Source organism: Serratia sp. LTN-2 (assembly GCF_059740205.1).
This window is the reverse complement of record NZ_JCAXDO010000006.1, coordinates 1-114,045: the sequence shown is the minus strand read 5'-3', so window position 1 is coordinate 114,045 and position 114,045 is coordinate 1. Positions and strand designations below refer to the sequence as shown.

At 60.2% G+C, this 114,045-nt stretch carries 107 protein-coding genes and 1 rRNA gene (2 of these 108 cut by a window edge); 46 read left to right on the top strand and 62 right to left on the bottom strand.

Going from position 1 to position 114,045, the window contains the following annotated elements:
* Positions 1–8 carry the 5' portion of a DNA-binding protein gene (locus AC6BYQ_RS14035; RefSeq protein ID WP_498057058.1) on the bottom strand. The gene continues 433 nt to the left of window position 1, outside the view, so only the first 8 of its 441 coding nucleotides appear in the window; the start codon lies at positions 6–8; its stop codon lies beyond the left edge, outside the window.
* A protein-coding gene (locus AC6BYQ_RS14030; RefSeq protein WP_498057057.1) for a nucleotidyltransferase domain-containing protein crosses the window boundary here: on the bottom strand, positions 1–579 show its 5' portion. 42 nt of this gene lie to the left of the window's left edge; 579 of the gene's 621 nt are visible here — the first part of the coding sequence; it begins with the start codon at positions 577–579; its stop codon lies off the left edge, out of view. Before AC6BYQ_RS14030 ends, AC6BYQ_RS14035 begins: the two co-directional genes overlap by 50 nt.
* 208 nt (positions 580–787) lie before the next feature.
* Between AC6BYQ_RS14030 and AC6BYQ_RS14025 the strand changes: the two genes are divergently transcribed.
* The 3 genes from AC6BYQ_RS14025 to AC6BYQ_RS14015 all read left to right on the top strand — a co-directional run bounded on the left by AC6BYQ_RS14025 (position 788) and on the right by AC6BYQ_RS14015 (position 3,754).
* Positions 788–2,176 carry an amidohydrolase family protein gene (locus AC6BYQ_RS14025; RefSeq protein WP_498057056.1) on the top strand — a complete coding sequence of 463 codons (1,389 nt, stop codon included), beginning with the start codon at positions 788–790 and terminating at the stop codon, positions 2,174–2,176.
* A gap of 100 nt (positions 2,177–2,276) precedes the next feature.
* Positions 2,277–2,828, top strand: coding sequence for an isochorismatase family protein (locus AC6BYQ_RS14020; protein ID WP_498057055.1), 552 nt, complete (start codon positions 2,277–2,279; stop codon positions 2,826–2,828).
* A gap of 2 nt (positions 2,829–2,830) precedes the next feature.
* A complete protein-coding gene (locus AC6BYQ_RS14015) occupies positions 2,831–3,754 on the top strand; it encodes a GlxA family transcriptional regulator (RefSeq protein WP_498057054.1) in 924 nt (307 codons plus the stop codon).
* On the opposite strand, the gene AC6BYQ_RS14010 is transcribed toward AC6BYQ_RS14015, so the two are convergent.
* Entirely contained in the window at positions 3,749–4,741 is a 993-nt protein-coding gene (locus tag AC6BYQ_RS14010; RefSeq protein WP_498057053.1) for an acyltransferase, read from the bottom strand. The genes AC6BYQ_RS14015 and AC6BYQ_RS14010 overlap by 6 nt on opposite strands.
* Before the next feature lie 217 nt (positions 4,742–4,958).
* On the opposite strand from AC6BYQ_RS14010, the gene AC6BYQ_RS14005 reads away from it, so the two are divergent.
* Positions 4,959–6,206, top strand: coding sequence for an MFS transporter (locus tag AC6BYQ_RS14005; RefSeq protein WP_004934040.1), 1,248 nt, complete (start codon positions 4,959–4,961; stop codon positions 6,204–6,206).
* A 52-nt stretch (positions 6,207–6,258) separates the two neighbouring features.
* On the opposite strand, the gene AC6BYQ_RS14000 is transcribed toward AC6BYQ_RS14005, so the two are convergent.
* Complete coding sequence (locus AC6BYQ_RS14000; protein WP_498057052.1) at positions 6,259–6,891, bottom strand: LysE family translocator; 633 nt, start codon at positions 6,889–6,891, stop codon at positions 6,259–6,261.
* A gap of 121 nt (positions 6,892–7,012) precedes the next feature.
* On the opposite strand from AC6BYQ_RS14000, the gene AC6BYQ_RS13995 reads away from it, so the two are divergent.
* Complete coding sequence (locus AC6BYQ_RS13995) at positions 7,013–7,924, top strand: LysR family transcriptional regulator (RefSeq protein WP_074055679.1); 912 nt, start codon at positions 7,013–7,015, stop codon at positions 7,922–7,924.
* An 11-nt stretch (positions 7,925–7,935) separates the two neighbouring features.
* Here AC6BYQ_RS13995 and AC6BYQ_RS13990 read toward each other — a convergent pair whose 3' ends face one another.
* The 10 genes from AC6BYQ_RS13990 to fdnG form a co-directional block, all read right to left on the bottom strand.
* Complete coding sequence (locus AC6BYQ_RS13990; protein WP_498057051.1) at positions 7,936–8,211, bottom strand: type II toxin-antitoxin system RelE/ParE family toxin; 276 nt, start codon at positions 8,209–8,211, stop codon at positions 7,936–7,938.
* Positions 8,211–8,471 (bottom strand): CopG family ribbon-helix-helix protein, encoded by a 261-nt coding sequence (locus AC6BYQ_RS13985; RefSeq protein ID WP_198636760.1) that lies wholly within the window; start codon positions 8,469–8,471, stop codon positions 8,211–8,213. Before AC6BYQ_RS13985 ends, AC6BYQ_RS13990 begins: the two co-directional genes overlap by 1 nt.
* A gap of 82 nt (positions 8,472–8,553) precedes the next feature.
* Positions 8,554–10,395, bottom strand: a complete 1,842-nt coding sequence (gene selB / locus AC6BYQ_RS13980; RefSeq protein ID WP_498057050.1) for a selenocysteine-specific translation elongation factor — start codon at positions 10,393–10,395, stop codon at positions 8,554–8,556.
* On the bottom strand, positions 10,392–11,786 hold the full coding sequence (gene selA / locus AC6BYQ_RS13975) for an L-seryl-tRNA(Sec) selenium transferase (protein ID WP_498057049.1): 1,395 nt from the start codon (positions 11,784–11,786) through the stop codon (positions 10,392–10,394). The genes selB and selA overlap by 4 nt, the downstream gene beginning before the upstream one ends.
* 70 nt (positions 11,787–11,856) lie before the next feature.
* Complete coding sequence (locus AC6BYQ_RS13970; protein WP_498057048.1) at positions 11,857–12,462, bottom strand: glutathione S-transferase; 606 nt, start codon at positions 12,460–12,462, stop codon at positions 11,857–11,859.
* Between the two features lie 40 nt (positions 12,463–12,502).
* Entirely contained in the window at positions 12,503–13,153 is a 651-nt protein-coding gene (locus AC6BYQ_RS13965; RefSeq protein WP_019455529.1) for a DcrB/PsbP domain-containing protein, read from the bottom strand.
* Positions 13,154–13,267: 114 nt separating this feature from the next.
* A complete protein-coding gene (fdhE, locus tag AC6BYQ_RS13960) occupies positions 13,268–14,197 on the bottom strand; it encodes a formate dehydrogenase accessory protein FdhE (protein ID WP_154747400.1) in 930 nt (309 codons plus the stop codon).
* Positions 14,197–14,832: a formate dehydrogenase cytochrome b556 subunit gene (fdoI, locus tag AC6BYQ_RS13955; protein ID WP_498057047.1), complete on the bottom strand. Its 636-nt coding sequence runs from the start codon at positions 14,830–14,832 to the stop codon at positions 14,197–14,199. The genes fdhE and fdoI overlap by 1 nt, the downstream gene beginning before the upstream one ends.
* Positions 14,829–15,731 (bottom strand): formate dehydrogenase subunit beta, encoded by a 903-nt coding sequence (fdxH, locus tag AC6BYQ_RS13950; protein ID WP_004934014.1) that lies wholly within the window; start codon positions 15,729–15,731, stop codon positions 14,829–14,831. Before fdxH ends, fdoI begins: the two co-directional genes overlap by 4 nt.
* A 12-nt stretch (positions 15,732–15,743) precedes the next feature.
* Positions 15,744–18,791, bottom strand: coding sequence for a formate dehydrogenase-N subunit alpha (gene fdnG / locus AC6BYQ_RS13945; protein WP_211129370.1), 3,048 nt, complete (start codon positions 18,789–18,791; stop codon positions 15,744–15,746).
* Positions 18,792–19,218: 427 nt separating this feature from the next.
* Between fdnG and sodA the strand changes: the two genes are divergently transcribed.
* Complete coding sequence (sodA, locus tag AC6BYQ_RS13940) at positions 19,219–19,839, top strand: superoxide dismutase [Mn] (RefSeq protein ID WP_004934003.1); 621 nt, start codon at positions 19,219–19,221, stop codon at positions 19,837–19,839.
* Between the two features lie 125 nt (positions 19,840–19,964).
* Positions 19,965–21,893, top strand: a complete 1,929-nt coding sequence (locus AC6BYQ_RS13935) for a methyl-accepting chemotaxis protein (RefSeq protein ID WP_154747401.1) — start codon at positions 19,965–19,967, stop codon at positions 21,891–21,893.
* Between the two features lie 32 nt (positions 21,894–21,925).
* On the opposite strand, the gene AC6BYQ_RS13930 is transcribed toward AC6BYQ_RS13935, so the two are convergent.
* Positions 21,926–22,540 carry a histidine phosphatase family protein gene (locus AC6BYQ_RS13930; protein ID WP_015376170.1) on the bottom strand — a complete coding sequence of 205 codons (615 nt, stop codon included), beginning with the start codon at positions 22,538–22,540 and terminating at the stop codon, positions 21,926–21,928.
* A 131-nt stretch (positions 22,541–22,671) separates the two neighbouring features.
* On the opposite strand from AC6BYQ_RS13930, the gene yiiM reads away from it, so the two are divergent.
* Both yiiM and AC6BYQ_RS13920 read left to right on the top strand, forming a co-directional pair.
* Positions 22,672–23,343 (top strand): 6-hydroxyaminopurine reductase, encoded by a 672-nt coding sequence (gene yiiM / locus AC6BYQ_RS13925; protein ID WP_498057046.1) that lies wholly within the window; start codon positions 22,672–22,674, stop codon positions 23,341–23,343.
* Positions 23,344–23,444: 101 nt separating this feature from the next.
* On the top strand, positions 23,445–24,224 hold the full coding sequence (locus AC6BYQ_RS13920; protein ID WP_154871866.1) for a class I SAM-dependent methyltransferase: 780 nt from the start codon (positions 23,445–23,447) through the stop codon (positions 24,222–24,224).
* 10 nt (positions 24,225–24,234) lie between these two features.
* On the opposite strand, the gene AC6BYQ_RS13915 is transcribed toward AC6BYQ_RS13920, so the two are convergent.
* Both AC6BYQ_RS13915 and AC6BYQ_RS13910 read right to left on the bottom strand, forming a co-directional pair.
* A complete protein-coding gene (locus AC6BYQ_RS13915; protein WP_019455523.1) occupies positions 24,235–24,597 on the bottom strand; it encodes a YibL family ribosome-associated protein in 363 nt (120 codons plus the stop codon).
* Positions 24,598–24,670: 73 nt separating this feature from the next.
* Entirely contained in the window at positions 24,671–26,137 is a 1,467-nt protein-coding gene (locus AC6BYQ_RS13910) for an aminotransferase-like domain-containing protein (protein WP_498057045.1), read from the bottom strand.
* Between the two features lie 148 nt (positions 26,138–26,285).
* Here AC6BYQ_RS13910 and AC6BYQ_RS13905 point away from each other — a divergent pair, with 148 nt between their 5' ends.
* Positions 26,286–26,894: a LysE family translocator gene (locus AC6BYQ_RS13905; protein ID WP_004933983.1), complete on the top strand. Its 609-nt coding sequence runs from the start codon at positions 26,286–26,288 to the stop codon at positions 26,892–26,894.
* Here AC6BYQ_RS13905 and AC6BYQ_RS13900 read toward each other — a convergent pair.
* The 4 genes from AC6BYQ_RS13900 to AC6BYQ_RS13885 form a co-directional block, all read right to left on the bottom strand.
* A complete protein-coding gene (locus tag AC6BYQ_RS13900; protein WP_016929575.1) occupies positions 26,891–27,442 on the bottom strand; it encodes an MltR family transcriptional regulator in 552 nt (183 codons plus the stop codon). The genes AC6BYQ_RS13905 and AC6BYQ_RS13900 overlap by 4 nt on opposite strands.
* 94 nt (positions 27,443–27,536) lie before the next feature.
* Positions 27,537–28,682, bottom strand: a complete 1,146-nt coding sequence (locus tag AC6BYQ_RS13895; RefSeq protein WP_498057044.1) for a mannitol-1-phosphate 5-dehydrogenase — start codon at positions 28,680–28,682, stop codon at positions 27,537–27,539.
* Positions 28,683–28,740: 58 nt separating this feature from the next.
* Complete coding sequence (locus tag AC6BYQ_RS13890) at positions 28,741–30,654, bottom strand: PTS mannitol transporter subunit IICBA (RefSeq protein WP_019455520.1); 1,914 nt, start codon at positions 30,652–30,654, stop codon at positions 28,741–28,743.
* Between the two features lie 544 nt (positions 30,655–31,198).
* Entirely contained in the window at positions 31,199–31,918 is a 720-nt protein-coding gene (locus AC6BYQ_RS13885; protein ID WP_019455519.1) for a DUF3053 domain-containing protein, read from the bottom strand.
* A gap of 151 nt (positions 31,919–32,069) precedes the next feature.
* On the opposite strand from AC6BYQ_RS13885, the gene AC6BYQ_RS13880 reads away from it, so the two are divergent.
* Positions 32,070–33,131 (top strand): Fic family protein, encoded by a 1,062-nt coding sequence (locus tag AC6BYQ_RS13880; protein WP_235049956.1) that lies wholly within the window; start codon positions 32,070–32,072, stop codon positions 33,129–33,131.
* A gap of 41 nt (positions 33,132–33,172) precedes the next feature.
* On the opposite strand, the gene glyS is transcribed toward AC6BYQ_RS13880, so the two are convergent.
* The 3 genes from glyS to AC6BYQ_RS13865 all read right to left on the bottom strand — a co-directional run bounded on the left by glyS (position 33,173) and on the right by AC6BYQ_RS13865 (position 38,922).
* A complete protein-coding gene (glyS, locus tag AC6BYQ_RS13875) occupies positions 33,173–35,242 on the bottom strand; it encodes a glycine--tRNA ligase subunit beta (protein WP_019455517.1) in 2,070 nt (689 codons plus the stop codon).
* A 9-nt stretch (positions 35,243–35,251) separates the two neighbouring features.
* On the bottom strand, positions 35,252–36,169 hold the full coding sequence (gene glyQ, locus AC6BYQ_RS13870; RefSeq protein WP_004933966.1) for a glycine--tRNA ligase subunit alpha: 918 nt from the start codon (positions 36,167–36,169) through the stop codon (positions 35,252–35,254).
* Between the two features lie 764 nt (positions 36,170–36,933).
* Positions 36,934–38,922, bottom strand: coding sequence for an autotransporter outer membrane beta-barrel domain-containing protein (locus tag AC6BYQ_RS13865; RefSeq protein WP_498057043.1), 1,989 nt, complete (start codon positions 38,920–38,922; stop codon positions 36,934–36,936).
* 196 nt (positions 38,923–39,118) lie between these two features.
* On the opposite strand from AC6BYQ_RS13865, the gene AC6BYQ_RS13860 reads away from it, so the two are divergent.
* The 8 genes from AC6BYQ_RS13860 (at position 39,119) to ghrB (ending at position 46,543) form a co-directional block, all read left to right on the top strand.
* Positions 39,119–39,685: a DNA-3-methyladenine glycosylase I gene (locus AC6BYQ_RS13860; protein ID WP_074055688.1), complete on the top strand. Its 567-nt coding sequence runs from the start codon at positions 39,119–39,121 to the stop codon at positions 39,683–39,685.
* A complete protein-coding gene (locus AC6BYQ_RS13855; protein WP_063918270.1) occupies positions 39,682–40,134 on the top strand; it encodes an N-acetyltransferase in 453 nt (150 codons plus the stop codon). Before AC6BYQ_RS13860 ends, AC6BYQ_RS13855 begins: the two co-directional genes overlap by 4 nt.
* 246 nt (positions 40,135–40,380) lie before the next feature.
* Positions 40,381–41,043: an OmpA family lipoprotein gene (locus AC6BYQ_RS13850; protein ID WP_016929583.1), complete on the top strand. Its 663-nt coding sequence runs from the start codon at positions 40,381–40,383 to the stop codon at positions 41,041–41,043.
* A 124-nt stretch (positions 41,044–41,167) separates the two neighbouring features.
* Positions 41,168–42,202 carry a LacI family DNA-binding transcriptional regulator gene (locus AC6BYQ_RS13845; protein WP_019455513.1) on the top strand — a complete coding sequence of 345 codons (1,035 nt, stop codon included), beginning with the start codon at positions 41,168–41,170 and terminating at the stop codon, positions 42,200–42,202.
* 165 nt (positions 42,203–42,367) lie between these two features.
* Complete coding sequence (locus tag AC6BYQ_RS13840; protein ID WP_498057042.1) at positions 42,368–43,120, top strand: sugar phosphate isomerase/epimerase family protein; 753 nt, start codon at positions 42,368–42,370, stop codon at positions 43,118–43,120.
* A gap of 7 nt (positions 43,121–43,127) precedes the next feature.
* The gene (locus AC6BYQ_RS13835; protein ID WP_154747426.1) at positions 43,128–44,093 is read left to right on the top strand and encodes a sugar kinase; all 966 of its coding nucleotides are present in this window, start codon (positions 43,128–43,130) and stop codon (positions 44,091–44,093) included.
* A 130-nt stretch (positions 44,094–44,223) separates the two neighbouring features.
* Complete coding sequence (locus AC6BYQ_RS13830) at positions 44,224–45,492, top strand: MFS transporter (protein WP_063918272.1); 1,269 nt, start codon at positions 44,224–44,226, stop codon at positions 45,490–45,492.
* A gap of 73 nt (positions 45,493–45,565) precedes the next feature.
* Positions 45,566–46,543, top strand: a complete 978-nt coding sequence (gene ghrB, locus AC6BYQ_RS13825; protein WP_063918273.1) for a glyoxylate/hydroxypyruvate reductase GhrB — start codon at positions 45,566–45,568, stop codon at positions 46,541–46,543.
* Position 46,544: 1 nt separating this feature from the next.
* Here ghrB and AC6BYQ_RS13820 read toward each other — a convergent pair whose 3' ends face one another.
* Entirely contained in the window at positions 46,545–46,697 is a 153-nt protein-coding gene (locus AC6BYQ_RS13820; RefSeq protein ID WP_019455508.1) for a hypothetical protein, read from the bottom strand.
* Positions 46,698–46,893: 196 nt separating this feature from the next.
* Here AC6BYQ_RS13820 and AC6BYQ_RS13815 point away from each other — a divergent pair, with 196 nt between their 5' ends.
* From AC6BYQ_RS13815 to AC6BYQ_RS13800, 4 genes are all read left to right on the top strand, one after another.
* Entirely contained in the window at positions 46,894–48,957 is a 2,064-nt protein-coding gene (locus AC6BYQ_RS13815) for an alpha-amylase (RefSeq protein WP_498057041.1), read from the top strand.
* A 135-nt stretch (positions 48,958–49,092) separates the two neighbouring features.
* Positions 49,093–50,343 carry a valine--pyruvate transaminase gene (locus AC6BYQ_RS13810; protein ID WP_154747407.1) on the top strand — a complete coding sequence of 417 codons (1,251 nt, stop codon included), beginning with the start codon at positions 49,093–49,095 and terminating at the stop codon, positions 50,341–50,343.
* Between the two features lie 75 nt (positions 50,344–50,418).
* Entirely contained in the window at positions 50,419–50,640 is a 222-nt protein-coding gene (locus AC6BYQ_RS13805) for a ribbon-helix-helix domain-containing protein (protein WP_498057040.1), read from the top strand.
* Positions 50,640–51,020, top strand: coding sequence for a type II toxin-antitoxin system VapC family toxin (locus tag AC6BYQ_RS13800; RefSeq protein WP_498057039.1), 381 nt, complete (start codon positions 50,640–50,642; stop codon positions 51,018–51,020). Before AC6BYQ_RS13805 ends, AC6BYQ_RS13800 begins: the two co-directional genes overlap by 1 nt.
* Positions 51,021–51,030: 10 nt before the next feature.
* Here the strand turns inward: AC6BYQ_RS13800 and AC6BYQ_RS13795 are convergent, their stop codons facing one another.
* The 3 genes from AC6BYQ_RS13795 to ibpA form a co-directional block, all read right to left on the bottom strand.
* Positions 51,031–52,689, bottom strand: a complete 1,659-nt coding sequence (locus tag AC6BYQ_RS13795; RefSeq protein WP_019455505.1) for a putative transporter — start codon at positions 52,687–52,689, stop codon at positions 51,031–51,033.
* Between the two features lie 167 nt (positions 52,690–52,856).
* The gene (ibpB, locus tag AC6BYQ_RS13790) at positions 52,857–53,285 is read right to left on the bottom strand and encodes a small heat shock chaperone IbpB (RefSeq protein WP_004933922.1); all 429 of its coding nucleotides are present in this window, start codon (positions 53,283–53,285) and stop codon (positions 52,857–52,859) included.
* 106 nt (positions 53,286–53,391) lie between these two features.
* Positions 53,392–53,805, bottom strand: coding sequence for a small heat shock chaperone IbpA (gene ibpA, locus AC6BYQ_RS13785; RefSeq protein WP_004933919.1), 414 nt, complete (start codon positions 53,803–53,805; stop codon positions 53,392–53,394).
* Positions 53,806–54,114: 309 nt separating this feature from the next.
* On the opposite strand from ibpA, the gene AC6BYQ_RS13780 reads away from it, so the two are divergent.
* Entirely contained in the window at positions 54,115–54,462 is a 348-nt protein-coding gene (locus tag AC6BYQ_RS13780; protein ID WP_019455503.1) for a YceK/YidQ family lipoprotein, read from the top strand.
* Positions 54,463–54,492: 30 nt separating this feature from the next.
* On the opposite strand, the gene AC6BYQ_RS13775 is transcribed toward AC6BYQ_RS13780, so the two are convergent.
* Complete coding sequence (locus AC6BYQ_RS13775) at positions 54,493–55,773, bottom strand: YidR family protein (protein ID WP_498057038.1); 1,281 nt, start codon at positions 55,771–55,773, stop codon at positions 54,493–54,495.
* 478 nt (positions 55,774–56,251) lie between these two features.
* Here AC6BYQ_RS13775 and AC6BYQ_RS13770 point away from each other — a divergent pair, with 478 nt between their 5' ends.
* Positions 56,252–57,220 carry a threonine/serine dehydratase gene (locus AC6BYQ_RS13770; RefSeq protein WP_498057037.1) on the top strand — a complete coding sequence of 323 codons (969 nt, stop codon included), beginning with the start codon at positions 56,252–56,254 and terminating at the stop codon, positions 57,218–57,220.
* Positions 57,207–58,148 (top strand): ornithine cyclodeaminase family protein, encoded by a 942-nt coding sequence (locus tag AC6BYQ_RS13765; protein ID WP_498057036.1) that lies wholly within the window; start codon positions 57,207–57,209, stop codon positions 58,146–58,148. Before AC6BYQ_RS13770 ends, AC6BYQ_RS13765 begins: the two co-directional genes overlap by 14 nt.
* Before the next feature lie 25 nt (positions 58,149–58,173).
* Here the strand turns inward: AC6BYQ_RS13765 and yidA are convergent, their stop codons facing one another.
* The 5 genes from yidA to dnaA form a co-directional block, all read right to left on the bottom strand.
* Complete coding sequence (gene yidA, locus AC6BYQ_RS13760) at positions 58,174–58,989, bottom strand: sugar-phosphatase (RefSeq protein ID WP_498057035.1); 816 nt, start codon at positions 58,987–58,989, stop codon at positions 58,174–58,176.
* 124 nt (positions 58,990–59,113) lie between these two features.
* Positions 59,114–61,528 carry a DNA topoisomerase (ATP-hydrolyzing) subunit B gene (gene gyrB / locus AC6BYQ_RS13755; RefSeq protein WP_049200580.1) on the bottom strand — a complete coding sequence of 805 codons (2,415 nt, stop codon included), beginning with the start codon at positions 61,526–61,528 and terminating at the stop codon, positions 59,114–59,116.
* A gap of 18 nt (positions 61,529–61,546) precedes the next feature.
* Positions 61,547–62,632, bottom strand: a complete 1,086-nt coding sequence (gene recF / locus AC6BYQ_RS13750) for a DNA replication/repair protein RecF (RefSeq protein ID WP_004933895.1) — start codon at positions 62,630–62,632, stop codon at positions 61,547–61,549.
* 45 nt (positions 62,633–62,677) lie between these two features.
* Positions 62,678–63,778 carry a DNA polymerase III subunit beta gene (gene dnaN, locus AC6BYQ_RS13745; RefSeq protein WP_004933892.1) on the bottom strand — a complete coding sequence of 367 codons (1,101 nt, stop codon included), beginning with the start codon at positions 63,776–63,778 and terminating at the stop codon, positions 62,678–62,680.
* Between the two features lie 4 nt (positions 63,779–63,782).
* Positions 63,783–65,177: a chromosomal replication initiator protein DnaA gene (gene dnaA / locus AC6BYQ_RS13740; RefSeq protein ID WP_498057034.1), complete on the bottom strand. Its 1,395-nt coding sequence runs from the start codon at positions 65,175–65,177 to the stop codon at positions 63,783–63,785.
* 682 nt (positions 65,178–65,859) lie between these two features.
* Here dnaA and rpmH point away from each other — a divergent pair.
* From rpmH to AC6BYQ_RS13695, 9 genes are all read left to right on the top strand, one after another.
* Positions 65,860–66,000, top strand: a complete 141-nt coding sequence (gene rpmH, locus AC6BYQ_RS13735; protein ID WP_000831330.1) for a 50S ribosomal protein L34 — start codon at positions 65,860–65,862, stop codon at positions 65,998–66,000.
* Between the two features lie 17 nt (positions 66,001–66,017).
* Positions 66,018–66,377, top strand: a complete 360-nt coding sequence (rnpA, locus tag AC6BYQ_RS13730) for a ribonuclease P protein component (RefSeq protein ID WP_004933883.1) — start codon at positions 66,018–66,020, stop codon at positions 66,375–66,377.
* Entirely contained in the window at positions 66,341–66,598 is a 258-nt protein-coding gene (gene yidD, locus AC6BYQ_RS13725; RefSeq protein ID WP_004933881.1) for a membrane protein insertion efficiency factor YidD, read from the top strand. The genes rnpA and yidD overlap by 37 nt, the downstream gene beginning before the upstream one ends.
* Before the next feature lie 2 nt (positions 66,599–66,600).
* Positions 66,601–68,238: a membrane protein insertase YidC gene (yidC, locus tag AC6BYQ_RS13720; protein ID WP_019455493.1), complete on the top strand. Its 1,638-nt coding sequence runs from the start codon at positions 66,601–66,603 to the stop codon at positions 68,236–68,238.
* A gap of 96 nt (positions 68,239–68,334) precedes the next feature.
* Positions 68,335–69,699, top strand: coding sequence for a tRNA uridine-5-carboxymethylaminomethyl(34) synthesis GTPase MnmE (mnmE, locus tag AC6BYQ_RS13715; protein WP_498057033.1), 1,365 nt, complete (start codon positions 68,335–68,337; stop codon positions 69,697–69,699).
* Between the two features lie 146 nt (positions 69,700–69,845).
* Entirely contained in the window at positions 69,846–70,646 is an 801-nt protein-coding gene (locus tag AC6BYQ_RS13710; RefSeq protein ID WP_063918280.1) for an MBL fold metallo-hydrolase, read from the top strand.
* A gap of 133 nt (positions 70,647–70,779) precedes the next feature.
* Positions 70,780–71,505 carry a 4'-phosphopantetheinyl transferase family protein gene (locus AC6BYQ_RS13705; protein ID WP_019455490.1) on the top strand — a complete coding sequence of 242 codons (726 nt, stop codon included), beginning with the start codon at positions 70,780–70,782 and terminating at the stop codon, positions 71,503–71,505.
* 162 nt (positions 71,506–71,667) lie between these two features.
* Positions 71,668–72,234, top strand: a complete 567-nt coding sequence (locus tag AC6BYQ_RS13700) for an NADPH-dependent FMN reductase (protein ID WP_019455489.1) — start codon at positions 71,668–71,670, stop codon at positions 72,232–72,234.
* Positions 72,235–72,311: 77 nt separating this feature from the next.
* The gene (locus AC6BYQ_RS13695; protein WP_063918281.1) at positions 72,312–73,364 is read left to right on the top strand and encodes an alpha/beta hydrolase; all 1,053 of its coding nucleotides are present in this window, start codon (positions 72,312–72,314) and stop codon (positions 73,362–73,364) included.
* A 35-nt stretch (positions 73,365–73,399) separates the two neighbouring features.
* Here the strand turns inward: AC6BYQ_RS13695 and AC6BYQ_RS13690 are convergent, their stop codons facing one another.
* A complete protein-coding gene (locus AC6BYQ_RS13690; RefSeq protein WP_004933851.1) occupies positions 73,400–74,737 on the bottom strand; it encodes an NCS2 family permease in 1,338 nt (445 codons plus the stop codon).
* A 233-nt stretch (positions 74,738–74,970) separates the two neighbouring features.
* Here AC6BYQ_RS13690 and AC6BYQ_RS13685 point away from each other — a divergent pair, with 233 nt between their 5' ends.
* Both AC6BYQ_RS13685 and yieH read left to right on the top strand, forming a co-directional pair.
* Complete coding sequence (locus AC6BYQ_RS13685; RefSeq protein ID WP_019455486.1) at positions 74,971–75,375, top strand: NUDIX hydrolase; 405 nt, start codon at positions 74,971–74,973, stop codon at positions 75,373–75,375.
* Positions 75,376–75,421: 46 nt separating this feature from the next.
* A complete protein-coding gene (gene yieH / locus AC6BYQ_RS13680) occupies positions 75,422–76,090 on the top strand; it encodes a 6-phosphogluconate phosphatase (protein WP_498057032.1) in 669 nt (222 codons plus the stop codon).
* On the opposite strand, the gene AC6BYQ_RS13675 is transcribed toward yieH, so the two are convergent.
* From AC6BYQ_RS13675 to asnC, 23 genes are all read right to left on the bottom strand, one after another.
* Positions 76,087–76,827, bottom strand: a complete 741-nt coding sequence (locus tag AC6BYQ_RS13675) for an amino acid ABC transporter permease (protein ID WP_019455484.1) — start codon at positions 76,825–76,827, stop codon at positions 76,087–76,089. The two genes, yieH and AC6BYQ_RS13675, sit on opposite strands and share 4 nt — an antisense overlap.
* Position 76,828: 1 nt before the next feature.
* Positions 76,829–77,542: an amino acid ABC transporter permease gene (locus AC6BYQ_RS13670; RefSeq protein WP_019455483.1), complete on the bottom strand. Its 714-nt coding sequence runs from the start codon at positions 77,540–77,542 to the stop codon at positions 76,829–76,831.
* An 81-nt stretch (positions 77,543–77,623) separates the two neighbouring features.
* Complete coding sequence (locus tag AC6BYQ_RS13665; RefSeq protein ID WP_019455482.1) at positions 77,624–78,463, bottom strand: ABC transporter substrate-binding protein; 840 nt, start codon at positions 78,461–78,463, stop codon at positions 77,624–77,626.
* A 168-nt stretch (positions 78,464–78,631) separates the two neighbouring features.
* A complete protein-coding gene (gene phoU, locus AC6BYQ_RS13660) occupies positions 78,632–79,366 on the bottom strand; it encodes a phosphate signaling complex protein PhoU (RefSeq protein WP_004933833.1) in 735 nt (244 codons plus the stop codon).
* Positions 79,367–79,377: 11 nt separating this feature from the next.
* Positions 79,378–80,148, bottom strand: a complete 771-nt coding sequence (gene pstB, locus AC6BYQ_RS13655; RefSeq protein WP_016929614.1) for a phosphate ABC transporter ATP-binding protein PstB — start codon at positions 80,146–80,148, stop codon at positions 79,378–79,380.
* A gap of 54 nt (positions 80,149–80,202) precedes the next feature.
* Positions 80,203–81,093: a phosphate ABC transporter permease PstA gene (gene pstA, locus AC6BYQ_RS13650; RefSeq protein WP_019455481.1), complete on the bottom strand. Its 891-nt coding sequence runs from the start codon at positions 81,091–81,093 to the stop codon at positions 80,203–80,205.
* Position 81,094: 1 nt separating this feature from the next.
* Positions 81,095–82,051, bottom strand: coding sequence for a phosphate ABC transporter permease PstC (pstC, locus tag AC6BYQ_RS13645; RefSeq protein WP_004933822.1), 957 nt, complete (start codon positions 82,049–82,051; stop codon positions 81,095–81,097).
* Positions 82,052–82,141: 90 nt separating this feature from the next.
* On the bottom strand, positions 82,142–83,182 hold the full coding sequence (gene pstS / locus AC6BYQ_RS13640; protein WP_063918282.1) for a phosphate ABC transporter substrate-binding protein PstS: 1,041 nt from the start codon (positions 83,180–83,182) through the stop codon (positions 82,142–82,144).
* Between the two features lie 336 nt (positions 83,183–83,518).
* Complete coding sequence (glmS, locus tag AC6BYQ_RS13635) at positions 83,519–85,348, bottom strand: glutamine--fructose-6-phosphate transaminase (isomerizing) (RefSeq protein WP_432525835.1); 1,830 nt, start codon at positions 85,346–85,348, stop codon at positions 83,519–83,521.
* Between the two features lie 152 nt (positions 85,349–85,500).
* Positions 85,501–86,874 carry a bifunctional UDP-N-acetylglucosamine diphosphorylase/glucosamine-1-phosphate N-acetyltransferase GlmU gene (glmU, locus tag AC6BYQ_RS13630; RefSeq protein WP_025160297.1) on the bottom strand — a complete coding sequence of 458 codons (1,374 nt, stop codon included), beginning with the start codon at positions 86,872–86,874 and terminating at the stop codon, positions 85,501–85,503.
* A 290-nt stretch (positions 86,875–87,164) separates the two neighbouring features.
* Positions 87,165–87,584: a F0F1 ATP synthase subunit epsilon gene (locus tag AC6BYQ_RS13625; RefSeq protein WP_004933814.1), complete on the bottom strand. Its 420-nt coding sequence runs from the start codon at positions 87,582–87,584 to the stop codon at positions 87,165–87,167.
* Between the two features lie 20 nt (positions 87,585–87,604).
* Positions 87,605–88,987, bottom strand: coding sequence for a F0F1 ATP synthase subunit beta (atpD, locus tag AC6BYQ_RS13620; protein WP_004933813.1), 1,383 nt, complete (start codon positions 88,985–88,987; stop codon positions 87,605–87,607).
* Between the two features lie 32 nt (positions 88,988–89,019).
* Positions 89,020–89,883, bottom strand: a complete 864-nt coding sequence (atpG, locus tag AC6BYQ_RS13615; RefSeq protein WP_004933811.1) for a F0F1 ATP synthase subunit gamma — start codon at positions 89,881–89,883, stop codon at positions 89,020–89,022.
* A 59-nt stretch (positions 89,884–89,942) separates the two neighbouring features.
* Complete coding sequence (gene atpA / locus AC6BYQ_RS13610; RefSeq protein WP_004933808.1) at positions 89,943–91,484, bottom strand: F0F1 ATP synthase subunit alpha; 1,542 nt, start codon at positions 91,482–91,484, stop codon at positions 89,943–89,945.
* A gap of 12 nt (positions 91,485–91,496) precedes the next feature.
* Positions 91,497–92,030 (bottom strand): F0F1 ATP synthase subunit delta, encoded by a 534-nt coding sequence (gene atpH, locus AC6BYQ_RS13605; protein WP_025160298.1) that lies wholly within the window; start codon positions 92,028–92,030, stop codon positions 91,497–91,499.
* A 14-nt stretch (positions 92,031–92,044) separates the two neighbouring features.
* Complete coding sequence (atpF, locus tag AC6BYQ_RS13600) at positions 92,045–92,515, bottom strand: F0F1 ATP synthase subunit B (RefSeq protein WP_004933804.1); 471 nt, start codon at positions 92,513–92,515, stop codon at positions 92,045–92,047.
* A 57-nt stretch (positions 92,516–92,572) separates the two neighbouring features.
* On the bottom strand, positions 92,573–92,812 hold the full coding sequence (gene atpE / locus AC6BYQ_RS13595) for a F0F1 ATP synthase subunit C (protein ID WP_004093904.1): 240 nt from the start codon (positions 92,810–92,812) through the stop codon (positions 92,573–92,575).
* 49 nt (positions 92,813–92,861) lie between these two features.
* A complete protein-coding gene (gene atpB / locus AC6BYQ_RS13590; protein WP_025160299.1) occupies positions 92,862–93,641 on the bottom strand; it encodes a F0F1 ATP synthase subunit A in 780 nt (259 codons plus the stop codon).
* Between the two features lie 22 nt (positions 93,642–93,663).
* Positions 93,664–94,047, bottom strand: a complete 384-nt coding sequence (gene atpI / locus AC6BYQ_RS13585; RefSeq protein ID WP_004933796.1) for a F0F1 ATP synthase subunit I — start codon at positions 94,045–94,047, stop codon at positions 93,664–93,666.
* Between the two features lie 638 nt (positions 94,048–94,685).
* Positions 94,686–95,306, bottom strand: a complete 621-nt coding sequence (gene rsmG, locus AC6BYQ_RS13580; RefSeq protein ID WP_019455475.1) for a 16S rRNA (guanine(527)-N(7))-methyltransferase RsmG — start codon at positions 95,304–95,306, stop codon at positions 94,686–94,688.
* 138 nt (positions 95,307–95,444) lie between these two features.
* Positions 95,445–97,334 carry a tRNA uridine-5-carboxymethylaminomethyl(34) synthesis enzyme MnmG gene (mnmG, locus tag AC6BYQ_RS13575; RefSeq protein WP_019455474.1) on the bottom strand — a complete coding sequence of 630 codons (1,890 nt, stop codon included), beginning with the start codon at positions 97,332–97,334 and terminating at the stop codon, positions 95,445–95,447.
* A gap of 380 nt (positions 97,335–97,714) precedes the next feature.
* Positions 97,715–98,155, bottom strand: a complete 441-nt coding sequence (gene mioC / locus AC6BYQ_RS13570) for an FMN-binding protein MioC (RefSeq protein ID WP_019455473.1) — start codon at positions 98,153–98,155, stop codon at positions 97,715–97,717.
* A gap of 100 nt (positions 98,156–98,255) precedes the next feature.
* A complete protein-coding gene (gene asnC / locus AC6BYQ_RS13565) occupies positions 98,256–98,717 on the bottom strand; it encodes a transcriptional regulator AsnC (RefSeq protein WP_004933786.1) in 462 nt (153 codons plus the stop codon).
* A 155-nt stretch (positions 98,718–98,872) separates the two neighbouring features.
* On the opposite strand from asnC, the gene asnA reads away from it, so the two are divergent.
* A complete protein-coding gene (gene asnA, locus AC6BYQ_RS13560) occupies positions 98,873–99,865 on the top strand; it encodes an aspartate--ammonia ligase (protein WP_154747414.1) in 993 nt (330 codons plus the stop codon).
* A 6-nt stretch (positions 99,866–99,871) separates the two neighbouring features.
* Here the strand turns inward: asnA and viaA are convergent, their stop codons facing one another.
* Together viaA and ravA are read right to left on the bottom strand one after the other, a co-directional pair.
* Complete coding sequence (gene viaA / locus AC6BYQ_RS13555) at positions 99,872–101,335, bottom strand: ATPase RavA stimulator ViaA (protein WP_019455471.1); 1,464 nt, start codon at positions 101,333–101,335, stop codon at positions 99,872–99,874.
* 2 nt (positions 101,336–101,337) lie between these two features.
* Complete coding sequence (gene ravA / locus AC6BYQ_RS13550) at positions 101,338–102,846, bottom strand: ATPase RavA (protein WP_198636789.1); 1,509 nt, start codon at positions 102,844–102,846, stop codon at positions 101,338–101,340.
* Positions 102,847–103,129: 283 nt separating this feature from the next.
* On the opposite strand from ravA, the gene kup reads away from it, so the two are divergent.
* The 7 genes from kup (at position 103,130) to rbsR (ending at position 110,986) form a co-directional block, all read left to right on the top strand.
* Positions 103,130–104,998 (top strand): low affinity potassium transporter Kup, encoded by a 1,869-nt coding sequence (kup, locus tag AC6BYQ_RS13545; RefSeq protein ID WP_015379467.1) that lies wholly within the window; start codon positions 103,130–103,132, stop codon positions 104,996–104,998.
* A 174-nt stretch (positions 104,999–105,172) separates the two neighbouring features.
* A complete protein-coding gene (gene rbsD, locus AC6BYQ_RS13540; RefSeq protein ID WP_498057031.1) occupies positions 105,173–105,592 on the top strand; it encodes a D-ribose pyranase in 420 nt (139 codons plus the stop codon).
* A 7-nt stretch (positions 105,593–105,599) separates the two neighbouring features.
* Positions 105,600–107,105, top strand: a complete 1,506-nt coding sequence (rbsA, locus tag AC6BYQ_RS13535; RefSeq protein WP_019455468.1) for a ribose ABC transporter ATP-binding protein RbsA — start codon at positions 105,600–105,602, stop codon at positions 107,103–107,105.
* 6 nt (positions 107,106–107,111) lie between these two features.
* The gene (rbsC, locus tag AC6BYQ_RS13530) at positions 107,112–108,080 is read left to right on the top strand and encodes a ribose ABC transporter permease (RefSeq protein ID WP_019455467.1); all 969 of its coding nucleotides are present in this window, start codon (positions 107,112–107,114) and stop codon (positions 108,078–108,080) included.
* A gap of 24 nt (positions 108,081–108,104) precedes the next feature.
* Positions 108,105–108,992 carry a ribose ABC transporter substrate-binding protein RbsB gene (gene rbsB / locus AC6BYQ_RS13525; RefSeq protein WP_025160300.1) on the top strand — a complete coding sequence of 296 codons (888 nt, stop codon included), beginning with the start codon at positions 108,105–108,107 and terminating at the stop codon, positions 108,990–108,992.
* 61 nt (positions 108,993–109,053) lie between these two features.
* A complete protein-coding gene (rbsK, locus tag AC6BYQ_RS13520; RefSeq protein ID WP_019455465.1) occupies positions 109,054–109,980 on the top strand; it encodes a ribokinase in 927 nt (308 codons plus the stop codon).
* A 4-nt stretch (positions 109,981–109,984) separates the two neighbouring features.
* Entirely contained in the window at positions 109,985–110,986 is a 1,002-nt protein-coding gene (gene rbsR, locus AC6BYQ_RS13515) for a ribose operon transcriptional repressor RbsR (RefSeq protein ID WP_025160301.1), read from the top strand.
* On the opposite strand, the gene mdtD is transcribed toward rbsR, so the two are convergent.
* Positions 110,983–112,398 (bottom strand): multidrug transporter subunit MdtD, encoded by a 1,416-nt coding sequence (gene mdtD / locus AC6BYQ_RS13510; protein WP_498057030.1) that lies wholly within the window; start codon positions 112,396–112,398, stop codon positions 110,983–110,985. The genes rbsR and mdtD overlap by 4 nt on opposite strands.
* A gap of 67 nt (positions 112,399–112,465) precedes the next feature.
* A complete protein-coding gene (locus AC6BYQ_RS13505; RefSeq protein ID WP_498057029.1) occupies positions 112,466–113,155 on the bottom strand; it encodes a FadR/GntR family transcriptional regulator in 690 nt (229 codons plus the stop codon).
* A 483-nt stretch (positions 113,156–113,638) separates the two neighbouring features.
* On the opposite strand from AC6BYQ_RS13505, the gene AC6BYQ_RS13500 reads away from it, so the two are divergent.
* Positions 113,639–114,045 (top strand): 16S ribosomal RNA (locus AC6BYQ_RS13500); the annotation flags it as partial.

Sequence of the window (114,045 nt, the reverse complement as noted above, 5' to 3'; positions counted from 1 at the left end):
AGCGTCATCCTTGTCTCCCGCAATCCAGAGTTGGGGTTTCCGCATAATGTCCTGTATAAACGCGGAGTTCTCGGCCAAAGCCGCCCGCCACTCTTCCGGCGAGTACAGTTTGGGGTTAATTTCCCGTCCCAGCGTTTCCTGCAGCGGATAAATAGCCTGAATCACCTGTGAAAAAGACAGTTTGCCAACGATCAACACATCGATATCGCTGGCCGCCGTCGCTTTGCCACTGGCGACTGAACCAAAAATAAAGGCCCGTTCAATAGCTGCACCAAACTCTGCCAATGTCTGCCTTAAGCGCTCCACTGGCCCGCAAGCCTTGCGGAAAATAGCCGCCAGCTCTGGGAAAATCAGGCAATCAACGTTGGCCTGATAGCAAATTTGATTGCCCTGCCGCTGCCTGAGCAAAATGCCCCCCTCAGCCAGCCTGCTCAACTCTTTATGTAAAGTACCGGCCTGAGTTGTGGTACGCCGCGCAATTTCCCGCACGTGAAACGCTCGCCCGGGCTCAATAAACAGCAGGCTTAGCACTTTTCTACGGTATTCGCTGAACAGCAGTTCGAGCATCGGATCGTGCATCACGCTAACCTCAATGTAGCTTTAATGACTACAAATGTAGCCATTAAAGCTACGAAAGAGCAAGCCAGGAAAGCCATTCAACCGATGGGCGCCGGTCATTACCAAATCGAATAGTCACCAGTGGCAAATGTCGCTGCCAACCGACCGCTTCCTCTCCTAAATTGGGGGCTGTTTTCACCCACCTCACCTCTGGATTAAGGAACCGAACGTGGAAAACCCTCAACAACCGGGCCGCAGAGCCTTCCTCAGCCAAACCGGCAAACTCACCACCGCCTGCGCGGTGATCGGCCTGACCGGCGGTGTGGCACAGGCCGCGTCTCTTGGCGGCGAGCAGTGCGCACCGGCACCGATGACCCTGACCGAACGTCACTACTACCTGAGCGAGGTGCGGCTGGAAGACGGCTTTGAATACGACGGCGACACGGTGATCGGCACCCGCACCGCGCTGTATACGCTTGAGATCAAAGACGGCAAGATCGCCGCCATTCATGCCGCCAACGCCGCGCTGCCCGCCGGCGTGCCCCGCTATAAGGCACAGGGCCAGCTGCTGCTGCCGGCGTTTCGCGATATGCACATCCACCTGGACAAAACCTTCTACAGCGGCCCGTGGCAGGCGCCGCGCCCGCGCCAGGGCAAAACCATCATGGACATGATCGCGCTGGAGCAGACGCTGATCCCGAAACTGCTGCCCACCTCGCAGCAGCGGGCGGAAAATCTGATCGCCTTGCTGCAATCCAAAGGCAGCACCGTGGCGCGCAGCCACTGCAATATCGATCCGGTCAGCGGCCTGAAAAGCCTGGAGCACCTGCAGCGCGCGCTGGAAAAACACCGGGCAGACTTCAGCTGTGAAATCGTCGCTTTCCCGCAGCATGGCCTGCTGCACTCCAGGGTCGATGCGCTGATGCGTGAAGCGATGCAGATGGGCGTGCAGTACGTCGGCGGGCTCGATCCGACCAACGTCGACGGCGCGATGGAGAAATCGCTGGACGCCATGTTCCAGATCGCCCTCGATACCGGCAAAGGCGTGGATATCCACCTGCATGAGACCAGCCCGGCCGGGGTCGCCGCCATTAACTATATGATCGCCACCGTGGAGCAAAACCCGGCGCTGCGCGGCAAGGTCACCATCAGCCACGCTTTCGCCCTGACCACGCTGACGCCGGGCGAACTGGCGGAAACCGCCACCCGGCTGGCGGCGCAGCAGATCACCATCGCCTCTACGGTGCCGATCGGCGGCCTGATGATGCCGCTGCCGCAGCTCAGCGAGAAAGGGGTGTTCGTGATGACCGGCACCGACAGCGTAATCGACCACTGGTCGCCGTTCGGCACCGGCGACATTCTGGAGAAGGCTAACCTGTACGCCCAGCTGTACCGCGGCTCCGACGAGTATCACCTGTCGCGCGCCATGGCCATCTCTACCGGCGGCGTGCTGCCGCTGGACGAGAAGGGCCAGCGCGCCTGGCCGAAAGCCGGCGATGCCGCCGAGTTCGTGCTGGTCAACGCCAGCTGCTCCGCCGAGGCGGTCGCCCGCCTGCCGGCGCGCAGCGCCACCTTCCATCAGGGGCGTCTGGTGGCCGGCCAGGTGAGCAAAGCCTAAGGTCGGTCCGCTGTTGTCATCATGATGGCCGGTTTTGGCCTTCTGCCAGAGTAAGGCACGGCGCAAGATGGTCGCTACACACACTGGCGGAGGGCCGAAAATGTCACAGAGCGCGTTATTGATCATCGATGTCCAGCAATCATTCCAGCACCGTCCATTCTGGCAGGAGGACGATCTGCCGGCGTTTCAACAGGCGCTGACCCGTCTGATCGCGGGCTGCCAGCAACGCGGCGCGGCGCTGGTCGACGTGCTGCACGTCTCGCCGCAGGGGCCGTTCTCGCTGACATCAGGCCACGTGCAGCGCCTGCCGTTCCTCACCCACCAGGCGGATATCACCGTGCATAAGCATGTGCACAATGCGCTGACCGAATCCGGCCTCGACGCCTGGCTGCGCGAGCGGGATATCAACCACCTGATCATCTCCGGCATCCGCACCGAACAGTGCTGTGAAACCACCACCCGGGTGGCGTCCGATCTCGGTTATCGGGTGACCTTCGTCACCGAGGCGACGCTGACCTTCCCGATGCGCCATCCCGACGGTGAAGTCTTTACCCCCGCGCAGCTGAAGCGGCATACTGAAACCGTACTGGTCGATCGTTTCGCCCGCATCGCCAGCGTGGATGAGGCGCTGGCGCAACTCGCACAGGAGTAACCATGCCGCAGGCCGTCTATTTTCTGCTGTTGCCCAACGTGCTGTCGCTCGACGTCAGCGGCCCGGCGGAAACCCTGCGCCTCGCCGGGTCGTTCAGCCTGCGTTACCTCAGCCCGGCGCCGCAGGTCGTCTGCTCCATCGGCATGACGCTGAGCGGCCTGCAGCCGTTGCCCGAACGCCTGGAAGACGGCGCTATTCTGGTGTTGCCGGGCGTCGGCGATTCGCAGCGCTATTTCGCCGGTGACGAGGCCGAGCAGGCCCGCCGCTGGCTGGCGACGCTGCGGCCCGATCTGCAGCGGCAGCGCATCACCCTGGTGTGCATCTGCTCCGGCGCGCTGCTGGCAGCGCAGGCCGGGCTGCTCGACGGCTATCAGTGCACCACCCACCACGACGTCATCGAACGCATCCGCCTGCAGGCGCCGGCGGCGCAGGTGAAAGAGAACCGCATCTTCGTCGAAGACCGCGGCGTCTATACCAGCGCGGGCATCACCACCGGCATCGATTTGGCACTGCATCTGGTTCACCGCCACTGCGGCTCCGGCCGGGCGCGCGACGTCGCACGCGACATGGTGGTCTATTTCCGCCGTGCCGGCGACGATCCGCAGCTGTCGCCTTGGCTGCGCTACCGCAACCACCTGCACCCGGCGGTACACCGCGCGCAGGACATGATGGCCGCCGAGCCGGAGGCCGACTGGTCGGTGCCGCAGATAGCGGAAAAGGCGCACGTCAGCAGCCGACACCTGGCGCGGCTGTTTCGCAGCCACGTCGGCATCAGCGTACGGGAATATCATGAACAGCTGCGGTTGGCGGTGGCGCAACAGCGCCTGCAGCAAGGGTATGGGTTGGAAAAGGCCGCGTTGGCGGCCGGTTTTTCTTCCGGGCGGCAGCTGCGCCGCGCCCAGCAGCGCCAGCACTCGCCGCTATGACACCAGTCGGCGGGTATCCAGCCGCTGCAGGCCGACAGACAGCAGCAGGCTGAGCCCCAGCGCCACGCCGAACACCCAGAAGATATCCAGCAGCGGGTGGCCGGTGAAATCCAGGTGCCGATTGCGCATCATGTTGACGATAAGGGCGTGAAAACCGTAGATCGCCAGCGAATGGCGGGAAAACACGCCCAACCAACCGATCGGCTGCGGCAGGCAATGTTTCACCCACACCAGCAGCGCTACCGCCGCCATAAACACCAGCGGGCCGCTGTAGATATAGTAGGTATCGGCGAAGTTGCCGTTGATGAACAGCTGGTGCTTGGTGCCGCGCGCGATCAACGCCACGCACAGCGCAAATCCCACCGCCGCCAGCCAGCCCACGGCACGCCCGCGCGCCTCCATCATGCCCATCGCCCGCCCGGCCAGCGCATACAGCAGGTAGTAGAAGGTATCGCCGTAGATATACAGGTTAACCGGCAGCAGGTGCGCGTTGCCGAAGGTCAGCTTGTCGGTATTCGGGTTGGCGATCACCGCCAACACCACCAGCACGGCGGCCAGGTAACGGCGCGACACCGGCTTGACGCCGATCAGCGGCGACAGCAGGTAAATCACCGCGATGGCGTAGAAAAACCACAGATGATAGAACACCGGCTTTTGCAGAATGCCGCGCAGCGACGGCCAGAAACCGATCTTGGTGAAAGCCGCGATATAGATCAGCGCGATGGCGCTGTAGAACAGAATGCAGCAGGCGATGCGGGTGAAATGCCGGCGGCCGGCGCTCTTTTCGCCGAAGAACAGGTAGCCGGAAATCATGAAGAACAGCGGCACCGACACGCGCGACAGCGAATTCAACACGTTGGCGATATCCCAGTTATGCAGCCCTATCGCCGCGCCGTTGGTGACGTAATAAGTGGTGGCGTGGATCATCACCACCATCATGCACGCTATCGCCCGCAGGTTGTCTATCCAGCCGATTTTCTCGCTCAAACGCTCGCTCGATCTTGTGTCATATTGGTATGTTAATAAGAGGTTATCGGGCGCAGCGTTCGGCGACAACCCAAAAGCGAAATATCAGAATGCACTTAAACCGCACCTTATGATTGCGAAGGTGAACAATTGGCGGCAAAATAGCCGCCATAACTCGCTCAGTTTGCGCTTCCCGCCCTGGCAGTTCCTTTTTCTCTTTTACTATCAGTACAATAATATGAAAACAACATTACCACCTGCGGCACGTTTGGGCCGGCAGGCGCTTTTATTCCCTCTTTGTCTGGTGCTGTTCGAGTTCGCCACCTATATCGGCAACGATATGATTCAGCCGGGCATGCTGGCCGTCGTGGCAGATTTCAACGCCGGCGAAGAGTGGGTGCCCACCTCGATGACCGCCTATCTGGCCGGCGGCATCTTCCTGCAGTGGCTGCTCGGGCCGCTGTCGGATCGCCGCGGCCGTCGCCCGGTGATGCTGGCCGGGGTGGCGTTCTTTATCGTCTCCTGCCTGGCGATCCTGCTGGTCACCACCATCGAGCAGTTTATCGCCATGCGTTTCCTGCAGGGCATCGGCCTATGCTTTATCGGCGCGGTCGGCTACGCCACGATCCAGGAGTCGTTCGAGGAGGCGGTGTGCATCAAAATCACCGCCCTGATGGCTAACGTGGCGCTGATCGCCCCGCTGCTGGGGCCACTGGCCGGCGCGGCGCTGATCCACGTCGCGCCGTGGCAGAGCATGTTCGTGCTGTTTGCGGCGCTGGCGGCCATCGCCTTCTATGGCCTGTGGAAAGCCATGCCGGAAACCGCCACGCTGCAGGGCGAGGCGTTTTCCGCCGCCAACCTGTGGCGCGACTACCGCCAGGTGTTGGGCAACCGCCGCTTCCTGTGCGGCGCCCTGGCGATCGGTTTCGCCAGCCTGCCGCTGCTGGCCTGGATCGCCCAATCGCCGGTGATCCTGATCAGCGGCGAGTCGCTGTCGACGTTGGACTACGGCCTGCTGCAGATCCCGGTGTTCGGCGCGCTTATCCTCGGCAACCTGACGCTGGCGCGCCTGACCGGCAAGAACAGCGTGGAGCGCCTGATCAAGCTGGGCGCGGGCCCGATGCTGCTGGGGCTGCTGATCGCCGCACTGGCGACCCAGTTCTCCAGCCACGCCTACCTGTGGATGACCGCCGGCCTGAGCCTGTACGCCTTCGGCATTGGCCTCGCCAACGCCGGGCTGTACCGCCTGACGCTGTTCTCCAGCAACGTCAGCAAAGGTACTGTGTCCGCCACCATGGGCATGCTGAGCATGATGGTGTTCACCGTCGGCATCGAGCTGGCCAAGGTCGCCTACGTCTGGGGCGGCAGCGGGCTGTTCAACCTGTTCAACCTCATCAGCGGCCTGTGCTGGCTGACGCTGGTGGCGCTGTTCCTCGGCAAACGCCGCAACGGCGACCCCACGCCGCAGCCGAACGGCGCGGCTTAAACATGACGATAAACGCCGGTCCGGTTTTCCGACCGGCGTTTTTTATGCGGCTTCAGCCGAGCAGCCCCCACAGCGCATACCCCGTTCCCACCACCGCCACCACCAACAGCAACGCTGCCGACAGAATGGAAATCGTCCGGCGCGCGCGCTGCAGCACCGAGCCCGACAGCAGAATGATATAGGCCAGCAAGATGGCGAAGTCCGCCAGCACCCACAGCGTGGTCAGCAGCGTCAGGCTGGCGCCGACCGAGGGGGTGACGGCGATGAACTGCGGAAAAAAGGCGACGAAGAAGATGATATCTTTCGGGTTGGCGATGCCCACCAGAAAGCCGTTCACGATCGCCGAGCGCTTGTGCGGCCCCGCTGGGCGCGGCGCGCTCGGTGCCTCGCTAAATGAAGATAAATCCTCATAGAGTGAGACAATCGCCATGCGGGCGATGAACAGACAGCCCAACAGGCTTATCCACTGCAGCATGCGCATATCCACGGCGAACAGCCCGGTGATGATCAGCGCCGCGATGCCGATCAGCAGCAAGGAGGCCCAGTTGCTGCCGAGCGCGGTCAGCAGCGCGCGCCGGGCGCCAAAGCGCGCCGCGGTGTTGGCCACCATCATCACCACCGGCCCCGGGGTGGCGATCAGCAGGAAAATGGCGGCGAAATACGCCGCCAGCAACGACAGGTTCATCTTTATTTCACTCACATTCAGGCGGTTGGCTTCGCGCCATTATCATCCCGCCGCCCCCGCCTTGAAAAAGGAGTAATCCTGTCGTTTACTGTGAGCCATACTCATCTTGAGAGACGCCGCGATGGCCAGTTCCCTTCCGCCGCTTTATGCCCTGCGCGCCTTCGAAAGCGCTGCCCGTACCGGCTCGTTCACGCAGGCCGCCACCGAGCTGCACCTCACCCCCAGCGCCGTCAGCAAGCACATCAAAACGCTGGAGCAGCACTTCGGCTGTCGCCTGTTCCAGCGCAATGGCCCGCGCATCGAGGTCACGCCGCAGGGAAAAATCTTCGCCGCCGAGCTGCAGCAAGGGTTTGGGCGCATCGAACAAGCCTGCGAGCTGTTCAAGAGCCACCGCGATCTGCTGCGGCTGAAGGCGCCTTCCACCCTGACCATGCGCTGGCTGCTGGACTGCCTGAGCCGGTTCCGGCAAACGGCGCAGGCGTTCGAGGTGCAGGCAGCCAGCGTCTGGATGGACATCGACAGCGTGGATTTTTTCAGCGAACCCTACGACTGCGCCATCCTGCTCGGCAACGGCTATTTCGGCGCCAACACCGCCGCCGTAAAGCTGTTCGACGAATGGCTGATCCCGATTTGCGCCCCTGCGCTGCTCGCCGACGGGCAGCGCAACCTCGCCACCTGCCCGCTGATCCATCCGTCGCCCGATCGGCGCGACTGGCGGCGCTGGCTGCAGAAAAGCGGCATAGCGGCCCCGATCGATCTCGCGCGCGGCCAGGTATTCGACTCGCTGGAACAGGGCAATGCGGCGGCCATCGCCGGGCACGGCATCTCGATCGGCGATCTGGCGCTGAGCCTGCGGACCATTGAGGAGGGGTTATTGGCGCTGCCTTGTGACGCCGCCGTGCGCACCGGCGACGGTTATTATCTGGTTTGGCCGGCGGAGTCGGCGAAGCGGCCGCTGATCGAACGCTTACAGGCGTTTCTCGCCGCCCAAACACCCGACGTGAGCCGGGCCGCCGTCAGATTTATCGGGTAGGGGAATTCGGCCTATCGCTCTTCGCGGGTATGCCAAATACGCAGAACATAAATCGCTGCCGGCTGCACCTGGTAACGTATCTCATAGCGGCCGACCAGAATACGCCTCACTTCCTGCGGTAAAAACTCGTCCAATCTTTCACCCAGGCGGGGATTATCGAGCAACGCTTTAGGCGCGGCGACCAAGGCCTTCACCGAATTCGCTGCCGCAGTGCGGTTAGCCAAGGCAAGAAACTCAAACAAACGCGCCAAATCCGATAGCGCCTTACTCGTCCATTTTAATTTCATCAGCGCGGTACCGGCAGCGGCTCGTCACTGTCCAGGCTGGCCGCCCAGGCTTCTACCGACTCATGATCGATAACGTTTTGCTGTTCGACATCGGCCAGCGCCGCCAGCGTTAATCGACGGCGCTCCTCCTCTTGCTCGAGCCAGGCGGCGAGGGCTTGCTTCACTATCCATCCCCGCGAGCGTTCAAGTCTGGCGGCCATTTCGTCTACCTTTTCAGCCAAAGGCAGCGGCACATGAGCGGTGATGACTTTCGTATTCATCTTCTTGCTCCTCAGTACAATCAACATCAATCAAAGTGATTAAAGCTGATTATACCGTCATCAGAGAACAAAAAACACGCAATCAGTTGCCGAACAGCCCGCCGTCGCGCAGCAGATGCTCGTTGCCCTTGCGGCGGGTAAAGCCGCTGCGATCGAAGAACTCCAGCACCTGGATCGCCAGCTTGCGCCCGACGCCAAGCCGATCGCGGAAGTCGGCGGCGTTGGCGCCACCCCGCTCCGCATCCAGCGCGCGGATCAGCGCCGCAAATTGCTCGATGCGTCGGCTGAGGTAATAGCGATCCACCACCACCGCCGTCACATGGCCCAGTTGGGCCGCCTTGCGCAGCAGCGTTCGCACCCGGCTCTCCTCCTCGCCCAATTCGAGCGCCAGATCGCGCACCCACCAGGGTTCGTCGCCGAACAGCGGTTCGATGCGCGCCCACAGCGGCGCCTCTTCGGCGCTGAACGCCAGGCCGTGCTCCGGCAGGTGCAGCCAGCCGCGCGTATTGCGCAGCGCACCGGCCTTCAGCAGCCGATCGATCATCATAAACACAAGCGCTTCAGGCTGCTGCGGCAGCGCCATGCGCCGCAGGCGGGCGCGCCCTAAGCCCAGCTGATCGGCGTGCTGTTGGTGATATTCCGTCAGCACCTGCAGCAGGCGGCTTTCCGCCTGTTGCACCTGATCCAGCGCCAGCGCCCGGTCACCGACGATCAGCAGATCGCCGTTCGCCAGCAGATCGTTCAGACCATCGTCCGTCAATTGCCGCGCCCAGGCGAACGCCGCCAGCGACAGCGCGCCGTGCGGCAACTCAAGCGCCAGCGCCTGCGCATCGTCTTGCGCCTGCGCCAGGGCCTGCAGCCATGCCAGATAGTCCGGCTGACGCTTGCCGCGCTTGGGCGCATTCAGCCTGAGCACCCGGGCCGCGCCCAGCGTTTGCCGTGCGCCGATATCGCGCAGCACCAACCGATCGTTCTGCGCCAACCACAGCGGGCGATCGAGGATCAGTTCCGCCAGCCCGTCGTTCAGCAACGAAATGCGCCCGGTGATGTGGCTGGCGGCATGGTGCAGATGCAGCGGCTGCCAATGGCGGATCGGCCGATCCGTCTCCAACGCCACCAGAATGCGTTCCGCCGCTTCGGGCGGACGCTGCGCCAGCAGCCAATCGCCGCGCGCGATCCGCTCTTTATCGACATCGCCGCTGATGTTAAGCGCAATGCGCTGCCCGGCCTGCGCCTGCTCCACGGTCTGATTCTGGGCATGCAGGCCACGCACCCGCACCGGCGCGTCAGCACCGGTCAGCCACAGCGTATCCCCCACCTTCACCCGGCCGCCGAGCGCGGTGCCGGTCACCACCAGCCCCGCCCCTTTGACGCTGAACGCACGGTCTACCGCCAGGCGAAAACGGCGCGTCAGCGCATGTTCAGCGGGCGACAACGCCAGCAAATGCGTGCGCAGCGCCTCGATGCCCTCGCCCGCCGCCGCCGCGGTCACGAACAGCGGCGCATCGGGCCACCCCTGGCGCGCCAGCTCGTCGCGCACCTGGCTACGCACTTCATCGACACGCGCCGCGTCCACCCGGTCGGCCTTGGTCAGCGCCACCGTCAACGCCGGGCGCCCGCTCAGGCGCAGGATCGCCAGATGCTCGCGGGTCTGCGCCATCACGCCATCGTCGCAGGCCACCACCAGCAACGCATGGTCGATGCCACCGACGCCCGCCAGCATATTGGCGAGGAATTTCTCGTGGCCGGGCACGTCGATAAACCCCAGCACCCGGCCGTCCGGCTGCGGCCAATAGGCGTAGCCCAGATCGATGGTCATGCCACGGCGCTTTTCTTCCGGCAGGCGATCCGCGTTGATCCCGGAGATCGCCTGCAGCAAGGTGGTTTTGCCATGATCGACATGGCCGGCAGTGGCGATGATCATGATGCGCTCAGCGCTGCGATCAGCGCCCCTTCCTGTTCCAGGCAGCGCAGATCCAGCCACAGCCTGCCGTCGCCGAGGCGGCCGATCACCGGCTGCGGCAGGCGGCGCCAGCGTTCGGCCAGCGCTTCCAGCGTGGCGCCGCGGCCGTCGCGCGGCGTGAAGGTCAGGGCATAGCTGGGCAGGCGATCCACCGGCAGCGAACCGCTGCCGATCTGCGACCAGCACGGTTCGGCGCGCAGGTCGAAATCAGTGGTGAACTGCGGCGTCAGCGCCGCCAGCAACCGCTCGGCCGCCTGTTGCATCTCCTGCTGCGGGCGGGTCAGCAGCCGCAGCGTCGGCAGCTGCTCAGCCAGTTTTTCCGGCTGCAGATAGAGCCGCAGCGTGGCCTCCAGAGCCGCCAGCGTCAGCTTGCCGACGCGCAGCGCGCGCTTGAGCGGATGCTGCTGCAGGCGAGAGATCAGCGCCTTTTTGCCGACGATGATCCCGGCCTGCGGGCCGCCCAGCAGCTTATCGCCGGAGAACGTCACCAGATCGACGCCGGCGGCCAACAGCCGCTGCGGCATCGGTTCGGCGGGCAGACCGTACTGCGCCATATCGATCAGCGAGCCGCTGCCCAGATCGGTGGCGGTCGGTACGCCCCGTTCGGCCCCGAGCTGCGCCAGCTCGGCCTCGTCGACCGCTGCGGTAAAGCCCTGAATGCTGTAGTTGCTGGTGTGCACCTTCATCAACAGGCCGGTCTGCTCGTTGATGGCGTGCTGGTAATCTTTCAGATGGGTGCGGTTGGTGGTGCCGACCTCCACCAATTGGCAACCTGCCTGGCGCATCACGTCAGGAATGCGGAACGCGCCGCCGATCTCCACCAGCTCGCCGCGCGACACCACCACCTCTTTGCCGGGGGCGACCGCCGCCAGCATCAGCAGCACCGCCGCCGCGTTGTTATTGACGATGCAGGCGTCTTCCGCGCCGGTCAGCTGGCACAGCAGACTCGCCACCGCCCGATCGCGATGGCCGCGCCCGGCGCCGTCCAGATCGTACTCCAGCGTCACCGCCTCCCCCATCACCGCACTCACCGCATCCTTCACCGGCTGCGCCAGCAGGGCGCGCCCGAGGTTGGTGTGCAGCACGGTGCCGCTGAGGTTGAACACCGGCAACAAAGCCGGGCGTTGCTGCCGGGCCAGCTCGGCCCGCAGCGCCTGCGGCCAGTCGTCGCACCAGGCCGGTAAGCGTTGCTGTTGTTTGATCGCGTCGCGCGCCTGGGCCTGCAGCCGGCGCAGCAGTTCGCCGATCAGCGTCTGGCCATGCTGCGCCACCAGCGGTTCAATCGCGGGTTCACGCAGCAGGCGGTCGATGGCGGGCAGTTGGCTGTAAAGAAGGTGGGATTCAGTGCTCATGGTCGCTCGGTTTTCAGTTTAGACGTATCGGCATAGCAAAACCCCGCCGCGGCGGGGGAGAAAAGAAAGCTCAGGGCGGCGCAGTGCGGGCGAAGCTTTCGCGGGCGAACAGGCGTTCAGCCAGCTTGACCAGCGCCGGGCGCTGGACGCACCAGTTGGGCAGGATGCGACGGAAATTGAGGTAGCCCAGCGCGCAGCCGACGGCGATATCCGCCAGCGTCAGCCGCTCGGCATTGAGCCACGCTTTTTCCCGCGCCAGCGTTTCCAGCGCGTCCAGGCCGTGCGTCAGCTTGTCGCGCTGGCGCAGCATCCAGCTTTCGTCCTGTTTTTCCGGCGCGCGCCGGCTTTCGCGAAACAGCGTCGCCGCCGCTTCGGTCACGCCGTCCGCCAGCGCCGCCACCTGACGAACGCGCAGCGCAGCGGCGCGCTCGACCGGCAAAAACGCCGGTTCCACCGCCAGCAGCTCAAGGTATTCGGCCACGATCGGCGAGTCGTAAAACACCTCGCCGTCATCGGCGATCAGCACCGGCACCTTGGCGAGCGGGTTCCATTCCTTCACCCGGCTGCCGGGCTCATACGGCGGATCGTTGACGAATTCGAACGCGATCCCCTTCTCCAGCAGCAGCACGGAAATCTTGCGCACAAAGGGGCTGGTGTAACTGCCGATAAGTTTCATCCGTTCTCCTCCGCTTCGTCCTGGCCGCGGCGCGGCGCCCTTACTTCACAGTCAGAGTATCGATAATCCGCTGCACCAGCGCCTGATGCACCTCCGGCGTTTTGGCCGGCGACAGCATTTGCAGCGTTACCACCCGCTTGTTGAACACCGTCAACACCAGCGTGGAAACCACTTTTTGCCCGTTGACGGTCTGCTCGGTATCTACCCGGCGAAACTTCTGTTTGCCGACGGTGAAGTTCTCTTCTTTGGTGGTCTGGATGTTCTGATAACGCTCGGCCAACACCGTGATGGCGCTCTGCGCCAGCTCTTTCAGCATTTTGTCGCTGGTGTTGAGCTTCATGTCATCCGGCGGGATCACTTCGGACGAGACCGCACTCTGGCGCGACTTGCCGTCGAGGAAACGCTGGATGGTGGAGGTGCTGTCGTTGATGATGCCGCTGTTCAGCGTCTGATCGCTGAAGCCCGGCGGCAGTTCGAAGGTGATTTTGCCCTTCTGCAGCGACACGTTCAGCCCCGGCGGCGCAGGTGGCGTCTCTACCGGCGCAGGCGGCGGCGGTGGCGCGGGCTGCGTCACGGTCGGCTTGGTATCGGGTGGCGGCACCGCCGGTTTGGTGTCGTCCTTGTTGTCGCAGGCCGCCAGTCCGAACGCCAGTACGGCGACCGCAGTCAGTTTTGCCAGGGTGTTTAACATCGTGGTTCCTTTCGCTTGGCGCGTCATGGCCTAAACGTAGCAACTCGCCCGGGCGAATGCCAGAAGCCCGTTCTGAAATTGCTCATTCGGCCCCGCGCGAACGGGGCCGGGCGGTTACTCCGCCGGGAACAGGAACGGATTGATGCTGCTGCGGCCGAAGCCTTCTTCTTCCATACGGGCGTCCAGCACCAGTGAAGCCAGATCGTCGGCCACCGCTTCGACCTGCGGGTCTTTTTCCTGATAGAGGATCTTCAGGTAAGTGCCGCAGTCGCCGCAGCTTTCCGCCTTCACCGCCGCCTGCTCGCTGTCCAGCGACCAGTAGTTGAGATCGCGGGTCTGCTCGCAGTTGCTGCACTTCACCCGCACCACGTGCCATTCGCTTTCGCACAGGTTGCAGTGCAGGTAGCGCAGGCCGTTGACGGTGCCGATGTGCACCATGCTGGAGACCGGGATGCTGCCGCACACCGGGCAGAACTGGCGCTGCTCGCCGTATTCGGCGCGCGCCTTGCCGGGGATCAGGCTGGCCATCTGCGCCCAATAGAGCGACAGCGCGGCCCAGAGGAACGGCGCCTTCTCGCTGCCCACCTTGCCGAACTCGCGGTTGAGCAAGGCGTCGGCCATCAGCTCCAGCTCGTGCGCCGAGGCCTTCTCCAGGTTGTCCAGCACCGCCAGAATGTGCTCCGGCGCCTGTGGGCGCAGCTCGGCGATCAGCGACGTCAGCAGCTTGCGCCAGTGCTCGCTGCGCGGAAACGCGCTCAGATCGAGCGGCGGTTTGCCGCTGGCGGCGCCCTGCGCCAACGCTTCGCTCAGATCGAGCTCCAGCGGATTGTCGTGCAGCGCATGCTGCTGCGCCTGCGCCAGCTCGGCGGCGAAGTTCAGGTAGTCGCCCAGCGGGTTGTCGACCGCCAGCTGACGCAGGCGTTCGGCGCGGCGGCTGTAGAGGCTTTTCAGGTTGGCGAAAAGTAACGGCGGGATGTTCTCCGCCGTTGTGGACTTCTCACGCTGTGCCCCTAACTGCTCTTTAGGAACGATGCGGATACTCATCAGGGTTTGTCTTCCTGTCGTTTCTCGCGGACCTCACGGTACCAGCGCGGATGATGTTTCTTGGCCCAGGCCGCCGGCACCCAGCCTTCCACCATCGCGGTAATGGTGCCTTTTACCCACAATGCGGCGTAAATGTGCACCATAATCACGATGATAAGGCCGACCGCGGCCAGCGAATGCACCAGCAGCGCGATGCGGATCAGCGAGATGGAGAACGACGGCGCAAAATACGGCCGCCAGATCACCACGCCGCTGGCCAGCAGCAGCACCAGGCTGATAATCGCCGCCCAGAACACGCACTTCTGGCCGAAATTATAGCGCCCGGTATCACCCACTTCCTCGTTCATGGCGATTTTGTGGATGTTCTTGGCCCAGACGATATCTTCCCGGTTGATCAGGTTATGCTTCCAGTAGCGCAGGAACATCAGCAGGAACGCGGCAAACATGATCACCCCGACAAACGGGTGCAGAATGCGCGCCAGTTGCGGCGTCCCGAAGATGTTCATCAACCAGTTGAAGGAGGGGAAGAAGAACCCCAGCCCGCTGATGGCGGCGAACACGAAGCAGAACGCCACGATCCAGTGGTTGATGCGCTCCGGTGCGCTGTAACGCTGAATGGGCTTTTCCTTTCTCATTTGCGCGTCTCCTCGTCATGCGACTCGTCGTGCTCGTCCTCATCTTCGACGCGGTTAGGCCCGACGCCGACATAGTGGAACACGCTCGCCGCGAAGGTGGCGGCAAAGCCGATGGCCGCCAGGGGTTTCCACACGCCCTTCCAGAAGGTCACCGCCGGGCTGATGCTCGGGTTGTCCGGCAAACCGTGGTACAGCTGCGGTTTGTCGGCGTGGTGCAGCACATACATCACGTGCGTGCCGCCCACCCCCGCCGGATCGTACAGACCGGCGTTCTGGTAGCCGCGGGTGTTCAGCTCGCTGACGCGATCCGCCGCCACCTGCTTCATCGCTTCCTTGGTGCCGAAGTGAATCGCGCCGGTCGGGCAGGTTTTCACGCAGGCCGGTTCCTGGCCGACGTCCACGCGGTCGACGCACAGGGTGCACTTGTACACCCGGTTGTCGTCCTTGTTCATGCGCGGTACGTCAAACGGGCAGCCGGCGATGCAGTAGCCGCAGCCGATGCAGTGCTCGGACTGGAAGTCGACGATGCCGTTGGCGTACTGAATGATCGCGCCTTCCGACGGGCAGGCCTTCAGGCAGCCCGGATCGGCGCAGTGCATACAGCCGTCCTTGCGGATCAGCCATTCCAGCTTGCCGTTTTCCTCCACCTCGGAGAAGCGCATCACCGTCCACGACTTGGCGGTCAGATCGGCGGGGTTATCGTACACCCCGACGTTGTGCCCCACTTCGTCGCGGATGTCGTTCCATTCGGAACAGGCCACCTGACAGGCCTTGCAGCCGATACAGGTGGTGACATCGATCAGTTTGGCCACTTCTTCCTGGTGGTCACGGGCGCGCGGCGCCGGCGTGAAGCCATTGGTGGCGGATTTACGAATGATGTCTTGAGATTGCATGGCCATAATTCGTCTCCGTTACACCTTTTCCACGTTGACCAGGAACGCCTTGAACTCCGGCGTTTGCGTATTGGCGTCGCCGACGAACGGCGTCAGCGTGTTGGCGATAAAGCCTTTCTTCGCCACCCCTTCGTAACCCCAGTGGATCGGGATGCCGATGGTGTCGACTTCCTGGCCGTGCACCTGCAGCGTGCGAATGCGCTTGGTCACCACCGCCTTGGCCTTGATATAGCCACGGTTGGAGCTGACTTTCACGGTATCGCCCTGCTTGATGCCTTTCTTCTCCGCCAGCTTCTCGCCGATCTCCACGAACTGCTCCGGCTGCGCGATGGCATTCAGCCGCGCGTGCTTGGTCCAGTAGTGGAAGTGCTCGGTCAGACGATAGGTGGTGCCGACGTACGGGAACTTGTCGGATTTGCCCATCGCCGCCAGATCGTCCTTGAACACGCGCGCCGCCGGATTGGACACCACGTTCGGGTGCAGCGGGTTGGTGCCGAGCGGCGTTTCGAACGGCTCGTAGTGTTCAGGGAACGGCCCTTCCGCCATCTTGTCGGTGGCGAACAGGCGGCCCATGCCTTCCGGCTGCATGATGAACGGCCCGACGTCGCTGCCCGGTGCTGCGGTGCTGTAGTCCGGGATATCGGCCCCGACCCACTTGGCGCCGTCCCACTCCAGCAGCTGGCGTTTCGGATCCCAAGGTTTCCCCTGTGGGTCCGCCGAGGCGCGGTTGTACAGGATGCGACGGTTGAGCGGCCATGCCCAGGCCCAGCCCAGCGTATTGCCGAGGCCGGACGGATCGGCGTTGTCGCGCCGCGCCATCTGGTTGCCGGCCGGCGTCCAGCTGCCGGCGAAGATCCAGCAGCCGCTGGCGGTGGTGCCGTCGTCGCGCAGCTGCGCGAACGAGCTGAGCAGCTCGCCTTTTTTCACCAGCACTTTACCGTCGGCATCCAGCAGATCCGCCAGCGCCTTGCCGTTGTTCTCCTGCGCCACCTCTTCCGGCGCCGGGTTGTCCGGCGTCAGGTAGTCCCAGCGCATGTTCAGCACCTGCTCCGGCACCGCACCGCCGTCGCGCGCATACATCTCGCGCAGGCGGCTGAAGATGCCCGCCAGGATCTCGCCGTCGTTCAGCGCTTCGCCCGGGGCGTCCGCGCCTTTCCAGTGCCACTGCAGCCAGCGGCCGGAGTTGACGATCGAGCCGTTCTCTTCGGCGAAGCAGGTGGACGGCAGGCGGAACACTTCGGTCTGGATCTGCGACGGATCCACTTCGTTGAACTCGCCGTGGTTCTGCCAGAAGTTGGAGGTCTCGGTGTTCAACGGATCGATGGTCACCAGGAACTTCAGCTTGGACAGTGAAGCCACCACCTTGTTTTTGTTCGGGAACGACGCCACCGGGTTAAAGCCCTGGCAGAAGTAGCCGTTGACCTTGCCCTGCGCCATCATCTCGAAGTACTGCAGCACGTCGTAGCCTTTGTCCCACTTCGGCAACCAGTCAAAGCCCCAGCTGTTGTCCTTCTGCGCCTTATCGCCGTAGAAGGTCTTCATCATGCTGACGAAGAATTTCGGGTAGTTGCCCCAGTAGTTCACCTGGCCCGGCAGCAGCGCCTTCGGCGTGTTGGCCTTCAGGTAGGTATCGAGATCGGTCTGTTTCTCCGACGGCAGCGTCATGTAGCCCGGCAGGCTCTGCGACAGCAGGCCGAGATCGGTCAGACCCTGGATGTTGGAGTGGCCGCGCAGCGCGTTGACGCCGCCGCCCGCCATGCCCATGTTGCCGAGCAGCAGCTGGATCATCGCCATGGTGCGGATGTTCTGCGCGCCGACCGAGTGCTGAGTCCAGCCCAGGGCGTACAGGAACGACGCGGTTTTATCCGCCACGCAGGTTTCGGCGATGTATTCGCACACCTTGAGGAAATCGTCCTTCGGCGTGCCGCAGATGTTGGTCACCACGTCAGGGGTGTAGCGGCTCACGTGCTGCTTCAGCATGTTCCACACGCAGCGCGGATCCTGCAGCGTGACGTCGCGCTTGGCGAAGCCGTTCTCGTCGAACTGGTAGTTCCAGGTGGTTTTGTCGTACTTGCGGTTTTCCGCGTCATAGCCGCTGAACAAGCCATCTTCGAAGGCAAAGTCTTCCCGCACCAGCAGGCTGGCGTTGGTATAGGCCTCGACGTACTCGCGGTTAAATTTGTTGTTGGTCATCAGATACAGCAACACGCCCGACAGGAAAGCGATGTCGGTCCCGGAGCGGATCGGCGTGTAGAAGTCCGCCACCGATGCGGTTCGGGTAAAGCGCGGATCGATCACGATCAGCTTGGCATTGTTGTGTATTTTGGCTTCCATCGCCCAGCGGAACCCCACCGGATGCGCTTCCGCCGCATTACCGCCCATGACGATAATCAAATTCGCGTTCTTGATATCAACCCAGTGGTTGGTCATCGCACCGCGACCAAATGTTGGAGCAAGACTTGCTACCGTTGGTCCGTGTCAGACACGCGCCTGGTTATCTACGGCAAGCATGCCGAGAGCGCGACTAAATTTTTGCGACAGAAAACCGGTTTCGTTGCTGGCGGCCGAGGCGCACAGCATGCCGGTGGTCAGCCAACGGTTGACGGTAACGCCCTGATCGTTGGTTTTGATGAAGTTGGCGTCACGGTCTTCTTTCACCAGCTTGGCGATGCGGGTAAAGGCGTCGTCCCAGCTGATGCGCTGCCATTTGTCCGACCCTGGCGCCCGGTATTCCGGGTACTTGAGGCGGCTTTCGCTGTGGATGAAGTCAACCAGGCCGGCACCTTTCGGGCAAAGCGCGCCGCGGTTTACCGGATGATCCGGATCCCCTTCGATATGGAAAATGCTTTCTTTGGCGTTTTTGGCGCCATCACCAAGGCTGTACATCAACAGCCCACAGCCGACGGAACAATACGTACAGGTATTACGGGTCTCGCGGGCGCGCAGCAGTTTGTACTGCCGGGTTTCCGCCAACGCCACTTCAGGGGCAAAGCCCAGCGCGGCCACCGTCGTTCCTGCCATACCGCCAGCGCAGATCTTAAAGAACTGCCTTCTGCTGACCTGCATGGGGGTCTCCTTTACTCTCGATTGTCACATTGTTCAAATGGCGCTCTTCGCCAAAACGGCAGAGCGCTAATGTCACTGTTGTTATGCTGATACGCGACGCGGCGATATTACCACAGCGTGCTTGTGGTTGTTACACACTCGTGCTCATTCAGTGAACGCATTGGCACATTTCGATACATTTCGGCGTCTGTACAGGCCCGGCGCTCTCTACAGTATAGAGAGTAACCAACATGTCGGCGCGAGGGCATCAGGTGGCGCTCAAGGCCTCTTTTCTATCAGTCTGTTAACGCAGCGATTTGTTCATTAACCACACACTTCACAGGGCATTGATAATCATTTTCAATATCATTTAATTAACTATAATGATCCGACTGCTTACGCGGTGCTCGCCCTTTGCGCCGCCCATACACCACTGGAGATGATGATTATGAGTTATTCACTGCCATCCCTGCCGTACGCTTACGACGCACTGGAACCGCATTTCGACAAGCAGACGATGGAAATCCATCACACCAAACACCACCAGACCTATGTCAACAACGCCAACACCGTGCTGGAAGCCTACCCTGAGCTGGCCAAATACAGCGTTGAAGAGCTGATCCAGGATCTGGATAAAGTGCCTGCCGACAAACGCACCTTCATGCGCAACAACGCCGGCGGCCACGCCAACCACAGCTTCTTCTGGAAAAACCTGAAAACCGGCACCACGCTGGGCGGCGATCTGAAAGCGGCCATCGAGCGCGATTTCGGCAGCGTTGAGAAATTCCAGGAAGAGTTCGAGAAAGCCGCAGCCACCCGCTTCGGTTCCGGTTGGGCCTGGCTGGTGCTGAAAGACGGCAAACTGGCCGTGGTGTCTACCGCCAACCAGGACAGCCCGCTGATGGGCGAAGCCGTCGCCGGCGCTTCCGGTTTCCCAATCATCGGTCTGGACGTATGGGAACACGCTTACTACCTGAAATATCAGAACAAACGCCCTGACTACATCAAGGCGTTCTGGAACGTGGTCAACTGGGACGAAGCGGCCGCACGCTTCGCTGCGAAGAAGTAATTCGCCCCCGCTGATGAAGATGCCCGCCGCCGGCGGGTATTTTTTTGCCTGAAATCCGCTAAAGTTTGACCACTTCTTGCCGATGGTTTGTTCAATTGACGTTCGCCCGGAGAAGGAAAAACGCTATGGCGGCATTGCAAGCATTGGCAGGAAAGTTCACTCATCTCACCGTAGGTAAAAAGCTCGGTCTCGGCTTCGCGCTGTTGCTGCTGTTGGCGGTCGTCATCGCCGGCACCGGAGCGCAATACCTGCACATCATCGAATCCCGCGCCGATCGCATCGACTTCAGCAACCGGCTGAACGAGGAGATCAATCAGGCCAAATACAACCGCGCCATGTATGGCCAGACCTACCAGCCGGAATATATTCAGAACAATCGCGCCAATATCGACAACGCCGTCAAACTGATAGACCAGGGGCAGGCGTTGGACTGGGACGCCCAAAGCCGCAAGGATCTGCAGCGTCTGGTGACGCTGATCGGGGAATACCAGCAGCAGCAAAAAGTCTTTGAGCAGGCGGTGGCAGCCAAAGATGCGGTGCGCCAGAGCTGGAACATGTCGGAAGTGCAGGCCAGCCTGAGCCAGGTGGAACGTCAGCTGACCAACGGCGATCTGCAGCTGGCCTTTATCCAGCTGAACCAAAAGCTGACCCAGGTGCGCTACGGCGCGCGCGGCCTGCTGCTGAGCCTGAACAAGGAAACCGAGGCGCCGCTGATGGCGGCCATTGACGACGCGCGTGACGCGGCCAACGCCCTGAGCCGCCGGGTCAGCGACGCGCAGCGCCCGCAGCTGCAGCCGCTGCTGGCCGCTTTGGACGATTACAAAAACCGCATTGCGGCCTACCTGCCGGCCTATGAGCACGAGCAGCAGATCAGCCGGCAGCTCGGCGAACGCGCGCAGGCGATCGGCACGCTGGTGAACGCCTTTATGCAGGACGAGCTGGTGCAAACGCGCAACAACATCAATCTGGCGCAGCTGCAGATGGGCATCACCACCCTGATCGCCATCATCGCCGGGGTCCTTATCGCCTGGCGCATCACGCTGCAGATCACCCGTCCGCTGCACAGCACGCTGGCGATGGCGGAACGCATCGCCAGCGGCGACCTGCGCCAGGCGCAGACCAGCACCCGCCGCGATGAGCTGGGGCAGCTGCTGAACGCGGTGGCGGCGATGAGCCAAAATCTGCGCACCATGATTGAAAAGATCCAGATGGGCGTCAGCCAGGTTTCCACCGCCTCGGCGGAAATCGCCGCCGGCAACACCGATCTCTCTTCCCGTACCGAACAGCAGGCGGCAGCGGTCGAGGAAACCGCCGCCAGCATGGAACAGCTGACCGCCACGGTGAAACAGAACGCCGACAACGCCCATCACGCCAATCAGCTGGCCACCGACGCTTCGCAGACCGCGCAGCAGGGCGGCAAGCTGGTGGAAAACGTGGTCAGCACCATGCGCGATATCTCCAGCAGTTCGCAGCGTATCGCCGAAATTACCACCCTGATCAACGGCATTGCCTTCCAGACCAACATCCTGGCGCTCAACGCCGCTGTCGAAGCGGCACGCGCCGGCGAACAGGGCCGCGGCTTCTCGGTGGTCGCCAGCGAAGTGCGCAGCCTGGCGAGCCGCAGCGCCCAGGCAGCCAAAGAGATCGAAGGGTTGATCGCCGAATCGGTCAGCCGGGTGAAAACCGGCACCGAACTGGTAGAAAGCACCGGCAACACCATGGAGCAGATCGTCCGCTCGGTTACCCACGTGCGCGACATCATGGCCGAGATCGCCGCCGCCTCCGATGAACAGACGCGCGGCATCGCCCAGATTGGCCAGGCGATCGTAGAAATGGACCACACCACCCAGCAGAACGCCGCGTTGGTAGAAGAGTCTGCCGCCGCCGCCGATTCGCTGGAAGAGCAGGCGGAGATGCTGCTGCAGAGCGTTTCGGTGTTCCGCTTGGCGGAACAGACCGAGCCCGTCGCCGCCAAAGCCGCCGCGCCGAAAGCGCCGACCGTCAAACCCGCGGCCGCCAACGCCGCAGCGGAAGAGAACTGGACCACCTTCTGACGCCCTCAGGCGAGGAATATCCGTTCCTCGCCCTATCTTTGTGGCAACAGGTGGGTCGCGACTCCCCAATTCAACAAATTAAAACCAGAGGCGGTCGCATCAAGCATTGCGTAGCCGCAATTGCGATGACCGTATCTGCGGAGGTCCTCCTGCGGGTCAGCCCCTTTAAGCCACCAAATCAGTGCCTGCAGAGCATGGCCGTGCGTAACCACACCAAGCGTTTGATTTTGTCCATCGACAGCCAGATCGGACAGACAAGCCATCAGGCGCCAGGCAACCTCATAAGCATTCTCCCCTCCCGGAGCCGACGCCTCTGCCTTACCGGCAAAGAGGCACTGCGTCGCTTCAGGATAATCGCGCATGGCCTGCGCATAAGATAATCCTTCCAGTCGGCCAAAATCTTGCTCCTGCAAACGCTTATCCATTTGCACAGTGCAGCCACATCTCTCAGCCAACGTCTCCGCTGTCGTAAAAGCCCGGCCAGCCGGTGAACTGATCAACAAAGTGACCGATAACATTTGCAAGCGAGCGCCAAGCCCAGCGATTTGACGTCGCCCCTCTTCTGTCAGCGGACTGTCACTTCGCCCCTGAATAATCCCCGAGCGGTTCCATTCTGACTCCGCATGCCTCAATACAATGAAACGCATGGTTTTTTCTCGACGATAAAAGCCTAAATATAGACAGGAAAAACACATCCTTCCGTACAGGTAAACGCCGGGTAGTGTACGGGAACAACTCAGGCTATGCTGAGCCCTCGACGCGAGACACGGAGGCGTACATGCATCACCCAGACGTTTACATCGGCAGCATTCAACCCTATGAGGGCGGGCGCCCCAGCGCCATCGCCAAACGCCAGGTGGATGGCGCCATCCGGCTCACGCCGCTCGGGCTGGAAGGCGACGAACAGGCCGAAAAAAGCTACCACGGCGGGCCGGACCGCGCGCTGTGTCACTACCCGCGCGAGCATTATGCCCACTGGCGCGAGCAGTTTCCGGCGCAGGCCGAGCAATTTTGCGCCCCGGCCTTCGGCGAGAACATCTCCACCGAAGGGCTGACCGAACACAATGTGTTTATGGGCGACATCTTCCGCTGGGGCGAGGCGCTGATCCAGGTCACCCAGCCGCGCTCGCCGTGCTTCAAGCTCAATTATCACTTCGCCATCGAGGACATTTCGGTGCTGATGCAGCAAAGCGGCCGCTGCGGTTGGCTGTATCGGGTGGTGTCGCCGGGCGCGGTCAGCGGCGATCGTCCGCTGGCGCTGGCGGCGCGCAACAGCGATGTGTCGGTGGCCGAAGCCATCGCCATCGCCTGGCACATGCCTTTCGACGCGGAACAGTATCGCCGCCTGTTGGCGGTGGCCGGCCTCTCCGCCAGTTGGAGCAAGACCATGCTCACGCGGCTCACCGAAGGGCGCCTTGAGGATTTCAACCGCCGCCTGCTCGGCCATTGAAAGCGCGGGCGGAAAAATGAAAAACGTGCGCCGAATGCCGCGTTAACTCTTTTCTTCCGCCTATACTGTAGCCGCACGTTTTTTCAGCCAGGAGCCAGGTTATGACCACCCCGACCCATTCGATTCATCACGCCGCCGCCGAGGGCTATCAGGCCAATGCCGATCGCTATGTGAAAGGCCGGCCGGATTACCCACCGGAAATCGCCGACTGGCTGCGTGACGTCATCGGCCTGCACGCCGGCATGACGGTCATCGATCTCGGCGCCGGCACCGGCAAGTTCACCCCGCGCCTGCTGGAAACCGGCGCGCAGGTGATCGCCGTCGAACCGGTGCCGCAAATGCTGGAAAAACTGTCGGCGGCGCTGCCGCAGGTGAAAACGCTGGCGGGCACCGCCGACGCGATCCCGCTACCGGACGAGTCGGTGGATGCCGTGGTCTGCGCCCAGTCCTTCCATTGGTTCGCCACGCCGCAGGCGCTGGCGGAAATCCAGCGCATTCTCAAGCCCGGCGGCAAACTCGGCCTGGTGTGGAACATGCGCGATGCGCGCGTCGGTTGGGTGCGTAAACTGAATCAGATCGTCGATAGCCACGAAGGCGATGCGCCGCGCTTCTATACCGGCGAATGGCGCAAGTTCTTCCCGTTCAAAGGCTTTGAACCGCTGCAGGAGCAGGTGTTTATGCTGGGCCACCGGGGCGCAGTGGAGGACGTGATCTACAACCGCGTGCGTTCAACCAGCTTTATCGCCGCGCTGCCGCAGCCGCAACAGGAGCAGGTTATCGATCAATTGCGCCAACTGGTGGCGGAAGAAGAGGAGCTGCAGGGCCAGGACACGGTCACCGTGCCCTATCAGACCAAGGCGTATTTCACCACCAAGGTCTGACGCCCGGGGTTCAGAACGCTTTCTTGGCGTAGCCGGTGACCGCTTTCAGGCCCATCTCGCGGCCCAGCGCGGTCATCGGGTGCACCACGATCAGCCCGCGCGCGCTTTTCTTCAGCGCGCCCATATCGGCCTGCTCTTTCTTGGTGATTTCACGGCTGAACGGCAGCTTGCTCAGCTTCTGCGCTTCGGCGCTCAGCTTCTCGCCGCGCACGTTTTTCAGGCGCTCGATCTCCGCCGCCAGCTTCTCTTTTTCTTTGGTGTGCTGCGCGATCAACTCAGGATTGCCCTGTTGGATCACGGTGACGTCTTTGTGGTTCAAGGCGTCCAGCAGGTCGCTCAGGCGCTTGATCTCTGCCTTTTCTTTCTCTTTCATGGTCTCTGGCCCGTTGTGCCCAAAATGGCACGCTAATCAACAATACCGGCATTGTAGCAAAAGGCGCGCGCCGTTACCCGTCCTGCGCAATACCGGGCGGCAGGCCGCCCATCTCGCAGGCTTTGGCGCCCAGCCGGGCCAGCGCCTGGGTGTAGCGCGCGTTGAACGGGTAGCAGCAGGAGAGCCGCAGCGCGTTGCGGTAGCGCCCGCTGGGGGAATACAGGGTGCCCGGCGTCAAACAGATCTGCTCCTCCAGCAGCTGATGGAACAGCGCCACGCTGTCCACGCCGGGGGGGAATTCGACCCAGAACACGAAGCCGCCCGCCGGCTGCGTGGCCAGCGTGCCGCGCGGGAAATGCCGGGCGATCAGCGCCCGTGCCTCGTCCACCTGAGCGGCATAGCGCTTACGCAGGTTGCGCAAATGGTGATCGTAGCCGCCGCTCTCCAGGAAGGTCGCCAGCGTTTCCGACAGCAGCTGTGACTCGGACATCGACGACACCGCCTTCAGCTTGCGCAACGCCTCATGGAAACGGCCGCCGCAGATCCAGCCGACGCGAAAATCCGGCGCCAGCGTTTTGGTGAAGCTGGAGCAAAACAGCACCCAGCCGTCGCGATCGAACGCCTTCACCGCCGGCGACAGCGCCCCGCCGAACTGGATCTCGGCATACAGCCCGTCTTCAATCAACGGCACCTGATGATCGTTCATCAGCCGCGCCAGCCGCTTTTTCGCCGCCAGCGGCATGGTGCAACCCAGCGGGTTTTGCACCGTCGGCATGGCGATCACCGCATTCAGCCGCTTCTCGTTCAGCAGCAGCTCCAGCGCGTCCAGCGACAGCCCCAGCTGGGGATCGGTAGGGATTTCCAGCGCTTTCAGCCCCAGGCTGGCCAGCAGCGGCAGCAGATAAAAGTAGGTCGGCGACTCCAGCCCGACGCAGTCGCCCGGTTTGGTGGTGACGCGCAGCGCCAGCTGCAGCGCCTCCATGCAGCCATGGGTCAACACCACGTCGCCCGGCTCCAACAGCATGCCGAGCGTCATTGAGCGGCGGGCGATCTGCTGACGCAGCCGCAGGCTGCCGGGCGGCAACGGATATTGTCCGATCAGATCCGGCTGGCGGCGCAGTTGGGAAGACAGCATGCGCCCCAGTTTGCCGCCGGGATAGAAATCGCTGGTCTGCGGGCAGGCCAGCGCAATGTTGGTGAAGGCCGGGTTCTGCTGGGCGGCGAACACCGTATCGATCAACGCCAGCACGTCGTCCGCCGGCGGCTCGATGCGGCCGCTGGGCGCCGAGGCCATCTTCAGCGCCGGCAGCGTGCTGCGGACATAAAACCCCGACTGCGGCCGCGCTTCGATCAGCCCGCGATCCTCCAGCGTGCGGTAAGCCGACACCACGGTATTGATGCTGACGCGATGGGTTTGCGCACAGCGCCGCACCGAAGGCAAGCGGTCGCCGGGCTGCAGCGTGCCGCGGCGAATGGCTTCGGCCAGCGTATCCGCCAGCTGCAGGTAACGGGTATCCGGGGTTTCATCGAGCAGGGTCACAGTTTCTCTCCAGGCAATGGGTACAGTTTACATTTCATACAACTGTAACCATGACAATATCCGATTTGTGATTCTGTCACCATCCCATCGCAGCGATTATGCTGATCCTCTCGTTATTACCGTCATTTTCACGTTCAAGGAACCTGCCATGCTGGACTCCGCCTTTGTCAGCTACGTCACCGTCATGTCAATCACCCCCGGCCCCAATAACCTGCTGCTGGCCTCGTCGGGCGTTAACTTCGGCCTGCGCCGCACCCTGCCGATGCTGTTCGGCATCTGCGTCGGTTGTGCGGTACAGCTGGCGATCATTATCCCGCTGCTGGCGCTGGCGTTGAGCTGGGCCGGCGTCATCCGCTTCCCGCTGGCGGTGATCGGCTGCGCCTACCTGCTGTGGCTGTCGTGGAAACTGTTCCAGGCCGCCTCGCCGGACGCCAAAGAGCAGGCGCAGCCGATGAGCCTGCTCAACGGCGCGCTGTTTCAGGCGGTCAATCCCAAGGCCTGGCTGATGGTGATCAATGTGGCGATCCTGTTCACCCCGCGCGAAGGCGCCACCTTTGTCCATACGCTGTCGGTCATCGCCGGTTTCGCGCTGCTGAACTTGCCTTGCGTGCTGCTGTGGGCGGTGCTGGGCGATCGGTTGCGCAACGCGCTGCGGGTCACCTGGAAACTGCGGGTGTTCAACGGCGCGATGTCAGGCCTGATGGCCGCCACCGCGCTGTGGTTGCTGTTCGACGAGTGGCGCGCGGCCTTTGCTTAGCCGCGGCCGAGAGGAGAAAGCCGGGAGGGTTGTTTGGCGCCGATACCGGCGATCAGATCGGTAATGGACAGCACCATGGTGGAGCGCACCATCTGCTGATAGCGCTGGCGCTGCATGGCGATCAGCGCTTCATCCGCCTCACCCGGCTGCAGGAAGGTCGGCACCGGCGGCAGCGCAGCCACGCAGTGCAGCTCGCCGAACGGTCCGAGGATTTCGTCGTCAACGAAGCGGTATTCCGAACCGTCATGGTTCAGCTCTTCCCGCATCGCCATCAGCAGCTCGGCGTCTTCATATTCGTGGCGGGAAATCACCCCCAGCCCGTACATCAGCTTCAGGCGCACCGACAGCTCCCCCAACGGGCCGCTGCCGGACAATAGCGGTTCGACGGCATATTTCACCGCGTAGTCGTCCTTGCGAAATACCTGCACCACCAGCACGTTGAGCGCTTCCGCCAGCAGCTCTACCGCCGCGATCAGGAAGCTGCGCACCGTTTTGCCCGCGTTCAGCTTTTCCAGAACCTGGTTTTCAAATGCCTGTGCTTCTTCCATCGTCGCTTTTCGAAAGGCGTGGGGAGGGCCGTCGATGCCGAACTCGGGTTGCAGGAGCGCAGCAAGCTGCGCTCGGGTGTTCATCATCACGGATCTACTTGTGCATGGCGTTATACACAGCAACGGCCTGTTCTACAACCTCGCTTTCCGCCGGCAAGCCGGAAATTTGCGCCAGCGCGGCTTTCGGCCCCAGGGTGCTCAGCAGTTCCGCCAATTCCAGCGCCTGCGGATCCTGTTCGCTGCGGTAACTCATGGCGGCGGCGATGCCCTGGATCAGGTTGGCGTGCGGCAGGCCATATTCCAGCGTGCCCAGCAACGGCTTGATCAGGCGATCGCCGGCGCTCAGTTTGCGCAGCGGCTGGCGCCCTACGCGCTCGACGTCGTCATGCAGATACGGGTTTTCAAAGCGGCCGAGGATTTTATTGATGTAGGCGGCGTGCTTATCGGCGTCAAAGCCATAGCGCTTGATCAGCACCGCGCCGCTCTCTTCCATCGCCCCTTTCACCACGCGGCGGATCGCCGGGTCAAGAATGGCGTCGCGAATGGTTTGCAACCCAGCCAGCTGGCCGAGATAGGCGATGATGGCGTGACCGGTGTTGAGGGTGAACAGCTTGCGCTCGACGAAAGCCATCAGGTTATCGGTCAGCTCCATGCCGGCGATCGCCGGAGGCTGGCCTTTAAACTGCGTCTGGTCGACGATCCATTCGCTAAAGGTTTCCACTGTGACTTCCAGCGGATCGCTGCTGTCCGCCGGCGGCACGATGCGGTCGACCGCCGAATCGACGAAGCCGACGTGCTGCTCAACCCATGCTTGCTCGTCCTGCGGCAGCGCGGCAAACACGTGCTGCTTCAGCTGGCTGGTGCCGCGCACCATGTTCTCACAGGCGATGATGTTCAGCGGCTGCGCATTGCCCTGCTGATGGCGCAACACCAACCCTTTGGCGATCGTGCCGGCGATTTTGGCGAGAATTTGCGGGCCCACGGCGGTGGTCACCAGATCCGCCTCGGCGATCAGCGCTACCGCGGCTTCGCTGCCGCTGTTGACGGCGCTGACGTTGTTGACGCTCTCTACGCGCTCTTGCTCGCCCACCACGTGCACCTGGTAGCTTTTACGGCTGTTCAGCAGATCCAGCACCGTTTGATTGACGTCGGCGAAGGTCAGCTCAACGCCCGCGTCCGCCAGCAGCTTGCCGATAAAACCGCGGCCGATGTTCCCTGCGCCAAAATGTAATGCTTTCATAACTCTACCTTCTTAATGTCGAAGGGTGCAGCAAGCTGCACCCTTTAAAATGATTCTGTTATCCGGCTTTTTTGCCGCCGAGCAGGTCCAGCACTTCCTGGACGCTGGTGGTATTCGCCAGCCGCTCGATCACGCTCTCGTCATCCAGCGCGTTGGTCAGGCTGGTGATCACCTGGATATGTTCGTTGTTGCGCGCGGCAATGCCGATCACCAGGCGCGCCACTTCGTCCTCTTCATCGCCGAAGCGCACGCCCTGCGGGTATTGGCAGAACACCACGCCGGTACGCAGCACCCGGTCTTTAGCCTCGATGGTGCCGTGCGGCACGGCGATCGACTCGCCCAGGTAGGTGGACGTGAGCTTTTCGCGCTCCAGCATCGCCGGCACGTATTCCGGCTCAACGTAGCCGCCCTTCACCAGCTGCTCGCCGGCGAAACGGATCGCCTGCTCTTTGTCGCTGGCCTGCAGGTTGAGGAACACGTTGCTCTCGCTTAGCTTGAACAGCCCCTGTTCGCCGGCCTCTGCAGCCGCGTGCGCGCCGCTCTGCGGGGCCGCTGCGGCAGCGGTATTCACCGCCAGCAAACGCTCGACCAGATCGCCATACAGCTTGCTGTCGAGGAAGTTGGTCAGTGAAATGTGCTGGGCCTGCGGCGCATGGCGCATCGCGCGTTCTGTCAGATCGCGGTGGGTGATCACCAGGTCCACATCGTCCGGCAGACTGTTGATGGCGCTGTTGGTCACCGAGATGTTCTTCAGCCCGGCGTCGGCCACTTTCTTGCGCAGCACCCCGGCGCCCATGGCGCTGGAGCCCATGCCCGCATCGCAGGCGACGATGATTTTGCGCACGGTGCTCAGATCGCCATCGACCGCCGACGGCGCGGCCGCGCCGCCCTTGGACTGCGATTTCATCTCTTGCACGCGACGGGTCGCGGCTTCCAGATCGTCATCCTCTTTCACCTTGGAGGTTTTCAGCAGGAAAGCGGACACCACGAAGGAGACGGCAAAGGCTGCGAACACCGCTGCAATGTTGGCGAAATAGGCGCCTTTCGGGGTCATCGCCAGCACCGCCAGAATCGACCCAGGGGAAGCCGGAGACACCAGGCCACCGTTCAGCATCGTCAGGGTAAAGACGCCGGTCATGCCGCCCAGGATCACCGCCAGCAGCAGACGTGGGTTCATCAGCACGTACGGGAAGTAGATTTCGTGGATGCCGCCCAGGAAGTGAATGATCGCTGCACCGCCGGCGGATTGCTTGGCGCTGCCGCGGCCGAAGAACATGTAGGCCATCAGCACGCCCATGCCCGGGCCTGGGTTGGCTTCAATCAGGAAGAACACCGACTTGCCGGCTTCCGTGGCCTGCTGAATGCCCAGCGGCGAGAAGATGCCGTGGTTGATGGCGTTGTTCAGGAACAGGATTTTCGCCGGTTCAACGAAGATGGACGCCAACGGCAGCAGGTTGTTCGTCACCATCACGTGCACACCCGCCGCCAGCAGTTTGGAGAGCACCTCCACCAGCGGCCCGATGCCCAGGAAGGCCAGGATCGCCAGCAACATGCCGATGATGCCGGCGGAGAAGTTGTTCACCAGCATTTCAAAGCCGCTTTTGATCTTGCCGTCCACCCAGCGGTCGAAGTGCTTGATAGCCCAGCCGCCCAGCGGGCCGGCGATCATCGCGCCGAGGAACATCGGCATGTCGGCGCCGACGATGACGCCCATGGTGGTGATGGCGCCGACTACGCCGCCGCGATCGCCGCCTACCAGTCGCCCGCCGGTGTAGCCGATCAGCAACGGCAGCAGGTAGGTGATCATCGGGCCGACCAGCTTGGCTAAGGTTTCATTCGGCAGCCAGCCGGTTGGAATGAACAGTGCGGTGATAATCCCCCAGGCGATAAAGGCGCCGATGTTGGGCATCACCATGTTGCTCAGGAAGCGGCCAAAGTTTTGCACTTTAACCTTGATGTCTGGTGAAAACATAAAACACACCCCTATTGTTACGCGCTGACAATAGAGCGCGTGATTATTGTTGTGACGATCCAGCCGTGTTGCCGCTGTATGCGAAACGGACTCTATCACGCTGTTTTTGTCACGCGAACTTCACGAATTTTTTGTGATACAAATCACATACAACACCCCAACAAACCACCACTTATAGTGATACTGATCACAATTATGGCGTGTAAAAAAAGCACAGTGAGAAAGAAATCGCCTTAAAACCCGCAATAAAGTGATACGCATCACATTTTTAACTTGGTGTTTTGTTTTTAAATTGTGACAAACATCACAATTTATTTTTGGCCGCCGCGCCCGATAACAACGCGCTGTTTGATCTTCCCTGTGAGCACTCATCCCGCCGGGAACTAGCGAAGTGATGAGTGAAAGAAAACTACATTGCTTAATGAATGGATTAATTGAAGTGTAGTACAGAAGCCTGCGCAATAAGCCAGCAAGTTATTGGAAACGCTGAGGGGGGAAATAAAACAGGCCGGCAATGCCGGCCTGTCTCTCGTGCGCGGGGGCGTTATTGCGTCACGCTTTGAATGGTTTTCTGCGCGTTCACCAGGTTCTGCTGTTTAGCCACCAGATTCGACATCATGGTGTTGTATTGCGCCACCTGTTGCGCGGTGCGGAACTGCACGCCGTTGTTGTTAAAGCTGACCTGATTGCCCTGGCTCTGCAGGAAATCGCCAACCTGCACCAGATCCTGCACGAAGCTGGCGGTGGTCGGGATCGCCGGCATCAGGGCGTTGGCCGGCGCGGTGACGATCTTGTCATAGGCCTGGTTGTACACCGCCTTCAGATCGTCGGGCTGCTTCAGCGCCGCACGGGCGGTATCCGCCTGCGATTTGGCGGACTGGATCTGCTGGCCCAGCAGGTTCAATGCTCCGACCGACTGCTGCAGCGCGTCGCGTTTGTTCAGGTAGTCCTGCGCGGTGCGGATCTGGTTAATCTGGTCCAGCGCCGGCGTCAGGCTGGCGCCGACCGATTTGGACAACTGCTGGGAAAAACCGACCAAAATCGCGTAATCGCCGGCATAGTTGCCGAACTTCTGTTTCTGGTCTTCGCTCAGCGTGGGGATGTTCGCCCCGCTGCGCATCACGGTATTCTGTAAGTAATCAATGAATGCTTTGCGCTGTTCCGGCTCTTTATCGCCGCAGGCGGTCAATTGCATGACCACCAACAATGCCAATACCGGTGCCAACCAACGCGCGAAAACTCTGCTCTGGATCCCTACCGCCATGTGACATAACTCCTGTTATAAACCTGCTTTTTCATTGGACTCCGCCCCTTTTTCCGCACTCCGTGCGCCTATAAGAATAGATCAACTGGCGGCGTTCCGATACGCGATTCCGCTTGCGGTGAACATTGTCTGGTTAAAAACGGCGTACTGCGTGTACCACGTACGCATGGTACACTTTTCCAACGTTTATCGCCGGGCCAACTTGCTCATGTCCTCTTATCAACCGCCGTTGACCATCACCCCCTCCATTCTGCATCTGGCGACAGACGTAGGGGCAGCGTTGGCCCGTTTGACAATGCAAGCGGAACAAGAGCATGCGTTGCGGCTAAGGCGCATCAATCGGATCCGTACCATTCAAGGTTCGTTGGCGATCGAAGGCAATACCCTGAGCGAAGAGCAGATCACCGCTATCATCGCAGGTAAACGCGTCATCGCCCCTCCGCGAGACGTTCAGGAAGCGATGAATGCCATCCATTGCTATACCAACCTGAATCATTGGCATCCCGAAAATGAACGCGATCTGCTTGCCGCACATGGGATGCTGATGAACAGCTTGCTACCTGATGCCGGCCGCTATCGTCAGAGCGGCGTCGGCGTGATGAACGGCAACGTCGTGATCCATATGGCTCCCCCGGCGGAACGCGTACCGTTGCTGATCCGCCAACTGCTCATCTGGCTGCAACAAACCGATCTGCCACCGCTGATCGGCAGCTGTGTATTTCACTATGAATTCGAATTCATCCACCCGTTTGCCGATGGAAACGGCCGCATGGGACGGTTGTGGCAAACGCTGATTTTGTCACGCTGGGATCCTTTGTTCGCCAACGTGCCGGTTGAGAGCCTGGTGCATGATAACCAGTCCGGATATTACCAAGCGCTGAATGCCAGCAACCAAAAAACCGATTGTTCACCCTTCGTTGAATTCATGCTGGAAATGATTCTAAAAGCGCTTGAGCTGAGTATTACCCCCCAAGTCACCCCCCAAGTCACCCCCCAAGTCGATGACTTGCTGGCGGCGCTGCAAGGTGAGATGTCGCGAGAAGCACTCCAGAATGTTCTACAGTTGCAGGATCGAAAATCTTTCCGCGAACGCTATCTCCAACCGGCCTTGAATGCCGGTTGGATTGAAATGACGTTACCGGATAAGCCCAAGAGCCGTTTACAACGCTATCGCTTGACCGCAGCCGGTATCAAACAGTTACGCCAGCCATAAAAAAGGCGCCCGCAGGCGCCTTTTCACAGCACAGAGCCGTTTTACTGCAGTACGGAGATATCCGCCACCTGCAGGAACAGTTCACGCAGTTTGCTCAGCAGCGTCAGACGATTCACGCGCACTTCCGCATCGTCCGCCATTACCATCACGTTGTCGAAGAACGCATCCACCGGCTCACGCAGCGCAGCCAGTTCCACCAGCGCTTCCTGGTAGTTGCCCGCCGCGAAGTACGGCTGCAGCTTGTCGCGCAGCACCACCAGGTGGGTCGCTAACTGGATCTCCGCCGCGTCCTTCAGCACCGAGGCGCGCACGCTGTCGTTCAGCGTTTCGGTAGATTTGGCCAGGATGTTGGAGACGCGTTTGTTGGCCGCAGCCAACGCCGCCGCTTCGTCCAGCGTGCGGAAGTGGGATACCGCCTTGACGCGTGCGTCGAAGTCGGCCGGCTTGGTCGGACGGCGCGCCAGCACCGCCTGAATGGTATCGACCGCGTGGCCTTCTTCCTGATACCAGGCGCGGAAGCGGCCCAGCATGAATTCCACCACCTCATCGACCACTTTGGCGTTGGTCAGCTTGCTGCCGTACAGGCGCACGGCCTCTTCGGTCAGAGTCTGCAGATCCAGCGGCAGGTTTTTCTCGACGATGATGCGCAGCACGCCCAGCGCGGCGCGGCGCAGCGCGAACGGGTCTTTATCGCCTTTCGGATGCTGCCCGATGCCGAAGATGCCGGCCAGGGTGTCCATTTTGTCGGCGATCGCCAGTGAACAAGCCACCAGCGACTGCGGCAGCGCATCACCGGCGTAGCGCGGCTGATACTGCTCGTTCAGCGCAACGGCGACGTCTTCCGCCTCACCGTCGTGGCGCGCGTAGTGCATGCCCATCACGCCCTGGGTGTCGGTGAATTCGAACACCATGTTGGTCATCAGGTCGCACTTCGACAGCAGGCCCGCACGGGTGGCGTGGTTGACGTCGGCGCCGATCTGGCCGGCAACCCAGCCCGCCAGCGCCTGAATGCGATCGGTCTTGTCGCGCAGGGTGCCCAACTGCTGTTGGAACAGCACGGTTTCCAGGCGCGGCAGATTGTCTTCCAGACGTTTCTTGCGGTCGGTGTTGAAGAAGAACTCGGCGTCGGCCAGACGCGGACGCACCACCTTCTCGTTACCGGAGATGATCTGCTGCGGGTCTTTCGACTCGATGTTGGCCACGAAGATAAAGTTCGGCAGCAGTTTGCCCGCGGCGTCGTACACCGGGAAATACTTCTGATCGCCCTTCATGGTGTACACCAGCGCTTCCGCCGGCACCGCCAGGAATTTCTCTTCGAATTTGGCGGTCAGCACCACCGGCCATTCCACCAGCGAGGCCACTTCTTCCAGCAGGCTGTCGCTCAGATCGGCCTTGCCGCCAATCTTCTGCGCCGCCAGCTCGGCGTCGCGCTTGATGAGCGCTTTACGCGCTTCATAGTCGGCGACCACTTTGCCACGCTCCAGCAGGATCTGCGGGTATTGGTCGGCGTTGTCGAGGGTAAACTCGGCTTCGCCCATGAAGCGGTGGCCGCGCACGGTACGCGCAGAGTCGATGCCCAGCACGGTGCCCGGGATCAGATCGGCGCCCAGCAGCATCGTGACGGTGTGCACCGGACGCACGAACTGCACGTCAGAATCGCCCCAGCGCATCAGTTTCGGGATCGGCAGCTTGCCGAGCGCGGTGCTGACCATGCCGGCCAGCAGTTGCTGCGCCGACTGGCCTTTGACGTGGGCGCGGTACATCAACCACTCGCCCTTGTCGGTCACCAGGCGTTCAGCCTGATCGACGGTGATGCCGCAGCCGCGCGCCCAGCCTTCGGCCGCTTTGCTCGGTTTGCCTTCGGCGTCGAACGCCTGAGCGATCGCCGGGCCGCGTTTTTCAATTTCGCGATCGGCCTGCGCCGCGCTCAGGTTGGCCACTTTCAGCGCCAGGCGGCGCGGTGCAGCGAACCAGCTCACTTCACCGTGTTCCAGGCCGGCGTTATCCAGCTCGGCAGTGAAGTTGGCGGCGAAAGATTCCGCCAGGGAACGAAGAGCCTTCGGCGGCAGCTCTTCCGTGCCGATTTCCACCAGGAAAGTCTGTTGAGTCATGGCTGCCTCTTAGTTCTCGTTCTTCTTGTTGCACATCGGGAAGCCCAGCGCTTCGCGGGAAGCGTAGTAGGCTTCGGCAACGGCTTTGGTCAGCGTGCGGATGCGCAGAATGTAGCGTTGACGCTCGGTCACCGAAATCGCCTTGCGCGCGTCCAGCAGGTTGAAGGTATGACCCGCCTTCAGGATGCGTTCGTAGGCCGGCAGCGGCAGCGGTTTTTCCAGCGCCAGCAGCGACTGGGCCTCTTTCTCGTACTGCTCGAAGCAGGAGAACAGGAAGTCGACGTCGGCGTATTCGAAGTTGTAGGTGGACTGCTCCACTTCGTTCTGGTGGAACACGTCGCCGTAGGTGGTGACGCCCAGCGGGCCGTTGCTCCACACCAGATCATACACGCTGTCCACGCCCTGGATATACATCGCCAGACGCTCCAGACCGTAGGTGATCTCGCCGGTTACCGGCTTGCACTCCAGGCCGCCGACCTGCTGGAAGTAGGTGAACTGCGTCACTTCCATGCCGTTCAGCCACACTTCCCAACCCAGGCCCCAGGCGCCGAGCGTCGGGTTTTCCCAGTTGTCTTCCACGAAGCGGATGTCGTGGATGGTCGGATCCAGACCCAGCTCTTTCAACGAGCCCAGGTAGAGTTCCTGAATGTTGTCCGGCGATGGCTTAATCACCACCTGGAACTGGTAGTAGTGCTGCAGACGGTTCGGGTTTTCGCCGTAGCGGCCGTCGGTCGGACGGCGGGATGGCTGCACGTAGGCGGCGGCCATCGGCTCCGGCCCCAGTGCGCGCAGGCACGTCATCGGGTGTGAGGTTCCCGCGCCGACTTCCATGTCCAATGGTTGAACGATGGTGCAGCCCTGGCGCGCCCAATAATCCTGCAGTGTCAGGATCAGGCCCTGGAAGGTCTTGGTATCAAACTTTTGCATGTTGAATTCGCACGCGATACAAGTGGATTTAGATGGAATGAGCCAGTATACCCGTTGACCGTAAGATATACAGCCAGAATCCGGCAACAAGTGCGAATCGGGGCGAGAAGCGCTGGATTTTCGCGCGCGGTGCGCGCAGGACAGGACGCCGGTTAGCCGGCTTATTTCACCGGCGACGAACGTGGCGAAAATACGGCCCGCCAAAAACATTAGAATAACTTAACAAAAAACGAGACTAATCGTTGCTTAAATCGTCACTTATTCGCCCACAGCACCTGTTCTCATCAACCCTATTTATGCAGATTGAAATGCACACATGCTTATATTTGCCACAGGGTAAAGTTACGCCAATGTTATTTTTGTTAATTTTATCAACTAAAAAACTCGCCTCACCGGCAGATAATGTGACTAAGCGCCAAATTATTTCTTATATCGTGAAAAATAAGGCGATATCACGCGACGGGCCGCTGCAGCGACTCGAGGAGAAACAAGCGGATATGTAATACGCCAACAATGAGCCACAGAAACCCATTGACAGTTAATCTTTGGTTATACAATAATAATTAAAATTTTCCCTGGTGTTGGCCAAGTGGCTACCTGATCCTTTCATAGGATCAGTTTTTTTTTGTATTTCCGTCAGCGTCATGACGGCCCGCATAATTAATTCCCGTCCGCTTCCTCTTAATTAGCTTCCCTTATACGAACGTATCGCTTACGCAATGCCATTTAGCGCGCCTTTGGCAAACGCGCTCTGCAGAACCCATTCAAAAGCGCGCGCTGACGCCGACGTTATACATAAACTGCTCGCCGCTGCTCAGCCCGCCGGTTTGCGAGACGGTGGCGAAGGCCGATACCCTGTCCGTCAACGGCATGTTGGCCCCCAGCGTGACATCCACCCAGTTTTTGTCCTGGCCCGCACTGTCACGGGTAAACGAGGTTTGCGTCGATTTCAGACCGCCGCCGGCGCGGTATACGTCGTCGCCGAACTGATGCTGATAGCTCACTTCCGCATAAGGGTTAAATACGCCGAATTGCGTATCCAGCCGCCAGCCCAGCGCACCGATCTGCGAGTGGTAGGTTTGATCGTTGAAGCGCATGGCGGTGCTGTCATCGCCGTCTTCGCTGTAGCCGGAAACGCGGCTGTAATCCCAGGCGAACTGCGCCACCGGCCCGGTGGTCAGGTAAGAAGCGATCGGGAAGTCATAGCCGGCGGTCACGCGCGCGCCCCACTGCTTGCCGGAAGTCGAACCGGTTTCGGTACGCGTCAGCGGCCCCAGCCGCATGCTGCGGCGAATATCGTCATACTCCATCGCCGCATAGTGCAGATCGGCGTTGACCCAACCGTGCTCGAATATCGCCAGCGAACTGAAGGCCGACAGCAGCAGCCCACGCGCCTTGTAATCATAACGGCTGGAAGGATGCTGATCGTCGTTGGAACCGGCGATCAACGCACCGATCAACCAGCCGTCGGTCAGCTGATAGTCCACGCCGACGGTCAGGTTGTGGGTGGTGGCGTTGCCGTCCCCCGCCGCCCGGTTATCGGCATAGTCGTAGTGCTGGCCGGCGTAACCGCCGAACACGCCCAGCGAGCCCTGCGGGTTTTCGCCGTGGCGCAGCTGCTGGAAGCGGCTGTCGAGCGTGGCGCGGCTGTCGCGCGCCATCGCCGCCGTCGCCTGATTCAGCGCCACCACCTGCGCCGGGCCATCCAACACCGCCTGGATATAATCCGCAATCAGCAGGTGCGCCTGCGGGCTCGGGTGGAAGTGGTCGGAGAACAGATAGGATTGGCTGGCATCGAAGCCGGGCATGTCGGAACGGCAGACCGCCGAGGAAACGCCCGGCGGACAAGCCATGCCGGCGGTGTTGGCGAAGCCGAACTGCGCCGGATTGGCAATCGCTTCGGCAAACAGTTTGTTGACGTCCACCCGCACGATATTGCCGCCGCCCTGCGCCAGCAAACGGTCTTCACTTTGATTATAGAAATCGGTCAGCTGACCGGCCTGCGCGCTCAGGCTGTCATACGCCGCGATGAGCTGGGTGGCGATCGCCTGCTGCACCTGAGGAATGGCGCTGCCCTGCTTCGCCGCAGCGGCCAACGCCGCGTGGATCGCCTGCGTGCGCGACGCGTTGTCCGGCGTCGCCAGCGAATTGAGCGTGGCGTAGGCCGCCTGGATCGCCGCCCCCTGCACCGGAGACAGCGCCTGTTGAATGATCAACTCCATCAGCTGCGGCGTGGAGCCGATGTTCGGCACCGTCGGCACGATCACCGTGCCGGCGCCGGCGTTCAGCAGCGAATGCACCTGCGCGGCGGCGGCCGCCGCGCTGTTATAGGCCACGCCGGGTGCGGCGGCGGCGTTCAACGCCGCCGCCGCCAGATCGTTACCGCCGATCCAATGAATGTACAAACCGTCGCCATCGGCCTGGCCGTTAACCCGGTTCAGATAGCGCTGTACCTGATCCTGGGTATTATCGACCGGATTCAGGCCCGGCACCGCCACGGCGCCGCCGGCGGCATAGTTTTCACCGCCGTTGTCCGAAGCCACCAGCGCCGCGCCGATGCGCTGCGCCAACGCCTCGTCGTACAGCAGATGCTGGCTGCCGTCATAGGTGAACCGGCCGTTGTTGCCGGTATCGCTCAGGCTGTCGCCAAAGACGTAGAGTTGGTCATACGCCTGAGCCGGAAGGGTCACACTGCAAAGTAGCGCCACTGCAAGCGCCGCCGGGCGGGGCATGCACGTTATTTTTAGAGGCATGAATCGACTCCTGAGAGCCTGCAAATGAAGGCAATATCGTTTTTATCGTTGACCGGTTTTCCACCGGCCATGTAGTAACTATTGTCGGCTTTTCCGTCACGTCAAGCGGGCTGATGACAAAACAATCAGAGGCTTGCCAAGTTCGCCGCTTCGAGCGATGATTACTGTTCATAAATACAGCACAAGGACATTCAGGATGGCAGACGAACGTTGCGGTTGGGTGACGGCCGATCCGTTGTATCTCGAGTATCACGACAAGGAATGGGGCGCGCCCACCACCGACGCGCGCGAGCTGTTTGAAATGCTCTGTCTGGAGGGGCAACAGGCCGGCCTTTCCTGGATCACCGTGCTGAAAAAGCGCGAGAACTACCGCCGCGCTTTCCACCAGTTCGATCCGCAGCGGGTCGCCGCCATGAGCGAGCAGGACGTGGAACGATTGCTGCAGGACAGCGGCATCATCCGCCATCGCGGCAAGATAGAAGCCATTATCGCCAACGCCAGGGCCTATCTGGCGATGGAGGAGGCCGGGGAGAATTTCGTCACCTTCATTTGGGATTTCGTCGGCGGCCAGCCGCAGCTCAACCGCTGGCAAGCGCTAAGCCAGGTCCCGGCTAAAACCGAGCAGTCCGACGCCATGTCCAAGGCGCTGAAAAAGCGCGGCTTCAAGTTTATCGGCTCCACCATCTGTTACGCCTTCATGCAGGCCAGCGGGCTGGTGAACGATCACCTGACGGGGTGCATGTGCTACCCAAAGCCACGGTGATCCGCCCCAGCGGCCTGGAGGATATCGACCGGCTGATGGCGCTGTGGCTGCCCAGCACCATCGCCGCCCATCCGTTCGTGGCGGAAAAATACTGGCGCGAGAGCGCCGCGCTGGTACGAGAAAACTACCTGCCGCGCGCGCAAAGCTGGGCCTGCTGGCATGACGACGAGATCGTCGGCTTTATCAGCGTGCTGGACGAGCAGTTCATCGGCGCGCTGTTCGTCGATCGGGCGTTCCACGGCCGCGGCGTCGCCCAGGCGCTGATGGCGCATGTGCAGCAGCGCTACCGCCGGCTCAGCCTAGAGGTTTATCAGCAGAACCTGCGCGCCTGCGCGTTCTACCACAAGCACGGTTTTCAGGTGACGCAGCGCCTGTTCAACGACGAAACCCTGGCCTATACGCTGATCATGAACTGGCCGGCAATCGAAAATTCAACCGGTTGCGGTTAAAAAAGGCGCATTCACACCCCGGCGGCGCGCAATTAGGAATCCGCTGCATGGCGCCGCCCGGCATTTTGTCGCATAACACCCCCCAGCACTCCCCCGCGCTCATCATTTGTCACGCTTTTCTCCGGAACTGCCGGCGAACCAGCGCGTCATAGTAGCGCGGTGGCGCGGGCTTCCCGCGGCGCCCATTTTTTGCGCCCCCGTTTTGGGCCGGCGCGTACAGATTTTGATGCCATTAAGGACAAGAACATGAAAAAACGCATTGCCATTATTGCCGGCGCAGTGAGCGTAGCGCTCACCCTGTCGGCCTGTACCACCAACCCTTACACCGGCGAATCCGAAGTCGGTAAATCCGGTATCGGTGCAGGCCTCGGGGCCGCACTGGGCGCCGGCGTCGGCGTGCTGTCCTCCTCCAAGAAAGATCGCGGCAAAGGCGCGCTGATCGGCGCGGCGGCCGGTGCAGCGCTCGGCGGCGGCGCGGGTTATTACATGGATGTGCAGGAAGCCAAACTGCGCGACAAGATGAAAGGCACCGGCGTCAGCGTCACCCGCCAGGGCGACAACATCGTGCTGAACATGCCGAACAACGTGACCTTCGACAGCAGCAGCGCCACGCTGAAACCGGCGGGCGCCAACACCCTGACCGGCGTCGCCATGGTGCTGAAAGAGTATCCGAAAACCGCGGTCAACGTGGTCGGCTACACCGACAGCACCGGTTCTCGCTCGCTCAACATGAACCTGTCGCAACAGCGCGCCGACGGCGTAGCCAGCGCGCTGATCACTCAGGGCGTGGCGGCGAACCGTATTCGCACTACCGGCGCCGGCCCGGACAACCCGATCGCCTCCAACAGCACCGCGGAAGGCAAGGCGCAGAACCGTCGCGTCGAGATCACCCTCAGCCCGCTGCAGTAATCCCGTGCGGGGCGCAACCGACGCCCCGCCGCTTCCTCCCGACTTTCTCCTTATCCTTCAACATTCCCGCTCGCACATCGGGTATGGTAGTCTCCTTGGCAATTAACCGCGGGAGAGATCGGCTGTGAGCACAGGCAAGGCAACGCGCGCCTCAGGACGCGCCACCATCAGCGATGTGGCAAGCATCGCCAAAACCGGCAAGACCAGCGTGTCGCGCTATCTGAATGGTGAACAGCACCTGCTTTCCGACGATCTCAAACAGCGCATCGAACAGGCCATTCAGCAGCTCGACTACCGGCCAAGCCAGATGGCGCGCAGCCTGAAGGGCGGCCAGACTCGCCTGATCGGCCTGATCCTCGCCGATATCACCAACCCCTATTCGGTGGACGTGATGCGCGGTATTGAAGCCGCCTGTCGACAGCACGGCTTTACCCTGCTGGTGTGTAACACCAACAACGAAGTCAATCAGGAGCAGCACTATCTGCAGCTGCTCAGCAGTTATCGGGTGGAAGGCATCGTGGTCAACGCGGTCGGCATGCGCGAGGAAGCCTTATCCACGCTGCAACAGTCGATGCTGCCGATGGTGCTGATCGACCGCAAGATCCCCGACTTCGCCTGCGACGTGGTGGGCCTGAACAACCGCGAAGCCGCCACCGTCGCCACCGAACATCTGCTGCAACAAGGTTTCGAAGCGATCCTGTTCCTCAGCGAGCCGCTCGGCACGGTCAACACCCGTCTGGAACGCCTGCACGCCTTCAGGCATACCATGGCGCAGCACCCCGCGCTGTTGGCGGAGCAGGCCGAAACGCCGCTCAACGATCGGCAGAAGCTGGAGCAAGTGTTGAGCGATTTCAGCGGCCGCCATCGCGGCATGCGCAAGGCGGTGATCTCCGCCAATGGCGCCCTGACGCTGCAGGTGGCGCGCGCCATGCGCCGGCTGGGCATCCAGTGGGGCAACGACATCGGCCTGCTGGGCTTTGATGAACTGGAGTGGGCGGAGCTGGCGGGCGTCGGCATCACCACGCTGAAGCAGCCCACCTACCAAATGGGGCACGCGGCGCTGGAGCGGCTGGTGCAGCGCATTCAGGGCCTGGCCGCCCCCAGTGGCGATCAAATGTTCTCCGGCGAGCTGATCGTCCGCGGCTCCACCACCCGCTGACTGACTTTCCCATGGGCCGTTGACCGCCCCTCCGCATCGGCTGTTTTTTGCTCAGCTTCGTGATTGCGATCATATTTTTACACTCTGTCGCTTTTCGCTGGAACCGGTTCCATTTAACGTACCGGTAACAGCAGCGGCGGCGACAATGCCGCCTCAGGAGTCAAAATGAAAACAGAAATCATCGTGGTCACCGGCGCCTACGGCACCGATACCGTCAAACAACACGGCGGCCAGCGCGCGCTGTTGCCCCTCATCGCCGGTGCCGGCGCCGACGGCGTCGAGATCCGCCGCGAACTGTTCGCCGCCGGCGAGCTGGACAGCCTGCCGGCGCTGGCGCAGGAGATCGAGCGCCAGCAACTGTTCGCCGTCTATTCCGCCCCTGAGGCGCTGTTCACCCCGCAACATACGCTGAACCCCAACCTGCAGGCGCTGCTGGCGGAGGCACAGGCGCTGAATGCGCGCCAGCTGAAGCTGTCCCTCGGCCATTTCCGCCCCGGCTTCGACTTTACCGAGCTGAAAGTGGCGCTGGAACAACACCCGGTCAAACTGGTGGTAGAAAACGACCAGACGCCGGACTGCGGCATTTTGTCGATGCTGAACGCCTTTTTCCATGCGGCGGAAGATAGCCACCTGCCGGTCAGCATGACCTTCGATATGGCCAACTGGCTGTGGGTGGGGCAAGACGCCTTCGCCGCCGCCGATCGCCTGGCCCGTCACGTCGGTTACGTGCACGTCAAAGCCGCCACCCAAGGCCCGCGCGGTTGGCGCGCCGTGGCGCTGGACGATACCGACGGCAGCTGGCGCGATCTCTTGGCCCGCCTGCCGCACGACGCGCCGCGCGGCATCGAATTCCCGTTGCAGGGCGATGATCTGGAAGCCGTCACCCGCCATTACGTCAATATTTTGCGTGCGGAGTAACCCCATGATGACAACGTTAACGGCAACGACGGCGCAGCAGGCGCCCCTGGATGTGGTCACGCTGGGCGAAGCCATGGCGATGTTCGTGGCGGCACAGACCGGCGATCTGGCGGAGGTGGAAACCTTCACCAAACGCATCGCCGGCGCCGAACTGAACGTGGCGATCGGCCTGGCGCGCCTGGGCATGAACGTCGGCTGGGTCAGCCGCGTCGGCAACGACTCGTTCGGCCGCTTCACCCTGCAGCAGTTGAAAAAAGAGGGCATCAACTACCGGCAGGTCACGGTTGACGGCCAGTATCCGACCGGTTTTCAGGTGAAGTCCAAAACCACCGATGGTACCGATCCCAGCGTGGAGTATTTCCGCAAAGGCTCGGCGGCCAGCCACCTATCGGTCGCCGATTTCAACCGTGAGTATTTCGCTTCAGCGCGCCACCTGCACCTGAGCGGCGTAGCGGCGGCGCTGTCCAGCCAATCGCTGGCGCTGTGCCACCATGCGGCGCACGAGATGCGCGCCCTGGGCAAAACCATTTCGTTCGACCCCAACCTGCGCCCGGTGCTGTGGCCCAGCCGCGAGGTGATGATCGAGCAGCTCAACCAGCTGGCGTTCGCCGCCGATTGGGTGCTGCCGGGGCTGAAAGAGGGGCAGATCCTCACCGGCCAATCGACGCCGGAAGGCATCGCCGATTTCTATCTGGAGCGCGGCGTGCAGGCGGTGATCATCAAAACCGGCCCGGACGGCGCCTGGTTTAAAACCGCCGCCGGCGATAAAGCAGCAGTAGCTGCGGTCAAGGTCGACAACGTGGTGGATACCGTGGGCGCAGGTGACGGCTTTGCCGTCGGCACCCTCAGCGCCCTGCTGGAAGGCAAAACGCTGAAACAGGCGGTGCAGCGCGGCAACAAAATCGGCTCGCTGGCGATCCAGGCCATCGGCGACAGCGAAGGCTTGCCGACCCGCGCGGCGCTGGCCGAATAATAATAAAAAATACGACTTCTCCGCATGACGTCAGCCTCTGGCCCTACAACCGGGACGCGTCGGGAGAGCATCTGCCCCTTCTTCTGGCATGCCGGCGAAGGGGATGCAACACCACTGAAGGATACTGAACATGAACAAAGCGACTGTCGCGGCCAAACGCTGGTGGTACATCATGCCCATCGTGTTTATCACCTACAGCCTGGCCTATCTCGATCGCGCCAACTTCAGCTTCGCCTCCGCCGCCGGCATCAATGAAGATCTCGGCATCACTAAAGGCATGGCCTCGCTGCTGGGCGCGCTGTTTTTCCTCGGTTATTTCTTCTTCCAAATTCCCGGCGCCATCTACGCCGAACGCCGCAGCGTCAAAAAACTGATCTTCTGGTGCCTGATCCTGTGGGGCGGCTGCGCCTCGCTGACCGGCGTGGTCAGCAATATCCCGATGCTGGCCGCCATTCGCTTTATCCTCGGCGTGGTGGAGGCGGCGGTGATGCCGGCGATGCTGATCTACATCAGCAACTGGTTCACCAAATCGGAGCGGTCACGCGCCAATACCTTCCTGATCCTCGGCAACCCGGTGACGGTGCTGTGGATGTCGGTGGTGTCCGGCTACCTGATCCACGCCTTCGGCTGGCGCGAAATGTTCATCATCGAGGGCATTCCGGCGGTCATCTGGGCGTTCTGCTGGTGGGTGCTGGCGAAAGACAAACCGGCGCAGGCCGGCTGGCTGAGCGCCGATGAGAAACGGGCGCTGCAACAGCAGCTGGACGAAGAGCAGAAGGGCATCAAGGCCGTGCGCAACTACGGCGAAGCCTTCCGCTCGCGCAACGTGATCCTGCTGTGCGTGCAGTACTTCGCCTGGAGCATCGGCGTGTACGGCTTCGTGCTGTGGCTGCCTTCCATCCTGCGCAGCGGCATGCAGATGGGCATGGTGGAAGCCGGTTGGCTGTCGGCGGTACCTTACCTGGCGGCGACCATCGCCATGATCGTGGTCTCCTGGGCGTCGGACAAAATGCAAAACCGCAAACTGTTCGTCTGGCCGCTGCTGCTGATCGGCGCGCTGGCGTTCTTCGGTTCTTACGCCGTCGGCACCAACCACTTCTGGATCTCTTACGGCCTGCTGGTGGTCGCTGGCGCCGCGATGTACGCCCCTTACGGGCCGTTCTTCGCCATCATTCCGGAAATGCTGCCGAAAAACGTCGCCGGCGGCGCCATGGCGCTGATCAACAGCATGGGTGCGCTGGGTTCGTTCTTCGGTTCCTGGTTCGTCGGCTATCTGAATGGCGCCACCGGTAGCCCGGCGGCCTCTTACATGTTTATGGCCATCGCACTGGTGGTGGCGGTGGTGCTGACGCTGATCGTCAAACCCGCCCGCAACGAGATCCAGCCGCAATTGGCTTGATCCGGTTATACTTTTTATCTGTTAACCCAACCGGGGGGGCGCCAGGCCCCCTTTGGCCCAGCTGGAGTTCGTGATGAAGCCTTCTATCGTATTGTACAAAAGCCTGCCTGCCGACCTGCGTGAACGCCTGGAACAGCACTTCACCGTGCACGCCTTCAACGGCCTGCAGCCGGAGAACCGCGACGAACTGCGCCAGGCGCTGCAGCAGGCCGAAGGGATCATCGGTTCCGGCGGTAAAATTGACGAAGCCTTCCTGCAGCAGGCGCCCAAACTGCGCGCGGCCTCGACTGTTTCCGTCGGCTACGACAACTTCGACGTCGAGGCGCTCAACGCGCATAACGTGTTGCTGATGCACACCCCGACGGTGCTGACCGAAACCGTCGCCGACACCATCATGAGCCTGGTGCTGGCGACCGCGCGCCGGGTGGTGGAAGTGGCCGAACGGGTCAAGGCCGGCGAATGGCGCGGCAGCATCGGGCCAGACTGGTTCGGCGTCGACGTGCACCACAAAACCATCGGCATCCTCGGCATGGGCCGCATCGGCCTGGCGCTGGCGCAGCGCGCGCACTTCGGCTTCGGCATGCCGGTGCTGTACAACGCCCGCCGCACGCACGAAGAGGCGGAACAGCGCTTCAACGCGCGCCGCTGCGATCTGGATACCCTGCTGGCCGAGTCGGATTTCGTTTGCATCACGCTGCCGCTGACCGAGCAAACCTTCCACATGATCGGCCGCGATCAGCTGGCGAAGATGAAGAAAAGCGGCATTCTGATCAACGCCGGCCGCGGGCCGGTGGTGGATGAGCAGGCGCTGATCGAAGCGCTGCAAAACGGCGTGATCCACGCCGCCGGGTTGGACGTGTTCGAGAAAGAGCCGCTGCCGGCCAACTCGCCGCTGCTCAGCATGCCGAACGTGGTGGCGTTGCCGCACATCGGCTCCGCCACCCATGAAACGCGCTACGGCATGGCCGCCTGCGCGGTGGATAACTTGATCGCCGCATTGACCGGCACGGTGAAAGAAAACTGCGTCAACCCGCAGCTGTTGCAGAAATAACTTAGCGCGGCCGGTGGTCTGCGGATAACCGGCCGTGTTGCTCTTCCTGCTGCGGCGCGAACAGCGCCTGCAGCTGATGTTCTTCGGCGAAGTGCTGCAATTCGGCATCCTGAATTGCCTGAACGATCTCTTCCCGCCAGTTTTTGTCCGTCATCGCTAACCTCCTTTGATGTTCATCGTTTAATCTGCCGCAGCGCACGCGCAAAGCCAAGCCGAATCAATCCGAAAACGCTCCGCCCTCCCTCTCCTCCCCGAAAAAAAACCGCAGGGAGGAGGCCGTTTTTTCACCGTTTGCCACACTGGGCGCTACCCTGCGACAAAAACGCTTCCTGCCGCGCGTAAGGAGAGCCATGAAACTGTTACCCCTGCCCTTGTTGATGCTGTTGTCGCCAGCAGCGCTGGCCGCCTGGACGCTGCCCGGCTTTCCGGCCTTCGACGAAACCGCCGCCGGGCTGTTCATCAGCCAGGCCCCGCTGCCTAAAGGCCAGCGGCCGCTGCAGCTGTATCAGGATAACCAATGCTGGCAGCCGGCCGAGGCGGTGAAGCTTAACCAGACGCTGTCGCTGCAGCCCTGCGGCGTCAACCCGCCGGCCAGCTGGCGGCAGTTCCGCGCCGGCGACTATCAGGCGCACATCGACACCCGCAGCGGTACCCCCACGCTGCGGCTCAGCCTGCGCAGCGCGCCGGAAAGCGCCGCCGTTGCCATCCGCAGCTGCCCGCGCTGGGACGGCAAGCCGGTCACGGTCGACGTCGCCTCGACCTTCGCCGAAGGCGAAACGCTGCGCGATTTCTATTCCGGCCAAACGGCGCAGGTGAGCCAGGGTAAAATCACGCTGCAGCCCGCCGCCGTCAGCGGCGGCTTGTTGCTGCTGGAATCCGCCGCCACCACTAAACCGGCGGCGTTCAGCTGGCATAACGCCACAGTTTATTTCGTGCTGACCGATCGCTTTGAGAACGGCAATCCCGCCAATGACCACAGCTACGGGCGCCGCAGCGACGGCCTGCAGGAGATCGGCACCTTTCACGGCGGCGATCTGGCTGGCCTGACGCAGAAGCTGGATTATCTGCAGCAACTCGGCGTCAACGCCTTGTGGATCAGCTCGCCGCTGGAGCAGATCCACGGCTGGGTCGGCGGCGGCGCCAAGGGCGACTTCCCGCATTACGCCTATCACGGCTATTACGCGCTGGACTGGACCCGCCTCGACGCCAACATGGGCACCGAACAGGAACTGCGCACGCTGGTCGAGCAGGCGCATCAGCGCGGCATTCGCATCCTGTTCGACGTGGTAGTGAACCACGTCGGCTACGCCACGCTGGCGGATATGCAGACGTTTCACTTCGGCTCGCTGTATCTGCAGGGCACGGAGGTGGAAAGCATCCTGGGGAAAAACTGGGGTGACTGGCGTCCTGGGCCGGGGCAAAACTGGCACAGCTTCAACGACTACATCAACTTCAGCGACAAGGCGGGCTGGCGCCAATGGTGGGGAAAAAACTGGATCCGCACCGATATCGGCGACTATGACGCGCCGGGCTACGATGATCTGACGATGTCGCTGGCCTTCTTGCCGGACATCAAAACCGAAGCGCCCGGCGCCAGCGGCCTGCCGCTGTTCTACCGCCATAAGCCCGACACCGCCGCACACGATATCCCCGGTGCCACTACCCGCGATTACCTGACCGTCTGGCTCAGCCAGTGGGTGCGCGATTACGGCATCGACGGTTTCCGCGTCGATACCGCCAAACACGTGGAGAAACCGACGCTGGTGCTGTTGAAGCAACGCGCCACGGCGGCGCTGGCGGCGTGGAAAGCGGAACACCCGCAGCAGGCGCTGGATGACGCACCGTTCTGGATGACCGGCGAAGCCTGGGGGCACGGGGTGATGAAAAGCGACTATTACCAGAACGGTTTCGACGCGATGATCAACTTCGACTTCCAGGACCAGGCGTCACAGGCGTTGGGCTGCTTTGCCGACATCGACGCCACCTACCGGCAGATGGCCGAGCGGCTGCAGGATTTCAACGTGCTGAGCTACCTCTCGTCGCACGACACCCGACTGTTCTTCGCCGACGATGCCAAAGGCTCGCTGTCGCGGCAACAGCGGGCGGCGAACCTGCTGCTGCTGGCGCCGGGCGCGGTGCAGATTTACTACGGCGACGAAAGCGGCCGCCCGCTCGGCCCGACCGGTTCCGATCCGCTGCAGGGCACCCGCTCCGACATGAACTGGCGCGAACTGCAGGGGGAGAAAGCTCCGTTGCTGGCCCACTGGCAGCGGCTGGGGCAGTTTCGCGCCCGCCACCCGGCGATCGGCGGCGGCGTGCAAATCCCGCAGCCGCACGCCGCTTACTATGCCTTCAGCCGCCGGCTCGGCGACGATAAGGTGATGATAGTGTGGGCCGGCGAACGGTCACAATAATTCAGCGTAATATGCTACCAATAGACTATTGAGTAAAACTTATGCCCAGTGGTCTATTTTTCGGCCGCATTGCAGCGGGATTTATCTGGCGGTATGGTGGGTGATTACCTGCTAAAAAACAGTACTGCTGCACCTATGACTTTCTCACTTTTCGGCGACAAATTTACCCGTTATGCGGGCATCACCCGTTTGATGGACGATCTGAACGAAGGCCTGCGCACCCCCGGTGCCATCATGCTCGGCGGCGGCAACCCCGCGCAGATCCCAGAGATGGAAGCCTACTTCAAACAGCTGTGCCAGGAGATGCTCGATCAGGGCAAACTGACCGAAGCGCTGTGCAACTACGACGGCCCGCAAGGCAAGGACGCGCTGCTGAAAGCGCTGGCCAATCTGCTGCGCGACGAGCTCGGCTGGGAGATCTCGCCACAGAATATTGCACTGACTAACGGCAGTCAGAGCGCGTTTTTCTACTTGTTCAACCTGTTCGCCGGCCGCTACGCCGATGGTTCACGCCGCCGCGTGCTGTTCCCGCTGGCGCCGGAATATATCGGCTATGCCGACGCCGGGCTGGACGAAGGGCTGTTCGTCTCCGCTAAACCGAACATCGAGCTGCTACCGGAAGGCCAGTTCAAATATCACGTTGATTTCGAGCACCTGAATATCGGCGATGACATCGGCATGATCTGCGTTTCGCGGCCGACCAACCCAACCGGCAACGTGATCACCGACGAAGAGCTGATAAAGCTCGATCGGTTGGCGCAACAGCGCGATATCCCGCTGGTGATCGACAACGCCTACGGCGTGCCTTTCCCCGGCATCATCTTCAGCGACGCCACGCCGCTGTGGAACCCAAACACCATCCTGTGCATGAGTCTGTCCAAGCTCGGCCTGCCGGGCTCGCGCTGCGGCATCGTGATCGCCGACGAGAAGGTGATCACCGCGCTGACCAACATGAACGGCATCATCAGCCTGTCGCCGGGCAGCATGGGGCCGGCGATGGCGACGGAAATGATCGAGCGCGGCGATCTGCTGCGCCTGTCGAACGAGGTGATTCGCCCGTTCTACAAACAGCGTGTCGAACACACCATCGAGATTATCCGCCGCTACCTGTCGCCGGAACGCTGCCTGATCCACAAACCGGAAGGGGCTATCTTCCTCTGGCTGTGGTTCAAGGATCTGCCGATCACTACCGAGGTGCTGTATCAGCGCCTGAAAAAGCGCGGCGTGCTGATGGTGCCGGGCCACTACTTCTTCCCGGGGCTGGAGCACGACTGGCCACATACCCACCAGTGCATGCGCATGAACTACGTGCCCGACCCGGAGAAAATCGAGCGCGGTGTGGCTATTCTGGCGGAAGAGATCGAACGCGCGCATCAGGAAGGCTAACGCCGGCTGGTTGAAAATCGACCGATAAAGATATACGATGCATATATCGTATATCTTTTTTTAGGAGAGCCAGCTATGACTCGCATCGTGATCGATTTACCTGAAGAAGACCTGCGGCAGCTCGACAATCTGAAAAATATCCGCCACGTTCCCCGGGCCGAAATCATCCGTCAGGCCGTCTCCCGCTATCTGACGGAGAACCACGTGGAAGATCCCAGCAATGCTTTCGGGCTCTGGTCCGGGGTGATGGGAGATGGCGTGGACTACGAAAATCGTCAGCGCGAGGAGTGGGAATAATGGTGGCTCAACGGGCGTTATTTGACACCAATATTCTGATCGATTATCTCAACGGCATTCCTCAAGCCAAAGACGTTCTGACCGAATACCACATTAACCCGGCTATTAGCGCCATCACCTGGATGGAAGTGATGGTGGGTGCCAAAAAGCAGGGGGCGGCGCTGGAGCTGAAAACGCGCCAGTTTTTAGGGCAATTTCTGCTGCTGCCTATTACCGATGAAGTTGCCGAACGCGCCGTAGAACTGCGCCACTCACAGCATGTGAAGCTGCCGGACGCCATTATCTGGGCCACCGCGCAGGTGGGGTTCCGGACGCTCATCTCCCGCAACCCCAAAGATTTTGGCACTGACAACGGCGTGTTAATGCCTTATCGGCTGTAGTCGAGCAGCGTTACAGCGTCCAGAACAGCACCGCCAGCAGCTGCGGCGACATGATGCGCAGGAACATCGCCAGCGGATAAACGGTGGCGTAAGACAGCGCGGCGGCGCCGCTGGTCGGGTGCAGGCCGTTGGCGAAGGCCAGCGCCGGCGGATCGGTCATCGACCCCGCCAACATGCCGGACAGCGTCAGGTAGTTCATCTTGCCCACCGTGCGCGCCAGAATACCGACGCTCAGCAGCGGAATGGCGGTGATCAACGCGCCGTATCCCACCCACGTCAGCCCCTCGCCGTGCAGCAACGTCTCGATGAAGTTGCCGCCCGACTTCAACCCGACTACCGCCAGAAACAGCACGATGCCCAGTTCGCGCAGCGCCAGGTTGGCGCTCGGCGGCATAAACCAGTACAGCTTGCCGATACTGCCGATGCGCCCGAGGATCAGCGCCGCCACCAGCGGCCCGCCGGCCAGCCCCAGCCGCAATGCCGCCGGGAAGCCGGGCACGAACAGCGGAATGGAACCGAGCAGCACCCCGAGGCCGATACCGATAAACACCGGCAGCATCTGCACCTGCTGCAGTTTTTGTTGGGCATTGCCGACGATTGCCGTCACCGCGTCGATGGCCTCCGGCCGACCGACCAGGTTGAGGATGTCGCCGAACTGCAGCGTCACGTTGCTGCCGGCCACCAGCTCGACGCCGGCGCGGTTGAGGCGTGAAATCACCACGTCATACTTTTGCTTCAGGTTCAGATCGCGGATTTTTTTACCCAGCACCTGCTCGTTGGTCACCACCGCCCTCACCACCTGCAGCGCGGTGCCGCGCGTCGAGAGCGACGCGTCTACCTCTTCGCCGATCACCAACCGGGCATTCTCCAGGTCTTCGCGCTTGCCCACCAAATGCAGGTAGTCGCCAAGCTCCAGCCGCTCGTGCGGCGCCGGCACCATCAGCAGCTCCCCACGCTTGAGGCGTGAACAGACGATCGCTTCACCGTTGAGCAGCGGCACCTGCTTGATCGCCATGCCCTGCAGATTGGGATTGCGTACCGCCACGTTCATGGCGTGCAGCAGCTCGCGCTGATTGCCCAGGCTGCTTTCAAACGCCTGCGCCTCGCGCTCGATATTGATGCGGAAAAACAGTCGGATCAGCCACATCACCAGCAGAATGCCGCAAATGCCGAACGGATAGGCCATGGCGTAGCCCATGCCCATGCCGTCCACCAACGCCGGATCGGAGCCGAGATCGGTCAGAATCTGTTGGCCGGCGCCCAACGCCGGGGTGTTGGTAACCGCGCCGGAGAACACGCCGAGGATGATCGGCAGCGGCACGTCGAACAGCTTATGTACCGCCGCTGCCACTACGCCGCCGGTCAGCACCAGCAGCACCGCGAAGGCGTTAAGCCGCAAACCGGAGACGCGCAGCGAAGAGAAGAAACCGGGGCCGACCTGAATGCCGATGGTATAGACGAACAGGATCAGGCCAAACTCCTGGATAAAGTGCAGCATGTCGCCGTTCAGGCTGATTTGCCCACTCTGGGCGAAGTGCCCGACCAGAATGCCGCCGAACAGCACGCCACCGATGCCCAACCCGACGCCGTACAGCTTCCAGTTCCCCATCCACAGCCCAATGACGGCCGCCAGCGCCAACATGCTGACGGTCAGGGCGATATCGCTCATAGGTCACATCCTTGCCAAAGTTGAACAATGGGTTTGCGGCCAAAGACACACAATTAACAAGGATTATGACATCGGGCTGACGGGGGGTCTGTGGCGTGCGCCACATAACGCAACGGGGGAGATCCGTCTGGATCTCCCCCGCATGATGATGACCGTTTTTCAGTCGGTTATTTGGCTTCCAGCTCCGGCGTCGCGCCGATGGCGATGCGCTGCGGCTGCAAGGCTTCCGGCACCTGACGCACCAGATCGATGTGCAACAGGCCATTTTCAAATTTGGCCTCGGACACCTGCAGATGCTCCGCCAGAGTGAAGGTCAACTGGAACTCTTTGCACACCAGGCCCTGATGCAGGTATTCGACCTGTTTTTCCGGCGGTGTGGGTTTACCGCTGACGGTCAAGCGCGGCCCTTCCACTTCGATATTCAGTTCGCTCTGCCGAAAACCGGCCAGCGCCAGAGAAATGCGGTAGTGATTGTCATCGCTTTTCTCGATGTTATACGGCGGGAACCCCTGAGGCTCCTGGCCCCCCATTGAGCTGGCCAATTTATCAAAACCAATCCATTGACGCAGAAGCGGGGATAAATCGTAATTACGCATAGGAACAACTCCTTTCATTAAGCGAGATGTGTTTATTCAGCCCCCTGACGGCGGGCGTGTCATGACTGCATATTTACCGGCAGCGTAACTGCCGGCGAAACGGGAATTATTTAATTTCGATGCGGCGCGGTTTTAATGTTTCCGGCACGATGCGTTGCATGTCGATATACAGCAGGCCGTTCTCCAATTTGGCGCCTTTAATTTGAATATGTTCGGCCAGCTGGAATTTACGCTCGAAATTACGTTCGGCGATGCCCTGGTATAAATAGGTTTTCTCTGCCGGTTCATTATTGTGCGCCCCGCGCACGATCAGCAGATTATCTTGCGTGGTGATCTCCAGCTCCTGCTCGGCAAACCCGGCTACCGCGATAGCGATGCGATAATGATTTTCGTCCACCAGCTCGACATTATAAGGCGGATAACCGCCGTTGCCCTGGCTCTGGCCGGCCTCCAACGCGTTGAACAGGCGATCGAAACCAATGGCGGAACGGTATAGCGGGGAAAGATCAAAATTACGCATAAAACAGCCTCCTAAGGCACTTCAGCGAGGTTGAAATAAATACGCCTTCCATTCTGGACAGGCTAATTAAGCCAGAATCCCCTTACGGCGAATTCTCAATTCGGCTCTGATGATAAAATGGGGGTTGATTTCGTCAATTCAACAGGCGAGGATCAAAAAAAGCTCATTCCGGTTAGGTGAAAGTTTTTTTACCACTTACACTAAAGTGAGAGAGCCGCCACAGAGCGGGATTTTGCTTCTTTTCAAGCAGCAACAGGATGTTATAAATCGGCTTAATTAAGGGGCACAGCAACCCTGCAGGATGGATTAATGACGACGATGAAAGCGATAGCGACGGGCTGCATGCTGTTGGCGACCAGCGGTTGCTCCAGCGTGATGAGCCATACTGGCCCGAATCAGGGTTACTATCCCGGCACCCGCGCCAGCGTGGACATGCTGAAGGACGACAACACCAGTTGGGCGATGATGCCGCTGGTGGCGCTGGATCTGCCGTTCTCCGCGGTGATGGATACCGTACTGTTACCTTACGACTATCTGCGTTCCGGCGATGACGCCACCGCAGACTCGCCGAAAGCGCGTATCCTGCGCAGCGAGCAGCAGAATCTGGCGGCGACCGGCAATCCCGGCGAGGGTAACGACAGCGCCGCCACGCATTAATCACGCACGCTGCGGGCCGTCAGGCCCGCCTTACGCCTCAACCACGAAGATCTGGTTGAACCCCGCTATCTCACGCATAAACGCCACTTTCTTGCCATCCGGCGAAAATACCACGGCATCGCCCGACGGCGGCTGCGCGCTGCGCTGCGTCAAACGCTGCAGGCGGCCGCTGGCGACCTCGCACAGCATCACGCTGTTATCGCACACCAGCGCAATCGTCCCGCCCTGCGGGTGCCAGCTGAACGCCGACTGAATGTCATGCTCGCTGCGGCTCACCTGGCGCGGCTCGCCGCCGTTCGGCGACACCGTCCACAGCTGCACCACGCCGCCGTCATCCTTCATCAAAAACGCGATCTGGCTGCCATCCGGCGAGCTGCGCAGCCAGTGGCGCGGCGCGCCGGCTACGCCCGGAAAACGGCGTTCCCCGGTAAAGGTCACCCGCCGTTGCCTGACGCCCAGCGGCGGCGCGGGCAGCTCGCTTTCCGTCCCCTGCAGCGGCAGAGCGCCCGCAGCGGCGTAGTCGGCGTCGTTTTCCGGCAGATCGACGATAAACACCTCCGGCAGCTTCTCGCCGGCGGCGGACAGCGTATCGCCGATGAACGCCAGCGCCCAACGCTGCCGGCTGCCGTCGGCCTTGCGGTAACCTTCGCGGCCAATCCAGCCTTCTTCGTAGGCGCGATTGATCTGATCGCTGCCCGGCTGCGGCTGCGGTACGGTCTCGCTGACCAGCACGCAATAGTGGCTGCCGTCATATTCGCGCGGGTGCTGTTTCGGCGGATTAACCCCGTGCAGCGGCACAGCCACGCCGACGTTGCGCAGATCGCGCGCCGGATCGCGTTCATGCATCACATGGTCGTTGTAGGTAAAGCTGAGGCGGCTGCCGTCCGGGCTGAAAACGTGCACATGGCTGCCGCCGCGCAGCGCGCCGGGCGTATAGGGCGCGGTGATATCCAGCGCGTCGAGGGTGATGGCCAACTCGCGATCCGGTTCGCTGACGATCACCCCGCGACGGTGGTGAAAATCATACTGCCAGGCGCTGTCCGGATGCTCCGGGCCATGGATGAATACATAGCGCGCCGGCGCATCGGGGCTGGCCGTGACCACGCCGACGTGCGCGCCGTGCTGGGCGCGATATACCACTTCCACCGCGCCGCTGGCGACGTTGACCCGCTCGATGCTCAGGCCGGTGAAAGAGGCGCCGCGCGGGCGCACGTCATAAGCGAGCCATTGGCTGTCCGGCGTCCAGACGTTGATATTGGTTAACTGATGCCCGCGTGGGTCGAAAGTCAGTTGTTTTTCCCGATGGCTCATGACGGCTCTCCTGCGCATGCTGGCACTGAGCCGCCATCTTACCGGATCGACGGCGGCGTTTCACATAGCCAACAAGGGTAGCCCAAAGGGCTTTTTCGGTGCGGAATTACGCCAGACTTTTCCCCTGTCTTATCATTGAAGGCTATCGGCGGCACCGGCAGGAAATAAGCGCCCGATTAGCCGGCCATATGCCTGGCGGAGAAACTCAACGGCGCCAATGCGGTATAAGTGAATGAGACGAGCGCTATTTTTTCATTCTCATTTCCCTCATAAGAATAAGGCAGTGGCGGCGCCTTACTTAACGCAAATAAATAAAAAATCATGCCGCTAAGCGATAAATTAATGATTATTTTCACCGCAAACGCGATGCCGTTTCCCCTGCCTGGCCGGTTAGCCAGACGCCCGGGCGACGGGGTTTACAACCAATACAAAAAAGTACAAACTGGATTTTTAAGTCCAACAAAATTCTGGAGCCGGTATGAACCCCCTCTTCGATGCCATTGTTTCTGCCCATCAGCAACTGCGCCCTCAGGTGCGGGTCACGCCGTTGGAGCGCAGCGTGCTGCTTTCACAGCAGTTGGGCTGCGAGCTGTATCTGAAGTGCGATCATCTGCAGCACACCGGTTCCTTTAAATTTCGCGGCGCCAGCAACAAGCTGCGGCTACTGGATAGCGAACAACGCCGGCGCGGCGTGATCGCCGCCTCAACCGGCAACCACGGCCAGGCGGTCGCCCTAGCGGGGCAGCTGATGGGCGTTGGCGTCACGGTTTATGCGCCGGAGACGGCGGCGAGCATCAAGCTCGACACCATCCGCGCGCTGGGCGGCGCCGTGGAACTGGTGCCGGGCGACGCGCTGAACGCCGAACTGGCGGGGGAACAAGCCGCACGCCAGCAGGGGAAAACCTATATCTCGCCGTATAACGACGAGCAGGTCATTGCCGGCCAGGGCACCTGCGGCATGGAGCTGGTTGAACAACTCGCCGAACTGGACGCGGTATTCGTGGCGGTGGGCGGCGGTGGCTATATCGCCGGCATCGGCACCGTTTTGCGGCAATTGTCGCCGAACACGCAGCTTATCGCCTGCTGGCCGGAAAACGCCACCAGCATGTACAGCGCGCTGGAAGCGGGCCATATCTTTCCGGTGGCAGAGCAAGAAACCCTGTCTGACGGCACCGCCGGCGGCGTCGAGCCGGGCGCCGTGACCTTTCCACTGTGCCAGCAGCTGATCGACCGCAAAGTGCTGGTCAGCGAGGCGGAGATCAAGCATGCGATGCGTCTGATCGCCGCCAGCGATCGGTGGATTATCGAAGGTGCGGCCGGCGTGGCACTGGCGGCGGCGATCAAACTGGCGCCGGAATACCAGGGGAAAAAGGTGGCGGTGGTGCTGTGCGGTAAAAACATCGTGCTGGAGAAATACCTCAAGGCCATCGCCGATGCGCATCCTTAACCGGCAGCAAATCCTCGCCGCGTTCGACGCCGAGGCCATTACGCCGCTGCTGAAGCAGGGGTTTATCGCCTACTCGCAGCGACGGGTGCAACAGCCCCCAGTGCAGCATTTCAAGTTCGATCGGGCCGCCGGCGACTGCTGCATCAAATCCGCCTGGCTGGAAGGCGACGAGCTGTTCGTGGTCAAAGTGTCCGCCGGTTTCTATCGCAACGCCGAGTACGGTCTGGCCAGCAATCAGGGGTTGATGATGGCGTTCTCCGCCCAGACCGGCGAGCCCCGCGCGCTGCTGCAGGATGAGGGGTGGTTGACCGCGCTGCGCACCGCTCTGGCCGGCCGCATCGCCGCCGAGCTATGCGCGCCGCCGCATATTCAGGCGATCGGCATGGTCGGTACCGGGCTGCAGGCACGGCTGCAGCTGCAGTGTCTGAAACCGGTGACCGATTGCCGCGAGGTATGGGTATGGGGCCGCAACGAACAGGCGCTGGCGGCGTATCGGCGCGATGCCGAAGCCGAGGGATTTCGGGTGTGGGTCACGCAGGATGCGGCAGAGCTGGCGGCGCACTGTCAGCTGATCGTGACCACCACGCCCAGCTGCGAACCGATCTTGCAGGCGGCGGATATCCGGCCCGGCACGCACATTACCGCCGTGGGCGCCGACGCGCCCGGCAAGCAGGAGCTGGCGACCGATCTGGTGGCCAAGGCGGACACGCTGCTGGTCGATGCGCTGGCGCAATGTGCTGACTATGGCGAAATCGCGACGGCTTATCGGCAGAACAAGCTGACTTCAACGCCGCTCGTCGAAATTGGCACCGCATTGGCGCAGGGGGAGCAGGTGCGAAGCGAGCCGCAGCACATCACCATCGCCGATCTTACCGGGCTGGCGACTCAGGATCTGCAGATCGCCAAAGGGGTGCTGGCGGCAATATAAATGGGCGCCGCAGCGCCCCGTTTTCTCAGGCGTTGAGCACAAATTTCTCGATGGCGCGCGCCACGCCGTCTTCGGTATTGGCGCTGGTGACAAACTGCGCCACCGCTTTCAGCTCGGGAATGGCGTTGCCCATCGCCACGCCGACGCCGGCATATTCGATCATCGCCGTATCGTTGGCCTGATCCCCCAGCGTCATGATATTTTCCCGCGCCACGCCGAGGTGCTCGGCCAGCATTCTCACCCCGGCGCCCTTATCGACGTTCTTATGCAGGATCTCGAGGAAGTAAGGCGCGCTTTTGAGGATGGTGTAGCGCTCGCGCGTTTCCGCCGGGATGCGCGCAATGGCGCTGTCCAGCAGCTCCGGCTCGTCGATCATCATCACTTTCGGGAAACGCATCTGGCGATCCATCTCTTCCACGCTGCGGTATTTCAGCGGGATGCCGGTCATTGCCGCCTCGTGGATGGTGTACTTGCCGATGTCCTTGTTCGGGGTATAGAGGGTATCGAAATCAAACGCCTGGTAGTGAACGCCGAACTCGCGCGCCATCTGCTCGAAGTGCAGATAATCCTCGAAGCCCAGGGTTTCCTGCAGGATGCAGGCGCCGTCGGCCGCACGCAGCACCAGCGCGCCGTTGTAGGTGATGCAAAAATCGCCGGGGCTCTGAATGTCCAACTGGCGCAGATAGTCCTGCACGCCGACATAAGGCCGCCCGGTGGCCAGCACCACATGCACCCCTTTGCGCCGCGCCGCCGCGATAGCCTGCTTTACCGCCGGCGTGATTTGGTGCTGCGGATCCAGCAACGTGCCATCCATGTCGATCGCAATCAGTTCAATAGCCATTCAACGCTTCTCCCAGTGGTTTTTTTCCATGCTAACGCGTTTCAGCCTCGGCTGTCAGCGCCAAAAAAGGCGTAAAAAAATCCGCGCGGGTCGCCCGGCGCGGATTTTCACAGCCATTAACGCATCAGATATCGATGTTCGCCGCTTTCAGGGCGTTTTCTTCGATAAAGGCGCGACGCGGTTCAACCGCATCGCCCATCAGCGTGGTGAACAGCTGATCGGCGGCGATGGCGTCCTTGACGGTCACGCGCAGCATGCGGCGGCTTTCCGGATCCATGGTGGTTTCCCACAGCTGTTCCGGGTTCATCTCGCCCAGACCTTTATAACGCTGCACCGACAGACCGCGGCGCGACTCTTTCACCAGCCACTCCAGCGCCTGTTCGAAGCTGTCTACCGGCTGACGGCGTTCGCCACGCTCGATAAACGCACCCTCTTCGATCAGCCCGCGCAGCTTCTCGCCCAGCTGGCAGATCTTGCGGTATTCGCCGCCGTGGATGAAGTCGAAGTCCAGCTTATAATCGGTATCCACGCCGTGGGTGCGGATGCGCAGCGCCGGTTCGAACATCTGGCGTTCACGGTTCTCGAAGATCACGAAGTCATAGCTGCTGCCATGCTGTTCTTTGTCGTTCAGCGCCTGCACCAGCGAAGCGATCCAGGCTTTCACCTTGGCTTCATCGCTGAGATCGCCTTCGTTCAGCGTCGGCTGGTAGATCAGGCTGTTCAGCAGCGCGCGCGGGTAGCGGCGCTCCATGCGGCCAATCAGCTTCTGCACGCTATAGTGCTCAGCCACCAGTTTCTCCAGCTGCTCGCCGCCGAGCGCCGGCGCGCTGGCGTTGGTGTGCAGCGTAGCGCCGTCCATCGCGATGGCGATCTGGTACTGATCCATCGCCTCGTCATCTTTGATGTACTGCTCTTGCTTGCCTTTCTTCACCTTGTACAGCGGCGGCTGCGCGATGAACACGTGGCCGCGCTCGATGATTTCCGGCATCTGGCGGTAGAAGAAGGTCAACAGCAGCGTACGGATGTGCGAACCGTCGACGTCGGCATCGGTCATGATGATGATGCTGTGGTAACGCAGCTTGTCCGGGCTGTACTCGTCGCGGCCGATGCCGCAACCCAGCGCGGTGATCAGCGTCGCCACTTCCTGCGAAGAAAGCATTTTGTCGAAACGCGCTTTCTCGACGTTGAGGATTTTCCCCTTCAGCGGCAAGATAGCCTGGTTCTTGCGGTTGCGCCCCTGCTTGGCAGAGCCGCCCGCGGAGTCCCCTTCCACCAGGTACAGTTCGGACAGCGCCGGATCGCGTTCCTGGCAGTCCGCCAGCTTGCCCGGCAGGCCGGCCAGATCCAGCGCGCCTTTGCGGCGGGTCATCTCACGTGCCTTACGCGCCGCTTCGCGCGCGCGCGCCGCGTCGATGATTTTGCCAACCACGATTTTCGCGTCGCCTGGATTCTCCATCAGGTAATCCACCAGCTTCTCGTTCATCAGCGTTTCAACCGCGGTTTTCACCTCGGAAGAGACCAGCTTGTCCTTGGTCTGAGAGGAGAACTTAGGATCCGGCACCTTCACCGACACTACGGCGATCAGGCCTTCACGCGCGTCATCGCCGGTGGCGCTGACCTTGGCCTTCTTGCTGTAGCCTTCCTTCTCCATGTAGCTGTTCAGCGTGCGGGTCATCGCGGTACGGAAACCGACCAGGTGCGTGCCGCCGTCGCGCTGCGGAATGTTGTTGGTGAAGCAGTAGATGTTTTCCTGGAAACCGTCGTTCCACTGCAGCGCCACTTCCACGCCGATGTCGTCTTTCACGGTGGAGAAGTAGAACACGTTCGGGTGGATCGGGGTTTTGTTCTTGTTCAGGTACTCGACAAACGCCTTGATGCCGCCTTCGTAATGGAAGTGGTCTTCACGGTCGGTGCGCTTGTCCTTCAGGCGGATGGACACGCCGGAGTTGAGGAAGGACAGCTCGCGCAGACGCTTGGCCAGAATGTCGTACTCGAATTCGGTCACGTTGGTGAAAGTCTGGTGGCTCGGCCAGAAACGCACCATGGTGCCGGTCTGTTCGGTTTCGCCCACCACGTTCAGCGGCGCCTGCGGCTCACCGTGACTGTAGGTTTGTTCGTGCACCTTGCCTTCGCGGCGGATCACCAGCTCCAGTTTCTCCGACAGGGCGTTAACCACCGAGACGCCCACGCCGTGCAGGCCGCCGGAAACTTTATAGGAGTTGTCGTCGAATTTACCGCCGGCGTGCAGCACGGTCATGATGACCTCTGCGGCTGAAACCCCTTCTTCCGGGTGAATGCCGGTCGGAATGCCGCGGCCGTCATCCTGCACCGATACCGAGTTGTCGGCATGGATGGTGACCTGAATGTCACTACAGTGGCCCGCGAGCGCTTCGTCGATAGCGTTGTCCACAACCTCGAATACCATGTGGTGCAGACCGGTGCCGTCATCGGTGTCGCCGATATACATGCCCGGGCGCTTGCGCACCGCATCCAGCCCTTTTAATACCTTGATACTTGAGGAGTCATAAGAATTCGACATCAACGTTTCTCGCTCATTTTAGTCCTGTGGTTGAACCTCTATTTTACCCTGTTCCACGCGGAACATCTTGCCCTTTTCACCGGCCATGTCGGTCACTTGTTCAGCGCTGACCGCGCTGACAAAAACCTGGGCCTGGGTGGCTTTCAGGCGATCGGCCAGCAACCGGCGACGGCCGGTGTCCAGCTCGGAGGCAAAATCATCAATCAGATACAGGCAACGCCGCCCGCTCTGCCGGGTGAGAAACTCACCCTGCGCCAAGCGCAACGCGCACATCAGCAGCTTAAGCTGACCGCGCGATAACAAATCCTCTACCGGCGTGCCGTCGGCACGAATGCGAAAGTCCGCTTTATGCGGCCCCACCGCGGTATAGGTCAACGCCCTGTCGCGCTCGAACTGGCGCTCCAGCAGCTCGCCATAGTCGCTCTCTTTGTCCCAGCCGCGCTGGAAGGAGAAGCTCAGGGCAAATTCAGGCAGAAACTGCGCGCAGGTCGCGGTGATATCCGCGGCGATCGCGTCGCTGTATTCCGCCCGCCATTCGCTGATGCGCTCCGCGAGCGGGATCAGTTCCTGATCCCAGGCGCGGATCTGCGCATAGCGACTCACCTGGCGCAGCGCGGCATTGCGCTGCTTCAGTAACCGTTTCAGGTTGCTCCAGGCGGTGAAAAAACCGGGTTCGTTATGAAAACAGCCCCAGTCCAGGAAGGCGCGCCGGAATTTCGGCCCGCCGTTCAGCAGGGTAAAACCTTCGGGGGTGATCAGCTGCATGGGCAGCAGCTGCGCCAGCTCGGCCACCTTGTGGCCGTCGCTGCCATCGATGCGTACTTTGCTGTCACCCTGACGGCTCTTGCTCAATCCTACCGACAGCTCGCGCTCCGCGCCTTCGATGCGGCCGTGCAGCACGAACTCCGGTTGGTCGTGGCGGATTACCCGCCCGGCCTGCAGGCTGCGAAAGGCGCGGCCATGGCCGAGCGTATACACTGCTTCCAGCACGCTGGTCTTGCCGCTGCCGTTGGCGCCGACCAGGAAGTTGAATCCCGGCGCCAGCGCCAAATCCGCCGCCTCGATATTGCGGAAGTCTTTAATCAATAAACGCGTCAGAGCCATGCAATCTCTTTACCGATGACGGTGCTGTAATTCAAGGTAACGAGACTACAACCGCATTGGCATGACAACGTAGGCCGCCGCCTGGCTGGCGCCGTCTTCGATCTGCACGCTGGAGACCGAGTCGGTCAACAGCAGGCGCACGTCTTCACACTTGAGCGCGTTCAACACGTCCAGCACGTAGCTGACGTTGAAACCGATCTCCATCTCCGCGCCGTCGTAGCTGACGTCGAGGATCTCTTCCGCCTCTTCCTGCTCCGGGTTGTTGGCGGTGATCTTCAGTTGGTTCTGGCTGACGTACAGCCGCACGCCGCGGAATTTCTCGTTCGAGAGAATGGCCGCGCGGGCGAACGCCTGCTTGAGCAGATCGCAGCCGGCTTCCAGCGTTTTGTCCGGGTTCTTCGGCAAGACGCGGCGATAGTCCGGGAAACGGCCGTCAACCAGCTTGGAGGTGAAGATGAAATCGCCGACGTGGGCGCGGATGTTGTTGCTGCCGATCTGCAACTGCAGCAGCGAATCGCCGCCGTCCAGCAGACGCACCAGCTCCATCACCCCTTTACGCGGCACGATCACCGAATGCGACGGCAGCTGTTGGCCGATCGGCATCGAGCACACCGCCAGGCGGTGGCCGTCGGTCGCGACCGTGCGCAGCTCTTCGCCTTCGGTTTCAAACAGCATGCCGTTCAGGTAGTAACGCACGTCCTGATGGGCCATCGAGAACTGGGTGGCTTCGATCAGGCGCTTCAGCGTCGCCTGCGGCAAGGTGAATTCCACCTCGCTCTGCCAGTCGTCCAGGTTCGGGAAGTCCGCCGCCGGCAGCGTGGAGAGCGAGAAACGGCTGCGGCCGGATCGCACCAGCATGCGCTCGCTTTCCAGCGTGACGGCGATCTCCGCCCCTTCCGGCAGGCCACGGCAGATATCAAAGAATTTGCGCGCGGGCACGGTGGTCGCGCCCGGCTCATGCGGCTGGGACAGGGCGACGCGCGCCACCATCTCCATCTCCAGATCGGTGCCGGTCAGCAGCAGGGAGCCTTCCGTCACCTGCAGCAGCAGGTTGCCCAGGATCGGCAAGGTCGGGCGGCCGCCCAGCGGGCTGCTCACCTGTTGCAGCGGTTTTAGCAGATGCTCACGTTCAACGATAAATTTCATAGCGCTATGAAGATAATGTTCTGATTAAATTGGAGAAATCTTCTTTGATGTCGTGACTTTCCTCACGCAGCTGCTCGATCTTCCGGCAGGCGTGCAACACCGTGGTATGGTCGCGGCCACCAAACGCATCGCCGATTTCCGGCAGGCTGTGGTTGGTGAGTTCCTTCGCCAGCGCCATCGCCATCTGGCGCGGGCGGGCAACGGATCGCGAACGCCGCTTGGACAGCAAATCCGCGACTTTAATCTTGTAATACTCCGCCACCGTCTTTTGAATATTGTCGATGGTGACCAGCTTTTCCTGCAGCGCCAGCAGATCGCGCAGCGCTTCGCGCACGAAATCGATGGTGATGGCCCGGCCGGTAAAGTTGGCGTTGGCGATCACGCGGTTCAGCGCCCCTTCGAGCTCACGCACGTTGGAACGCAGGCGCTTGGCGATGAAGAACGCCACTTCGCCCGGCAGGCGAATGTCGTTTTCGTCGGCCTTTTTCATCAGGATCGCCACGCGGGTTTCCAGCTCCGGCGGCTCGATCGCCACCGTCAGCCCCCAGCCGAAGCGGGACTTCAGACGATCTTCCACCCCGTTGATCTCTTTAGGGTAGCGATCCGAGGTCAGGATGATCTGCTGATTGCCTTCCAACAGGGCGTTAAAGGTATGGAAGAACTCTTCCTGCGAACGCTCCTTGTTGGCGAAGAATTGGATGTCATCGATCAGCAGCGCGTCGACCGAACGGTAGTAGCGCTTAAACTCTTCGATGGCATTGTTCTGCAACGCTTTGACCATGTCCTGCACGAAGCGTTCCGAGTGCATGTAGACCACTTTGGCGTTGGTCTTGCGCGCCATGATGCCGTTGCCGACCGCATGCAGCAGGTGAGTTTTACCCAGGCCGGTGCCGCCATACAGGAACAAAGGGTTGTAGGCGCCGCCCGGATTGTCCGCCACCTGGCGAGCCGCCGCGCGCGCCAGCTGGTTGGACTTACCCTCGACGAAGTTGTCGAAGGTGTGTTTAGGGTTGACGTTGGAGCGGTAAGAGAGCTCGGGCTGCGCCGCCGCGTTGTCCCAGCTCGGGCGCGAAGGCGCGGCCGTGCGCGCCGCCGGAGCCGCAGGAGCGCTGCTGACGCTGGCGGCCACGGTCTGGCTTATCACCTGCGTGATCGGCTTGCTGCCGACTTCAAAACGCAGCAAAGGCGCGTCCGTGCCGCAGAAATCATTCAGCAGACCATTGATGTTGTTTAAGTACTTATCGCGAACCCAATCCAGCACAAAACGGTTAGGCGCATACAGCGCCAGGGTGTTGTCACTCAGTTCCGCCTGCAATGGGCGAATCCACATACTAAATTCTGTGGCAGGTAACTCATCCTGCAATCGGGCAAGACACTGCTGCCAAAGCGAAAGTGACACGGCGGACTCCACTCGAACAAGATCAATAAAGAAAAGAAACGGGCAACTTTTTTATAACTCATGATTTTTGACACATACCCGGCATCGGCTGTTTGCCTGTGGGGGATGCGAACCGCCTTTCACGGTTTGTGTCCCTCACGATCCCGGCATGAGGGATCGCGATCGGAATGACGGATCATAGCGCAATCCGCGCAAGAGATCCTCCCCTTCCTCACAGATTAGATCCATTTTATCCACAGGCCGCGGCCGGCGGCGATCTTTTCACCGCTGCGGCCGCACGACCGTGCAGATCCCGGCCGCTGCGCCGCGTTTTTTACATTGTCAACCGGTTATACCCTGTTATCCACGCCGGATCCTGGGATCGCACGCAAAGGATCTCACGGGGATCCTTGCGATTTCACCCCGAGTCCGTATAATCTTCGCCCTACGTGTGATACCTGGTTCCTTATGGTGCGTCATTAGCCAGACAGGATTCTGCGGTGACCACGGGCCAAGACCGGATTTTGTTCCGTTATTGGCAGACAACCAGGTAGGCTGGCGCGATGCGAATTGACTCAGGACTGTACAATTATTACAATCCCGCTTCTTTATGTATTGCGATTGAGGCGTCGGTCATCTTCACGCCGAGTAGCCAAACGCGTTTACTGATCAGTAATTATTTTAAGTTTAGGTAGAAATCGCTATGAAACGCACTTTCCAACCGTCCGTATTGAAGCGCAACCGTAGCCACGGTTTCCGTGCTCGTATGGCCACCAAAAATGGTCGTCAAGTTCTGGCCCGCCGTCGTGCGAAAGGCCGTGCTCGTCTGACTGTTTCTAAGTAATAAAGCTAACCCGCTGAGTGGTTAAGCTCGCTTTTCCCAGGGAGTTACGTTTGTTAACTCCCACTCATTTCACTTTCGTCTTCCAGCAGCCACAACGGGCTGGCACGCCGCAAATCACCATCCTCGGCCGCCTGAACCAGCTGGGGCATCCCCGCATCGGTCTTACCGTCGCCAAAAAACACGTCAAACGCGCGCACGAGCGTAATCGGATCAAACGCCTAACCCGCGAAAGCTTCCGCCTGCGCCAGCACGAATTACCGGCGATGGATTTTGTCGTGGTGGCCAAAAAGGGGATAGCGGATTTGGATAACCGCGCGCTGACGGAAGCTTTGGATAAATTATGGCGTCGCCACTGTCGCCAGGCTCCCGCATCCTGATCGGGCTGGTGCGAGCCTATCAGCTCGTCATCAGTCCGCTGCTAGGGCCTCGTTGTCGCTTCCAGCCGACATGCTCTCATTACGCAATTGAGGCATTAAGCAGGTTTGGCATGATAAAAGGCAGTTGGTTAGCATTGAAACGCGTATTAAAATGCCACCCTTTGAACCCAGGTGGCGATGATCCGGTGCCGCCAAAAACCGACGATAACAGAGAACACTAACGATGGATTCGCAACGCAATCTTCTCCTCATCGCTCTGCTGTTCGTGTCTTTCATGATCTGGCAGGCATGGCAAACGGACAACGCTCCGCAGCCGGCCGCACAGACCACGCAACAGACTTCGAACGCAGTAGCCGGTGATGCCGCCAGCCAGGCCGTGCCAGCCAGTGGTCAGGGTAAGCTGATTACCGTGAACACCGACGTGCTGTCGCTGACCATCAACACCCGTGGTGGCGATATCGAGCAGGCTAAACTGTTGGCCTACCCGGATACTCTGGGTTCATCGACTCCGTTCCAACTGCTGGAAACCACCCCGTCGTTCGTCTATCAGGCGCAAAGCGGCCTGACCGGTAAAAACGGCCCGGACAACCCGGCCAACGGCGAACGCCCGCTGTATCAGGCGGCACAAGACAGCTACACCCTGCCGGAAGGCCAGGACGAGCTGCGCATTCCGCTGACCTACACCGATAAAGACGGCGCGGTCTACACCAAGACCTTCGTGCTCAAACGCGATCACTATGCGGTCGGCGTGGATTACAGCATCGACAACAAAGGCGCGACGCCGCTGGAGCTGACCCTGTTCGGCCAGCTGAAGCAGACCACCGAATTGCCTAAGCACCGCGACACCGGCAGCAGCAACTTCGCGCTGCACACCTTCCGCGGCGCGGCGTACTCGTCCAGCGAAGACAAGTACCAGAAATACGCGTTCGACAAAGACGAAAACCTGAGCGTCACCACCAAAGACGGTTGGGTCGCGATGCTGCAACAGTACTTTGCCACCGCGTGGGTGCCGGCGACCAAGGGTGACAACACCTTCTACACCGCCAAACCGGGTGACAACCTGTCCACCATCGGCTTCAAGTCTACGCCGGTTGTGGTGCAGCCGGGCGCTCAGCAACAGCTGAACGCCACCCTGTGGGTCGGTCCGGAGCTGCAGGACCAGATGGCCCAGCTGGCGCCGCACCTGGACCTGACCGTGGATTACGGTTGGCTGTGGTTCATCTCCCAGCCGCTGTTCAAACTGCTGAAGTTCATCCACGGCTTTATCGGCAACTGGGGCTTCTCCATCATCATCATCACCTTCATCGTGCGCGGCATCATGTACCCGCTGACCAAGGCGCAGTACACCTCGATGGCGAAAATGCGCATGCTGCAGCCGAAACTGCAGGCGATGCGCGAGCGTATCGGCGATGACAAACAGCGCATGAGCCAAGAGATGATGGCGCTGTACAAGGCGGAGAAAGTGAACCCGCTCGGCGGCTGTCTGCCGCTGATCATTCAGATGCCGATCTTCCTGGCGCTGTACTACATGCTGATGGGTTCGGTCGAGCTGCGCCACGCGCCGTTCGCCCTGTGGATCCATGACCTGTCGGCGCAAGACCCGTACTACATCCTGCCAATCCTGATGGGCGTGACGATGTTCTTCATTCAGAAGATGTCGCCGACCACCGTGACTGACCCGATGCAGCAGAAAATCATGACCTTCATGCCGGTGATCTTCACAGTGTTCTTCCTGTGGTTCCCGTCCGGTCTGGTGCTGTACTACATCGTCAGCAACCTGGTGACCATCCTGCAGCAGCAGCTGATTTACCGTGGTCTGGAAAAACGCGGTCTGCACAGCCGCGACAAGAAAAAAAGCTAAGCGTATTGTAGGGGTTCGGCGCGCCGACCCTTGCAGTCACACCAAAGGCGGTCATTAGACCGCCTTTTTGCATCTTAATCGTCAGAGAGAACCGTTATGAGCACCACCGATACCATCGTAGCCCAAGCCACCCCGCCGGGACGCGGCGGCGTCGGCATTCTGCGCATTTCCGGAAGCAAGGCCAAAGACGTCGCCCAGGCGTTGCTCGGCAAGCTGCCGAAGCCGCGCTACGCTGACTATCTGCCGTTCCGCGACGCCACTGGTGACACTCTCGATCAGGGCATCGCGCTGTGGTTCCCCGGGCCGAACTCCTTTACCGGCGAAGACGTGCTGGAGCTGCAGGGCCACGGTGGGCCGGTGATCCTCGATCTGCTGCTCAAGCGCGTGCTGGCGCTGCCCGACGTACGCATCGCACGGCCCGGCGAGTTCTCCGAACGCGCGTTTCTCAACGACAAACTCGATTTGGCGCAGGCCGAAGCGATCGCCGATCTGATCGACGCCAGCTCCGAACAGGCGGCGCGTTCGGCGATGAACTCGCTGCAGGGCGCGTTCTCCACCCGCATCCACCAGCTCGTGGAAGCGCTCACTCACCTGCGAATCTACGTGGAGGCGGCGATCGACTTCCCGGACGAGGAAATCGACTTCCTGTCCGACGGTAAAATCGAGGCGCAGCTCAATGACGTGATGGCGGATCTGGACAACGTGCGCGGTGAAGCGCGCCAGGGCAGCCTGCTGCGCGAAGGGATGAAGGTGGTGATCGCCGGGCGTCCTAACGCCGGTAAATCCAGCCTGCTCAATGCGTTGGCCGGGCGCGAAGCGGCGATCGTCACCGATATCGCCGGCACCACCCGCGACGTTCTGCGCGAACACATCCATATCGACGGCATGCCGCTGCACATCATCGACACCGCCGGCCTGCGCGACGCCAGCGACGAAGTGGAGCGCATCGGCATCGAACGTGCATGGAACGAGATCGAACAGGCCGACAGAGTGCTGTTTATGGTTGACGGCACCACCACCGCCGCCACCGAGCCAGCCGAGATCTGGCCGGAGTTTATGGCGCGCCTGCCGGACACGCTGCCGATCACCGTGGTGCGTAACAAGGCCGACATCACCGGCGAAACGCTGGGTATGACGGAAGTGAACAACCACTCGCTTATTCGCCTGTCGGCCCGCACCGGCGAAGGCGTCGATGTGCTGCGCGATCATCTTAAACAGAGCATGGGCTTCACCAGCAACATGGAAGGCGGCTTCCTGGCGCGCCGTCGCCACCTGCAGGCGCTGGAACTGGCGGCGCAGCATCTGGTGCAAGGCAAAGAACAGTTAGTGAGCGCTTACGCGGGCGAGCTGCTGGCCGAGGAATTGCGCCAGGCGCAGCTGGCCTTGAGCGAAATCACCGGCGAATTCACCTCCGACGACCTGCTGGGCCGCATCTTCTCCAGCTTCTGTATCGGCAAATAACGCGCTGCCAGACGCCTTCACGGCCGGGGCACCCTGTTCCGGCCGTTTTTCTTTCCCGCTCTCGCTCTGCGCGCTGGCTCACAGCGCCGCCGCAACGGCCCGCGATATACTGGACGGTCAGGTGTCTTTCTCAGGAACGAGTCAACATGGCGTTAACCCTCAAGGTATTGCTGGAAAACCGCCGCGCCGCCGGCGCCAACCCGCTATTGCAGGCCAAGGCCGGATTAAGCCTGCTGATTGAGGACGAGACGACCTCCATACTGTTCGACACCGGCCCCGACGACAGCTTCCTGCGCAATGCGGCGCTGATGGGCGTCGATCTCTCCCGCATCACCGCGACGGTGCTCTCCCACGGCCACTATGATCACTGCGGCGGCGTCGCCTGGCTGCCGGACAACAGCCGCATCATCTGCCACCCGCAGGTCGGCGATGAGCGCTATGCGGCGCTGAAAGTGCTGGGCCACACCCACAAAATCAAAAAGCTCTCTTTGGACATCGACTACTCGCGCCATAACATGCACTACAGCCGCACGCCGCTGGCGATCGGCGATCGCTTTATGTGGTCAGGTGAAATTGCCGTGCCCGCACCGCGCGCCTACGGGGTGATTACCGGGGAAAACGCGGCGGTGGATTACGTTATCGACGAAGGGGTGCTGATTTACAAATCGGATCGCGGTCTGGTGATCGTGACCGGCTGCGGGCATCGCGGGATCGTGAATATTGTGCGCCACTGCCAGAAAATCACCGGGATCGATCGGATCCACGCCTTGATTGGCGGTTTTCATCTGCGTTGCGCTTCTCCGCGTACCCTCTGGCGCGTCCGCCGTTTTTTAAAGCAGCATCAGCCGGAAAAGATCATGGGCTGCCACTGTACCGGCGCGTGGGGTCGGCTATGGCTGCCGGAAGGGATCGCGCCGGCCACCGGCGATAGCTGGATCCTGGAATAACGCCTGCGCCGCTCATCACTGAAATTGGCAACAAATCGGATAAAACGCATAGTGTTTTTTGATGATAAATCCTCAACTTAGTCTTAATCTAACACCCCTGCGTTCTTAGCGACCCTCTGTAATGGAGTGAACAATGGCGTGTCATTTTGCCCGATGGACCCCGGCCTCCGCCGTCCTGGATACCCAGAGACTCTCCGACGAAGTGATTGCCGCCACCCGCACCTTTTCCGTTAAACGCCGCACGCGCTACCTGCAAGGGCGCATTCTGCTCGCCGAAATGATGTTCTATCTGTACGGCCTGCCGACGCTGCCCCCCATCGCCACCACCCCGACCGGGCGCCCCTGCTTCGCCGATCATCAACTGCCCGATTTCAGCCTCGCTTACGCCAGCAACACCGTGGGCGTGCTGCTGAGCGACGAAGGCAAAGTTGGCCTGGATATCGAAGTGATGCGCGCGCGCGGCACCCGGCAAAGCGCGTTGCAACACGCGCACCAGACGCCGGCGGAAAACGCCTGGATCGGCGCACAGGACGATCGGCTGGAAGCGGAGACTCAGCTGTGGAGCATCCGGCAAAGCGTGCTGAAAATTTCCGGCCTCGGCAACAGCGGCCAATCGACGCTGCGTCTGCATCCCTTCTCCGGTCACCTGCGCTCCAGCGCCACGCCGGACGTTCAGGTGATGAGCGACGCCGACGAATACCTGAGCTGGGCGTGCGCCGGCAGCCCTAGCCTGGATCGCCTGCTGTGCTGGCGCTACGAAGAGCGCCACGGTTTGCGCAAAGACGGGGAGATCTCGCCGCGCAGTCCGGCGGCGTCCTCGCGTTTCGTCAAATTGACGGGCCTGACGACGCCCGGTTAAGGCGGTGCAAAGCGGACAGCACTTGTCTTTGCCGCACGAGTTTCTGCATTAAATTGTAAAAACAGCTAAATGTTGAGCAATCGCCTATTCTCGACCCGAGCTTTAGCCTACTATTCGCCCATGTTGTTCGCTGAATCTGCTCATTCGAAAGGGAGAATCACCATGTCAGACCAAGCCTTAAAAATCGTCACTCTGCTCGGCAGCCTGCGCAAAGGCTCCTACAACGCCATGGTGGCCCGCGCCTTGCCAGGCCTGGCTCCGCAGGGCGTCACCATTGAAGCGCTGCCTTCCATCCGCGATATCCCTCTGTACGATGCCGACCTGCAGCAGGGTGAAGGTTTCCCTGCCGCGGTCGAGGCGATCGCCGAGCAGATCCGCCAGGCCGACGGCGTGATCATCGTTACCCCCGAATACAACTATTCCGTGCCCGGCGGGTTGAAAAACGCCATCGACTGGCTGTCGCGCTTGCCGAATCAGCCGCTGGCCGGTAAGCCGGTCGCCATTCAAACCAGTTCGATGGGGCCGATCGGCGGCGCGCGCTGCCAATATCACCTGCGCCAGATCCTGGTGTTCCTCGATGCGATGGTAATGAACAAGCCTGAGTTTATGGGCGGTGTGATCCAGAGCAAGGTGGATGAACAGGCTGGTGAACTGAGCGATCAGGGAACGCTGGATTTCCTGACTGGCCAGCTGTCCGCATTCAGCGATTTTATTCGCCGCGTGGAGTGAAGGTCTCGCGGCGCCTGCCGGGCGCCGCAACAGGACATGAAGTCCGTCAATTCATTAGAAATTAAAGCCATAGCATCATGTATTTTTTCATTTTAGCGTTATTTTTTGTTGCCATCACCAGTCCCGCTTTCGCCGCAGACATGCGTTATCCCGCCGGTGAAGAGCCGCTGGAGCTGCCTGCGCACAGCGCGCTCAACGCCCAACTGTCGCGATCCGCGCAAAACCAGGAAGATAAAAAGCTCGGCGCCATGTCGCTGTACCTGACGCTGATGCGCGAAGACGGCCGCAACGTCTGGGCACCCTACCAACTGGCGGTGTCGTCGGCGGAGAAAGGGCAAACCGAGCTGGCGGAGCGTTACCTGCAGCTGAGCGCCGACCGCGGCCTGTGGTACTACTACAACCTGCTGGAGGACGACGCCTTCAACAGCATCCAACACTCCGCCACTTACCAATCCATTTTGGCCGCCACCAAAGCGCGCTATCTGCAGCACGCACGCCAGTATGAAGGCAAAGCCAGCTACGCGGTGCCGGACGGCGAAGCGCCGCCCGCAGGTTGGCCAACGGTGATCTTCCTGCATACCTACGGCAAAGCCGCCGCCATCAGCCCCGAGGAGCGGCTGCTGTTCGGCGAAATGGGCGTGGCCTACATCGAGATCAACGGCACGCAGATGCTGTCGGAAAACAGCTTCCGCTGGTCAAATTACAGCGACGAGAGCACCCAAACCGCCCTGCAGCGCACGGTGCAACAGCTGGCCCCGCAGCTAAAGCTGAATCCCCAACGGATTTACCTCAGCGCCCGCGGCCAGGGCGCGCTGCACGCCGCTAACCTGCTCGCGAAATACCCGCAGTTTTACGCCGGTGCGCTGCTGATCGCCCCCCACGGCGAAATCAAACCCGCCCAGCAGTCGCTGGCGGCGCAAAAGAAAATCGTGATGGCGTATTACGATCGGCAAAACTTCAGCGAACAGGCGCTGGCGCTACATTTCGCCAATCTGTTCGGGGAGGAGAATCAGGTGCAGACGCTGCACTTCGCCCAGGGAGAGGATGCCGCCGGCAGCTGGCAGGCGCGCTTCAGGCGGCCATTGCAGTGGGTGTTGGATCAGGCGCCGGATGCGACGCCGGGCGTCTAGGGATTCAGGGCCGACCGCAGTCGGCCCTTTAGCGATCAATGGCCGTCGACGAAGACGATCTTCAGCACGAACAGCAGCGCCACGACCACCACGCACGGACTGATTTCACGCCAGCGGCCGGTACCCAGCTTCATCACGCAGTAGGAGATAAAGCCGAGCGCGATGCCCTCGGTGATCGAGAAGCTGAACGGCATCATCACCGCAGTAACAAACGCCGGAACCGCTTCGGTCAGATCGTCCCACTTCACCCGCGCCAGGCTGGAGGTCATCAGCACGCCGACGTAGATCAGCGCGCCGGCGGCGGCGTAAGCCGGCACCATGCCCGCCAGCGGCGACAGGAAGATCACTAGCAGGAACAGCAGGCCGGTGACCACCGCCGTCAAACCGGTGCGGCCGCCGACGGCGACGCCGGACGAGCTTTCGATGTAAGCGGTCACGGAAGAAGTGCCCGCCAGCGAACCAGCCACTGAGCTGATGCTGTCTACGTACAGGGCCTGCTTCATGCGCGGGAACTTGCCCTGGTTGTCGGTCAGACCGGCTTTATCGGTGACGCCGATCAGCGTGCCGGAGGAGTCGAACAGGTTCACCAGCATAAACGAGAAGATGACCCCGGCCAGCCCGATGTTCAGCGCGCCGGCCACGTCGACCTGGCCCACCACCGAGGTAATGCTCGGCGGCAGCGAGAACAGGCCGCCGTATTTCACGTCGCCCAGCATCCAACCGATCAGGGTAGTGACCACGATCGACACCAGCACTGCCGCGTGGAAGTTACGCGAAGAAAGCACGGCGATGATGAAGAAGCCGAGCGCCCCCAGCAGCACGTTGTGCGAGGTCAGGCTACCGATGGTCACCAGGGTGTCCGGGTTGGCCACTACGATGCCGGCGTTTTTCAGCCCCATCATGCCGATGAACAGGCCGATGCCGCTGGTGATGCCGACCCGCAGGCTGACCGGAATATTGGCGATCATCCAATAGCGAATGCGGAAAATGGTCAGCAGCAGCAGGCCGACCGCTCCCCAGAAGATGGCGCCCATGCCCACCTGCCAGGAGATGCCCATCGCCCCGACCACCACGAAGGCGAAGAAGGCGTTCAAGCCCATCGCCGGCGCCAGCGCCACCGGCAGGTTCGCCAGCAGCCCCATGAAGATGCTGCCGAAGGCGGCGATCAAACAGGTGGTGACAAATACCGCCTGGGTATCCATGCCCGCCGCGCCCAAAATTTGCGGGTTAACGAACACGATATACACCATGGTGAGGAAGGTGGTGATACCGGCAATCGTTTCCGTACGCGCCGTCGTGCCATGTTGCTTGAGTTTAAACACGCGCCCAAGCAAGCCTTGCTCAGCGTCAAGGCCAGATACTGGTTTGGTCATTATCAGAATTCCGAAAATGGGAATGGACAGTCGCCGGCTATCCTATAACAAAAAGTGGGGCTTTTGACGCCGAACACCGGTTTTTTTCGCCGTCTTTACGGCTAAACGTGTCAACGGCTTGTATTTACAGACATTCATCCCCTGACCGCCCATTGCGTTGCCGTTTGTCGGCACGGCCGATAAAATGGCCTATCGCCCCCTCTTTCCTCATCCGTTAAGAAACAGGAACCCGCATGTCTTCGACCTTTATCGATAAGCTCGCGTTGATCGCGCTGAAAGATGACAAAGTGGCGCTGGTGCGCTCACACAATAAGACGCTGTTTTATATGCCTGGCGGAAAGCGCGAAGCGGGTGAAACCGACGAACAGGCGCTGTGCCGCGAAATCGACGAAGAGCTGACCGTCGCGCTGCAGCCGAACTCCATCGCGTTTTACGGCGAGTTCTCCGGCCCGGCAGACGGCAAGCAGGACGGCACCCAGGTGCGCATTCGCTGCTACCAGGCCGGCTTTACCGGGCAGCTGCAGCCGGCCGCCGAAATCGCCGAACTGAGATGGTGCGACAGCCGCGATCTGCCGCATTGCTCACATGTCGCCGCGCTGATTTTGCACGATCTCAAGGCGCGTAACCTGATCAAGTGATCGCTGAGCACCGCCAGCGGCGCTAACCCGAAGGAACCTGTCCCGCATGAATCAGATTGACTGCATTTTGTTCGACTGCGACGGCACGCTGGTGGACAGCGAAGTGCTGTGCAGCAAAGCCTATGTGCACATGTTCGCCCACTACGGCATTCATCTGTCGCTGGAAGAGGTGTTCAAGAAATACAAAGGGGTGAAACTGTACGAGATCATCGATCGGGTCAACGCCGAGCAGGGCACCGATCTGGCAAAAGAGACGCTGGAACCGCTGTATCGGCAGGAAGTGGCGCGGCTGTTCGACAGCGAGCTGCAGCAGATCGCCGGCGCCCGCGAGTTGCTGGCGCAGGTGACGGTGCCAATCTGCACCGTCTCCAATGGGCCGGTCAGCAAGATGCAGCACTCGCTCGGCCTGACCGACATGCTGCCCTATTTTGATGACCGGTTGTTCAGCGGCTATGACATTCAGCGCTGGAAGCCGGATCCGGCGATCGTGTTTCACGCCGCCGAACAGATGCAGGTGCCGGTGACGCGCTGTCTCCTGGTAGACGACTCGCCCGCCGGCGCGCAGGCCGGGATCGCCGCCGGCATTCCGGTATTTTACTTCTGCGCCGATCCGCATAACCCGCCGATCGACCACCCGCTGGTGACGACGTTCGACGATTTGGCTCAGCTGCCCGCGCTGTGGCGTGAACGCGGCTGGCGGCTGACGGCCGATTAACTGGCCGGCAACGGCGGTTTGTTGCGCCACCAGCGCCAGGACCGCTTCAGCGCGCGGGTTTGTGCGCCGAAGCGGCGGTTGACCGCGTTGGCCAGCAGGTCGAGCGCCAGGCAGAACACAAAATAGACCAGCGCCACGAACAGGAACACTTCCATCGGGTAGACCATGCTGCGGTTGTTGACCTGAGTCGCCAGGAAGGTCAGTTCGCCAACGCCGACGATATAAGCCAGCGAGGTGTCTTTGATCAGGGAGATCCACTGGTTGATGAACGACGGCACCATCATGCGCAGCGCCTGCGGCAGCACGATCATGCGCAGCGTCTGCCAGCGGGTCAGCCCCAGAGAGAGCCCGGCCTGCCACTGGCCGGGGCCGATGGCGGCGATGCCGGCTTTCACCGCGTGGGCCAAATAGGCTGAGGCGATCAGCGCCAGCGCGCACACCACGGTGGTGATTTCCGGGATCTCGACGCCAAACACCATCGGCAGCAGGAAATAGGTCCAGAAGATCAGCATGATGACCGGAATAGCGCGGAAAAAGCCCAGCAGCGCCGCCAGCAGCCCGGCGGCCACGCCGCGCGACATCGCCAGCGCCACGCCGAGTAAGGTACCGAGCACCGCCGAGGCTACGCCGGCCATCAGACTGATCGCCAACGTCAGCGCTGCGCCACCCAGCGGCCCGTCCGGCCAGGTGCCCCACAGCAGATAGCCCAGGTTATCGTGAATCACGCTGAAATCCATCTCAATGTCCTCCCAGCGGTTTACGCTGTTGGCGCCACATGCCCCAGCCTTCCAGCAGCGCGATAATGGCGATATACAGCACCGTCGCCACGCCAAACGCCTGGAAGGTGCGCAACGTTTCGGTTTCGACCTGACGCGAAGCGTAAGAGAGTTCGGCAACGCCGATCGCCATGGTCAGCGACGAGTTTTTGATTACGTTCATGTATTGGCCCAGCAGCGGCGGCAGCGCGATTTTCAGCGCCTGCGGCAGCACCACGTAGCGCATCGCCTGCCAACCGGTCAGCCCCAGCGCCTGAGCGGCATATTTCTGCCCGCCGGCGACGCCGCGAATGCCGGAACGGATCTCTTCGGCGATAAAGGCGGTGGAATAGAGCGTCAGGCCGAAGAAACCGGCGAGAAACTCGAACGACGGCCACTCAAGCGGGCCGACCTGATGGGTGCTGTTCAGCCACTGCATGGCGGCGGAAGGCAGGATCTGCCCGGCGGCGAAGTACCAGAAGAACAGCTGCACCAGCAGCGGCGTATTGCGAAACAGCGAGCTGTAGCCCATCGCCAGCCAGCGCAACGGCCGCAGGCTGCTGTCGCGCATCGCCGCCAGCACAAAACCCAGCAACGTGGCCGCCAGGCCCGCGCAGGCGGAAAGCCACAGCGTCAGCAGAAAACCGTGCCACAGCCAGCTCAGGTATTGCGGCGCCAGCAGCCAGTCCAGGTTCATGTTCAATCCTTGTCTTGCAGAATGCATCAGGGGCGCAGCAAGCTGCGCCCCTCCGTACCGATCTCACCGCGCGCGGTTACATCAGGCTTTCGGTTGCTGATCCAAAGGCGCGATTTTGAAATCGCCGCGCGGCTGGGCGGATTGGGTTTCCGGCCCGAACCAGCGATCGTAAATCTTAACCGCTTCACCGTCTTTTTCCAGCTTGATCAACGTCTCGTTCACCGCGGCGGTCAGGCGATCTTCGCCTTTGGGAATACCGACACCCTGATACTCTTTGGTCAGGCTGAACGGCGAAATCTCAAACTCGGCCTTCTGTGCCGCCGGCAGATTGCCGAGCAGGCCAACCAGCTTGGCGTCGTCCTGAGTGATCGCCTGTACGTTGCCATTGCGCAGCGCCACGAACGCCAGCGGGGTGTCATCGTAGGAGATCACTTTCGCCGTCGGGAAACGCTCGCGCAGGGTGATTTCCTGCACCGTGCCCTTGTCCGCGCCGATGCGCAGCTTCTTGATGTCTTCCGGCGTTTTCAGCACGCCTTTGCGAGCGATGAATTTCTGGCCGGTGGCGAAATACGGCACGCTGAAGTTCACTTCCTTGGCGCGCTCGTCGGTAATGGTGAAGTTGGCGGCGATCAGGTCAACCTTCTTCGACACCAGCAGCGGAATGCGGTTAGCCGGGTTGGTGGCGCGCAGCTCCACTTTCACGCCCAGCGCTTTGCCGATCGCGTCGGCGACATCCACATCGTAACCCACCAGCTTCTTGCTCTGCGGATCGATGTAGCCGAACGGCGGGTTGCTGTCGAACACCGCGATGCGCACCACGCCGGCTTGCTTGATATCGTCAAGTTTGTCCGCGTGCGCGGCGCCGGCGGCGAGGCCGGTCAGACTGGCTAACAACGTTAAGGCCAAAGCGCGATGTTTCATAGAGAGCTCCTAAGTGGTTGATGTCCTGCTGGCGGATAAGCTAGCAAGCGCCACATAGGTCAGGAAATAATATAAAAAGCTATATTTATAACCTTTTTATCTTTACGCGCTGAAGATGGAATAAAGGCGCGGGAAACCGCGCCTTCGAAGGATATTACCCGGAAAGGGTTAGTCGTCCTTTTCGTCTTTACCGCCTGGAGACAGCAGCTTTTCCAAGGCGTCGCCGCCCAGATGACGGAAATCCTGCCCTTTGACGAAATAGAAGATAAATTCGCAGATGTTCTGGCAGCGGTCGCCGATGCGCTCGATAGAACGGGCGCAGAACAACGCGGTCAGCACGCTCGGAATGGTGCGCGAGTCTTCCATCATGTAGGTCATCAGCTGACGCACGATGCCTTCGTATTCCTGGTCGACCTTTTTATCTTCGCGGTAAATACGGATCGCCTCGTCCAGATCCATGCGCGCAAAGGCGTCCAGCACGTCGTGCAGCATCTGCACGGTGTGGCGCCCCAGCGACTCCAGGCTCACCAGCAGCGGCTGGTGCTGGTGCGAGAACTTCTCCAGCGCAGTGCGGCAGATTTTGTCCGCCACGTCGCCGATGCGTTCCAGCTCGGAAATGGTTTTGATGATCGCCATGACCAGGCGCAGATCGCTGGCGGTCGGCTGGCGTTTGGCGATGATGCGCACGCAGGCTTCGTCGATCGCCACTTCCATCATGTTGACCTTGGCGTCGCCTTCGATCACGCGCTTGGCCAGCTCGCCATCCTGATTGTGCATCGCGGTGATGGCGTCGGTCAGCTGCTGCTCCACCAGCCCGCCCATGGTCAGCACCTGGGTGCGGATATGCTCAAGCTCTGCGTTGAACTGGCCGGAAATGTGTTTGTTTAAATTCAGGTTATCCATGATGCTTCCTATCAACCATAACGGCCAGTGATGTAGTCTTCAGTCTGCTTTTTCTGCGGCGCAGTGAACAGGTTATCAGTATCACTGAACTCGATCAGCTCGCCCAGGTACATAAATGCGGTAGAGTCGGAGCAACGCGCCGCCTGCTGCATGTTGTGCGTCACGATCACCACGGTGTAGTCGGCCTTCAGCTCGCTGATCAGCTCTTCAATCTTGCCGGTGGAGATCGGATCCAGCGCCGAGCAAGGCTCATCCAGCAACAACACTTCCGGACGAATGGCGATGCCGCGGGCGATGCACAGACGCTGCTGCTGGCCGCCGGAGAGGCTGTAGCCGCTCTGGTGCAGCTTGTCTTTGGTTTCGTTCCACAGCGCCGCTTTGGTCAGCGCCCACTGTACGCGCTCGTCCATATCGGCGCGCGACAGCTTTTCAAACAGGCGAACGCCGAAGGCGATGTTGTCGTAAATCGACATCGGGAACGGCGTCGGCTTCTGGAACACCATGCCGACCTTGGCGCGCAGCAGCGCGATATCCGAGTTGTCGGTCAGGATGTTCTGGCCATCCAGCAGGATGCCGCCTTCCGCACGCTGTTCCGGGTACAGCTGGTACATCTTGTTGAAGGTACGCAGCAGGGTGGATTTGCCGCAGCCGGACGGGCCGATAAACGCGGTGACCTTGTTCTTGGCAATATCCAGCGTGATGTTCTTCAGCGCATGGAATTTGCCATAGTAGAAGTTCAGATCGCGTACCTGAATTTTGCTGCTGGAAGCGTCAGTAACCATACTCATCAAGACTTCTCTCTTTTCATCAGCGCCGCCAAAGCGGCGCTCAAAATTTTATGAATGCTTTTTCTTGGCGAAAATCACGCGCGCCAGGATATTCAGTAACAGTACGCACAGGGTGATCAACAGTACCCCGGCCCAGGCCAGCTGTTGCCATTCGGCGAACGGGCTCATGGCGAATTTGAAGATGGTCACCGGCAGGTTGGCGATCGGCTGCATCAGGTCGGTGCTCCAGAACTGGTTCGACAGCGAGGTGAACAGCAGCGGCGCCGTTTCCCCCGCGATGCGCGCAATCGCCAGCAGCACGCCGGTGATGATGCCGGACACCGACGCCTTCAGCGTGATGGCGGAAATCATGCGCCATTTCGGCGTGCCCAGAGCGTAGGCGGCCTCGCGCAGCGTATCCGGTACCAGCTTCAGCATGTTCTCGGTGGTGCGAATGACGATCGGCACCTGCAGCAGCGCCAGCGCCACGATGCCGGCCCAGCCGGAGAAGTGTTCCATCTTCGCCACCACGATGGTGTAAACGAACAGGCCCACCACGATCGACGGTGCGGACAGCAGAATGTCGTTGATAAAGCGGATCACTTCCGCCAGCCAGGATTTGCGGCCGTATTCCGCCAGATAGATGCCGGCCATGATGCCGAGCGGCGTACCGAAGATGGTCGCCCACAGGATCAGCAGGCCGCTGCCGGCGATGGCGTTGGCCAGGCCGCCGCCCGCGGTGTTCGGTGGCGGGGTCATCTCGGTGAACAGCGCCAGCGACATGCCGTCGAAGCCTTTGGTGACGGTGGCAATCAGGATCCAGATCAGCCAGAACAACCCGAACGCCATGGTCGCCATCGACAAGAACAGCGCGAGGCGGTTTTTCTGCCGGCGCCAGGCCTGCATTTTGCGGCGGCTTTCCGCCAGCACGACTGCGTTTTGCATATCCATCGTCGCCATGTTAACGCCCCTCATTCTTGGCCAGACGCATGATCATCAGTTTCGACAGCGCCAGCACGATAAAGGTGATAACAAACAGAATCAGGCCCAGCTCCATCAACGCGGCGGTGTGCACGCCGGACTCGGCTTCGGCGAATTCGTTGGCCAGCGCCGAGGTGATGCTGTTGCCCGGCATATACAGCGAAGCGCTGTCGAGCTGGTAGGTGTTGCCGATGATAAAGGTCACCGCCATGGTTTCCCCCAGCGCGCGGCCCAGGCCCAGCATTACGCCGCCGATAACGCCGTTTTTGGTGAACGGCAGCACGATGCGCCAGATGACTTCCCAGGTGGTGCAGCCGATGCCGTAGGCCGACTCTTTCATCATCACCGGGGTCTGTTCGAACACGTCGCGCATCACCGCGGCGATGTAAGGAATGATCATGATAGCCAGGATCACCCCGGCGGCCAGGATGCCGATGCCGAAGGCCGGGCCGGAGAACAGCTCGCCGACGATCGGAATGCCCGACAGCACTTCGCCCACCGGCGTCTGGAAATATTCGGCGAACAGCGGGGCGAACACGAACAGGCCCCACATGCCGTAGACGATGCTCGGAATGGCCGCCAACAGCTCAATGGCGATGCCCAGCGGCCGCTTCAACCAGTTCGGCGCCAGTTCGGTCAGGAACAGCGCGATGCCGAAACTGACCGGCACGGCGATGATCAGCGCGATAAGCGAGGTGACCACGGTGCCGTAGATCGGCACCAGCGCGCCGAACTGCTCCGCCGGCGCATCCCACTCTTTGGTCCACAGGAAAGCGAAGCCGAATTTCTGCATGCTTGGCCAGGAGGCGAAGATCAGCGAAACGATGATGCCGCCCAGCAACAATAGGGTAATCAGCGCAGCCAGTCTCACCAGCGCGCTGAAAATGATGTCACCGTTTTTGCCCGGTGCTTTGATGGTCGGCTTGTACTCAGCCATAGATTACTCTCTGTTTGAACCCTGGCAGCCCCAACCGGGATTGGAGCCTGAAGAACTTGTGGGGCGCGGCGAACCCGCGCCCCTGCGTTGTTAGTACAGCGCTTTACCTGAACTGTCTTTTACGTTGGTTTTCCAGGCTGCACGCACCTGCTCAACCACTTCTTTCGGCAGGGTGGCGTAATCCAGCTCGTTAGCCTGTTTGCCGCCGGTTTTGTAGGCCCAGTCGAAGAACTTCAGCACTTCGGCACCCTGAGCAGGATTTTTCTGCTCTTTGTGCACCAGAATGAAGGTGGTGGAGGTGATTGGCCACACGTTGTCGCCTTTCTGATCGGTCAGATCCTGAGCGAAGGTTTTGCTCCAATCCGCGCCTTTGGCGGCGTTGCTGAAGCTCTCTTCGGTCGGGCTGACCGGCTTGCCGTCGGCGGAAATCAGCTTGGTGTAAGCCAGGTTGTTCTGCTTGGCGTACGCGTATTCTACATAGCCGATAGAGCCAGGCAGACGCTGAACGAAGGCGGCGATGCCGTCGTTGCCTTTGCCGCCCAGACCGGTCGGCCAGTTAACGGTAGAACCGGCACCAATCTTCTCTTTCCACTGCGCGTTGGCCTTGGACAGGTAGCTGGTGAACACGAACGAGGTGCCGGAACCGTCGGCGCGGCGCACCACGGCGATGTTCTGGTCAGGCAGTTTCACGCCAGGGTTCAGCTTGGTGATAGCCGGATCGTTCCATTTTTTGACGTTGCCCAGGTAGATATCACCCAGGGTTTTACCGTCCAGAGTCAGTTCGCCGGATTTGATGCCCGGGATATTCACGGCCAGCACCACGCCGCCGATCACGGTCGGGAACTGGAACAGGCCATCGGCCGCCAGCTTGTCGTCAGACAGCGGGGCGTCGGAGGCGCCAAAGTCAACGGTGTTGGCCACGATTTGCTTCACGCCGCCAGAGGAGCCGATGCCCTGATAGTTAACTTTATTGCCGGTTTCTTTCTGATAAGAATCTGCCCACTTGGCGTAAACCGGAGCGGGGAATGTCGCACCTGCACCGGTCAGGCTGGCAGCAGCGAACGCGGACACGGCGGTCAGGGAGAAGGTCGCTGCCACAATACTGGCGACGGTGGTACGCATCAGTTTCATAATCCCTCCTAATGGGATATTTAAAATCGACTTCGAGTCGTTTTAATCAGAGTAAGTATTGCTGCAGGAGGGAAAATAGGACAGTTTGGTGACAGAAAAATGTACGCAATATGACAGTTATATTACAGCCTATCTGGGTGGTGTTTGTTTACTTACAAATCAATTCGTTAGATTAAAAACAGCGCAATTGCCAAACAATAAAAAAACCGTTTTGGCGCGACCTATCCGCTTGAATATGACAACCTTTATCGCCGAATCAACCTCGCCGTCATCTTTTACGCTGCTCATGAAAAAAGCCGGCGCGAAGGCCGGCTTTTGCAGTTTACCTGCGGCAAATTACTCTACGGTGACAGACTTCGCCAGGTTACGCGGCTGGTCAACGTCGGTGCCTTTGATCAGCGCCACGTGGTAAGACAGCAGCTGCAACGGCACGGTGTAGAAGATAGGCGCCACGATTTCCTCGACGTGCGGCAGAGGAATGATGGTCATGCCTTCGCTGCTGACGAAACCGGCGTCCTGATCGGCGAACACGTACAGCTGACCGCCGCGCGCGCGCACTTCTTCAATGTTGGACTTCAGCTTTTCCAGCAGTTCGTTGTTCGGCGCCACGACGATCACCGGCATATCGGCATCGATCAGCGCCAGTGGGCCGTGTTTCAACTCGCCCGCCGCATAAGCTTCGGCATGAATATAGGAGATCTCTTTCAGCTTCAGCGCCCCTTCCATGGCGATCGGATACTGATCGCCGCGGCCGAGGAACAGCGCATGGTGCTTGTCGGAGAAACCTTCCGCCAGCGCTTCGATCTGTTTATCCATCGACAGCATTTGCTCGATACGCGCCGGCAGCGCCTGCAAGCCGTGCACGATCTCTTGCTCCACGCTTTCCGCCATGCCTTTCAGGCGGCCCAGGCGCGCCACCAGCATCAACAGCACGGTAAGCTGAGTGGTGAAGGCTTTGGTTGAGGCGACGCCAATTTCCGTACCGGCTTTGGTCATCAGCGCCAGATCGGATTCGCGCACCAGCGAAGAGCCGGCAACGTTACAAACGGCCAGCGAACCGAGATAGCCCAGCTCTTTGGACAGACGCAGCGCCGCCAGGGTGTCGGCGGTTTCGCCGGACTGCGACAGGGTGATGATCAGGCTGCCCGGACGCACTGCCGATTTGCGGTAACGGAATTCGGACGCGATCTCGACGTCGCACGGCACGCCGGCCAGCGCTTCGAACCAGTAACGCGCCACCATGCCGGAGTGGTAAGACGTCCCGCAGGCGATGATCTGCACGTGCTGCACCTTGGCCAGCAACTCGTCGGCGTGTGGGCCCAGCTCGCTCAGGTTGATTTGGCCATGGCTGAAGCGCCCTTCCAGGGTGTTTTTCAGCGCCAGCGGCTGTTCGTAGATCTCTTTTTGCATGTAGTGGCGGTAAGCGCCTTTGTCGCCGGCGTCATACTGCACCTGGGATTCGATCTCAGGGCGCTCGATGGCGTTGCCCTGCTTGTCGAAGATGTTGACGGTGCGGCGAGTTACTTCCACCACGTCGCCCTCTTCCAGGAAGATGAAGCGGCGAGTCACCGGCAGCAGCGCCAGCTGATCGGAAGCGATGAAGTTTTCCCCGACGCCGCGGCCGATAACCAGCGGGCTGCCGGAGCGCGCAGCGACCAGCACGCTCGGATCGCGGCTGTCCATCACCACGGTGCCGTAGGCACCGCGCAGCTGCGGGATCACACGCTGAACCACTTCCAGCAGCGTACCGCCCTGCAGCTGTTCCCAGTGCACCAGATGGGCGATCACTTCGGTATCGGTTTCAGAACTGAAGCGGTAACCGCGTTCGATCAGCAGTTCGCGCAGCGGTTCGTGGTTTTCGATGATGCCGTTATGCACCACGGTAATGTAATCGGAAACATGCGGGTGCGCGTTCGCTTCGGTCGGTTCACCGTGCGTTGCCCAACGGGTGTGAGCGATGCCGGTACCGCCGTGCAGATCGGTCTGCTCCGCCGCTTCGGCCAGTTTTTGCACCTTGCCTACGCGACGCAGGCGACTGACGTTGCCTTGCTCATCAACCACCGCCAGACCGGCGGAGTCGTAACCGCGGTACTCGAGACGACGTAAACCTTCCAACAGAATTTCTGCGATATCACGTTGCGCTACTGCGCCTACAATTCCACACATTCAGTTATATTCCTAATGAACGCCCTTCATGGGCGTTTTCGATGCCTTGACCTGATTTTTGCCGGTTTTTACCGTGCAGCCCCGAGCCTGTAGATGGTGGGGATTATTATGTTTTGTATTGGGCTCGTGAACGGAGCCCAACGCAAAACACACTATGACTTCTTCTTCACCGGACGTTGCCAGCCCTGAATGTGCACCTGCTTGACGCGGCTCAGCACCAGTTCGTTCTCGGCGATATCGCGCGTCACCGTGGTGCCGGCGGCGATGGTGGAGCCTTTGCCGACCGACACCGGCGCCACCAGCTGAGTATCGGAACCGACGAACACGCCGTCGCCGATCAGCGTCTTGTGCTTGTTGGCGCCATCGTAGTTGCAGGTGATGGTGCCGGCGCCAATATTCACGTCATCGCCAATTTCGGCATCGCCCAGGTAGCTGAGGTGACCGGCCTTGGAGCCTTTGCCCAGACGCGCCTTCTTCATTTCCACGAAGTTGCCGACGTGAGCACCTGCCGCCAGCTCCGCGCCAGGGCGCAGGCGGGCGAACGGCCCCACGGTGCACTCGGCTGCCAACACGCTGTCTTCCAGCACGCTGTAAGGGCTGATCTCGCAGTCATCACCGATCACGCAGTTTTTCAGCACGCAGCCGGCGCCGATTTTCACCCGGTCGCCCAGCTTGACGCGGCCTTCGATAATCACGTTCGCATCAATAGTGATGTCGCGACCGTGAACAAGTTCCCCGCGCAGATCGAAACGCGCCGGATCCAGCAGCATCACACCGGCCAACAGCAGTTTTTCAGACTGTTCCGACTGGAATACACGCTCCAGGCTCGCCAGCTGCAGGCGGTTGTTCACGCCTTCCACTTCGCTCAGACGCGACGGGTGCACGGCTTCGATTTTCTTGCCGTCGGCATGGGCCAACGCAATGATATCGGTAATGTAAAACTCGCCCTGGGCGTTGTCGTTATTCAACATTCCCAGCCAGCGTTTCAGATCTCGACCATTCGCCACCAGGATGCCGGTATTGATCTCGTTGATTTGACGCTGCGCTTCGCTGGCGTCTTTATGCTCTACGATGCCCACCACGTCGCCGTTCTCGCGAACGATGCGGCCATAGCCGCTCGGGTCATCCAGCTTGACCGTCAGCAGGCCGATGCCGCCCTGCGGCTTGGCCGCCAACAGGCGTTGCAGCGTATCGACGGAGATCAACGGCACGTCGCCGTACAGCATCAGCACGTCTTCATCGTCGGCAAAATGTGGCGCGGCCTGCTGCATTGCATGACCGGTACCCAGTTGCTCGGCCTGCAGTACCCAGTTCAGCGCGCCGTCAGTCAACGTGCTTTTCAACAGATCGCCGCCGTGGCCGTATACCAGGTGAACCTGTTGCGCACCCAGCTTCATCGCGGCGTCAATGACGTGCTGCACCATCGGCTTACCGGCCAACGGGTGCAACACTTTGGGAAGATCGGAATACATGCGCGTACCCTTGCCCGCGGCGAGGATAACCACGCTCATTGCGCTGTTCGACATAAGCAACCTGATAACTCCATTTTGATAGACGAAAGTAAAACCGTTTAGCGACGATATTACTACATATTTCTCTGCACGAACCCGGCGCAGACCGCGTGGGCCTTGGCCTGCCGCTATCGCGGCCAATTCGGCGCCGGGGCGAAAAAATTGTCGGCGATCGGCGACGTTTCTTTCCCGATATCAGGGGTTATACACCACTCTGCACGCCGGGCTGAAATGCTTATTTTAAAGTAAAAAAAAAGCGACCCTATAGGCCGCTTTCTTAAAGTTGGGTGCTAAGCACCCAAACATTACATCGCTTTTCTGGTGAGCTCGATAACGCGCAGTTTTGCGATCGCTTTCGCCAGTTCAGCGGATGCCTGAGCATAGTCGACATCGCCATGAGAGCTGCGAATGTGTTCTTCAGCTTTACGCTTAGCTTCCAACGCTCTCGCTTCGTCGAGGTCAGTACCACGGATAGCAGTGTCCGCCAGCACGGTAACCACGCTCGGCTGCACCTCGAGGATGCCGCCGGACAGGTAGATGAACTCTTCTTCACCGTGCTGCTTAACAATACGCACCATGCCAGGCTTGATGGCAGTCAGCAGCGGCGCATGGCCAGGGAAGATCCCCAGTTCACCTTCGCTGCCTGTCACCTGGATCTTCTGCACCAGGCCGGAAAACATCTGTTTTTCCGCGCTGACTACATCCAGATGGTAAGTCATAGCCATATCACCCTCCTCTCAAGGCGTTACAGTTTCTTGGCTTTTTCCACTGCTTCTTCAATGGTGCCAACCATGTAGAACGCCTGCTCCGGCAGGTGGTCATAGTCGCCGTCCATAATGCCTTTGAAACCACGGATGGTGTCTTTCAGCGATACGAACTTGCCCGGAGAACCGGTGAAGACTTCTGCCACGAAGAACGGCTGAGACAGGAAGCGTTGGATCTTACGCGCACGGGATACGACCAGTTTGTCTTCTTCAGACAGCTCGTCCATACCCAGGATCGCGATGATATCTTTCAGTTCCTGGTAGCGTTGCAGAATGGACTGCACGCCACGCGCTACGTCGTAGTGCTCCTGGCCAACTACCAGCGGATCCAGCTGACGGCTGGTGGAATCCAGCGGGTCAACGGCCGGGTAGATACCCAGAGAAGCGATGTTACGGCTCAGTACCACGGTTGCGTCCAAGTGCGCAAAGGTGGTGGCTGGAGACGGGTCAGTCAAGTCATCCGCAGGAACGTAAACGGCCTGTACGGAAGTGATCGAACCGGTCTTGGTCGAAGTGATACGTTCTTGCAGAACGCCCATCTCTTCCGCCAGCGTTGGCTGATAACCTACCGCGGATGGCATACGGCCCAGAAGTGCGGACACTTCGGTACCAGCCAGGGTGTAACGGTAGATGTTGTCAACGAACAGCAGAACGTCGCGGCCTTCGTCACGGAATTTCTCCGCCATGGTCAGACCGGTCAGCGCAACGCGCAGACGGTTACCTGGTGGCTCGTTCATCTGGCCGTAAACCAGGGATACTTTGTCCAGAACGTTGGAGTCGGTCATTTCGTGGTAGAAGTCGTTACCCTCACGAGTACGCTCGCCCACGCCCGCAAACACGGAATAACCGGAGTGCTCGATCGCGATGTTACGGATCAGCTCCATCATGTTTACGGTTTTACCTACGCCCGCACCGCCGAACAGACCGACTTTACCGCCCTTGGCGAATGGACAAATCAGGTCCATTACCTTGATACCGGTTTCCAGCAGTTCTTGGGAGCTGGACAGCTCTTCGTAGCTTGGTGCCGCGCGGTGAATCGCCCAACGCTCTTCTTCGCCGATGTCGCCTTTCATGTCGATCGGTTGACCCAATACGTTCATGATACGGCCCAGGGTCGCTTTACCCACCGGCACTTCAATCGGGTGGTCCAGGTTGTTCACTTTCAGACCGCGACGCAGACCGTCGGAGGTCCCCATTGCGATACAGCGAACCACGCCACCGCCCAGCTGTTGCTGAACTTCCAACACCAGTTTTTCGGTGCCGTTTTCTACCTCAAGGGCATCGTACACTTTTGGTACGGCATCCTGAGGGAACTCGACGTCCACCACGGCGCCGATTACCTGGATAATCTTTCCAGTAGCCATCTTGAATCCTCTACGTAATTCGTAAACCTAGCTTAAACCGCGGAGGCTCCCGAAACGATCTCGGTGAGTTCCTGAGTGATGCTGGCCTGACGCGCCTTGTTGTATACCAACTGCAGCTCTTTGATCAGGCTACCGCCGTTATCGGTTGCGGCTTTCATCGCGACCATTCGTGCGGCCTGCTCGCTGGCCAGGTTTTCCACGACGCCCTGATAAACCTGCGACTCCACATAGCGGCGCAGCAAGGTATCAAGCAGCACTTTTGGATCGGGTTCATACAGGTAATCCCAAGGCGTTTTCTTCAGCTCTTCGTCATCGGCTGGCGGTAACGGCAGCAGCTGAAGCACCTGCGGCTCTTGGGACATCGTATTAACAAATTTGTTGCTGACAATGTACAGCTTGTCCAAACGACCTTCGTCGTAGGCCTGCAGCATCACTTTCACCGGCCCGATCAGATCCGACAGGGAAGGTTTGTCCCCCATGCCGGTCACCTGGGCAACTACGTTGCCGCCCACGGAACCAAAGAAAGAGGCCGCTTTAGAGCCAATCAGCGCCAAATCGGTTTCGACGCCTTTTTCGGACCAGGCTTTCATCTCCGCCAGCAGCTTTTTGAACAGGTTGATGTTCAAGCCGCCGCAGAGACCACGGTCAGTAGACACCACCAGATACCCGACGCGCTTAACGTCACGCTCATCCAGGTACGGGTGCTTGTACTCCAGATTCCCTAACGCAAGGTGACCAATCACTTTGCGCATGGTCTCTGCATAAGGACGGCTGGCCGCCATGCGATCCTGCGATTTACGCATTTTGGAGGCGGCGACCATTTCCATCGCTTTAGTGATCTTTTGCGTGTTTTGCACGCTAGCGATCTTACTACGTATCTCTTTTGCGCCGGCCATCTCTGCTTCTCCTCAGTGCCAGACGGCCTGCTGTCTTTCAACAGCAGGACCGTTCGGCGTTACCAGGACTGGGTTTTCTTGAAGGTCTCGAGGATGTCTTTCAACTTGCCCTCGATCTCATCATTGAAGTTGCCAGTTTGGTTGATGTGGTTCAGCAGCTCGGCGTGCTCGCGGTCCGCATAGGCTACCAGCGCGGCTTCGAAGCTCACCACTTTGGCGACTTCGACGTCGTTCAGGTAACCGCGTTCTGCGGCAAACAGCACCAGAGACTGTTGTGCGACCGACATCGGCGCATACTGTTTCTGTTTCAGCAGCTCGGTCACTTTCTGACCGTGGCTCAGCTGTTTGCGGGTCGCGTCGTCCAGATCGGATGCGAACTGGGAGAACGCAGCCAGTTCACGATACTGCGCCAGCGCGGTACGGATACCGCCGGACAGTTTCTTCATGATCTTGGTCTGCGCGGCGCCACCAACACGGGATACGGAGATACCCGGGTTAACTGCCGGACGAATACCGGAGTTGAACAGGTTGGATTCCAGGAAGATCTGACCATCGGTAATCGAGATTACGTTGGTCGGAACGAACGCGGAAACGTCACCCGCCTGGGTTTCAATGATCGGCAGAGCGGTCAATGAACCGGTTTGGCCTTTAACTTCACCTTTGGTGAAGGCTTCAACGTATTCGGCGTTAACGCGCGCTGCACGCTCCAGCAAACGGGAGTGCAGGTAGAATACGTCGCCTGGGTAAGCTTCACGACCTGGCGGACGGCGAAGCAGCAGGGAAATCTGGCGGTAAGCAACGGCCTGTTTGGACAGGTCATCGTACACGATCAGCGCATCTTCACCGCGGTCACGGAAGTATTCGCCCATTGCGCAACCGGCGTATGGCGCCAGGTATTGCAGTGCAGCAGACTCGGAAGCGGTCGCCACTACCACGATGGTGTTGGCCAGTGCGCCGTGCTCTTCCAGTTTGCGCACCACGTTAGCGATGGTGGACGCTTTCTGGCCGATAGCCACGTAAACGCATTTGATGCCGGAGTCGCGTTGGTTGATGATCGCATCGATCGCCAGCGCGGTTTTACCGGTCTGACGGTCACCGATCACCAGCTCACGCTGGCCACGGCCGATTGGAATCATGGCGTCAACGGATTTGTAGCCAGTCTGAACCGGCTGATCAACGGACTGACGCTCGATAACGCCTGGCGCGATAGCTTCTACCGGAGAGAAACCGTCGTTCTCAATCGGGCCTTTGCCGTCGATTGGTGCGCCCAGGGTGTTAACTACGCGGCCCAGCAGACCACGACCGACTGGAACTTCCAGGATACGGCCGGTGCATTTCACCTTCATGCCTTCGGCCAGATCCGCGTACGGCCCCATGACCACGGCACCGACGGAGTCGCGCTCCAGGTTCAATGCGATTGCGTAACGGTTGCCAGGCAGCGCGATCATTTCGCCCTGCATAACTTCGGCCAGGCCGTGTACGCGGATGATCCCGTCGCTGACGGAAACGATAGTACCTTCATTGTGAGCTTCGCTCACTACATTGAACTGAGCAATGCGCTGCTTGATCAGTTCGCTGATTTCGGTGGAATTCAGTTGCATGCTCCAGTCCCCTTAAGACTGCAAGACGTCTGTCAGGCGTTCAAGACGACCGCGAACGCTGCCATCAATCACCATATCGCCGGCGCGAACAACGATGCCGGCCAGTACAGACTTGTCAATTTTGCAATTCAGCTTAACTTTGCGTGACAGACGTTTTTCCATCGCAGCGGCGATTTTCGCCTGCTGTTCGTCGCTCAGCGCGCTCGCAGAGAGCACTTCGACTTCGACGGTGGATTCCAGCGAGGCGCGCAGTTCGATGAACTGCTGCAGCACGGCAGGAAGAACCAGTAAACGTCCATTTTCGGCCATTACACGGATAAAGTTCTGGCCATGTTCGTCGAGCCGATCGCCACAAACCGCGATGAACGTCTTGGACAGCGTTTCTGGCGCAACCGCGCCAGACAGCAGTTCAGAAATCTGTTCATTGCGAGTGACTTCAGCCGCAAACGCCAGCATGTCCTGCCAGCGCTCTACGCTTTGGTGCTCAACGGCAAAGTCAAAAGCTGCTTTGGCGTAGGGGCGAGCTACAGTTACAAATTCAGACATCAGCCCCTCCCTCCTTACAGTTCAGCGACCAGTTTATCAACGATGTCGCTGTTAGCAGCTTCATCCACGGAACGTTCGATGATCTTCTCGGCGCCGGCAATTGCCAGCATCGCGACTTGCTTACGCAACTCTTCACGAGCGCGCTTACGTTCGGCTTCGATCTCAGCCTGAGCCTGCGCCACGATTTTGTTACGTTCCTGCTCGGCTTCGGCTTTCGCTTCATCCATGATCTGAGCTTTGCGTTTGTTCGCTTGCTCGATGATCACCTGAGCTTCTGCTTTAGCAGTTTTCAGCTGGTCGGTCGCATTGGCTTGCGCTAAGTCCAGATCTTTTTTGGCACGCTCTGCAGAAGCGAGGCCGTCAGCGATTTCTTTCTGACGTTTCTCGATGGCAGCCATGATCGGCGGCCATACGTACTTCATGCAGAACCAGACAAACAGAACGAACGCGATGGCCTGGCCGAGGATTGTTGCGTTAAGATTCACAGCACAATGCCTCTTTAAAAGTTAATAGTTTGGTTACGTCGTAGAGGGTTGCTCTACTTACGCGACGGCGAACATCACGTACAGACCCAGACCTACAGCGATCATCGGGATGGCGTCGACCAGACCCATAACGATAAAGAACTGTGTACGCAGCAGAGGAATCAGGTCAGGCTGACGAGCAGCGCCTTCCAAGAATTTACCACCCAGGATGCCGATACCGATCGCAGCACCGATTGCCGCTAAACCCATCATCACAGCGGCAGCCATGTACAGCAGATCCATACTCAGGTTTTCCATGACAGTCTCCAGTTTGTTTCAGTTTAAAAGTGCAAGTGTTTTAAGAAAATCAGTGCTCTTCAGACGCCATCGACAGATAGACGATCGTCAGAACCATGAAAATAAAGGCTTGAAGCGTAATGATCAGGATGTGGAAGATAGCCCAAGGCAAGCTCAGGACCCACTGTGACCACCACGGCAACAGGCCGGCAATCAGGATGAAGATCAACTCACCCGCATACATGTTGCCGAACAGTCGCAGACCCAGTGAAACAGGTTTGGACAGCAGGCTGACACCTTCAAGAATCAGGTTGATAGGAATGAATACAGGGTGGTTGAACGGCTGCATGGTCAACTCTTTAACGAACCCGCCAACGCCTTTCATTTTGATGCTATAGAACAGAATCAGGATAAACACGCCCAGCGCCATAGACAGCGTGACGTTCACGTCGGCGGTAGGCACTACGCGCAGCGCAGGCAGACCGAGAACGTGAGTGCCGAGATAAGGCAGGAAGTCTACCGGAATCAGGTCCATCAGGTTCATCAGGAACACCCAGACGAACACGGTCAGTGCCAGCGGCGCAATCACCTTGCTCTTGCCGTGGTACATGTCGCGCACGCTGCTGTCGACGAAACCGACCACCAGCTCCACGGCGGTTTGCAGTTTACCCGGCACGCCGCTGGTGGCGTTTTTGGCCACTTTGCGGAAGATCACCAGGAAGAGCGCCCCGAGGACGACGGAGAAAAACATCGAGTCGAGGTTAATCGACCAAAACCCAGTCCCGACCTGAAGCTGCGTCAGGTGGTGACCGATATACTCCTGTGGAGTCAAGACTTCTCCTGCAGACATGATGCCTCTTACCCTTATTTAGTTAAGTTCGGTAACTGTTAATCACGGCCGGTGCCACTATCTGCACCACTAACACCGCTAAATAGGTCAGGCCAAGCGGTATAAACTCCGCCTTGAACACCCCCAGCGCCACGATCAGCAAAACGATGGTGATCACGACCTTTAGCCCCTCGCCGATGGCGAACGACCAGGCAACCCTACCGGGCGCCGGCGTTTGCGCCTGATGGCGCAAGGCAAACAGCATAAACATTGCACTCGGCAACCAGGCGGCAAGACCGCCCGCCAGCGCCGAAGCGCTCCATTCCGGGCTTTTCAGCCAGAAAGCAACGCTGATCAGAACAAAAGTCATTAACTGCAAAAACAGCAGTTTGCGTGCGACTTTCCCGCTGTATAGGGACACAGACATGACGTTTGTTCTCTCCGTACCCCAGGGGGGTATGCTGAGTGACGTATACAACTGTTTTTGCTGTCCTGAGTCAAGCAGCAAAAAACGAGCAAATTATACGGGGCATACCAACGAATTCAATCGATAAGTAGCGAAAAGGTGAACAATTATTTAAATTTCCCTATTCCAGCCTATTTTCACAAGAAAACGGTCGGAATAATAGGGCGCATTTAATTGTCTGATTATTCCAGCGTTGCGTTTAGAAACGCGAAGCCGATCACAGTAATGTCCCTTCCTGATTTATAGCCGATGGTCAATCAAACAGTCTTTAGCAATTTGAGCGATCAAAAGATTATATAAATCAAAACATTATCAGTTAACTGTTCAAAAACAATCCGTATACCCGATGAAAACCTTTTATTGACAAGCAGCGGGGCAATATTCCAACAGCCAATTAACATTAGCAGCAAAGGCAAATCTTTCGCACATGATTGCTAACGTGACTATTTCCAAATGCAATTACTCTATTGTCGCTAATTAGCCGCGTTTTTTGTGTTAATAGAAAGTAAATTAACTAAAAAAAGCGACCAACTAATTAGCCTGCTTACCTTTACTCACCGTACTACCGTTAATTCACGCTTGTTTGATCAAAAACAAACTCAGTTTGCCTTAAGAACCACCAGATGGCGTTCGCCTTCCAGTTCTGGCACCTGCAGCCGCACGATGGACTCCAGGCTGATGCCTGCCGGCAGCTGCGCCAACTCTTCATCCGGGCGCACGCCTTTCAGCGCGTAAAAACGCCCCTGCCCTTTCGCCGGCAAATGGTGACACCAGGACAGCATATCCTGCAGCGAAGCGAACGCCCGGCTGATCACGCCGTCGAACGGCGGCTCGGCCGGAAACTCCTCAACGCGGCTCTGCACCGGCTCGATATTGTTCAGGCCCAGCTCATGCTGCACCTGGCGCAGGAATCGCACGCGCTTGCCCAGGCTGTCGAGCAGCGTGAAATGCGCATCCGGACGAACGATCGCCAGTGGGATGCCCGGCAAACCGGGGCCGGTGCCAACATCGATAAAACGCGATCCCTGCAGATGCGGGTTGACCACGATACTGTCGAGGATGTGGCGCACCAGCATTTGCTGCGGATCGCGCACCGACGTCAGGTTATAAGCCTTGTTCCACTTATCCAGCATACCGACATAACCCAGCAGCTGCTGTTTCTGCTGATCGGGCAGCTCAATGCCTGCTGCCGCGAGCAGCGAGTCTAATTTTTTTTGCACAACGGATCCTCTGGCAGGCGCTGAACGACCAGCGGATGGTCAGCTGGCGCAATGAGGCGACTATGATAATTCAGGGCACATGTGATGTCAGCGGCCGTTTGGCTACGGGATGAGCAAACGGCCGCCTGGATGCGGGATTTATGCGCTGCGGCGCAGCAGTCCCTGCTTTTTCAGCCAGATCAGCAGAATTGAGATCGCCGCCGGCGTAATGCCGGAAATGCGCGAAGCCTGGCCGATGGAGTTCGGTTTGTGATCGTTCAACTTGGCGATCACCTCGTTCGACAGCCCCGACACCTGACGGTAATCGAGATCCAGCGGCAGCACGGTGTTCTCGTTGCGCTGCTGTTTTTCGATCTCTTCCTGCTGGCGAGCGATATAGCCTTCGTATTTGACCTGGATCTCGACCTGTTCGGCAGCCTGCACATCCTCCAGCGGCGGCGCGAAGGCGTCGATGCCGGTCAATTGCGCGTAATCCATCTCAGGACGGCGCAGCAACTCTTCGCCGTTCGCTTCACGCGACAGCGGCGCTTTCAGCAATGCATTGACCTGTTCTACGTTCTCGGCGTGCGGATGCATCCAGATGTCGCGCAGGCGTTGACGTTCACGTTCGATTCGCTCCAGCTTCTCGCTGTAACGCGCCCAGCGTACGTCGTCCACCAGACCGAGTTCACGGCCTTTTTCCGTCAGACGGAGATCGGCGTTGTCTTCACGTAGCATCAGACGATACTCGGCGCGCGAGGTAAACATGCGATACGGCTCTTTGGTGCCGAGGGTGCTGAGATCGTCCACCAGCACGCCCAGATAGGCCTGATCGCGACGCGGTGCCCAGCCCTCTTGTTCGTCGGCAAAGCGGCCGGCGTTCAGGCCGGCCAACAGGCCCTGTGCGGCGGCTTCTTCATAGCCGGTAGTGCCGTTGATCTGGCCGGCGAAGAACAGGCCTTGAATAAATTTGCTTTCCAGCGTCGGTTTCAGATCGCGTGGATCGAAGAAATCGTACTCGATGGCGTAACCAGGGCGAATAATACGCGCGTTCTGCATCCCTTCCATTGAACGGACGATCTGCATCTGTACGTCGAACGGCAGGCTGGTGGAAATCCCGTTAGGGTAAATCTCGTTGCTGGTCAGGCCTTCTGGCTCGAGGAAGATCTGGTGCGCGTTGCGATCGGCAAAACGCATGACCTTGTCTTCGATCGACGGGCAGTAACGTGGACCGATCCCTTCGATGATCCCGGCATACATCGGGCTGCGATCGAGGTTATTGCGGATCACGTCATGCGTTTTTTCATTGGTGTGGGTGATGTAGCACGCCATTTGTTCCGGGTGCTGGCTGGCATTGCCCAGGAACGAGAATACCGGCACCGGCGTATCGCCGTGTTGTGGTGCCAGTACGCTGAAATCGATAGTGCGGGCGTCGATGCGCGGTGGGGTACCGGTTTTCAAACGGTTGACGCGCAGCGGCAGTTCACGCAAACGCTGCGACAGCGAGATCGACGGAGGATCCCCGGCGCGGCCGCCGCTGTAATTTTCCAGGCCGATATGGATCTTGCCGTCCAGGAAGGTGCCTACGGTCAATACCACCGCCTTGGCGCGGAATTTCAGCCCCATTTGGGTTACAGCGCCCACGACGCGATCGTTTTCGACGATCAGATCCTCAACCGGCTGTTGGAAGATCATCAGGTTGGGCTGATTCTCCAGCGCGGTGCGGATCGCCTGGCGATACAGTACGCGGTCAGCCTGAGCGCGTGTGGCGCGAACCGCAGGACCTTTGCTGGCGTTTAGTATCCTAAACTGAATGCCGGCATGGTCGATCGCCGTCGCCATCAGGCCGCCTAGTGCATCAATTTCCTTAACCAGATGCCCTTTACCAATACCGCCAATCGCCGGGTTGCAGGACATCTGCCCCAGCGTATCGATATTGTGTGTCAATAATAAAGTCTGACGTCCCATGCGCGCCGCAGCCATGGCGGCCTCGGTACCTGCATGACCACCACCGATGATGATGACGTCAAATTGATCTGGATAAAACATGGAACTGCACCTCGCCGTATTGCGAACGATCGTATTTGCCCTGGGGTTGGGGATTCTACTCAAGTTTAGACGATCGACCAAGTGGTCAGGATCGTCGGTAATTAAAAGAAGATCTTTTTTATTTAAAGATCTCTTTATTGGATCTCTTATTAGGATCGCGATCCTCTGTGGATAAGTGACTATTCACGATGAAGATCAGCAGATTAAGGAGGATCGTTTGCTGTGAATGATCGGTGATCCCGACGCAGATAAGCTGGGATCTAAAAGGCTTGTTATGCACAGGACAAAAAGCGACCTACGGTTGTTATTTGGATAACTACGGCTTTTACCCTGCTTTTAAGCATAGTTATCCACAATCGTTCGCGCGATCTTTCGCCGAATTAGAGTAAATTAATCCAGTTTTTTACCCATTCCTCTGCCGGATCCTCGGGAATTTCATGCTCGGTCACGTCGATCTCGAGACGATCGCCGATCCTTTTCGCGCCTCTGGCGATCAACAGATCGTCGATCAGTTTGATCGCGCCGCAGAAGGTGTCGTATTCCGAACTGCCCAAACCGACGGCGCCGAACTGTACCTCGGAGAGATCCGGTTGCTGTTCGGCGATCTGTTCCAGCAGAGGCTGAAGGTTATCCGGCAATTCGCCGGCGCCGTGGGTGGAGGAAACCACCAGCCAGCGGCCGCTCAACGGTAGTTCATCCAGTTCAGGGCCGTGCAGCATCTCGGTAGAGAAACCCGCGTCTTCCAGCTTTTCAGCCAAATGTTCAGCCACGTATTCGGCGCTGCCAAGCGTACTGCCACTGATCAGAGTAATGTCTGCCATGAACCAACGATCCCAACCTTCTCACTCAAAGTGGCTGCATTGTACGCTGTGAATCGGCTGGGATCTACCTGTGGACAATGTGGGTATGCAATTTGGCGGGTTACGGCACGATGGTACGCATGATGGGGTTCTGCAGCGAGATCAGCGTTTCTGTCGACTGGATCTCGTCGATGGTCTGGATCTTGTTGATAAGTACCTGTTGCAGCGCATCGATCGATCGGCACATCACTTTAATGAAGACGCTGTAGTGGCCGGTGGTGTAATAGGCTTCCACCACTTCCTCCAGGCTTTCCAGTTTCTTCAGCGCCGAAGGATAGTCCTTGGCGCTCTTCAATATGATGCCGATAAAGCAGCACACGTCGTAGCCCAGCTGTTTGGGGCTGACGTCGATGCGCGCGCCGGTGATGATCCCGGCCTGCTTCATCTTCTCCACCCGCACATGAATAGTGCCTGGGCTGACGGCGAAGTTTTTCGCCAGTTCGGCGTACGGCGTACGCGCGTTGTCCATCAGGGCGTTGAGGATGCCGCGATCGAGATTATCGATCTGATAAATTTCCGCCATTTAATCCCCCATTAATTAACGATTGTTGAATTCTGTCCGGGTAAAAATGAACGATTAAAAGTGAAAAGGCAATATTGATTATCGGATATTGAATTGATGCATCATTTTGTTGCTTAATCGATGGAAACAGAGACAGGTTTACAAGAGATACGGCAATGAAAAAACAGTTTATCCAAAAACAACAACAAATCAGCCAGGTCAAATCCTTCTTCTCCCGCCAGCTGGAGCAGCAGCTCGGTCTGATCGAAGTTCAGGCTCCGATCCTCAGCCGTCTGGGCGACGGCACGCAGGATAACCTCTCCGGCAGCGAGAAAGCGGTGCAGGTCAAAGTCAAAACCCTGCCGGACGCTACTTTCGAAGTGGTGCATTCGCTGGCGAAATGGAAACGCAAAACTCTGGGCAGCTACGACTTTGGCGCCGGCGAAGGCCTGTACACCCATATGAAGGCGCTGCGCCCGGACGAAGATCGCCTGACGCCAATCCACTCGGTGTACGTCGATCAGTGGGACTGGGAGCGAGTGATGGGCGATGGCGAGCGCGGCCTGGATTATCTGAAAAGCACCGTGCGCAGCATTTACGCTGCCATCAAGGCGACGGAGGCGGAAGTCAGCCGCGAACACGGCCTGACCCCGTTCCTGCCGGATCAGATCCAGTTCGTGCACAGCGAAACCCTGCTGCAGCGCTATCCGGATCTGGACGCCAAAGGGCGCGAACGGGCGATCGCCAAAGAGCTGGGCGCGGTGTTTCTGATCGGCATCGGCGGCAAGCTGTCGCACGGCAAATCGCACGATGTACGGGCGCCGGATTATGATGACTGGACCACCCCTACGGCGGATGGCCTGGCGGGCCTGAACGGCGATATCGTGGTGTGGAACCCGGTGCTGCAGGACGCTTTCGAGCTGTCTTCTATGGGCATCCGCGTCGACGCCGCCGCGCTAAAACATCAGCTGGCATTGACCGGCGATGAAGAGCGTATGAAGCTGGAATGGCATCAGTCGTTGCTGCGCGGCGATATGCCGCAGACCATCGGCGGCGGTATCGGCCAGTCGCGTCTGGTGATGTTGCTGCTGCAATTGTCGCATATCGGCCAGGTGCAGTGCGGCGTGTGGTCGCCGGAAGTGCGCGAGGCGGTCGAAGGCCTGCTCTAATCCCGCCTAGCGCCGCCAGCGGCGCATCAAACGGCTTTTCAACCCGGTATCGAAGCGCCAGATATGATCGAAGATGCGCATGATGCCGGGTTTGCCGTAGGCGGACATCGCCACCGCGTGGAAACGCTGTTGGTGGCTCTGCTGTTGCTGTTTTACCTTCTTTATTACCTCCTCCGGCAACCGCTGGGCGATAAAATCGGAAATGATCACCGCATCGGCGTCGAACCAGCCGCTCTCGGCCATTTTGGTGACGGTGGCGTTCAGACAGGCCGCCAGATCGGTGCCGCCGCGAAACTGCTGGCCGAGAAAGCGCACCGCCTGCTCGATGCCGCTGGCGGCGGTGAGTTCGTAATGTACGATCTGATTGGCGAACAGCATGATGTAGCAGCGGCGGTTGTCCGCCAGCGCAATGCGCAACAGCGCCAGGCAGAACGCCTTGGCACACTGTTCGTTGAAGCCGCCCATCGATCCTGAGGTGTCCACGCAGACGATAAACGGCCCGCGTGGCTGTTGATCCTGCTGCTGGTGGGTGACCTGACGGATCAGGATCTGTTCCTGCCAGACGTCGCCCTGCAGGCGGTAGCTCAGCAGCCGCTTTTCCAGCAGGCGGCGATAAAACTCGAATTCCAGCTCTTCAATCCCCAGCGTGGCCAGCTCCGGCGGCAGCAGACGCAGGATGTCGTCGCTCTGATGAATGCCGCTCACTTCTTCCGGCAACGTGGCCGGCACCTGCACCATGACCCTGAACGGTTCCGGCTGCGCGTCCTGTTGTTGTACCGCTTTGGCCTGATAGCTGCGGCCCAGTTGCTGCGCCAGTTTTTTCAGCTCCGGCTGCTGCTGCAAGAAGTTGCCGTATTCCACCAGCCGCTGATAGTCGCCGCGCTGCAGCTGGCCTTTGCTCATGTCCCACAGCCTGCCGGCGGCGGTGTCGTTTTCCGACAGCAGCGGCTCCAACGCGCCGCTCAGCGCCAGGCGCTCCTGCAGTTCCGCCATCAGCTGCTCGCGTTCTTGTTCCAGCAGCTGGTGGTGCAACATGGTGGCCTGCAGCGTCAGGCTGATGCGCCAGCGCTGCAGGAACAGGGTTTGAAAGCTGTCGTCCAGCGGATGATTGGGCAGATCGGCGGCGTCCACCAGCGCGCGCGCCTGTTCATAAAACGGTGAGACCAGCTGGCGCAGCAGCTCCATGGTGTCGTTGAGGTTGTGATAGAACTGGGTGTTGTTCTCCAGCTGGCACTGCTGGTAGCGATAGAATTCCTGCGCCAGCGCCGGCGGCACCATGGCCTCCTGCAGACGCTCCTTGAGCTGCAGCTTCCAGCGCGGCAGATCGCGATCCAGCGCCCGGCGAATGGCCGGAAACTTTTTAAGGAACACCGACAGCTGCGGCGCCGCCAGCATGCCGACGATCATCTCCTCGATCATCTCGCCTTCGGTGATCGCCAGCAGCAGATCGAGTGTCTCCAGACTGAGCATGGTTACTGGCCGCGCATTTGCTGCTGTTGCTGTTTAACCTGCTCTGCCACCTGCAGCAGGCTGGCTTCGATCTTGGCCAGACCGGCGGCGGGCGTGAACAGGCAGGGCTGATGTTGGCTGAAGGCGCGGCGCTGCTCCGCCAGGCGCTGGGCCAACGCATCCATTTCATCCAGCAGCGCCTGCGGCGTGGCGGTGGCCTGTTTGCCCGGCAGCGCCAGCAACGACGGCTGGCGGCTGACGTCCAGCACCGTCAGGTGCAGCTGGTCGTCCACTTCCAAATCGATCGGCTGCGCGAAGCCGATGCCATTTAGCTTGGCGCGCACGTCGCCGCCTTTTTGCAGCCAGTTGTCCAGCGCGCTGCTTTCGATGCTCAGATGGTTGACCTGAATGTCATGCAGCTGCAGCGGCTTTTGCAACAGCAGGGTGAGGGTGCCGCCGGCGAACGGCGTGGCCGGCGCGTATTGCGGTTTGCGGCTGAACATGCCGCCTTTTTTCACCAGGCTGATGGCCTGCCGGTCGCTTTGTTGTTGCTGATCCTGCAGCCAGCGGGTATGGATCTGTTGCAGCTGGATCAGCATCGACTGCTGCTGATAGGCCGATTCGGTCAGCAGCTGGTCGATCTGCTGTTGCAGCAGCTTCAGCGAGGTGAGATCGTGCCACAGGCAGTCTTTCAGCAGCATCAGGTCGAGCGGGGCGATGGCGTCGCGCCCGCTGAAGAAGGCGCAGGCCTGCAGCAGGCGCAGGGCTTTTTTCCAGCGCCGGTCAGAGACGTACGGCGCCTGTTCCAGCGCGTCCAGCCGCTGGCGCAGCTGGAAAATCAACTCGAAGCAGGCTTCCGGCAGCGCCACCTTATCGATCTGCGGTTGCCACTGCAGAAACTCTTCGTCGCTGACGCTCAGCGCCGCCGGCACCGGGTTTTGGCTTTCGCTCTGGCGGTTGACCAGCAGCGAGCGGAAATTCTGCTTATCCTGCACCTTGTCCAGCCACAGGCGGATCAGCATGCGGTCATACAGGGCTTCGAGGCTGCTGTCCGCTTCGGGCAGTTCGTTGGAGGCGGTGACCAGCAGGCGCAGCGGGATCGGCTCTTCGCTGTTGCCGTTGCGAAAGCGCCGTTCGTTGATCGCCGTCAGCAGGGTGTTGAGGATCGCCGGGCCGGCCTTCCAGATTTCGTCCAGAAACACGATCTCCGCTTCCGGCAGATAGCCGGCGGTCAGGCGCTGGTAGCGCCCTTCGTCTTTCAGCGCCTGAATAGAGAGCGGGCCGAAGACCTCTTCCGGCGTGGAAAAGCGCGTCATCAGGTATTCAAAGGAGCGGGCGTTGCGGAAGGCAAACTTCAGCCGGCGCGCGATCAGGCTTTTGGCGATGCCGGGCGGGCCGAGCAGGAATACGCTTTCGCCGCTCAGCGCCGCCAGCAGGCACAGGCGGATCGCTTCTTGCCGCTCATAGAGACCGCTCTCCAGCGCGCTGCTGAGGCGGGAAATTCGTTCTGCCAGAAGGGATGATGGCGTCATATAATCGTCGTATTGTCCGAGAGTTAGCCAATCTTGATCGATAATTCGATGATAAACCACCATTATTTTTAGTGGTATAGCTCGTTGATTAGTAAAAATTTTCTCAGTTCAATCGGATATTCGGTTCACATTTTGTTTATTTTTCGGCTCTGATATAAGGGTAGGCAAGCGGTATAAATGGTGCATACTGTGCGGCTTTCTGGTGGGCGTGACGGATCTTTGAGCCCGTATTTTGCCTGATGCGGATGCATCGCTAACGGATGTTCTGATAAAGAAACGAATTATGAGCGCAGAGCATAAACAGTCCTTATCGGCGGTAACCCTGGCGGCCATCGGCGTGGTTTACGGCGATATCGGCACCAGTCCTCTTTATACGCTGAGAGAGTGTTTCTCCGGCCATTACGGCTTCGACGTGCGTCCAGACGTGGTTTTCGGCTTCCTGTCGCTGATTTTCTGGATGCTGATCGTGATCGTTTCCCTCAAATATCTCACCTATGTGATGCGCGCGGACAACGCCGGCGAGGGCGGCATTCTGACGCTGATGTCGCTGGCCGGGCGCAATACCTCGGCGCGCACCACGGCGGTGCTGGTGATACTGGGCCTGATCGGCGGCAGCTTCTTCTATGGCGAGGTGGTGATCACCCCGGCGATATCGGTGATGTCGGCGATAGAGGGGTTGGAAATCGCCGCCCCTGCGCTCGACGCCTATATTGTGCCGCTCTCCATTCTGGTGTTGACGCTGCTGTTCGTCATTCAAAAGCACGGCACCGGCAGCGTCGGCAAGTTGTTCGCCCCGGTGATGCTGCTGTGGTTCATCGTGTTGGCGGTGCTGGGCGCGCGCAGCATCATATCGAACCCGGAAGTGCTGCAGGCGCTGAACCCCAAATGGGCGCTCAACTTCTTTATGGAATATAAGAAGGTATCGTTCTTTGCGTTAGGTGCGGTGGTGCTGTCGATCACCGGCGTTGAGGCGCTGTATGCCGACATGGGGCACTTCGGCAAGTTCCCGATCCGCCTGGCCTGGTTCACCGTGGTGCTGCCTTCGCTGGTACTCAACTATTTCGGCCAGGGCGCGCTGCTGCTGAAAAATCCGGAGGCGATCAAAAACCCGTTCTTCCTGTTGGCGCCTGACTGGGCGCTGATCCCGCTGCTGATTCTGGCGACCCTGGCGACGGTGATCGCTTCGCAGGCGGTGATTTCCGGCGTCTTCTCGCTGACTCGCCAGGCGGTGCGCCTGGGTTATCTGTCGCCGATGCGCATCATTCACACCTCGGAAATGGAATCCGGCCAGATCTACATTCCGGTGATCAACTGGACGCTGTACATCTCGGTGGTGTTGGTGATCATCGGCTTCGAGCACTCCAGCAACCTGGCGGCGGCGTACGGCATAGCGGTCACCGGCACCATGGTGCTGACCAGCATTCTGGTCACCTCGGTGGCGATCAACAACTGGCACTGGAATCGCTTCCTGGCGATCGGCATCGTGACCATCTTGCTGATCATCGACGTGCCGATGTTCTCCGCCAACGCCCTGAAACTGTTCTCCGGCGGCTGGTTGCCGCTGACGTTGGCGCTGGTGATGTTCATCATTATGACCACCTGGAAGAGCGAGCGCTTCCGGCTGCTGCGCCGCCTGCATGAACACGGCAACTCGCTGGAGGCGATGATCGCTTCGCTGGAGAAGTCGCCGCCGGTGCGGGTGCCGGGCACCGCGGTGTTCCTGTCGCGCGCCACCAACGTCATTCCTTTTGCGCTGCTGCATAACCTGAAACACAACAAGGTGCTGCATGAGCGCGTGGTGCTGCTGACGCTGCGCACCGAGGATGCGCCTTACGTGCACAATGTGCGCCGGGTGACCATCGAACAGCTGTCGCCGACCTTCTGGCGGGTGGTGGCCAGCTACGGTTGGCGCGAAACGCCGAACGTCGAGGAAGTGTTCCACCGCTGCGGGCTGGAGGGGTTGCCGTGCCGCATGTCGGAGACCTCGTTCTTCATGTCCCATGAGTCGCTGATCCTCACCAAGCGGCCGTGGTACCTCTACCTGCGCGGCAAGCTGTTCGTCGCCCTGAGCCGCAATGCGCTGCGCGCGCCGGATCAGTTTGAGATCCCGCCGAACCGGGTGATCGAGCTCGGCACGCAGGTCGAGATCTAACCCACCTGATTAAGGGGCTCAGCATGGCTGAGCCCCTTTTGTTTGCGCTTTCTCCGCGCGTGAACGAAACGTTTCGATAGCGATCACACTTCTGCATTGTCCCGGTTGCCTTCCCCTGTCGTTTTTTTAAACTCCCCATCAAAGAGCGAAACGTTTCGCTAGCGGAGTGAGAAGATGAAAAAAGGCGTATTACTGAATTCTGACGTGTCTGCCGTGATTGCCCGCCTGGGGCATACCGATCAGCTCACCCTGTGCGATGCGGGCCTGCCGATACCGGCGGCGACGCAGCGCATCGATCTGGCGCTGACGCAGGGTGTGCCGACCTTTATGCAGGTGTTCGCGACGGTCACGCAAGAGATGCAGGTAGAAAGCGCCATTCTGGCGGAAGAGATCGTGAAACAGAATCCGCAGCTCCATGAAACCTTGTTGGCTGAACTGAGCGCGTTGGGCCAACGCCAGGGCAATACCATCAATGTGCGTTATATCAGCCATCAGGCGTTTAAAGCGCAAACCGAGCACAGCCGGGCGGTGATCCGCAGCGGGGAGTGTTCGCCTTACGCGAACGTGATCCTGTGCGCCGGCGTAACATTCTGAGGCGTTTATGCAACCTTTACTGCAACTGAAAGGGATTGATAAAGCCTTTCCCGGCGTGAAGGCGCTTTCCGGCGCCGCCCTCAGCGTCTATCCCGGCAAGGTGATGGCGCTGGTGGGGGAAAACGGCGCCGGGAAGTCCACCATGATGAAAGTGCTGACCGGCATCTATCAGAAAGACGCCGGCAGTCAGTATTTTCTCGGTAAAGAGGTGGCGTTCAACGGGCCTAAGGATTCGCAGGAAGCGGGCATCGGCATTATCCACCAGGAGCTGAACCTGATCCCGCAGCTGACGATTGCGGAAAACATCTTCCTCGGCCGCGAATTCGTCAACCGTTTCGGCCGCATTGACTGGAAGCGTATGTACGCCGAGGCCGATCGCTTGCTGGCGCGCCTCAACCTGCGCTACAGCAGCCACCGGCTGGTGGGCGAGCTGTCGATCGGCGATCAGCAGATGGTGGAGATCGCCAAGGTGCTGAGCTTCGAATCGAAAGTGATCATCATGGACGAACCAACCGATGCGCTGACCGACACCGAAACCGCCTCGCTGTTCAAGGTGATCAACGAGCTGAAGGCCGAAGGGCGCGGCATTGTGTATATCTCGCACCGCCTGAAAGAGATTTTTGAAATCTGCGACGACGTGACCGTGTTCCGCGACGGGCAGTTTATCGCCGAGCGGCCGGTGAGCGAGCTGCAGGAAGATTCGCTGATAGAGATGATGGTCGGCCGCAAGCTGGAAGAACAATATCCGCGTCTTGATTTGCCGCGTGGGGAAAAGCGGCTGGAAGTCAGCCACCTTTCCGGCCCCGGCGTTGAAGACGTCAGCTTTACGCTGTACCGCGGCGAGATCCTCGGCGTGGCTGGGCTGATGGGCGCCGGGCGCACTGAATTGATGAAGATCCTATACGGCGCCGCGCCGCGCAAGGCCGGCACCGTCAGCCTGGACGGCCGCGACGTGGTCACCCATTCGCCGCAGGACGGGTTGGCGAACGGCATCGTCTATATCTCGGAAGACCGCAAGCGCGATGGCCTGGTGCTGGGCATGTCGGTGAAGGAAAACATGTCGCTGACCGCGCTGCGCTACTTTAGCCGCGCCGACGGCAGCCTGAAACAGGCCGACGAGCGGCAGGCGGTGGGGGATTTCATCCGGCTGTTCAATATCAAAACGCCGTCGATGGAGCAGCCTATAGGTCTGCTTTCCGGTGGCAACCAGCAAAAAGTGGCGATCGCCCGCGGCCTGATGACCCGGCCGAAGGTGCTGATCCTCGATGAGCCGACGCGCGGCGTCGATGTCGGGGCGAAAAAAGAGATCTATCAGTTAATTAACCAGTTCAAGCAGGAAGGGCTGAGCATCATTCTGGTGTCTTCGGAAATGCCGGAGGTGATGGGCATGAGCGATCGCATTCTGGTGATGCACGAAGGGCATCTCAGCGGCGAGTTCCCGATTGAACAGGCCACCCAGGAAGCGTTGATGGCGGCAGCCGTCGGCAAGCAATACGGCGTAAAGCAGGAGTAATCAGATATGAGTTCCCAGACTATCGCAGCTAAGCGCTGGTTCAGTAAAGAGTGGCTGTTAGAGCAGAAGTCGTTGATTGCTCTGCTGGTGCTGATCGCCGTGGTCTCTTCCATGAGCCCGAACTTCTTCACCCTGAACAACCTGTTCAATATTCTGCAGCAGACTTCGGTAAATGCCATCATGGCGGTGGGGATGACGCTGGTGATCCTCACGTCCGGCATCGATCTGTCGGTAGGATCGCTGCTGGCGCTGACCGGCGCGGTGGCGGCGTCGATTGTCGGCTTTGAGGTCAACGCGCTGGTAGCGGTGGCGGCGGCATTGGCGCTGGGCGCTGCGGTTGGTGCCTGCACTGGGGTGATCGTCGCCAAAGGCAAAGTGCAGGCCTTTATCGCCACGCTGGTGATGATGCTGCTGCTGCGCGGCGTCACCATGGTGTACACCAACGGCAGCCCGGTCAACACTGGTTTCACCGACGTGGCCGACACCTTCGGCTGGTTCGGCATCGGCCGTCCGCTGGGCGTGCCTACGCCGATCTGGATCATGGCGATCGTGTTCATCGCCGCCTGGTATATGCTGCACCATACGCGCCTGGGCCGCTATATTTATGCCCTGGGCGGCAACGAGGCGGCGACTCGCCTGTCCGGCATCAGCGTCGATAAAGTGAAGATCATTGTCTATTCGCTGTGCGGCCTGCTGGCGGCGCTGGCTGGGGTGATTGAAGTGGCGCGCCTGTCGTCGGCGCAGCCGACCGCCGGCACCGGCTATGAGCTGGACGCCATCGCCGCCGTAGTGCTGGGCGGCACCAGCCTGGCCGGCGGCAAGGGCCGCATCGTCGGCACGCTGATCGGGGCGCTGATCCTTGGCTTCCTGAACAACGGTCTGAATTTACTGGGTGTTTCTTCCTACTACCAAATGATCGTGAAGGCAGTGGTGATACTGCTGGCGGTTCTGGTAGATAACAAAAGCAACAAGTAACCTCCCCCTACAGGAATCACGATGATGAAAATGAAAAAATTGGCAACCTTAGCCTCCGCCATCGCGCTGAGCGCCACCCTGAGCGCCAATGCCATGGCCAAAGACACCATCGCGCTGGTGGTGTCCACCCTCAACAACCCGTTCTTCGTCTCGATGAAGGATGGCGCGCAGCAAGAGGCCAACAAGCTGGGCTACAACCTGGTGGTGCTGGACTCCCAGAACAACCCGGCGAAAGAACTGGCCAACGTGCAGGATCTGATGGTGCGGGCGCCTAAACTGCTGCTGATCAACCCGACCGACTCCGATGCGGTGGGCAACGCCATCAAGATGGCCAACCAGGCGAAAATCCCGGTCATCACGCTGGACCGCGTGGCGAGCAAGGGGGATGTGGTGAGCCATATCGCTTCGGACAACCGCGTGGGCGGCAAAATGGCCGGTGATTTCATCGCCAAGAAAGTGGGCGCCGATGCCAAGGTAATTCAGCTGGAAGGCATTGCCGGCACCTCCGCCGCGCGTGAACGCGGTGAAGGCTTCAAGCAGTCGCTGGATCAGAATAAATTCAAACTGTTGGCCAGCCAGCCGGCCGATTTCGACCGCACCAAGGGTCTGAACGTGATGCAGAACCTGCTGACCGCCCACCCGGATGTGCAGGCGGTGTTCGCCCAGAACGATGAGATGGCGCTGGGCGCGCTGCGCGCGCTGCAAACCGCCGGTAAAACCGACGTGATCGTGGTAGGCTTCGACGGCACCGCCGACGGCGTGAAAGCGGTCGAAGGCGGCAAGCTGGCGGCGACCGTGGCGCAGCGCCCCGATCAGATCGGCGTGATCGGTGTGGAAACCGCCGACAAAGTGCTGAAAGGCGAAAAAGTGCCGGCGACCATTCCGGTCGATTTGAAACTGGTCACTCAGTAAGTCATACCAGCGCCATCGGGACGGGGCGTTCACGATGGCGCGCAATTCAGGAATCAATGCGATGGAAACAGGTAAGCTGGTGGTTCTGGGCAGCATCAATGCCGACCATATCCTCAATATTGAACAGTTCCCCCATCCGGGCGAAACGGTGATCGGGAAGCAGTATAAGGTGGCGTTTGGCGGCAAGGGCGCGAATCAGGCGGTGGCGGCCGGGCGCAGCGGGGCGGAGATCGCCTTTATCGCCTGCGTGGGCGCCGACGATATCGGCGAACGTGTCCGCCGGCAGCTGGCGAGCGATCGCATTGATACCCAACCGATTGAAGCCATCGCCGACAGCACTACCGGCGTGGCGCTGATCTTCGTCAACGCCGAGGGCGAGAACGTGATCGGCATCGATGCCGGCGCCAACGCCGCGGTGACGCCGGATTACCTGGCACGCTACCAACAAAAAGTGATCGACGCCGACGCTCTGCTGATGCAGCTGGAGTCGCCGCTGGAGACGGTGATCGCCGCTGCCCGCCTGGCGAAGCAACATCAAACGAAGGTGATCCTCAATCCGGCTCCGGCGCGTGAGCTGCCGGACGAGCTGCTGGGCATGATCGATATGATCACCCCAAATGAAACCGAAGCGCAGCGCCTGACCGGCATCGCCGTGGACAACGACGCCGATGCGGCGCGCGCGGCGCAGGCGCTGCACGATAAAGGCATCGCGACGGTGATCATCACCCTCGGCAGCCGCGGCGTGTGGCTGAGCGAAAACGGCAACGGCAAACTGGTGCCCGGCTTCAAGGTGCAGGCGGTGGACACTATCGCCGCCGGCGATACCTTTAACGGTGCGCTGGTGACCGCCCTGCTGGAAGGTAGAATCATGGCCGACGCGGTGCGTTTCGCCCATGCGGCGGCGGCGATCGCCGTGACCCGCCCCGGCGCGCAGCCTTCGGTGCCCTGGCGTGAAGAGATCGACGCCTTCTTGCAGCAACAGGGGTGATCCTTTGGCCACCATGAAAGATGTCGCCCGCCTGGCGGGCGTTTCAACCTCTACCGTTTCGCATGTGGTCAACAACAATCGCTTTGTCAGCGACAGCGTGCGCGACAAGGTCATGGCGGCCGTAGAACAGCTGAACTATGCGCCTTCTGCGCTGGCGCGCAGCCTGAAGCTCAATCAGACGCGTACCATCGGCATGTTGGTGACCGCCAGCAACAACCCGTTTTATGCCGAAGTGGTACGCGGCGTGGAGCGCAGCTGCTATGAGCGCGGCTACAGCCTGATCCTGTGCAATACCGAAGAAGACGCCGCGCGCATGAACCGCAGCATGGAGACGCTGCTGCAAAAGCGCGTCGACGGTTTGCTGCTGATGTGCACCGAAAACCATCGGCCATCGCAGGACGCCCTGAGCCGCTACCCGTCATTGCCGATCGTGATGATGGACTGGGCGCCGTTCGAGGGCGCCAACGACATTATTCAGGATAACTCGCTGCTGGGCGGCGAGATGGCGACCGATCATCTGATCGCCCGCGGTTATCGCAAGATCGCCTGCATCGCCGGTCCGCAGGACAAAACTACCGCTCGTCACCGGCTGGAAGGCTATCGCAACGCGATGCGGCGCGCCGGATTGCCGGTTCCGCCAGGGTATGAAGTGCATTGCGACTTTGAGTTTGAGGGCGGGGTAAACGCCATGCGCCAGCTGCTGGCGCTGGACGAGCCGCCCCATGCGGTGTTTGCCGGCAACGACGCGGTGGCGGTAGGCGTTTATCAGGCGCTGTATCAGGCCGGACTGTCGGTGCCGCAAGATATGGCGGTGATGGGCTACGATGACATTGAGCTGGCGCGTTATCTGGCGCCGCCGCTGAGCACCATTCATCAACCGAAGGATTCGCTGGGCGAACTGGCGATCGATGCGCTGATCAACCGCCTGCAGAACCCGGAGCGTGCGCCCCAGGTGCTGGTGCTGACGCCCGAGCTGGTGGAACGTGCCTCGGTGGGCCGCCGTTAACTCGCCGCCTTCGCTTCTTTCTTGCTTTCCTGGCCGCTGATCAAATTGCGGCCATCCTTCCTTCTCAGCAACATAAATACCAGCGCCGACGCCACGGTGACGACCCCCATGGTGATAAAGGTGTAGTGGAAGTGGTCAATCATGGTGCCTAACGACAGGGATTCGTAAAAACGCAGCACCGCCGCGCTGATTGCCACGCCGAAGCTGATGGACAGCTGCTGGGTGACCGCCAGGACGCTGTTGCCGGCGCTGGCGTTGGCGTCGTTCAAATCCGCCAGGCTGATAGTGTTCATCGCTGTGAACTGGGTGGACATCGCCATGCCCAGCACGAACAGCGGCAGGATCATCAGCCACAGCGGCATACCCGGGCTTTGCAGGGCGAACTGGGCGATCAGCACCCCGATAATAACGGTGATGCCGACCAGCGTTTTACGGTAGCCGAACCAGCGCAGCACCTGAGTGACGGTGGATTTTGCCATCAGCGAACCGATGGCGGTCGGCGCCATCATGCAGCCGGCGACGATCGCCGTGTAGCCGAAGCCTACCTGCAGCATGAGCGGCATTAAAAACGGCACGCAGCCGGTGCCCAACCTGGAAGCGACGTTGCCGGCGATGCCGACCGAGAAGGTACGGGTTTTGAACAGGTCGAGACCGATCAGCGGCTGAGGATGACGGCGGGCGTGCGCGATGTAGCCGAACAGCATCACGAAACCGCTGAGCAGAATACCCAGCGAAACGTAGCTCGCCAGTACCCGCTCGCCAAACAGTTCCAGCCCGGTGGAGATCAGCACCAGGCTCAGGCCGAACAGCATAAAACCAAGAAAATCGAAGCGGCGTTTGGGCGTGGTGAAGTCCGGCATGTATTTGCGCGCATAGAAGATGCCGAGCAGGCCGATCGGGATATTGATCAGGAAAATCCAATGCCAGGTGGCGTAGGTCACCAGCCAGCCGCCCAGCAGTGGCCCCAGAATCGGCCCGACCAGGCCAGGCATGGTGACGAAGTTCAGCACCGGCAGCAGTTCGCTGCGTGGGTAGGCGCGCAGCAGCGCCAGCCGCGCGACCGGCATCATCATCGCGCCGCCGATGCCCTGCAGTACGCGAGAGGCAACCAGCGCGCTCAGCGTGGGGGACAGCGCGCACAGCAGCGAGCCGAGGGTGAATAACGTGACGGCGAAGATGAACACGCGCCGGGTGCCGAAGCGGTCCGCCAGCCAGCCGCTGACCGGGATCAGCATCGCCACCGTCAGCGTGTAGCTGATGACGGCCGATTGCATCGCCAGCGGCGAACGCCCCAGGCTTTGGGCGATCGCCGGCAGCGCCGTGTTGAGGATGGTGGCGTCCAGCGCCTGCATAAAGAACGCCATTGCGGCGATCCACGGTAGTCCTGCCATACTGCGCGCGGATTGAGTCATGGTCGGTCCTGGTTAAATGGTCGTCTGTCCCTCGTCTCTTTCTTCTATATATAAGCGGGGAGCGTGTCTAGTCTTTCTCTTTCAGCAGCACCTGGCAGGCGACAAGCGCGCCGGCGCTGTCCCCGGCGAGTATTGCATCGACGATGGCCTGATGATGGCGCAGCTTGATCACTTCATTGCCGGTGATGGCGCGGAAGTAGCTTTGGTACACCGAACTGAACAGGTTGGCGAACGAGGTCAGGAACGGGTTGCCGCTGGCCTCGTAGATAAGCTGGTGGAATTGGGTATCGACCAGGATCCAGCGTTCGCGGTCAAACTGGGTATGCAGCGCGCGCATTTCCGCCATCAGTTCCGCCAGCAGCTTGGTTTGCTGCTGGCTGGCGTGGCTCGCCGCCAATGCGCAGGCCTGCGGCTCCAGCGAGGTGCGCAAGATAAGAAAGTGTTGCATCACCTGATCGAAGTTTTCCCGCGTCATCCACCAGGTCAGTAAATCCTGATCGAGAAAGTTCCATTGGCTTTGCGGCATTACGCGGGTGCCGATCCGCGGGCGCGGCAATAACATGCCTTTGGCGGCTAACATCTTTACCGCTTCGCGCACCGCAGTGCGGCTGACGCCGAATTGCTCGCCCAGTTCCATTTCACCGGGCAGGATGCTGCCGGCCTGATAATCGCCCGCCAGAATTTGTTGGCCGAGTTTCTCTGCAAGCAGATAAGAAAGATTGCGTTGGGCGGCCTGTTGTTGCGCATTTAATGGCATGGCTGCGGGTCCTTACTGACATCGTTAATTCTATTTTACTCCAGTGAACGCCAGCTTTTACGGCTGTTTGCCTGAAAAAGTGACATTAATTCGCCGCTTTTTCGCCCTTTTGCCGAAAAAAACCGCGCTTGAAAAGTTTTTTGCAATTAGGGGTTGCGGCCCGCCGAGAACTCCCTATAATGCGCCTCCACTGACCGGGAACAACGACTGACAAGCCGCCGGGTCAGCGAGAGAAAAGCGAAATAAACGCTTGACTCTCCGGGTGAAAAGCGTAATATACGCCACCTCGAGTTAGCAAGCGAAAGCGCCTAACTCACTGCTCTTTAACAATTTATCAGACAATCTGTGTGGGCACTCCACAAGACGATATCCAGCATCTTCGGATGCAAAAAAATATCAAGTCTTGAAGAGTGACTAACTGAAGTAAAATTCATGCAGTAAATCTTTGAGCATCGCTTCTCGAGTGGAAGCAAATCAAGCTTTTAATTGAAGAGTTTGATCATGGCTCAGATTGAACGCTGGCGGCAGGCTTAACACATGCAAGTCGAGCGGTAGCACAGGGGAGCTTGCTCCCTGGGTGACGAGCGGCGGACGGGTGAGTAATGTCTGGGAAACTGCCTGATGGAGGGGGATAACTACTGGAAACGGTAGCTAATACCGCATAACGTCGCAAGACCAAAGAGGGGGACCTTCGGGCCTCTTGCCATCAGATGTGCCCAGATGGGATTAGCTAGTAGGTGGGGTAATGGCTCACCTAGGCGACGATCCCTAGCTGGTCTGAGAGGATGACCAGCCACACTGGAACTGAGACACGGTCCAGACTCCTACGGGAGGCAGCAGTGGGGAATATTGCACAATGGGCGCAAGCCTGATGCAGCCATGCCGCGTGT

Coding starts and splice junctions, on each gene's coding strand:
- AC6BYQ_RS13820 (WP_019455508.1), bottom strand. CDS start 46,697: ATGACGGACAAAAACTGGCGGGAAGAGATCGTTCAGGCAATTCAGGAT.
- AC6BYQ_RS13690 (WP_004933851.1), bottom strand. CDS start 74,737: ATGACCAAACCAGTATCTGGCCTTGACGCTGAGCAAGGCTTGCTTGGG.
- rbsK (WP_019455465.1), top strand. CDS start 109,054: ATGGAAACAGGTAAGCTGGTGGTTCTGGGCAGCATCAATGCCGACCAT.
- AC6BYQ_RS13795 (WP_019455505.1), bottom strand. CDS start 52,689: ATGAGCGATATCGCCCTGACCGTCAGCATGTTGGCGCTGGCGGCCGTC.
- AC6BYQ_RS13700 (WP_019455489.1), top strand. CDS start 71,668: ATGTCAGACCAAGCCTTAAAAATCGTCACTCTGCTCGGCAGCCTGCGC.
- viaA (WP_019455471.1), bottom strand. CDS start 101,335: ATGCTCAGTCTGGAGACACTCGATCTGCTGCTGGCGATCACCGAAGGC.
- recF (WP_004933895.1), bottom strand. CDS start 62,632: ATGGCTCTGACGCGTTTATTGATTAAAGACTTCCGCAATATCGAGGCG.
- ibpA (WP_004933919.1), bottom strand. CDS start 53,805: ATGCGTAATTTTGATCTTTCCCCGCTATACCGTTCCGCCATTGGTTTC.
- pstS (WP_063918282.1), bottom strand. CDS start 83,182: ATGAAACTGATGCGTACCACCGTCGCCAGTATTGTGGCAGCGACCTTC.
- AC6BYQ_RS13810 (WP_154747407.1), top strand. CDS start 49,093: ATGACTTTCTCACTTTTCGGCGACAAATTTACCCGTTATGCGGGCATC.
- mnmE (WP_498057033.1), top strand. CDS start 68,335: ATGAGCACCACCGATACCATCGTAGCCCAAGCCACCCCGCCGGGACGC.
- glyQ (WP_004933966.1), bottom strand. CDS start 36,169: ATGCAAAAGTTTGATACCAAGACCTTCCAGGGCCTGATCCTGACACTG.
- yiiM (WP_498057046.1), top strand. CDS start 22,672: ATGCATCACCCAGACGTTTACATCGGCAGCATTCAACCCTATGAGGGC.
- asnA (WP_154747414.1), top strand. CDS start 98,873: ATGAAAAAACAGTTTATCCAAAAACAACAACAAATCAGCCAGGTCAAA.
- dnaN (WP_004933892.1), bottom strand. CDS start 63,778: ATGAAATTTATCGTTGAACGTGAGCATCTGCTAAAACCGCTGCAACAG.
- fdhE (WP_154747400.1), bottom strand. CDS start 14,197: ATGAGTATCCGCATCGTTCCTAAAGAGCAGTTAGGGGCACAGCGTGAG.
- atpD (WP_004933813.1), bottom strand. CDS start 88,987: ATGGCTACTGGAAAGATTATCCAGGTAATCGGCGCCGTGGTGGACGTC.
- AC6BYQ_RS13895 (WP_498057044.1), bottom strand. CDS start 28,682: ATGAAAGCATTACATTTTGGCGCAGGGAACATCGGCCGCGGTTTTATC.
- rbsD (WP_498057031.1), top strand. CDS start 105,173: ATGAAAAAAGGCGTATTACTGAATTCTGACGTGTCTGCCGTGATTGCC.
- AC6BYQ_RS14015 (WP_498057054.1), top strand. CDS start 2,831: ATGCCGCAGGCCGTCTATTTTCTGCTGTTGCCCAACGTGCTGTCGCTC.
- glyS (WP_019455517.1), bottom strand. CDS start 35,242: ATGACTCAACAGACTTTCCTGGTGGAAATCGGCACGGAAGAGCTGCCG.
- AC6BYQ_RS13780 (WP_019455503.1), top strand. CDS start 54,115: ATGACGACGATGAAAGCGATAGCGACGGGCTGCATGCTGTTGGCGACC.
- AC6BYQ_RS13815 (WP_498057041.1), top strand. CDS start 46,894: ATGAAACTGTTACCCCTGCCCTTGTTGATGCTGTTGTCGCCAGCAGCG.
- AC6BYQ_RS14005 (WP_004934040.1), top strand. CDS start 4,959: ATGAAAACAACATTACCACCTGCGGCACGTTTGGGCCGGCAGGCGCTT.
- ibpB (WP_004933922.1), bottom strand. CDS start 53,285: ATGCGTAATTACGATTTATCCCCGCTTCTGCGTCAATGGATTGGTTTT.
- AC6BYQ_RS13670 (WP_019455483.1), bottom strand. CDS start 77,542: ATGAACCTGGACTGGCTGCTGGCGCCGCAATACCTGAGCTGGCTGTGG.
- glmS (WP_432525835.1), bottom strand. CDS start 85,348: ATGTGTGGAATTGTAGGCGCAGTAGCGCAACGTGATATCGCAGAAATT.
- yidA (WP_498057035.1), bottom strand. CDS start 58,989: ATGGCTATTGAACTGATTGCGATCGACATGGATGGCACGTTGCTGGAT.
- AC6BYQ_RS13915 (WP_019455523.1), bottom strand. CDS start 24,597: ATGAAAGAGAAAGAAAAGGCAGAGATCAAGCGCCTGAGCGACCTGCTG.
- AC6BYQ_RS13865 (WP_498057043.1), bottom strand. CDS start 38,922: ATGCCTCTAAAAATAACGTGCATGCCCCGCCCGGCGGCGCTTGCAGTG.
- AC6BYQ_RS14020 (WP_498057055.1), top strand. CDS start 2,277: ATGTCACAGAGCGCGTTATTGATCATCGATGTCCAGCAATCATTCCAG.
- AC6BYQ_RS13835 (WP_154747426.1), top strand. CDS start 43,128: ATGACAACGTTAACGGCAACGACGGCGCAGCAGGCGCCCCTGGATGTG.
- AC6BYQ_RS13970 (WP_498057048.1), bottom strand. CDS start 12,462: ATGAAACTTATCGGCAGTTACACCAGCCCCTTTGTGCGCAAGATTTCC.
- AC6BYQ_RS13775 (WP_498057038.1), bottom strand. CDS start 55,773: ATGAGCCATCGGGAAAAACAACTGACTTTCGACCCACGCGGGCATCAG.
- yieH (WP_498057032.1), top strand. CDS start 75,422: ATGAATCAGATTGACTGCATTTTGTTCGACTGCGACGGCACGCTGGTG.
- atpG (WP_004933811.1), bottom strand. CDS start 89,883: ATGGCCGGCGCAAAAGAGATACGTAGTAAGATCGCTAGCGTGCAAAAC.
- selA (WP_498057049.1), bottom strand. CDS start 11,786: ATGAGCACTGAATCCCACCTTCTTTACAGCCAACTGCCCGCCATCGAC.
- AC6BYQ_RS13920 (WP_154871866.1), top strand. CDS start 23,445: ATGACCACCCCGACCCATTCGATTCATCACGCCGCCGCCGAGGGCTAT.
- yidD (WP_004933881.1), top strand. CDS start 66,341: ATGGCGTCGCCACTGTCGCCAGGCTCCCGCATCCTGATCGGGCTGGTG.
- AC6BYQ_RS13900 (WP_016929575.1), bottom strand. CDS start 27,442: ATGGAAGAAGCACAGGCATTTGAAAACCAGGTTCTGGAAAAGCTGAAC.
- fdxH (WP_004934014.1), bottom strand. CDS start 15,731: ATGGCCATGCAATCTCAAGACATCATTCGTAAATCCGCCACCAATGGC.
- sodA (WP_004934003.1), top strand. CDS start 19,219: ATGAGTTATTCACTGCCATCCCTGCCGTACGCTTACGACGCACTGGAA.
- atpB (WP_025160299.1), bottom strand. CDS start 93,641: ATGTCTGCAGGAGAAGTCTTGACTCCACAGGAGTATATCGGTCACCAC.
- asnC (WP_004933786.1), bottom strand. CDS start 98,717: ATGGCGGAAATTTATCAGATCGATAATCTCGATCGCGGCATCCTCAAC.
- AC6BYQ_RS13985 (WP_198636760.1), bottom strand. CDS start 8,471: ATGAATACGAAAGTCATCACCGCTCATGTGCCGCTGCCTTTGGCTGAA.
- pstA (WP_019455481.1), bottom strand. CDS start 81,093: ATGGCGACGATGGATATGCAAAACGCAGTCGTGCTGGCGGAAAGCCGC.
- AC6BYQ_RS13665 (WP_019455482.1), bottom strand. CDS start 78,463: ATGAAACATCGCGCTTTGGCCTTAACGTTGTTAGCCAGTCTGACCGGC.
- kup (WP_015379467.1), top strand. CDS start 103,130: ATGAGCGCAGAGCATAAACAGTCCTTATCGGCGGTAACCCTGGCGGCC.
- glmU (WP_025160297.1), bottom strand. CDS start 86,874: ATGTCGAACAGCGCAATGAGCGTGGTTATCCTCGCCGCGGGCAAGGGT.
- AC6BYQ_RS13830 (WP_063918272.1), top strand. CDS start 44,224: ATGAACAAAGCGACTGTCGCGGCCAAACGCTGGTGGTACATCATGCCC.
- mioC (WP_019455473.1), bottom strand. CDS start 98,155: ATGGCAGACATTACTCTGATCAGTGGCAGTACGCTTGGCAGCGCCGAA.
- atpA (WP_004933808.1), bottom strand. CDS start 91,484: ATGCAACTGAATTCCACCGAAATCAGCGAACTGATCAAGCAGCGCATT.
- atpE (WP_004093904.1), bottom strand. CDS start 92,812: ATGGAAAACCTGAGTATGGATCTGCTGTACATGGCTGCCGCTGTGATG.
- fdoI (WP_498057047.1), bottom strand. CDS start 14,832: ATGAGAAAGGAAAAGCCCATTCAGCGTTACAGCGCACCGGAGCGCATC.
- ravA (WP_198636789.1), bottom strand. CDS start 102,846: ATGACGCCATCATCCCTTCTGGCAGAACGAATTTCCCGCCTCAGCAGC.
- AC6BYQ_RS13805 (WP_498057040.1), top strand. CDS start 50,419: ATGACTCGCATCGTGATCGATTTACCTGAAGAAGACCTGCGGCAGCTC.
- AC6BYQ_RS13990 (WP_498057051.1), bottom strand. CDS start 8,211: ATGAAATTAAAATGGACGAGTAAGGCGCTATCGGATTTGGCGCGTTTG.
- rbsC (WP_019455467.1), top strand. CDS start 107,112: ATGAGTTCCCAGACTATCGCAGCTAAGCGCTGGTTCAGTAAAGAGTGG.
- atpI (WP_004933796.1), bottom strand. CDS start 94,047: ATGTCTGTGTCCCTATACAGCGGGAAAGTCGCACGCAAACTGCTGTTT.
- selB (WP_498057050.1), bottom strand. CDS start 10,395: ATGATCATCGCCACTGCCGGCCATGTCGATCATGGCAAAACCACCTTG.
- phoU (WP_004933833.1), bottom strand. CDS start 79,366: ATGGATAACCTGAATTTAAACAAACACATTTCCGGCCAGTTCAACGCA.
- rbsB (WP_025160300.1), top strand. CDS start 108,105: ATGAAAATGAAAAAATTGGCAACCTTAGCCTCCGCCATCGCGCTGAGC.
- AC6BYQ_RS13625 (WP_004933814.1), bottom strand. CDS start 87,584: ATGGCTATGACTTACCATCTGGATGTAGTCAGCGCGGAAAAACAGATG.
- AC6BYQ_RS13695 (WP_063918281.1), top strand. CDS start 72,312: ATGTATTTTTTCATTTTAGCGTTATTTTTTGTTGCCATCACCAGTCCC.
- AC6BYQ_RS13705 (WP_019455490.1), top strand. CDS start 70,780: ATGGCGTGTCATTTTGCCCGATGGACCCCGGCCTCCGCCGTCCTGGAT.
- AC6BYQ_RS13930 (WP_015376170.1), bottom strand. CDS start 22,540: ATGCGTTTCATTGTATTGAGGCATGCGGAGTCAGAATGGAACCGCTCG.
- AC6BYQ_RS13710 (WP_063918280.1), top strand. CDS start 69,846: ATGGCGTTAACCCTCAAGGTATTGCTGGAAAACCGCCGCGCCGCCGGC.
- AC6BYQ_RS13935 (WP_154747401.1), top strand. CDS start 19,965: ATGGCGGCATTGCAAGCATTGGCAGGAAAGTTCACTCATCTCACCGTA.
- atpH (WP_025160298.1), bottom strand. CDS start 92,030: ATGTCTGAATTTGTAACTGTAGCTCGCCCCTACGCCAAAGCAGCTTTT.
- AC6BYQ_RS13840 (WP_498057042.1), top strand. CDS start 42,368: ATGAAAACAGAAATCATCGTGGTCACCGGCGCCTACGGCACCGATACC.
- pstC (WP_004933822.1), bottom strand. CDS start 82,051: ATGGCTGAGTACAAGCCGACCATCAAAGCACCGGGCAAAAACGGTGAC.
- mdtD (WP_498057030.1), bottom strand. CDS start 112,398: ATGACTCAATCCGCGCGCAGTATGGCAGGACTACCGTGGATCGCCGCA.
- rbsA (WP_019455468.1), top strand. CDS start 105,600: ATGCAACCTTTACTGCAACTGAAAGGGATTGATAAAGCCTTTCCCGGC.
- rpmH (WP_000831330.1), top strand. CDS start 65,860: ATGAAACGCACTTTCCAACCGTCCGTATTGAAGCGCAACCGTAGCCAC.
- AC6BYQ_RS13995 (WP_074055679.1), top strand. CDS start 7,013: ATGGCCAGTTCCCTTCCGCCGCTTTATGCCCTGCGCGCCTTCGAAAGC.
- ghrB (WP_063918273.1), top strand. CDS start 45,566: ATGAAGCCTTCTATCGTATTGTACAAAAGCCTGCCTGCCGACCTGCGT.
- AC6BYQ_RS13860 (WP_074055688.1), top strand. CDS start 39,119: ATGGCAGACGAACGTTGCGGTTGGGTGACGGCCGATCCGTTGTATCTC.
- AC6BYQ_RS13505 (WP_498057029.1), bottom strand. CDS start 113,155: ATGCCATTAAATGCGCAACAACAGGCCGCCCAACGCAATCTTTCTTAT.
- AC6BYQ_RS14000 (WP_498057052.1), bottom strand. CDS start 6,891: ATGAACCTGTCGTTGCTGGCGGCGTATTTCGCCGCCATTTTCCTGCTG.
- AC6BYQ_RS13885 (WP_019455519.1), bottom strand. CDS start 31,918: ATGGCGGTAGGGATCCAGAGCAGAGTTTTCGCGCGTTGGTTGGCACCG.
- AC6BYQ_RS13800 (WP_498057039.1), top strand. CDS start 50,640: ATGGTGGCTCAACGGGCGTTATTTGACACCAATATTCTGATCGATTAT.
- AC6BYQ_RS13675 (WP_019455484.1), bottom strand. CDS start 76,827: ATGGATTTCAGCGTGATTCACGATAACCTGGGCTATCTGCTGTGGGGC.
- yidC (WP_019455493.1), top strand. CDS start 66,601: ATGGATTCGCAACGCAATCTTCTCCTCATCGCTCTGCTGTTCGTGTCT.
- AC6BYQ_RS13905 (WP_004933983.1), top strand. CDS start 26,286: ATGCTGGACTCCGCCTTTGTCAGCTACGTCACCGTCATGTCAATCACC.
- AC6BYQ_RS13965 (WP_019455529.1), bottom strand. CDS start 13,153: ATGTTAAACACCCTGGCAAAACTGACTGCGGTCGCCGTACTGGCGTTC.
- AC6BYQ_RS13685 (WP_019455486.1), top strand. CDS start 74,971: ATGTCTTCGACCTTTATCGATAAGCTCGCGTTGATCGCGCTGAAAGAT.
- AC6BYQ_RS13890 (WP_019455520.1), bottom strand. CDS start 30,654: ATGTTTTCACCAGACATCAAGGTTAAAGTGCAAAACTTTGGCCGCTTC.
- pstB (WP_016929614.1), bottom strand. CDS start 80,148: ATGGTTACTGACGCTTCCAGCAGCAAAATTCAGGTACGCGATCTGAAC.
- gyrB (WP_049200580.1), bottom strand. CDS start 61,528: ATGTCGAATTCTTATGACTCCTCAAGTATCAAGGTATTAAAAGGGCTG.
- AC6BYQ_RS13770 (WP_498057037.1), top strand. CDS start 56,252: ATGAACCCCCTCTTCGATGCCATTGTTTCTGCCCATCAGCAACTGCGC.
- AC6BYQ_RS13765 (WP_498057036.1), top strand. CDS start 57,207: ATGCGCATCCTTAACCGGCAGCAAATCCTCGCCGCGTTCGACGCCGAG.
- mnmG (WP_019455474.1), bottom strand. CDS start 97,334: ATGTTTTATCCAGATCAATTTGACGTCATCATCATCGGTGGTGGTCAT.
- AC6BYQ_RS13850 (WP_016929583.1), top strand. CDS start 40,381: ATGAAAAAACGCATTGCCATTATTGCCGGCGCAGTGAGCGTAGCGCTC.